This is a genomic window from Micromonospora sp. NPDC002575, from assembly GCF_042889525.1.
In the GTDB taxonomy this organism is placed as follows: domain Bacteria; phylum Actinomycetota; class Actinomycetes; order Mycobacteriales; family Micromonosporaceae; genus Micromonospora; species Micromonospora carbonacea.
In genome coordinates, this window is the sequence record NZ_JBIARA010000002.1 from 196,546 (window position 1) to 310,304 (window position 113,759).

Consider the following 113,759-nt stretch of genomic DNA (forward strand, 5'->3'; position numbering starts at 1 on the left):
GGGGGGCGGCCCAACAGCACCATCAGGGGCCGAATGCCGCGGGTCCGCCGCGCCCGCGCCCCCCCCTCCCTAGGGGGGGGGGGCCGGCCGGGGGGGGGGGGCGGGCCCCGGCCGGGGCCCTCAGAACGCGTACGGGCCGAACCGCCCCCAGGCGACGACGAGCGCCGCGACCAGCAGCAGGGCGGTGAACGCGGCCGGCGGATACTCCTTGGCCCGGACGTGCACGACGACGGCGCCGGCCATCACGATCGCCGCGCCCACGGCGGCCAGCGGCGTCAGCACGGTGGCGATGCCGGTGAGGGCGGGCAGGACCAGGCCGATCGCGGCGAGCACCTCGACTGCCCCGAGGGCCTTCACCGCGCCTTCCGGCACGCCCTCGACGAAGCTCATCCTCTCGCGCAGCTTCTCCTTGGGCTGGGTGACCTTGGTGAGCCCGGCGCCGGCGAAGACGAGGGCGAGCAGGATCTGCAGGGCCCACAGGGCGATGTTCATGGGGGTGCCTCCTGGCGTGCCGCCGCGCGGGCGGACAGGTAGTTGACGCTTCAAGGACCACCGTACGAGCAGATACTTGAAGCGTCAAGCATCCGGTAGGCTGGCGACATGGAACCCACCCGCTGGCTGACCGACGGCGAGCAGGAGGTCTGGCGACGGACGCTTGCCGTGCTCACCCTGCTGCCGAACGAGATCGAGGGGCAGTTGCAGCGCGACGCGGACCTGACCCGCTTCGGCTACGGGGTGCTGGCCTCCCTCTCCGAGGCCCCGGGGCGGTCGCGCCGGATGAGCGAGCTGGCCGCCCTGGCCAACGGCTCGCAGTCGCGCCTGTCCCACCTCGTCGGCCGGCTGGAGCGCCGGGGCTGGGTACGCCGCGAGCGCGCCGACGACGACGGCCGGGGGTCGGTGGCCGTGCTCACCGACGCCGGGTACGCGCACCTCGCCGCGTCCGCCCCGGGGCACGTGGCGCTGGTCCGCTCGCTCGTCTTCGACGCGCTGACCCCGGCGCAGGTCGCGCAGCTCGGCAAGATCACCGCCGCGCTGCTGGCCCGCCTCGACCCGATCGGCGACTGCCCGGCGTCCCCCGGCAGGGACGGGAGCGCCGCCTCCGCGCGAGCCAGGCCGTCGTGTTAGCAGGGGCCCCTGCCATCCGGAAAGCGATGGCAAGGGGCCCCTGCTCAACCGTCAGGCGGCCGTGAGGGCCGGATCGGTGCGGGTGTCGGCGTCGGCCGGGCGCAGCGCCAGGGCGAGCACGTCGGCCACGTCGGCGAGGGTGTGCACGGTCAGCGCCCCGCGCACCTCGGCCGGCAGGTCGTCCAGGTCCGGCTCGTTGCGCGCCGGGATGATGACCTCGGTCAGGCCGGCCCGGTGCGCGGCGAGCAGCTTCTGCTTCACCCCGCCGATGGGCAGCACCCGCCCGGAGAGGGTCACCTCGCCGGTCATCCCGAACTCGGGCCGCACCGGCCGGCCCGTCACCAGCGACGCCAGCGCCGTGACCATGGTGATGCCCGCGCTCGGCCCGTCCTTCGGCACCGCGCCCGCCGGGACGTGCAGGTGGATCCGCCGGCCGGCGAGGGCGTTCGGGTCGATGCCGAGCCGACGCCCGTTGGAGCGCAGGTACGACAGGGCGATGTGGGCGGACTCCTTCATCACGTCGCCGAGCTGGCCGGTGAGCGTCAGCCCCGGCTCGCCCTCCATGCCGGTGGCCTCGATGAAGAGCACGTCGCCGCCCGCGCCGGTCACGGCGAGGCCGGTGGCCACGCCGGGCACCGCCGTCCGCTCCGCCGACTCCGGGGTGAACCGGGGCCGCCCCAGGTAGCGGACGAGGTTGCCCGCGTCCACCCGCACCGGGGCCGGGTCGTCGGCCAGGGCGACGGCGACCTTGCGCAGGATCTTCGCCAGGGCCCGTTCGAGCTGCCGGACGCCGGCCTCCCGGGTGTGCTCCCCCGCGATCAGGGTGAGGGCGTCGTCGGCGATGCTGACCTCCTCGGCGGTCAGCCCGGCCCGCTGGAGCTGCCGGGGCAGCAGGTGGTCGCGGGCGATGGCGACCTTCTCGTCCTCGGTGTAGCCGTCGAGGGTGACCAGCTCCATCCGGTCCAGCAGCGGGCCGGGGATGGTCTCCACTACGTTGGCGGTGGCCAGGAACAGCACGTCCGACAGGTCGAGGTCGACCTCCAGGTAATGGTCGCGGAAGGTGTGGTTCTGCGCCGGGTCGAGCACCTCCAGCAGGGCGGCGGCGGGGTCGCCGGAGTATCCGACGGACAGCTTGTCGACCTCGTCGAGGAGCACGACCGGGTTCATCGAGCCGGCCTCGCGCAGGGCGCGGACGATCCGGCCGGGCAGCGCGCCGACGTACGTGCGCCGGTGGCCCCGGATCTCGGCCTCGTCGCGGACGCCGCCGAGCGAGACCCGGACGAAGTTGCGGCCGAGCGCCCGGGCCACGGACTCGCCGAGGCTGGTCTTGCCGACGCCGGGCGGGCCGGCGAGGGCGAGCACCGCGCCGGAGCCGCGCCCGCCGACCACGCCGAGGTTGCGCTCGGCGCGGCGGTTGCGCACCGCGAGGTACTCCAGGATGCGGTCCTTGACGTCGGCCAGGCCGGCGTGGTCGGCGTCGAGCACGGCGCGGGCCGCGGCCAGGTCGGTGTTGTCCTCGGTACGCGTGGTCCACGGCATCTCGAGGACCGTGTCGAGCCAGGTGCGGATCCACCCCGCCTCCGGGGAGGCGTCGCTGGCGCGCTCCAGCTTGCCGACCTCGCGCAGCGCCGCCTCGCGGACCTTCTCCGGCAGCGTGGCGGCCTCCACCCGGGCCCGGTAGTCGGCGGAGCCGTCCGGGGAGTCCTCGCCGAGCTCCTTGCGGATCGCGGCGAGCTGCTGGCGGAGCAGGAACTCCCGCTGGGTCTTCTCCAGGCCCTCGCGCACGTCGCTGTTGATCTGCTCGGTGACCTCCTGCTCGGCCAGGTGCTCACGCACCCAGCCGACCAGCAGCTCCAGCCGGGCCGTCACGTCCGCGGCGGCGAGCAGTTCGGTCTTCTGCGCCAGGGTGAGCCAGGGCGCGTAGCCGGCGGCGTCGGCCAGCTCGGAGAGGTCGGTCATGCGCTCCATGGCGTCGATGACCTGCCAGGCGCCGCGCTGCTGGAGGACCGAGGTCATCAGGGCCCGGTACTCGCGGGCCAGGTCCCGGGCCCTGCCGGCGGGGGCGGGCTCGTCGAGCTGGGTCGCCTCCACCCAGAGGGCGGCGCCGGGCCCGGGGACGCCGGAGCCGATCCGGGCCCGGGACAGGCCGCGGACCACGGCGGCCGGTTCGCCGTCGGGCAGCCGGCCGACCTTCTCGATGGTGGCGATCACGCCGACGGGGCCGTACTCGCCGTCGATGCGGGGTACGGCGAGGACCTTCTTGTCGCCGGTGGCGCGCGCGGCGTCGACCGCGGCCTGGGTGGTGGGGTCGAGGGTCACCGGGACGACCATGCCGGGCAGCAGGACGGCGTCGGTGAGGGGTAGTACCGGAAGAGTTGCCATCGAACACCTGCCATCGCGTTGACTTGAGCGTGTCAGGCTCAAGTCCGGGCCGGCTCCCGTTGTTCCGGGATGTGACCCGGGACACTCCGGCATCCGCCGCGCAGGCCGCCCGGGGCGAAGCCGTACTGGCAAATTCCACCGTCAGGAGCGGGATTGCATCGCGGACAACTCGACGCGCCGAATGCAAACGAGGCATATTCTTGCGGATTTGCCCGCGGATACGTCAAACTCGTAACACACCCCGCCCCACACAAGGAGTAATTGGCGATGGCCCGGAAAGTAATCACCGTCTTGACTGACGACCTCGATGGCGGGAAGGCAGATCGGACCGTCGAGTTCAGCCTGGACGGCGTGGCGTACACCATCGATGTGTCCGACGAGAACGCCGGCACCCTCCGCAAGGCGCTCGACCCCTACATCAACGCTGGCCGGAGAATCGGCCGAGGACCGGTCGACGCCGGCCGGACGGTCCGCCGCCCCGGCCGGGCCCCGGTCTCGGGAATGGATCGCGAGCAGAACCGGGCGATCCGGGAATGGGCCACCCAGAACGGCTACGAAATTTCCGACCGGGGCCGGATCCCCGTGTCCGTCGTCGAGGCCTTCAAGAACCGCTGACCAGGCACCGCGCCCACCACGCGGAACACCGGGGCCACGCTGGGATTCGGCGATGGCCCCGGACCTTTTCCGGCGGCAATTTCCACGGTCCCGCCCCGGCGCCGTACGCGCGGCCACGCGCTGACGACACGGCGCGCGACGCGGCGGGGCCGCCCGGGGCTGTTCTGCCCCGGGCGGCCCGGATGTGCGTACGGCGCGGCCGTCCGGTCAGTTGACCCGGATCCGCACCACGTCGATCGCCGGAGTCTGGTTGGCCCGCTCCATCATCGGGATGCGGTGCGAACCGTCACCGGCCCAGACGGAGCACTGCGCGGTGCCGGCCTGCGGCAGGCCCGGCACCTGGATGATGACGTCGTCCGGCTGCGAGCCGCCCCGGCCGTCCTCGGTGGCGACGAAGAACGCCGGCACGTCCTGCGGGTTCGGGGGCTGCCGGGTGCTGTTCAGCATCCGGCAGGCGGTGTGGAAGTGCCCCCGCACCAGGCCCTGCCCGTTGAGCAGGGAACTCTCCAGGTAGTAGCCGCCCTGGCCAGCGGCGAGGAACCGGTCCCGGACCAGGTTGCGGGTGGTGACCCGCAGCTGGAACGCCTGGTTGCGCTGGACCTGGTTGGGGAACTGCGTGATCAGCAGCGACGGGTTGTTCGCCGCCGCGCCGACCTCGCCGAACGCGGTGCTGACGCACCGGTTGCCGTTCTGGAAGCCGTCGTGCGGCTGCAGCCGGCTGTTGCCGCAGTCCTTGGCGAGGACGCCGAGACCGTTGCCGTTGTTGTTGCCGCCGTTCTGGCCGCCGTTGTTGCCGCCGTTGTTATTGCCGGCGTTGGGATTGGCGCCGACGGCGAGCTGGCACGGGGCGAGCTGTTCGAGGCCCTGGGGCCGCTGCGCCACCCGGCCGATGGCGGTCGCGATGCGGTTCAGGGTCGCCCGGCGCTTGTCCGCCAGCGGCCCGAGGATCGCGTTCTGGATGAACTGCCCGCCGTTGCGGCCCTCGGCGGCCAGTCGCTTGTTCGCCTCGTCGATCTGGGTCTTGAGCAGCTCCAGGTTGCGGTCCACCTCGGCCTTGGCGGCGGCCGGGACCTGGGGCAGCTTGCTGGCCACGTCGGGGCAGGCGATCGTCGAGCCCGCCGGGGCGGCGTTGGTGTTGGCGTTCGTGGCGGTGCCGCCGGCCTTGAGCGACTGGCACTCCGCGACCGACATCTGCCCGTCACCCCAGTGGTTGCGCACCCACCGGCCGTTCTGCCACGTCTGGGTCGTGCTGCTGCCGATGTTCGAGGTCGCGCCGGGGCTGGGCGCCACGCACGACGCCGCCGCGGCGCGGGTGGTCGTCCGCCGGTCCCCGGCGGACGAGATCTGCGTCACGGCGACGATTCCACCGAAGACCGCAAGGGTGCCGACAACGGCCAGCAGCCGCTTGCTCCGTGCGTTACCGGATGACCGGCGCGCCCGTGGGGACCTGCGCATCGAATTGCTCTCCTTCTCGATCCGATAGTTGACTCGTGACCCCGTCGGACCGATGAATTCGGGTGGGACGCCTCGGCGAGGATCACTGCGACGTTCCGGTCGCGTGTCGATGACCGACGATGCCCTTTCCTCATCGTCGTCGCGCCGGCCGGCGCGGCGGGGAGATCCGTGTCCATTCGGGCTGGAGTACGGAGCCGCGACGGCCACGGTTCAACCCGGATACGGGAAATTTGTGGGGAGCCGGGAAGGGCTGGTCGTCCCCGGTGGACGGGGTCGGTCAGCCGGCGCAGAGGTGCTCGAAGGCGAATCCGTCGCGCATCTCGTCGCGGCGCTCCCGCAACCGGAGGATGTCCCGGTCCAACTCGTCGCGCGCCACCAGGTCCCCACCGGCCTGCTCGACGTCGCGCAGCCGCTCGCCGACCGCCACGGCGGCCAGGTCCTCGGCGAGGCGGCCGGCGTCCACGCCACAAGAGAAGCGGTGCTGGACGACCTCGACCCGTTCCACCAGGCAGCGGCCGGGACGCGCCTCCACCCAGCTCCAGCCCTCCACCGGGCCGGCGGTCCAGCGCACGTGCAGGCCCCGGACGATCGGGTCGACCAGCCGGCGCGACACGTACGCCTCCACGGCCGCCGCCCGGGCGAGGGCGCCGAGGTCGTTGACGTGGCCGCTGCGCCCGTCGGGCAGCCGGCCGACGATCTCCCGGAACGCCACGGGCGTGGCCTCCGCCGGATCGTCCCGCCCCGGCTCCGGCCGCACGGCGTCGGCGTAGGCGCGGGCGTCGATGACGTACTCCACGATCCGACGGCCGTGGTCGGCGGCGCGCAACGTGGGCGAGGTGATCCGCAGCACCGGCAGGCCGACCGCCGCGCAGACCGCGTCCTTCATCCGCTCGGCGCGCTGCGCGGCGGAGCCGGCCGCAGCCGGTGGCCCGATCTCGACGGCGAACAACGGACGGCCGCTGTCGCCGGCACACACCACGTGGTCGAAGCCCTCCCGGCCGGCCGCGTTCCACTGGTGGCCGGTGACGCCCGGCGGCCGGCCGTGCACCAGCTCCCCCAGCCGCCGGGGGCCGTATACCACCTGACCGGCGCGGGTGAGGACCGGTGCGCGCCCGGTCGACGCCGCGACCGGGCGCAGCAGGGAGCCATGGTCACTACCGGTGCGCGTCATCCGCCTGTTCCGTCCGTCGGGCCGTCGACGGCCGAGTCTAGGCCGCCGGCCGGGACGCCCACCTCGCCGGTGCGGGCCGCGCGGGGTCACCGGTCCGGGCCACCGCCGGCCCGGCGGGGCCGTTCCCGGGCCCCCGGTTCGCCCGGGGGCCGACGGATGCGGCCGATGGTCCCATTCTCTAGGCTCAGCGCGTGCTGCACAGTGGACAGGCTCCGGAACTTCTGACCAAGCGCAGCCTCGTCGCTGTCTCCCACGCCATCGAGAGCGCCGCCCTGGCCAGCGCCGAGGACGGCCCGCTCGTGGTGATCGCGCTCTTCCAGCGGATGCCCTACCTCGACCGGGAGCGTGCGGTCTACGAGCGGATCGCGGCCACGGCGGCGGCGACCGTGGTGGGCGTGGTCGGGCAGCACCCCGAGGCGCTGCCGGCCGGCGCGTGCGGCGTCGCCCTGGACGAGGCCGAGGACCTCGCCCGGGAGTGGAGCGTGGTGGCGCTGACCCCCCGGTTCGGCGCCGCCCTGGTCGCCCACGACCGGTCGGAGGTCGAGCAGGCGGCCACCCTGGAGTCGGGTCGGCTCTTCGAGGGTTGGTGGGGGTTCCGCCGGGACGAGGCGCTGCACGAGGTCGTCCGGCTGCGCGACCGGCTCGCCGACCGGCTCCCCGGGGCGGTCCGGCTCGCCGTGGAGAAGACGCTGGCCCGGGTCCGGGACCTGCCCGCCACGCCCGGCGAGGCACGTGCCGAGGCGGCATTGCGGCTGATGTTCTCCCGCGCCGAACGGGCCGCCCGGGCCCACCGGGGCGGGCCGGGCGGGCGGGACCGGGGCACCGGCCCGGCCCCGGCGGAACCGGCCCCGCTGCTGGACGAGCCGGGAATGCGCCGGTGGGCGGGCGCGGACGGGGTCACCGCCTCGGGCACGCTGCCGGTGGCGCTGGTCGGCGTACGGGTGGACGAGCCGGCGGGCGCGCCGGAGCGCTTCGGCCGCCGCAGCGCCGCCCGGGAGGCGCAGGCGGTGATCGGGGCGGTGACCTCCCCGCTGCGCCCGGTGGACCGCGCGGTGCGCCTGTCCGACCAGGAGTTCCTGTTGATCCTGCCGGCGCTGACGGAGGAGCAGGCGGTGACCGTCGCCGGGCAGGTGCACGAGGCGGTCGGCGGCCTGGCCCGGTCGTATCCGTTCGTGGCCTTCGCGGTGCACGCGGCGGTCACCGTGACCAGCCGCCGGCCGCTGCCCGTGGAGGACGTCCGGCACGCCGTCGGGTGGGCCGCGCGCGAGGGTGTGCCCGTCGCCCGGCTGGCCCCCGAGTCGGCCGAGGTGCCGGTCGGGCAGCCGTAGGCGCGGCGGCGACGCGGCCGACCGACCGGCCCAGTCCCTCCAGGACGGGCAGCCGCCGGACCGCGTTCCGGTCCCACTGCCGCGCCGCGGAAAGGCCGTGGGCCGGTGCCGGGACGGCCGACGGGCCGGGTGGACCAAGGTCGAAGGTCCCGGCCAGAAGCGGACCCATCGGCCCTGCCGGGCCCACGGGTGGCGGACGTCCAATGGAACTGCCACCGGGAAGCGCGGTGCGAGGGACAGGAAGGGACGTGGACATCATGACCGCGACGATCGAGCGGACCACCGCCAGGACCACCGCCCCGGCGGCCGAGACCACCAGGACGGCCGAGACCACCCGGGAGCGGGCCACCCGGTACGTCCTCGCCGGCATCCGCCTCGCCCTGGGTTGGACCTTCCTCTGGGCCTTCCTCGACAAGATGTTCGGCCTCGGTCACGAGACCGCCGCGAAGAACGCCTGGATCAACGGGGGCAGCCCGACGAAGGGTTTCCTGAGCTTCGGCGCGGCCGGCCCGTTCACGGGTTTCTACCACGGGATCGCCGGCGCCGCCTGGGCGGACTGGCTGTTCATGGTCGGCCTGGCCGCGATCGGCGTGGCCCTGCTGCTGGGCGTCGGCACACGGCTCGCCGCCACCGCCGGCGGCCTACTGCTGGTGATGATGTGGACGGCCGTCCTGCCCCCCGAGAACAACCCGTTCATGGACGACCACCTCATCTACGCCGCGGTGCTGGTGGTCCTCGCCCTGGTCGGTGCGGGCGACACCCTCGGCCTCGGGCGGGCCTGGAAGCGGCTGGCCATCGTCCGGCGGTTCCCCTGGCTGAGGTGACCGGCAGGCACCACGGACCCGGCGGGCGTCACCTTCGGAAGGTGACGCCCGCCGCCGCGTGTGCCCGCCCTGGCCGCCGCCCGCCCCGGTTCGTCGCCCGTCCCGGTTCGTCGCGGTGGACGGGCCCGCCCGGTGGGCGGGCGGCCGAGGGACCGATGGAGATCGGCGGATCACGATCCGGCAGGATCGACGGGGACCGCAGTGGACGCACCACCGAGCAGGAGGCGTACGGCATGGACAAGCCCGAAATCGGCCCGATCGAGGGCGCGCCGCCCGCCGATCTCGTCATCGAGGACATCATCGTCGGCGACGGCCCGGAGGCCCAGCGGGGCCAGCGGGCCACCGTGCACTACGTGGGCGTGGCCCACTCGACGGGTCGCGAGTTCGACGCGTCGTGGAACCGGGGCGACGCCTTCGAGTTTCCGCTCGGCGGCGGGCGGGTCATCGCCGGTTGGGACCAGGGCGTCGTCGGCATGCGGGTCGGCGGCCGGCGCAAGCTGACCATCCCGCCGCACCTCGGGTACGGCAACCAGGGCGCCGGCGGCGTCATCGCGCCGGGCGAGACGCTCGTCTTCGTCGTGGACCTGCTCGGCGTGCGCTGACCCGTCAGCTCCCCCGGCCGGGGGCGTCGGCACCCACCGGCGGCCCCGGCCGCAGAGCGGCCCCGGCAGCGGCGCGCCGGCCGTCGGCCGGGCCGTCCCACCGGCGCGGATCGGGCCGGCGCGGACGGCAGCCGGCGGCGGACGAGGCGGTGGGTCAGGCGGCCGGCGCCAGCGGCGCGGACGCGCCGCCCCGCTCGGCGACGAGCGGCACCAGCAGCCCCGGTGGCAACGCCAGCGGCGCGGGCCCTGCCGCGACGGCTGCCCCGCTCACCGACGCCGCCGCGGCACGGGGCGGGCCCGCGCTGACGGGCGCTGCCACGCGGGACCCGGCCGGCACGGAGCCGAGCGGCCCGGCGGCAGTGGCGCGCGCCCGGACCGGGATGACCCGATCCAGGCCGGTGACGTGCAGCACGCGGGCCACCATCGGGGCCGGGTCGAGGAGCACCAGCTCGCCGCCCCGCGCGCGGACCCGGCGGTGCGCGGCGACCAGCGCACGCACCCCGGCGGCGGAGAGCAGCCGGACGCCGGAGAGGTCGAGCCGCAGCAGCGGCCGGGCCGGGGCGGCCCAGAGCGCGGAGCGCAGCACGCCGACCGTGGCGATGTCGACCTCGCCGGTCGCCCTCATCTCCACGACGTCGTCACCCACGTCGACCTGCACGTGGAACCGATCGCTGCGCTGCTCCATGCCCACGAATCTAACCCCGCCCACCGACATTTCCGCCCTGCCCGGGAGTGACTCCGGGTACACCCAGGGTCTGACCCTGAGTCGCCCCGGATCCTCCCCTGGCAGGAGGCCGGGGGCGTGGCGTTTCTCCCCGGCGGCAGGCCCGACAGAAGGCCGCCCCTTTGGGAACGGTGGGGCGGCTTTCGTCGTCTCAGGGCTGATCACGGGTCGCAGCCTCGATCCAGTCGGGGATCGGCGGTATCTGCCACTCCCACGGCCCGTACCAGCAGCGGTCCGTGTGCCTACCCCCGTGCGGGCCGTGGGTGCCGGACAGAAGGCCGTGAACCGTCGTGGTGGAGATCCCGCCGTCGATGACAACGATCTCCAGTTCGGTGGGCCGGAACCTGCGGCCCCGGTGGTCGGTGAGTTCGGGGGTGCCGGACACCTGCCAGTGGCGTTTCACCACCTCCCGAACCTTCGTGGCCCGGACGGTCTTCACCTGTTCACCGCGTCGTACAGGGCTTCCACCCTCACCAGCAGCTCCAGGCACCACGGGTGCGGGCACTGCACGGATTCCCACTGGCAGTCGAGGCCGTGGCCGCGCACCCGCACCCAGCCGGGCACGTCGGTCGGCTCGCCGCCGACGTCGACCACCCGCATGTCGATGTACGTGGTGCCGAGCTGGGCGGTGTGGGTGGCCCATTCGCCGGTGCGCAGCGACAGTCGTTCCCCGGCGGCCACGCGGATGCTCACCACGTCGCCACCAGCCGCTCCAGGGCGGCCCGGTCGGTGTCGGCGAGGGCGAGGATACCTCGCGCCCAGGTGGCCTCTTCGCAACCGTCCGGCGTGCATCGCCAGCAGGTGTGGCCGGCGGCGTGGCTGGTGACGACGAGGTACGCCACCGACGCGACGCTCGCGGCGTCGAGGTCGTCGACCATCCGCGTCACCGGTCGTGCCTCGCCTGGTAGCCGGTGCGCTGGCCGAGGGTGAGTGGCACGTAAGGGTGGGCTTGGGTGGGTTCGCAGTACCACCGGCTGTTGCGCAACCGCTCGGCCTGGGCCTGGCCGAGGATGTGCTGTCGGGCGGCTTCCTGCTCCGCTTCCTGGATCTGCCGGCCGGTGCCGGGCGGCGGGGGCGGGTCAGACCGCCGCAGTACCCACCGCATGATCGCGCGCAGCTCGGACCAGAATGCCACCGTGTCGCCTCCCTCACTGGCTGGGGGCGGGTGGCGGCGGCTCGCACGAATCGCAGGAATGGAAGTGACCACCGCCACCCGTGACCGGCACGTTACGGCTGGTTACGGGTGACGGTAGGGACAGTGTGTACCTCAGGGAGAACTAACCGTCGAGGCCGATCGCCAACGCCAACTCCCGGGCGTCCTCGCCGACGGTGCCCCGCCGACCGGTCAACTCCATGATCGCCATGCGGGCGTGCGGGCGGTGCCGCACCGTGTCCACGGACTCCCGCAACGCCCGACCCAACAGATGCACCACCGCGACGTCCTCGCCGCGCATCATGTGCGCCCGCGCCGCATCCACGAGGTGTGTGGCCCGGCGGGTGCGTGACGGCAGCGACGAGTAGTCCGTGCGCCCGGCCCGGCGGATCGCCTCACCCGGCCGCGCAAGGTCAATCTCGACGGTCACCCCATAGGCGGCGCACGCCGCCGGACCGAACATCAGCCACGGGTGGACGTACCCGCCGCCCAACCGGTTCGCTGCCTCGTCGGCGGCGTCCCACGCCCGCCACGCCTGCCCGGACCGGCCACGCTTGCTGTGCGCCAACGCCATCCCGAGCTGCGCCTGCCCCCACCGGGCCAACTGTTCACCGCCGGCCGTTGGGTCGAGCAGCGCGGCAGCGTCCACCAACACCTGCTCGGCGGCGTCCGTCTGGTTCGACGCCCGATAGACGTGCGCGTAGTACCAGGCGGCGGCGGCGATCGCGGCTGGGTCGTCGGCGTCCTGCGCGGCGGCCATCGCCCGGTCGGCGGCCAGCCACACCAGTTCCGGGTACGGCTGGTCGGCGGCGTACAACTGGGCGAGGTGGTACACGCGGGCCAGCTCGACGAGGGCGGCCCGCCGGTCGGTGCCTTCGAGGCGGCGGGCCGACACGCGGGCGTCGTCGAGCAGGTGCGGCAGCACGGCGGCGACCGCACCCCGTTCGGTGCTCGACCGGTGCCACAACGTCCACGCCTGGTCGACGAGGCCACGCAACACCACGGCCGTCGTGGGGTCGCCGGCCGGGGGGTTGGTGCGTTTCATGGCGGCGGCCACCCGGTCGACGTCGGGATGCCCGGCGCGGGTCACCGACGCAACCGGCAGCGGCTGGGAGCCGGTGAGGTCGGCGAGGTCGCTGATGTCGAGGACTTCGGCAAGGCGCAGCAGCATCGGCAGGCGGGGAGGCAGCAGCCGACCCCCTTCGATGGCTTTGACCCATTCGGCGCTGCGGCCGACGAGGCCGCCGAGGACTGGGCGGGTGAGGCCGGCGCGTTCGCGGTGGGCGCGAAGCCTGCGGCCAAAGGTGCTGGTCGGCTCGGTCATGGTGTCTCCCAGGTAGCGGCTGGGGTGGTGGGCCGCCGGCCGCTACAACCGACGGCCCCACCGTCTGCAACGGTACGCCCAGAATCCACCAGCAGGGTTACGTGCAGAGCCGCGTCGCGCGGTCAGGCGGCCCGCGCCATGCCCTTCTCCGTCAGGCCCACGCGGCGCCTGCTGGATGAACGACCGGGGTACGTCAGCACGGCAACCGGCTCTGGCTGGGCTCCCTGGTTTCCCGCGTGCCCCGGCCGCGACAGGGGGTCGGGGGGGGGCCCCCGGGGGGGGGGGGGGGGCCCGCCCCCGCCCCGCCCCCCCCCCGCCCCCCCCGGGCCCCCCCCCGCGCGGGCGGGGGCGGGACCGGACCCACCCCCCCCCCCCGGGGGGGGGGGGGGCCCGGGGGGGCCCGGGGCCCCCGCGCGCCCGGGGGGGGGGGCCCCCCCCGGGGGGGGGGGGGGCCCGACCCGGCGGCCGTTCCTCCCGATGGTCAGCCGCCGCTGGCCGACGGCGTCGGCGCGGGCGAGCTCCCGCCGGCCACCGCCCCCGGGTGCGGCGACGCGGTGTGCGGGCTGGGCCGCAGCCCGGCCGGGACGGGCAGGGCGCTGCCCTTGGCGAACTCGTCCCAGCTCACGTTCCAGGCCGTCCAGCCGTTGCCGGCGCGCAGCGGCACCTCCGTGCCCGTGACGGTGACGAGGTCGCCGACCTGGGTGATCCCCATCAGCCAGTCCGCGGCGGCGGCGGAGACGTTGGCGCAGCCGTGCGAGACGTTGCTGTAGCCCTGGTCGCCCTCCGACCATGGCGCGGAGTGGATGAACTCCCCGCCCCAGGTGAGCCGCTGGGCGTCGTCGACGTCGACGACGTAGCCGCCGTCGGGCTCGCCGCGGGTGTCGAACGTCGTCCGCTCGTGCTTCTCCATGATCACCATCTTGCCGCTGGAGCTGGGCGTGCTCGGCTTGCCGAGGCTGACCGGGATCCGGCGGACCAGCTTGCCGTCGCGGAAGACCGACATCTGCTTGGTGGCGTTGTCGATGTCGACGGAGACCTGCCGGCCGATCTTCGAGGTGGCCCGGCGCTCGGCGTCGCCCACCAGGTCCTTGCCGATCGGCAGCCCCTCCAGGGCCGCGCGGACGCTGATCTTGGTGCCCGGCCGCCAGAAGTCGGGCGCCCGGTAGTATGCCTGGCTGCCGTCCTCCAGCCAGGACCAGGTGCCCGGCTGCGGCGGGTCGGTCTTGACGAACAGCCGCTTCTGCACCGCCGCGCGGGCCTCCTTCGGCACGCCCGGCTCGAAGGCCACCGTCACGGGCATCGCGGTGCCGTACGTCTGGTTGCCCGTGAAGTAGAGAGTGCTGGTGATCGCCGGCTTGGTCGGCTTCGGCGCGGTGGTGAACGTCGTCGTGCGGGTGGCGGTCCTGCCGCCGTCCCCCGTCACCGTCACCTCGGCGGTGTACGTCCGCTTCTCGGCCAGCGGCGCGCCGGGCACCCAGCTCGTCCCGTCCTCCCGGGGCTCCCCCGGGACCTGCCGGCCCTTGTCGTCGGTGAGCCGGACGCCGGTGACCCTGCCGTGGGCCACGCTCGTGCCGATCTCGGCGCTGACCGGGACGTCGCGGGCCCGGTCGGCGGGCGTCAGCTCGACCGCCGGCGGCGGCGCGACCCGCGCGGCGGCCTTCCTCTCCCCGGCGGTGCATCCACCGAGGACCAGCGGTGTGGCTGCGATGGTTACCGCCAATAGCGTCAATCGCCGCCTCACGTCCATGTTCCGCACCCCTTTTCCGCTCCCCTTTGGCCACATTCTGTACGGCGTCACGGGAGGCCCGGTGCGGTTTCCGGAAAAGGCGCGGCGCAATTGTCGGCAGTTTCGGCGACGGCGGGTCGAAAATGGTGGGCCGCGCCCGGAGGACCCGGTGTCACCGATCGACCGGTCCGCCGGCGGACGACCGGTTCGCCCCGCCGTCAGCCCCAGTCCTGGTCGCCGTGGTTGCGGTCCCACCGGCCGCCCACCGGCGGGGTGTCCAGGCGGGTGGCGGCCACGGCGTTGCCGGCCAGGTCGTTGTCCTCGACCCGGCAGCCCACGCAGCTGCCCCGATCGGTGATCCAGAGTCCGTGCGTCTGGGTGCGTTCGTCGTGGTTGTCCCAGATCCGGTTTCCCCGGATGGTGGCCGAGTCGACGTGCGCGTTGACCGTGATGCCGGCCCGGCACCGCGGCGCGGCCGGCAGCTCGTACGCCGTCCCCGGCAGCGGGGTGTCCCCGCTCCAGGCGGTGTAGGCGTCGGGGCGCACCGGGGCGAGGGTGAGCCCGGTGTCGTCGTTGGCGGCGACCAGGGCGACCCGCTTGCCGACCCGCAACACCTTGCCCCGGTGCCCGTCGTGCGGCCAGCCCGCCGTCCGGTCGACCAGCGACCGCTCGTTGTAGCGGACCGACTCGCCGCCCCCGCCGCACGCGCCGGCGCACTGCCGGCCGTTGTTACGGATGCGGTTGTTGAGCAGCACGGCGTCGACCATCGGCCGGTCGATGCGGATGGCGTCCAGCCCGTTGCCCCACAGGTCGTTGCTGTCGATCACCACGTCCGTCGCCGCGCCGCGGTAGCCGTGCCCGAGGTCGTGCTCGTGGTAGCCGTACGCCCCGTTGCCGCTGATCCGGTTGCCGCGCACCGTGTACGGGCCCGGGGTGTTGCCCATGCTGACGCCGTCGCGGATGTTGCCGTCGATGACGCAGTCGGCCAGCAGGCCGCCCCGGCCGGCCACCCCGGAGGTCCCCTCGGCGGAGACGTCGAAGCCGGCCTCCAGGTTGCCCGTCATCGTGCACGCCGAGACGATCAGCCCGTCCGCGCCCCAGTCGGAGATGCCGAACCGGTTGCCCTGGCTGTGGCAGCCGACGATCCGGTAGCCGCGCGGCGGCGGCCAGCCGGCCTTCTGGAGTTCCAGGAAGATGCCGTTGGTGCCGTTGCCCAGGGCGGTGCAGTTGGCGATGGTGAGCCGTTCCACGGTGCCCCAGCCGCCGATGCCGACGCCGATGCCGGCGCCGCCCATCTCCTGACCGTTGTCGAGCCGGCCGCAGCCGACGACCACCACCCCCTCGATCAGGCTGTCCTGGAGGAAGTCGCAGCCCAGGCCGGTCGCCGCCGTGTGGTGGATGTAGAGGTTGCGGAAGGTCCCGCGCACCACGTACTGCAGGCCGAGGCCCTTGGCGAGGTAGTTGTACTCGGCCATGGCCACGCCGGAGCCGTCGATCTCGAAGTCGGCGAAGGTGCAGTCGGCGATGTGCCGGTCCCGGTCCGCGCCGTGCTGGAGGGTGGTCCAGAACGCCAGCGGGGTCGGGTCGGCGCGGTTGCCCTCGTTGCTGAGCAGGAACCGCGTCGCGCCGGGGCCGGCCCCGATCAGGGACACCCCGCTGCGCCAGACCGTGCCCGCGTCGCGGATGGAGTAGATGCCGGGCGGGCAGTAGATGACGCGGGCCCGCCCGTCGGCGGCGTAGCCGTCGCCGAGGCGGTCCACCAGGGCGGCGAGCGCGGGCTGGTCGTTGGTCACCCCGTCGCCGCGCAGCCCGTACCGGGTGGCGTCGCAGTGCAGCGGCGCCCCGGCGACGGCCGGGCGGCGGTCTCGTACGGCGGCGGGCAGGCCCTGGTACGGCACTGCGCTCTCCCCTCGCGCGGGCGGTCGCGGGCGTGCGATCGGGCGGTCACCCACGGGCGGCCGGGTGGTGGTCGTCGGCGCCGATTTCCCCACCACGGCGGCGAGAAACGGCGACGGCAAACGGGCGGGAACGCAGAGAATCCGCGCACGATCCCGGAAGAAGTGCCCTCCTCGCGCCGCGATGACCACTATTTCCCGGATCGAGCGCGATCTTCCGGGTCGGCCGGGAAATCAGCGGACGATCGGGCCCGGGCCCCCATTTCCCGGCCCATTCGGGACGGCGGCGCGAGAAGCGGAACAGCGGCTCGGAAAGGCGACAGTGGGCGGGAAGCGGGACGGCGCAGGCCAGGCGCGCGGTCCCGGTCCCGGCGCAGCGCCGCCGGGACCGGAACTCGGTGGCGGCCGGCGGACCGGCTCACACGTTGGCGACCAGCAGGGCGGGCTGCTCCACGCAGTCCGCGACGTGCCGCAGGAAGCCGCCGGCCACCCCGCCGTCGCAGACCCGGTGGTCGAAGGTGAGGCTGAGCTGCGTCACCTTGCGCACCGCGAGCTGCCCGTCGACGACCCACGGCTTGTCCACGATCCGCCCCACGCCCAGCAACGCCGCCTCCGGGTGGTTGATGATCGGGGTGGAGCCGTCGACGCCGAACACGCCGTAGTTGTTGAGGGTGAACGTGCCGCCGGTGAGGCGGGCCGGCGGCAGGGCGCCGGCCCGGGCGGCGGCGGTGGTCTCGGCCAGCGCCGCGGCCAGTTCGCGGGTGGTGAGCAGGTGCGCGTCGCGCAGCACCGGGACGACCAGGCCCCGGTCGGTCTGCGCGGCGATGCCCAGGTGCACCGCCCGGGACTGGACGATCCGCTGCCCCTCGGTGTCGACGCGCGCGTTGAGCTGCGGGAAGCGGCGCAGCCCGCTGAGGCAGATCCGGGCCAGCAGGGCCAGCAGGCTCACCGGCGCGTCCGGGGTCGCGGCGTTGATCGCCCGGCGCGTCTCCACCAGGGCGGTGGCGTCCGCGTCGACCCAGATCGTCACCTCGGGGATCTCCCGCCGGCTGCGGGAGAGCTTGTCGGCGATCACCTTGCGGACGCCGGTGAGCGGGACGACCACGTCCTCCTCGCCCGCCGGCACGGCGACCCGTCCCGCCGGGCCCGGCCCGCCGGCCGCGCCGGGCGGGGCCGCGCCGAGGCCGTCGGGCACCGGGGCGAGCCGGGGGGCCGGGGTCGCGCCGGCGAGGGCCGCCTCGACGTCGGCGCGGCGCACCACCCCGCCCGGGCCGCTGCCGCGCAGGGTGGCCGGGTCGATGCCGTGCTCCCGGGCCAGCCGCCGCACGATCGGGGAGATCACCAGGGCGACGCCCCCGGTGAGCGCCGCCGGCGGGGAAGCCGCCGCGACCGGCGCGGGAGCGGGGGCGGGGTCGGAGACCAGTGCGGGCTCGGGGGCGGGCACGAGCCGGGGTCGGCGGCGTCGCCGGCCCGCCGCGCCGTGCCCGGTGCCGTACCCGATGAGGACGTTTCCGCTGCCGGCGCGCTCCTCCTCCCGGTAGGCGGCGTGGCCGGCGGGCTCGTCGCCGCCGCCGGCGGGCGCGATGGTGATCAGCGGCTGGCCGACCGGGCGCGTCTCGCCCGCCGCGCCGTGCAGGGCCACGACCCGGCCGGCGTACGGGCAGGGCACGTCGACGACGGCCTTCGCGGTCTCCACCTCGACCACGCTCTGGTCCACCGTCACGGTGTCGCCGACGGCGACCCGCCACTGCACGATCTCCGCCTCGCTCAGCCCCTCGCCGAGGTCGGGCAGGAGGAACACCCGCTCGCTCATGCCGCGCTCCCCTGCGGCAGCCAGCGCGCGTCGGGCCGGTCGTCCCACTGGAGCCGGGCCACCGTGTCGAGCACCCGGTCCACGCCGGGCAGGTGGGTGTGCTCCAGCATCGGCGCGGGATACGGGATGTCCAGGCCGGACACCCGCAGCACCGGGGCGTGCAGGGCGTGGAAGCAGCGCTCCTGCACCCGGGCGGCGATCTCCGCGCCGACCCCGGCGAAGCCCTGCGCCTCGGAGACCACCACGCACCGGCCGGTGCGGCGCACCGACGCGGCGATGGTGGCGTCGTCGAGGGGGACGATCGTGCGCACGTCCACCACCTCCAGGTCCCAGCCCTCCTCGCGGGCGGCCTCGGCGGCCTCCAGGGCGACCGGCACCGCCGGCCCGTACGCGATCAGGGTGGCGTCGGTGCCGGGCCGGCGCACGACGGCCCGGCCGAACGGCTCGGTGGCCGCCGGCAGGTCGGCCTCGGCGCTGGAGAAGTAGAGCTTCTTCGGCTCCAGGAACACGACCGGGTCCGGGTCCGCGATGGCCTCGCGCAGCAGCGAGTACGCGTCGGCGACCGTCGCCGGGGTGACGACCTTCAGGCCCGGGGTGTGCGCGTAGTACGCCTCGGACGAGTCGCAGTGGTGCTCGACGCCGCCGATGCCGCCCGCGTACGGCACCCGGATGACCATGGGGACGCCGAGCGCGCCCCGGGTGCGGTTGCGCAGCTTCGCCACGTGCGAGGCGATCTGCTCGAACGCCGGGTACGCGAACGCGTCGAACTGCATCTCCACCACCGGCCGCAGCCCGGACATGGCCAGGCCGACGGCGAAGCCGACGATGCCGGCCTCGGCGAGCGGGGTGTCGAAGCAGCGCCTGTCGCCGAACCGGGCCTGGAGGCCGTCGGTGATCCGGAAGACGCCGCCGAGCTTGCCGACGTCCTCGCCGAAGACGAGCACCCGGTCGTCGTCGGCCAGCGCGTCGGCCAGCGCCGCGTTGAGCGCCTTCGCCATGGTGGTGGTCGCCATCAGCGCTCGCCCTCGCGGTCGTCCTCGCGGTCGGCGGCCAGCTCGGCGCGGACCAGTTCCCGCTGCTCGACCAGTTGCGGGGTGGGCGTGGCGTAGACGTGCTCGAAGAGGCTCAGCGGGTCGACCTGCGGCTGGGTGTGCATCCGCTCGCGCAGGTCGGCGGCGTACGCCTCGGCCTGTTCGGCGATCGCGGCGACGGCCGCGTCGTCGAGCGCGCCGCGCGCCCGCAGGTAAGTCTCCAGCCGGGCGACCGGGTCGCGGTCGCGCCAGGCGTCGACCTCGGCACCGTCGCGGTAGCGGGTGGCGTCGTCGGCGTTGGTGTGCGGCTCCATCCGGTACGTGTGCGCCTCGACCAGGTACGGGCCGTTGCCGGCGCGGGCATGCGCGACCGCGCGGGTGAGCACGGCGAGCACGGCGACGGGATCGTTGCCGTCGACCTGCTCGCTGGGCACGCCGTAGCCGACGCCCTTGTACGCCAGCGACGGGGCGGCGGTCTGCCGCGACAACGGGACGCTGATGGCGTACTTGTTGTTCTGCACGAAGAACACGACGGGGGCCTTGAACACGGCGGCGAAGTTGACGCCCTCGTGGAAGTCGCCCTCGCTGGTGGCCCCGTCGCCGACGAAGGCCAGGGCGACGGTGTCACGGCCCTGGTGGGCCTCCCCGTAGGCGAGGCCGGCGGCGTGCACGCACTGGGTGGCCAGGGGGGTGCACTGCGGGGCGGTGTGCACCCGGGTGGGGTCGTATCCGCAGTGCCAGTCGCCGCGCAGCAGGGTGAGCACCTCCACCGGGTCGATGCCCCGGGAGACCAGCGCCATCGACTCGCGGTAGGTCGGGAAGACCCAGTCGGTGTCGCGGACGGCGAGCACCGCGCCGACCTGACAAGCCTCCTGGCCGCGCGAGGACGGGTAGACGGCGAGCCGGCCCTGCTTGGTCAGGGCGGTGGCCTGGGTGTCGAAGCGTCGGCCGACGACCATGCGGCGGTACATCTCGCGCAGCGCCTCGACGGGCGGCTCGGGGTAGTCGGCGCGGGCCGGCCGGGGGGCGCCGTCGGGGTCGAGCAGCCGCACCGGTTCGGTCTGCGGCAGCAGGGCGGCGGCGGGGTCGGTCGCCGCCTGCTCGCGGGCGGACGCCTTGGTGGGCTTCTTGGCCGGCGGGCGGGTGCGCGGGGATGCCCTGCGGACCGCCTGGGGTGTGGTCGTCACGGCGGGGACCTCCTGGACTTGTGGTGGACCTATGCTCCTGCCGTTGGATGATTGACTCAACACGCGCGATGAACGCGGGACGAATGGCAGGGGAAGGGGCTGGATGTGAGCCAGCAGACCACCGGGGAGCCGGGCGCGGAGGGCGGTACGGGACGTTCGGCCGGGCCGCTCGACGAGGTGGACCGGCGCATCCTCGACGAGCTGGTCCGCGACGGGCGGATCTCCATCCGCACCCTCGCCGAACGGGTGCACGTCTCCCGGACCAACGCGTACGCCCGGGTGGAGCGGCTGCTGCGCGACGGCGTGATCACCGGTTTCCGGGCCCGGGTCGCGCCCGAGCCGGCCGGGCTGGGCACGTCGGCGTACATCGCGCTGACCATCCAGCAGAACACCTGGCGGGAGGTGTCGGCGGAGCTGGCCCGGGTGCGCTACGTCGAGCACGTCGCGCTGCTCAGCGGCGAACACGACGTCCTCGCCCTGGTCCGGGCGCCCGACAACGCCACCCTGCGGGACGTGGTGCTCGACCGGGTGCAGGGCATCGCCGGGGTGCTGTCCACCCGCAGCTGGCTCGTCTTCGACGAGTTCGAGGGCGCCCGTAGCCCGTGGGCGTGAGCGCCGTCAGTGGTCGCGCTCAGTGTGGGGGCGGGGCCGCGAGGCCGTCGCGGTCGGCCAGCTCCAGCAGCGGCTCCAGCGAGAAGCGCGGGCCGTCCAGGCCGGCGTGCGGGTCGCCGCGCTCGGCGAAACGCGCCGGCAGGGTGAGCACGTCGAAGTCCTCCGGCCGGGCGTCGTCCAGCTCCGACCAGTCCAGCGGCGCGGAGACCAGGGCCCGCGGGGTGGGCCGGATCGAGTACGCCGAGGCCATCGTGTGGTCCCGCGACATCTGGTTGTAGTCGACGAAGACCGGCCGGTCCCGCTGCTCGCGCCACCAGGTGGTGGTGACCAGGTGCGGCAGCCGGCGTTGCAGCTCGCGGCCCAGCGCCAGCACCGCCCGGCGGCAGTCGCCGAAGCCCCACCTCGGCTCGATCGACAGGTAGACGTGCAGGCCCCGCCCGCCGGTGGTCTTCGGATAGCCGACCAGCCCCAGCTCCGTCAGCACCGCGCGCAGCTCGCGGGCGACCGGGACCACCTGCGCGAAGTCGACCCCGGGCAGGGGGTCGAGGTCGACGCGGAGCTGGTCGGGGCGCTCGGTGTCGGCGGCGGTGACCGGCCACGGGTGGAAGCGCAGGGTGCCGAGGTTGGCCGCCCAGATCACCACCGCCAGCTCGCCGGGCGCGACCTCGTCGGCCGTGCGTCCGCTGGGGAACGTCAGGTGGGCGGTGCGCACCCAGTCGGGCGCGCCGGCCGGCAGCCGCTTCTGGTAGAACGCGTCGCCCCGGTTGCTCTGCCGGGTGGCGATCCGCGCGCCCTCGAACACGCCCCGGGGCCAACGTTCCAGCATGGTCGGACGGTCCCGCAGGGCGCGCAGGATCCCGTCGCCGACGGCGAGGAAGTAGCGCACCACGTCGAGCTTGGTCAGGCCGCGCTCCGGGAAGTACGGCTTGTCGGGGCTGGAGACGCGGACCACCCGCTCCCCGACCCTGATCTCCTGCGCCGCCGTGGCCACGACTGACACCGTACGACGCCGCGCCGACCCGCGCGGGCAGGTCGGACGCGATCCGCTGGCGGTCCGCGCGGCGCGGTCAGGGCTTGCGGGCCACGCAGCCGTACTGCGGGACGACGGCCGGCTCCTCGCCGTCGGCCGGACGCCACCGCGCACACGACACCAGGCCCGGCGTCACCAACTCCAGGCCGTCTTCGCCTCGCCGCCCAGCTCGACGGTGGGATGGGTGAGCGCCAGGTAGCTGCCCGGGGGCATCGCGTCCATCAGCCGGCGGACTATCGCCACGGCCTCGTCGGTGTCGAGCACGAAGTTGAGGATGCCCATCATCACGGCCACCGGCCGGTAGTCCGTGGCCCCCTCGGCGGAGCTGGTCAGCAGGGCGCGGGCGTGCACGAGGACCATCGGGTCGTTGTCGACGTAGACGATCCGCGCGTCGGGGGCGACGGCCTGCGCGACCTGGTGGGTGTTGTCGGCGGTCGGCAGGCCGGTGCCGTTGTCGAGGAACTGCCGAATGCCCGACCCGGCGGTCGGGCTCGAAGTTGTCCTTGCCGCCGAGCCAGTAGTTCCACACCCGGGCGTTGTGCGCGACCGAGGTGTCGATGGGCTCGGCCCGTCCGCCCTCGCGAACCCCGACGTCGCCGGACTCTGACACGAAAACTTCTCGGCTGTCGCGGATGTCCGGTCAGCCTAGCTCCGTGCCGTGCCGTGCCGTGCCGTGCCGACGGCCGGGCCGGGTCGCAAGGGACACCTCCGCACCCGCTGCTCCCCGCCAAGGCGTGACACAGCGCAACCAGCTCACCCGACGCCACCACCCCGGCGAGCCCCTTTGCTCTGCACCCACATACGCAACGAATCACGCAGCGCAACCGGCCATCGCCGTCCCCCGTGCTCTCGTTCTCGGCTACGCCCAGCTCATGGCGGGTGCTGCGGATAGGGGTGCAGAGCAAAGGGGGCGGGGGATGTCTGGCGAGGTCGAAGGAAGGTGACGAAGAGTCAGATCGACCACGTGGCGGAGCCAGTCCGCGTAGTCATCACGTAGGGTGATCGCCGCTTGGTGAGCCCGAGGGTCCGCAGTGGCGTCGCCCCGGCCGCATACGGCGCTCTTCGCGCGGACGCCGCTGCGGGAGCTGACGCCGGCCAACTCGGCAGTCAGGACAACAGCGCCACCCCGACGGCCATCAGCGGCAGCGAGACGAACAGGAAGATGCCGACGCCGGTGAGCACCCGCCCGCCGCCCGCGTCCTCCCGCTCGGGGGCCAGCCCGAAGGCCGCCCGGGCGGGCAGCATGCCGATCCGGCTCAGGGTCAGGTCGCCGGTGAGCCCGAGCAGGGTGCCGACGACGATGAGCGCGACGCCGAGCCGGAAGACGAACTCGCCGCCGCTGACCGCCGTCCACACGCCCGCGGCGGCGGCGACCGCCACCAGCGCGACGACGAACAGCACGAGCGCCTCGCGCAGACCCCGGACCACCGTCATCGCCGCGCACCCCTTTCGGCCGGCCGGCGGCCGGCGCCCGTCGACACCCGCGCCGCCGGGGCCACCGGCGGCGCGGGTGACATTCTGCCGGGCGTACGGCCACAGCGCTGTCCCGTGCCGCGCGGTCGACTCAGCCCTTCTCGCGCTGGAGCCGGTCCATCAGCAGCTGCTTGCCCTGCTCGCCCGCCTTGCGGTTGTTCTCCTGGATCTTGCGGAACCAGGTGGCGAGCTCGGTGTCGCCGCGCTCCTCGGCGTCGGAGATGTAGATGTCCATCCGGTAGACGTGCTCCAGCGACATCTGTAGCGCGTGGATCAGGTCGTAGTTCTTGTCCCGCACCGGACTGCCGATCTCCCTGACCATCGTGGCCACGGCCAACCTCCCCGTTTCTCGGCTACGGTTCGACCCCGCGCTTACCCGTCGGGCCCGGCCGTACGCGCCCGCCCCGCGCAGCGGACGGGGATAACCTCCGCCGCCCCACCCCGTTGTACACGTCGCCTACCGGTCGATATAAGGGGAAACGGGGCATTCGATGCGCTTGCCAGTCACGCCGGAAGGGTCCGCGCGGTCGGCCTTCCGGGGAGATATCGAGGGACTTCGCGCCCTCGCCGTGGTCATGGTCCTCGTCGGCCACGCCGGACGCGACCTCGTGCCGGGCGGCTTCGCCGGTGTCGACGTCTTCTTCGTCATCTCCGGGTTCCTCATCACCGGTCTGCTCGTCGCCGAGCTCGAACGCACCGGCCGGATCTCCCTGTCCGGCTTCTACGCCCGCCGGGCCAAGCGCCTGCTGCCCGCCGCTGCCGTCGTGCTGGTCGCCAGCCTCCTGATCACCTGGCTCCTGCTGCCCCGCACCCGCTGGGCCGACACCGCCTGGGACGTGGTGGCCAGCGCCGCCTACGGCCTGAACTGGCGGCTCGCCGTCCAGGCCACCGACTACTGGGCCGCCGACGCCGCGCCCAGCATCGTCCAGCACTTCTGGTCCCTCGGCGTCGAGGAGCAGTTCTACCTCGGGTGGCCGCTGCTCCTGCTCGCCCTGGCCGTCCTCGCCGGGCGTCGCCGGCTGCGCCGGGGGGCCCTGATGGCCGGCTTCGCCCTCGTCGCCCTGCCCTCGTTCGCCTGGTCGGTGCACGCGAGCCAGACCGACCCCGGGCCCGCCTACTTCGTCACCACCACCCGGCTGTGGGAACTCGCCCTCGGCGGGGCCGTCGCCATCGCCGGCACCCGCGTACACCGGCTGCCCCGTGCGCTGGCCGGCGCGCTCGCCTGGGCCGGGCTGGCCATGGTGGCCGCGTCCGCCTTCCTGGTCGACCCCGACCGGGCCTTCCCCGGCTACCAGGCGCTGCTGCCGACGGTCGGCACCGCGGCCGTGATCGCGGGCGCGCAGGCCGCCGGCCGGGTCGGCCCGGCCGGCGTGCTCGGCTGGCGGCCGGTGCGGGCCGTCGGCGCGCTGTCCTACTCGCTCTACCTGTGGCACTGGCCGCTGCTGGTGGCCGCCGAGGCGCGGTTCGGCGAGCTGAGCACGCAGGCGGGCCTCGGCGTGGCGGCGCTGTCGGCCGTGCCGGCCGCGCTCACCTACCGGTTCGTGGAGAACCCGATCCGGATGTCCGAGGCGCTGCGGCGGGAACCGGCCGCCGCCCTGCGCGTCGGCACCGTCTGCACGGGTGCCGCCGTCGCCGCCGGCCTGCTGTTCCAGCTCACGGTGTGGCCGCCCCGGCAGGCGCCGCCGACCCCGGTGGCCCTGCCGCCGCTCGGCAGCCCCACCCCGACCGCGACCACGACCCCCGCCGGACCGCCCGGAGCGGCGGTGCTCGGGAAGAAGCCGCTGGGCGACCGGGCCGGCGCGGCCGTCGACCGGGTCGCCTCCATCACCCCCGACCCCGGCGTGGCCAAGAAGGACGGGCCCGAACAGTGGGCCAACCCCTGCGGGGCCGGGCAACGCGGCGACCAGGCGTTCCCCTGCAAGTACGGGGACCCTCTCGGCGCGACCACCGTCGCGCTCGCCGGGGACTCGCACGCCAACCAGTGGCTGCCGGCCCTGAAGCCCATCGCCGAGGCGGAGGGCTGGCGGCTGCTGTCCTACACTCGCTCCGCCTGCCCGTTCATCGCCATCGAGGTGGCCTGGCAGGAACGACCGGAGCCCGGCTGCCGGGACTGGAACCGCGTCGTGCAGAAGCAGCTCGTCGAGGTCGAGAAGCCGGACCTGCTGCTGGTCGGCAACACCTTCTACCGGCCGTACGGGGTGGACCCCGACGACGTCGACGAGGCGAACAAAGGCATGGCCGAGGGGCTGCGCCAGACCTGGCGGGCGGTCACGGCGGTCGGCACGACGGTGGTCGTGCTCCGCGACTCGCCCTACCTGAAGCGCAACGCCCCCGAGTGCGTGGCGGCCAACCCCCGGAAGCTGACGCGCTGCGCGACGGACCGCACGTCCGCGCTGAACGCGGGCGGCGGGCCGGCGCACGAGGCGGCGGCAGCCGGGCAGCCCGGCGTCCACCTGGTCGACCTCAACGACGCGATCTGCCCGGTCGATCCCTGCGCGGCGGTCATCGGCGGTGTCCTGATCTACCGGGACAGCAACCACCTCACCGCCACGTACGCCGCGACCCTCGCTCCCCGGCTGCGGGACCGCCTGGTCAGGCTGCTCAACTAGGCCCCCGCCCCGGCCAGGGTTATCGCCCGGGAACCCCGGGTACGGTGCGGCGCATGGCGGAACTGGCAGCGCTGTGGATCGTGCGGCACGGCGAGAGCACGGCGAACGTCGCGGCGACCGAGGCGGAGAGCACCGGGGCGGAGCTGATCGGGCTGACCCACCGCGACGCGGACGTGCCGCTGTCCCCCACCGGGGAGCAGCAGGCCCGGGCGACCGGGCGCTGGCTGGCCGAGCTGCCGCCGCGGCGGCGGCCGGACGTGGCGGTCGTGTCGCCGTACCTGCGGGCCGTGCGCACCGCCGAGCTGGCCCTCGACGGCACCGGCATCCCGGTCAGCCGTGACGAGCGGCTGCGCGACCGGGAGCTGGGCGTCCTCGACGGCCTGACCGGGCACGGCGTCGCCCGCCGCTTCCCCGACGAGGCGCAGCGCCGGGCCCGGCTCGGCAAGTTCTACTACCGGCCGCCCGGCGGCGAGTCGTGGACGGACGTGGCGCTGCGGCTGCGCGGGCTGCTGGGCGACCTGCGTCGCGACCACGCCGGCCAACGGGTGCTGCTCTTCGGCCACGACGCGCTGGTGTTCCTGCTGCGCTACCTCGTGGAGGGGCTGACCGAGGCGGAGCTGTTGGCGCTGACCGGCCAGCACGTGATCGCCAACTGCTCGGTCACCGGCTGGAGCGCCGACGCGGACGGCCGGCTCGTCCCCGACGTGTTCAACGACGTCACCCACCTGCACCGGCAGGGCGCCCGGCCGACCAGGGAGGACGAGGTCCATGCCGAACCGGTCTGAGGTGATCACCCCGGCGCTGCTGCGCCGGTGGGCGCTGCCCGTGCCCACCGGGGGCAAGGAGGCCCGGGGCACGGTGCTGGTCGTCGGCGGCTCCCGGTTCACCCCCGGCGCGGTGCTGCTGGCCGGGGTGGCCGCCCTGCGGGCCGGCGCGGGGGTGCTGCAACTGGCCGCCGCCGAGTCCACCGCCGCCGCGCTGAGCATCCAGGTGCCGGAGGCGCTGGTCGTGGGCCTGCCCGAGACCGCCGACGGGGCCGTGGCGGGTCGGCCCGGCGACCCGCTGGACGGGCTGGTGGCCGACGCCGACGTGGTGGCCGTCGGCCCCGGGCTCAAGGACATCGACGCGACCGGGGACCTGCTGCGCGGGGTCCTCGACGCCGCGCCGAAGCAGACCGCGCTGGTGCTCGACGCGTACGCCCTCGGCGCGCTCAGCCACGCCCCGGACCTGTTGGCCGGCTCGGGCCGCCCGGTGGTGCTCACCCCCAACCTGACCGAGGCGACGCACCTGCTGGGCCGCGACCCCGGCGACGACCTGGACGTCGAGGCGGCCGAGCTGGCCCGCCGGTACGACGCGGTGGTCTCCCTCTACGGCCACATCGCCGCACCCGACGGGCGGTGTTGGCGGGAGGAGAGCGGCGACGCGGGGCTCGGCACCTCCGGCAGCGGCGACGTGCGGGCCGGGCTGCTGGCGGGTCTGCTGTCGCGGGGCGCCGAGCCGGCGCAGGCTGCCTGCTGGGCGGCGTTCGCGCACGCGGTCAGTGGGCAGCGCCTGGTGCCCCGGTTCGGCCGGATCGGCTTCCTCGCCCGCGAGCTGCTCGACGAGATTCCGCACACCCTCGCCACCGTCTGACGACGTCCCGGAGGGCGGTGTAACGGCGTGCGGGCTCCCGGCGCTCATCCAGCGGAGGCGGGCGTCCCGTCCGCCTTCCGCCGGCCGTGTCCCCACCAGGGGCGCGGAGCCGGTTGGAACAGCCCCTGGGAGTCTGTGTGAACAACCTGCGTCGCAAGACCCTGGCCGCCGCGTCCGCCGTGACGCTCGGCGTCGGTCTCGCCCTCACCGGCGGACTGGCCCCGGCGGCGGCCGTCGGCCCCGACACCACCTTCCTGGTCCTCGCGCCGCAGGGCGCGACGACCGGCGCCGCGGCGGCCCGGGTCGCCGCCGCGAACGGCACGGTGGTGGCCAGCTACCAGCAGATCGGCGTGCTCGTCGTCCGGTCGACCAACCCCGACTTCGCCTCGGCGGTGAAGGGCGCCGGCGTCGAGTCGGTGGCCGCCACCACCGGCCTCGGCGCCGCCCTCGACGAGGGCGAGACCGTGGAGGTCTCGGCGGCCGACGCCGCCGCGGCCAGCGGCGACCCGACCGCCGAGCCGCTGTACGGGCAGCAGTGGGACATGCCGATGATCGGCGTCCCGCAGGCCCACGCGATCACGACCGGCCGCCCGGACGTGGTCGTCGGCGTGCTGGACAGCGGCATCTCCTCCAGCCACCCGGACCTGGCCAGCCAGATCGCCAGGGACAAGAGCGCGTCCTGCGTCGGCGGCGTCACCGACACCACCGAGGCCGCCTGGAACCCGACCACCTCCGACCACGGCACCCACGTGGCCGGCACCATCGCCGCCGCGATCAACGGCGTCGGGGTGACCGGCGTCGCCCCGGGCGTCAGGGTCGCCGCCGTCAAGGTGGTCAACGACGACGGCTACATCTTCCCCGAGGCCGCGGTCTGCGGGTTCGTGTGGGCCGCCGAGCACGGCATGCAGCTGACCAACAACAGCTACTACATCGACCCGTGGGAGCTGAACTGCCGCAACGACGCGCGCCAGCGTCCGGTGTGGCAGGCCGTCCAGCGGGCCATCCGGTACTCGCAGAGCAAGGGCGTGCTCAACGTGGCGTCCGCGGGCAACTCCAACTACGACCTCGCGCACAAGATCACCGACGAGGGCAGCCCGAACAACGGGACGCCCGAGACCCGCGAGAACCTCACCAACGCCTGCCTCGACCTGCCGGCCGAGGCGCCGGGCGTGGTGACCGTGTCGGCGGTCGGCCCGACCGGGGACAAGAGCTACTACTCCTCCTACGGGCAGGGCGTCGTCGACGTGACGGCCCCGGGTGGCGACACCCGGTTCCGCACCCAGGGCACCCGTTCGACCAGCACCGACGGGATCCTGTCCACCACCTTCAACACCGCCACCCGCACCAACGGGTGGGGCTACAAGCAGGGCACCTCGATGTCCGGTCCGCACGCGACCGGCGTCGCCGCCCTGGCCCTGTCGGCCCACCCGGGGATGACGCCGGGGCAGCTCGCGTCGTTCCTGGAGCGCACCGCCGTGGCGCGCTCCTGCCCGAAGGGCGTGTACAACCCGGTCCCGCTGATCCCGACCGGCCCGCACGCCTACGACGCGACCTGCTCGGGTGGGGCCCGCAACGGGTTCTACGGCGCGGGCATCGTCAGCGCGTACAACGCGGTCAAGTGACCGCCTGACCCGAATCGGTGGGGCCCGGCGTGCGCCGGGCCCCACCTCCGTCTCTCGGTGGCCCGCGCTCCGCCGGCCGGGCGCGCCGCCGGCCGGGGCGATGGCCCCGTCCACCGATCGGGTGACGGCCGTTTCCGCTGCTGGCCTCGGGGTACCGGACGATCATCAGCCGAACCTAGGAGGTCACCGTTGTCGACCGATGCCATCGTCGTGCTCAAAGAGGACCACAAGGAGATCCGCCGCCTGTTCAGGGCCTTCCAGGATGCCCAGGACGGGCCGGCGAGCCGGCGGCAGAAGCTGGTGGGGCAGATCCTGGAGGCCCTCACGGTGCACACCTACCTGGAGAACGAGGTGATGTACCCGGAGGTCCGCAAGCTGCTGCCGGATCTGGAGGACGACATCCTCGAATCGTACGAGGAGCACCACGTGGCCGACCTGCTCTGCGCGGAGCTGGCCGTCATGGACGCCGACGACGACCACTTCAACGCCAAGACCACGGTGCTGATCGAGAACGTGGAGCACCACGTCGAGGAGGAGGAGCAGGAGTGGTTCCCGAAGGTGCGGGAGGCGCTCGGCCGCAAGCAGTTGCAGGAGATCGGCGAGCGGATGATCGCGCTGCGCGCCGACGCCCCGCGCAGCCCGACGGCCCCGAAGGCGATCAAGAAGGCGCTGGACGCGGTCACCGCCTGACCGCGCCCCCGGCACGCGATTCTTGGACAGTTGTCGTCCGCCTCGTGACAGTCCGCCTCGTGACGACAACTGTCCAAGATCCGGAGAGGGGCGGTCAGCCCGGGGACGGGATCAGGTCGACGGCGGCGGGAGGATCTGGCGGAGCTGCCCCGGCGGGACGGCGCGGCGTCGCCACTCCCGGGGGTAGCCGACCGACACCTCCTCGAAGCGCACCCCGTCGTGCCACGTCGTGCGGGGGATGTGCAGGTGGCCGTAGACGGCCGCGGCGGCGGCGTAGCGCACGTGCCAGTCGGCGGTGGCGTCGGTGCCGCACCACTGGGCGAAGATCGGGTAGCGCAGGATCCGGGTCGGCTCGCGCACCAGCGGCCAGTGGCTGACCAGCACCGTCGGCAGCGCCGGGTCGCGGGCGTCGAGCCGCGCGGCCGTCTCGGCGAGCCGGGCCGCGCACCAGTCCTGCCGGCTCGGGTACGGGTCCGGGTGCAGCAGGTATTCGTCGGTGCAGACGATGCCGGTGGCGTACGCCTCGGCCAGGGCCGCCTCGCGGGTGTCCAGCCCCTCGGGCCGCCAGGTGTAGTCGTAGAGCAGGAACAGCGGCGCGACGAGCGCCGGCCCGCCGGGGCCCCGCCACACCGGGTACGGGTCCTCCGGGGTGACCACGCCCAGGGCGCGGCAGACGTCCACCAGGTGCCGGTAGCGGGCCACCCCGCGCAGGGTCACCGGGTCGCTCGACGGGGTCCACAGGTCGTGGTTGCCCGGGGCCCAAACCACCTTTGCGAAGCGCTCGCTGAGCAGGCCCAACGCCCATTCGATGTCGGCCACGGTGTCGGCGACGTCGCCCGCCACCAGCAGCCAGTCGGCCGGCGACCGGGGGCGCAGGCCCTCGACGATCGCCCGGTTCTCCGCGTATGTCACATGCAGGTCGCTGATCGCGAGCAGCGCCCCGTCGTCCTCCCCCACCACCAGTCGATCCTACGGGAGCCGCCGCGGGCGCGGGGACCGCCGAAGGTGGTCCGGCGCGGCCCGCGCCCGGGCGCACCGGGTAGGATCGAGCCGGGCCGTGACTGGCGCGTGGGGATGGACAACCATCGGGAAGCGGTCCCGTCATCAGGACGTCTGCCGAGCGCCTGGGCCTTCCGCACGTCACCAGGAGGTCGCATGTCGTCGCCGAACGCCGAGTCCACCGCCTTCCGCAGCGCCCTCGAGGTGATCCGCGCCGTCGAGCCCCGGGTCGCCGACGCGATCGGGGCGGAACTGGCCGACCAGCGCGAGTCGCTGAAGTTGATCGCGAGCGAGAACTACGCCTCCCCCGCCACGCTGCTGGCGATGGGCAACTGGTTCAGCGACAAGTACGCCGAGGGCACGGTCGGCCGCCGCTTCTACGCCGGCTGCCAGAACGTGGACACCGTCGAGGCCCTCGCAGCCGAGCACGCCCGGGAGCTGTTCGGCGCGTCGCACGCGTACGTGCAGCCGCACTCCGGCATCGACGCCAACCTGGTGGCGTTCTGGGCGATCCTGGCCGACCGGGTGGAGTCCCCGGCCCTGAAGCGGGCCCAGGTGCGCCAGGTCAACGACCTGACCGAGGAGGACTGGTTCGCGCTGCGCCGCGAGCTGGGCGACCAGCGGATGCTCGGCATGTCGCTGGACGCGGGCGGCCACCTCACCCACGGCTTCCGGCCCAACATCTCCGGCAAGATGTTCGACCAGCGCAGCTACGGCACCGACCCGACCACCGGCCTGATCGACTACGACCGGGTCGCCGAGGCGGCCCGCGAGTTCCGGCCGCTGATCCTGGTCGCCGGCTACTCGGCGTACCCGAGGAAGGTCAACTTCCGGATCATGCGGGAGATCGCCGACTCGGTGGGCGCGACGTTCATGGTCGACATGGCCCACTTCGCCGGCCTGGTGGCCGGCAAGGTCTTCACCGGCGACTTCGACCCGGTGCCGCACGCGCACATCGTCACCACCACCACCCACAAGTCGCTGCGCGGCCCGCGCGGCGGCATGGTGCTGTGCGGCCCGGAGCTGGCCGACCAGGTCGACCGGGGCTGCCCGATGGTGCTCGGCGGCCCGCTGCCGCACGTGATGGCCGCCAAGGCGGTCGCCCTGGCCGAGGCGCGCCGCCCCGACTTCGCCGACTACGCGCAGCGCATCGTCGACAACGCCCAGGCCCTCGCCGAGGGGCTGCTGCGCCGGGGCGCGAAGCTGGTCACCGGCGGCACCGACAACCACCTGGTGCTCATCGACGTCTCCGGGTACGGCCTGACCGGCCGGCAGGCCGAGCAGGCGCTGCTGGACTCGGGCATCGTCACCAACCGCAACGCGGTCCCGCAGGACCCGAACGGCGCGTGGTACACGTCGGGCATCCGGATCGGCACCCCCGCCCTGACCACGCGGGGCCTGGGCGCCGCCGAGATGGACGCGACGGCCGAGCTGATCCACACCGTGCTCAGCCAGACCACGCCGGGGTCGAACGCCGACGGCACGCCGTCGAAGGCCAAGTACGTCCTGGACCCGGCCCTGGCCGACAAGGTCAGCCGCCAGGCCACCGACCTCCTGTCGACCCACCCCCTCTACCCCTCGGTAACCCTGGCCTGACCCGCCCACCTGCTCGGTGATCAAGAGGTTTGCGTCATCGTGGAGATCGACTTTGACGCTTTCCTCTTGATCACCGGGGCGGGACCGGGCGGGGAGGCGGGACGCCGCGCGCAACCGAGGGGCGGGGTGCGTCAGGCCATGGGGCGCTTGAGGTGGTAGCGGTGGACCTCGGTGCTGCCCTGGACGTTGTTCACGTCCTCGGCGGCGGAGACCAGCTCCCAGCCCTCGCGGCCGGCCCGGTTGAGGTGCGCGATCGCGGTGTCGCCGTACGCGGTGATGTCGGTGCGGGACCCGTCCGGGCCGTACCACACGAACGAGACGTGGAAATTGCGCCCCTGCCCCTGGTAGCGGCGGACCAACAGTGCGTACTCCCATGCGACCATGCGGTCCATTATGGCCGGTCGACCCGGGCGCGCGGCGCACGGGGGGTGGCGGAACGACGACAGTACGAGATCAGCCCGGGGCCGCCGGCACGGGCGACCGGGCCAGCTCGTCGGCGATCAGCGCGGCGAGCCGGTCGAGGCCGGCGTCGATCTGCCCGGGCGTCACGGCGCTGATCGACAGCCGCAGCGCGGCCACCGGCGCGGTGTCGTCGTAGAAGTGCGCCATCGGCGTCCACAGCACGCCGTAGTCCTCGGCGGAGCGGCGCAGCAGCGCGTCGTCGACGGGGAACGGGACGCTCACCACGGCGAAGAAGCCGCCCGCGGGGACGTTCCACCGCACCGGCGACGGGTCGGGGAATCGCCGGGCCAGGCCGTCGACGAGGTGGCGCAGGTTGCGGGCGTACGCGGCGCGCTCGCGGGTGTTGGCGGCGACGAGGCTGCACCCGTGGGCGAGCAGCGCCCCGCCGACGACCGCCTGGGCGATGGCGGAGGTGTTCACCGTGACCATGCTCTTGATCTTGGCGAGCTGGTCGGCGAGCGGCCCGACCCTCCCGTCGGCGTCGCGCACCCGCTGGTCGGCGACCACGTAGCCGACCCGCGCCCCGGGCAGCACGGTCTTGGCGAACGAGCCGAGGTAGACCACCCGCCGTCCGGCGTCGAGGGCCTTGAGCGTGGGCAGCCGCACCGCCCCGTCGGCGTGGAACAGCCCGTACGGGTTGTCCTCGATCAGCAGCAGGTCCTCGGCGGCGGCGAGGTCCAGCAGCCGCCGCCGGTCGGCCAGGCCGATGCTCGCCCCGGACGGGTTGGCGAAGTCCGGCATCACGTAGCAGGCGCGCGGGCGCAGCCCCTCGGCGCGGGCCCGGCGCACCTGCGCGCGCAGGTCCGCCAGGTCGATGCCGGCCGGCCCGCCGGCCACCGGGCGCACCGGCAGGTCCACCAGCCGGGCCGCGCCGGTCAGCCCGACGTACGTGGGGGCGACGGCGAGCAGCACGTCGGCGGGGCCGGCGCGCAGCGCCCGCAGCACCAGCAGCATCGCCTCCTGGCAGCCGACGGTCACCACGATCGACTCCGGGTCGACGGTGATCTCCTCGTCGACGGCGAGGTTGCGGGCGACGAGGTCGTGGATGATGCCCTTGGTGCGGCCGTACTGGAACAGGGCGCGGTGCACCTGCGCCGGGCCGTAGCCGAGGTCGTCGGCCAGGTGCGCGCGGAACGTCTCCAGGTGCCGGTGCAGGTCGGCGACGTCGAAGAACTCCTCGTACGGGCGGCCGGCGGCCAGCGACACCGCGTCGGGATAGCGCTGGGCGACCTCGTTGAGGAAGTTCATCGAGTTCAGCGCGGGATCGCCGACCGCCGGGTGCAGGTCGGCCACGTCCAGGTCGGTGTGCCCGCTCAGGTCCACCGGTCGTCCACCGTCCACGTTCAGCCTTCCGTGATCGTACGCAGGTCGCGGGCCTCCGCCGGGTCGGCGCACCCGGCGAGGGTGAGGGCGTCGCGCAGCTCGGCGGCGAGCAGCGCGAACGCGGCGTCGACGCCGGCCCGCCCGCCGACGGCCAGCGCCCACAGCAGCGGCCGTCCCACCAGCACCCCCGTCGCGCCGAGCGCCAGCGCGCGCAGCACGTCGACGCCGCCGCTGATGCCGCCGTCGACCAGCACCTCGCACCGGTCGCCGACGGCGGTGCGCACCTGCGGCAGCATGGTCAGCCCGGCGGGGGCGGCGTCGAGCTGCCGCCCGCCGTGGTTGGACACCACCACCGCGTCCGCGCCCGCGTCGGCGGCCAGCACCGCGTCGCGGGGGTCGAGGACGCCCTTGACCACCAGCGGCAGGTCCGTGCGCCCGCGCAGCCAGGCGACGTCGGACCAGGTGAGGGCCGAGGCGAACGCGGCGCTGGTGTGCCGGGCCACGGCCGACGTGCCGGGCGTGCCGGCGTGCGCCAGGTCGTCGCGGCTGCCCGGCAGGTTCGCGGCGGCCACGTGCGGCGGCAGGGCGAACCCGTTGCGCACGTCGCGCAGCCGGGGGCCGAGGATCGGCACGTCGACGGTGAGCATGAGCGCGGTGCACCCGGCCCGCTGCGCCCGGTCCACCAGCTCGCGCACCATCCCCCGGTCCCGCAGCCAGTAGAGCTGGAACCACACCGGCCCGCCGGCCGCCGCGATCTGCTCGATGGTGGCGCTGCTCAGGGTGCTCGCCACGTAGGGCACCCCGGCCGCGCCGGCCGCCGCCGCGAGCGCGGGCTCGCCGTCGGGGTGCACGAGCCGCTGGTACGCCATCGGCGCGACCGCCACCGGCAGGGCCTGCGGCCGGCCGAGCAGCGGGGCGTCGGTGCGGGGCCGGTCGATGCCGCGCAGCATCCGGGGCAGCACGGCGACCCGGTCCAGGGCGGCCCGGTTCGCGGCGAGCGCGGTCTCGGCGCCGCTGCCGCCGGCCACGAAGTCGTACACCTCGGGCGGCAGCGCCTCGCGGGCCAGCGCGGCGAAGTCGGCGAGGCTCGCCGCGAACGGCGTCGCACCGGCCGGGGCGGCGGGCGCGGCCGGCGCGGGGCCGGAGGCGACGGGCCCGGCCGGGGCGGCCAGGTCAGCCATCGACCGCGCCCGCGTCGGCCGGCACCGCCGGGGCGACGCCGAGCCGGTCACGCAGGAACGCGGCGGCCCGGTCCTGGGCGTGCCGACCGGCGTCGAACGCCCCCGGCATGGCGAAGAACCCGTGGATCATCCCGGGATAGCAGGCCAGCTCCACCGGCACCCCCGCCGCGCGCAGCCGGTCGGCGTAGCGCTCCCCCTCCTCGCGCAGCGGGTCGTACTCGGCGGTGATCACCAGGGCCGGCGGCAGGCCGGTCAGGTCCTCCGCCAGCAGCGGCGACGCGAGCGGGTTCGCCGCGTCGGCCGGATCGGGCAGGTAGTGCCCCCGGTACCAGGCCACCGAGTGCCGGTTGAACAGCAGCGGGTCCTGCTCCCCGCCGGGCCCGGCGGACTCGACGGGATCGGCAGACCCCGCCGGCTCGGCGCGCTCGCGCTGGTCGGTGTTGGGGTAGACCAGCAACTGGGCGGCCAGCGCCGGCCCACCGCCGTCGCGGGCCAGCAGGGTCACGGCGGCGGCGAGGTTGCCGCCCGCGCTGTCCCCGCCGACGGCCAGCCGGGCCGGGTCGGCCCCGAACTCGTCGGCGTGCGCGGCGAGCCAGCGCACGGCGGCGTGGCAGTCGTGCACCGCCGCCGGGAACGGGTGCTCGGGGGCGAGCCGGTAGCCGACCGTGACGACCTGGCAGCCCGTGGCGTTGGCCAGCCGGCGGCAGATCCCGTCGGCGGTGTCGACGCTGCCGAGGGTCCAGCCGCCGCCGAAGAAGTAGACCAGGGTCGGCAGCGGGCCGGCCCCGGCCGGCCGGTGCACGCGTACCGGCAGGTCGCCGGCGGGGCCGGGGACGACCGTGTCGCGTACCTCGTGCACCGGCTCGGCGTCGCCGCCCCCGGCCCGGATGGCCGCCAGGTCGGCCGCGCGCGCCTCGGCGAGGGTCTGGGTGTACAGCGGCGCGACGCCGGCCGCCGCGCGTGCGGCCCGATACGCGACCACCTGCGGGTCCAGGGGCATGGGTGGGTCTCTCCTCTACTCGCCGGTGGTGACGAACAGCTTGTCGATGCCGCGCAGGAACAGGCTGCCGCTGTAGACGGGCTGCTGGGTGATGCGCAGCCCGGGGAAGCGGGCGAACAGCCGCGGCAGGGCGAGCTGGCCCTCCAGCCGGGACACCGCCGAGCCGAGGCAGAAGTGCAGGCCGACCCCGAAGGCCAGCGACGGCGGGCCGGCGCGGCGCGGGTCGAACCGGTCGGGGTCGGCGAAGCGGGCCGGGTCGCGGTTGGCGGCGGCGATCAGCAGCATCACGTTCTCGCCCTCGGCGACCTTCACCCCGTGCAGGACGGTGTCGCGGGGCGCGGCCCGGGCCAGGAAGTGCACCGGGCTCTGCATGCGCAGCACCTCGTCGACGCAGCCCCGGGTCAGCTCGGCGTCGCCGGGCAGGGCGGCGGTCACGTCGGGGTGCTCCAGCAGCAGCGGCAGGCCGTTGCTGAACATGTAGACGGTGGTGACGAAGCTGGCGTTGAACAGGACGATGAGGTTGCTGATCAGCTCGTCCTCGGTGAGGTCCACGCCGCCGGCGTCGAGCGCCTCCACGAGGCCGCTGATCAGGTCCTCGCCGGGGGCGCGGCGGCGCTCGGCGATCCGCTCCCGGTAGTAGCCGCGCAGCTCGGCGGCGGCGGTGTTGGCCTTCGCCAGCCGCTCGGGGGTCGCCCCGGCCACGTCGAGGAAGTCGTCGATCCAGTCGACCCGCTCGCGGTACCAGGGCAGGTCGGCCTCGGGCAGGCCGATGAACTCGGCCATCACCAGCGCCGGGATCGGGTACGCGAAGTCGGCCACGAAGTCGACCTCGGCCCCGCCGGCGCCCGCCTCGGCCATCCGGTCCAGCAGCGTGTCGGTGACCCGGGTGATCACCGGTTCCAGGGCGCCCAGCCGGCGCGGGGTGAAGGTCTTGGCGAACACCGCCCGCATCCGGGTGTGGTCCGGCGGGTTGATGAACATCATCGACGACTCGAAGGTGCGCAGGATCTCGTGCTGTTCCCAGCCGGGCGGGGACTGCTTGAGCCACTCCGGGTCACGCAGCACCTGGTCGACGACGTCGTACCCGCCGGCGACGGCGCTGACGGTGCTGTGCTCGGGGCGGTCCGGGATCTCGCGGATCGGGCCCAGCTCGTGCAGGGCCGCGTAGAAGGGGTAGGGGTTCTGCCGGCCCTGATCGCTGTACAGGCCGGAGAGCAGCTCTTTGACGTCCACAGTGGTGCTTCCTCCCCAGGAAGTTGGCGACGGGGCGGCGGGGGAATCACCCCCGCCGCCCCGCCGGTGTCACAGACCGAGCAGGCGCAGCGGCACCGCGTCGGCCATCGCCTGGTTGCCCAGGTCGTTCGGGTGGATGTGGTCACCCGAGTCGTACGCCGGCAGCAGCCGGCTCGGCTGGGCCGGGTCGCGCAGCACCTTGTCGAAGTCGAGCAGCCCGTCGAACTCGTGGCTGCTCCGCAGGTACGCGTTGACCGCCTGGCGGGTGGCCTCCTTCTCCGGCGTCCACACCCCCGGGTTGCCGTGCCCCTCGTACGGGGTCAGCGTGGCCACCAGGCTGGTCAGGCCGCGGGCCTTGACCTGCTGGTTGACCTGCCGCAGCGAGGCGATGATCTTCTCGGCGGAGTCGTCCGACATCCAGATGTCGTTGATGCCCAGGTGGGTCACGACGGTCCGCACGCCGGTCTGCGGGAAGACGTCCTCGCCCAGCCGGGCCAGGGCGTTCGGGCCCAGCTCGTAGTAGCCGGGGAAGCCGCCCGCGCCGGGCTCGGTGCCCTCGTGGTTGAGCCGGTTGCCGGCCAGGCTGAGGTTGAGCACGCCCGGGGTACGCACGTCGGGGCGGGCGTCGATCAGCCGGTCGGCGAGCAGGTCCGGCCAGCGCCGGTTGGTGTTGACCGTGCTGCCGTTGCCGTCGGCGATGGAGTCGCCGAGGACGACGACCGAGCCGGGGCTGAGCTTGCGCTGCACGTCCACGCCGGACAGGAACATCCAGCAGCAGTCGGGGCGGATGGTGAAGCCCGTTCCGCCGGCGGCGCCGGTGAGGTCGGTGGCGCCGATGAACGTGGTCTGCCGCGACTGGCCGTGGAAGGTCACCGGCCCGGTCAGCTCGGGGAAGTACAGCGTGACGACCAGGTCCTCCTGGTCACCGACCGGGAGGTCGACCGGGTCGCTGAGCAGCTCGCCGCCCTTGTTCATGGTGACCGAGGCGGAGCCGTTGAAGGTCAGCTCCTTCACGGTCGGGGCGGCCACGTCCGACAGGTCCGTCGGGGTGGACGTGTCCGGCCGGGCGATGGTGGCCCGGCCGACCTTCACGGCCTGCTCGCCGTAGAGGTTGCTCAGCCGCACGCGCAGCCGGGGACCGCCCACGGTGGTGTGCACGATCATCCGGATGCTCTGGTTGTTGAGGCCGGTGTTGGTCAGCCCGACCGTGTTGCCCCGGGTCACCGCGGCGGCCCAGCTGCCCGCCCACACGGGTGCGCCGGGGCGCTTCCCGGTGTCCGGGCCGGCGGTGGCCACCACGGCCGGCGCTCCCACGACCAGCGCCGTGGCCGCGGCGGCGATCACCTGCCATCTCTTCGGGGCCGTTATCAAGCGCCACTTGTTCGGAGTCGACATTGAACCTCCATGTTGGCAGCCCAGGGTCGTCCACTGACGACAGCCTCCTGGACGATGGTCCAGAAACCTAGCCGCGCCCCTGACAGGCGTCAATCAACCTGATCGACAAGATCAAATGACGTCGGGGCGCGGCCGTGCGCCGATCGGCCCGGTGCCCGGCGCGGTTGCGCGGCCTACGCTCGAAGCTGGCGGCGGTGCGGTCGCCGAAGCGCGCCGCCGTCGCCGCGTCCCGGCCCTGAGCTGCCGGGACGCCGCTCGCGGCTGGTCGACACGGGTCCCACCGGGCCACCCCGACCGCCGCCGGAAGCTGATGGGGGCTGGCGATGACCGACGGTGCCGACCGACCGACCACCTACGTGCACGAGGCGCTGGAGCTGTTCGCCGGCTTCGGCGACCGGGAGGCCCTGGTGGGCGGCGGACGCCGACTGACCTATCTGGACGTGGCCGCGCAGGTGCGCGGCATGGCCGGCGCGCTGACCCGGGGCGGGATCCGCCCGGGCGCCGCCGTGCTGGTGATGCTCGGCAACGCGGTCGAGGGGCCGCTGCTCCAGCTCGCCCTGCACCTGCTGGGCTGCCGGACGATGTGGATCGCTCCGGTCACCTCCCGCCGCGAGGTCGACGACTTCGTCCGGCTGTCCCGGCCGGAGGCGTTCGTCTACGACGCCCGCGACGGCGACGGGCTCGGCCCGCGGATCGCCGCCGACCTGGCCGGCGTGCCCGTGTTCTGCCTCGGCCCCGGCGGCGCGGGCCCGGACCTCACCGCCGCCTCGCCGGGCCCGGACGTCACCGCCGCCGGCTCCGACGCGGCGGCCGGGCTGCCCGTCGACGTGCCGGAGCCGGAGTCGTTCCTGCAGACCAGCGGCACCACCGGCACCCCGAAGCTGGTGCACCACCGGGAGAGCTTCTACCGCCAGGTCCTCGCCCTCGCCGAGGGCTTCCGCTCCGGCGGGGTCCCGCTGCTGCGGCACCTGTCCCACTCCCCGATGTGGCTGGCCAGCGGCCAGATCACCACCCTGGTCAACCTGTTCAGCGGCGGCGTGCTGTTCCTGCGCGAGCGGTGGGACCCGGCGGCGTTCATCGCCACCGTCGGGCGGGAGCAGATCAACTCGACGTTCGTCACCCCGCCGATGCTCTACGAGGTGCTCGACCATCCCGACCTGCCCGGCGCGGACTTCTCCGCCATGTTCATGTTCAACGTGGGCGCCGGGCCCGCCGCGCCCGCCCGGCTGCGTCAGGCCATCGCCCGCTTCGGCCCGGTCCTGCGCATCGTGTACGGGCTCAGCGAGGCCGTCGTCATCACCGCCCAGCCGGGGCTGACCGAGGACCCGGAGCACCCGGAACGGCTGCGCTCCTGCGGAAAGCCCTACGGGGACGTGGCGGTGGAGATCCGGGACGCCGACGGGGCGGTGCTGCCGGCGGGCGTCGACGGGGAGGTGTGGGTGCGCACGAAACTCAGCTTCGCCGGCTACCACGGCCAGCCCGAGCTGACCGCCGAGACCCTCGTCGACGGCTGGGTACGCACCCGCGACGTCGGCCACCTCGACGACGACGGCTACCTCTACCTCGTCGACCGGCTCGCCGACCGGATCCTCACCCGGCAGCGGAGCTGGCCGATCTACTCCCGGCCCATCGAGGACGTGCTCGCCGGGCACCCGCAGGTGCGGGCCGCCGCCGTGATCGGGGTCCCCGACGAGGTGGCCGGCGAGCTGCCGTACGCGTACGTGGTGGCGACGCCGGGGGCGACGGTCACGGCGGCGGAGCTGATCGACCTGGTCACCGCCGAGCTGAGCGAGACGTGGGCGCCGGGCGCGGTGGAGTTCGTCGACGCGCTGCCGCTGAACCGGTCGGCCAAGGTCGACAAGCTGGCGCTGCGGGCCCGGTACGCCGCCGGCCGCCCCGCCGACCAGGTCGGCAGCCCCGCGTGACGACCGAGGCCGGCCCCGCAGCCGTGGCGAAGGGAGGCGTCGTGGACCGGGAACGGGCCGCCGCGCGGCGGGAACTGGTCACCCTCGTCGCCGCCGACCTGATCTCCAACCTGGGCAGCCGCATCTCCGTCATCGCGATCCCGTGGCTGGTGCTGACCACCACGGGCAGCCCGGCGAAGATGGGCATCGTCGCGGCGGCGGAGTTCCTGCCGTACATGCTGTCGAGTTCCCTGGCCACGCCGTGGGCGGACCGGTTCGGGGTGCGCCGTACGTCCATCGTGGTGGACGCGGCGAGCGCGGCGGCCGTGGCGGTGGTGGCGATGACCCCGTGGCTCGGCTTCGGGGCGCTGGTCGCCCTCGTCGCGGTGGCCGGCGGGCTGCGCGGCATCGGCGACCGCGTCAAGCACGTCATGTTCCGGCCGGCGGCGCAGCGCGCCGGGGTGGAGCTGATCCGGCTCACGTCCGCCTACGACGGGCTGGCCCGCGGCGTCACCCTCTTCGGCGCGGTGATCGGGGGCCTGCTCATCGACTGGGTCGGGGTGACCCGGGCCATCTGGATCGACGCGGGCACCTTCGCGCTCTGCGCGCTGCTGGTCGGGCTGCTGGTGCGCCCGCCGGCAGCCGACGCGCCGGCCGTCCCCCGGGAGAGCTACTTCCGGGCCCTGCGCACCGGCTTCGCCTACCTGCGCACCGACCGAGTGCTGCTGGCCATGCTGCTGGTGGTCTCCGCGCTGAACATGATGGCCGCCGCCAACACGGCCGTGTGGATCCCCGTCTGGGTGCGCGACGTGCTCGGCGACCCGGCCGGCTTCGGCCTGGTGCTGGGGGTGTTCGGGGCGGGGGCGCTGCTGGGCAACGTGGTGTTCACGATGGTCGGCCCGAGGCTGCCCCGCACGCTCGTCTTCGCCGTCGGCGCGGCGATGAGCGGCGCGCCCCGGCTGCTGACCATGGCGGTCACCGACCACCTCGTGGTCGTGCTGGTGGTGACGTTCCTGTCCGGCATCGGCATCGCCGCGGTCAACCCGCTGCTGGGCGCGACGCTCTACGAGCGGGTGCCCGACGCGTTGCAGACCCGGGTGCTCGGCATCGCCGGCTCGCTGGCGTTCGTCGGCCTGCCCGTCGGCGCGCTGCTGGGCGGCTGGTCGGTCGCCGTGCTGGGCCTCAAGCCGGCGCTGCTGGTGATGGCGGTGCTGTGCGCGGCGCTGACCGTGGGGCCGCTGCTCGCCGGGCCGCTGCGCGCGGGCCGGGCGCGCCCGGCCGCCCCGCCGGCCGGGTAGGCGCCGGCGGCCCGGGCATGTCGGGCAGGTGGCGGTATCCGGCGGCCGGGATGCCGCCACCTGCCCGACATGGCTTCCTCGCATGTTCGCCCCGCGTTCGCCGGCGGGCCCGCGTCGCGTCGGGCGGCACGCCTACCGTGGCCGGTCGGATCGCGCCGACTGCCTCCTTCGGGCGCGACCGGACCGGCGACCCGCGAGGAGAACCATGCCGTCATCCACCGACAGCCCGGTGACCACCGCCCGGCTCGGCACCGTGCGCCGCATCGGCGACGCCGCCGGGCACAGCGCCTTCACCGACCTGGTCCGGCACCGGGGCCGGTGGCTGTGCGCGTACCGGGAGGGCACCGGACACCTCTCCGCCGACGGCGCGATCCGGGTGCTCGCCTCGGCCGACGGCCGGGACTGGGCCCCCGTCGCCCGGCTGGACCGGGCGGCCACCGACCTGCGCGACCCCCGGTTCGTGGCCCGGCCCGACGGCCGGCTGCAACTGCTCGCCGCGGCGGTCACCGGCCACGCCGACGGGCCCCGGGCGGACCCGAGGGAGTTCCGCACGCTGACCTGGCTGTCGGACGACGGGCAGCGCTGGGGCGAGCCGATGCCGGTCGGCGAGCGCGACATCTGGGTGTGGCAGGCGGCCTGGCAGGCCGGCGCGATGTACGGCGTCGGGTACGCCACCCGGGAGCCCCGCTTCGTCCGGCTCTACCGCAGCGGCGACGGGATCGACCTGCAACCGGTCGTCGACACCCTCTTCCTCGGCGGCTACCCCAACGAGTCCGGGCTGGTCTTCGGCCCCGACGGCACCGCCACCTGCCTGCTGCGCCGCGACCGGGAGGCGGCCACCGCCCAGCTCGGGCGGGCCCGCCCGCCGTACCGGGACTGGACCTGGACCGACCTCGGGGTGCGGGTGGGCGGGCCGGCCCTGCTCGGGCTGCCCGACGGCCGCCTCGTCGCCGGGGTACGCCTGCTCGACGGCGGCCCGCGCACCGCCGTCTGCGCCGTCGACCCGCACCGGGGCGTCCTGACCGAGCTGGTGGCGCTGCCCTCCGGCGGCGACTGCGGCTACCCGGGGCTGGACTGGCACGAGGGCGTGCTGCGGGTCAGCTACTACTCCTCCCACGAGGAGCGGACCTGCGTGTACCTGGCCGAGGTGACCCTCGACGGGTAGGGGTGTCGACGCGGCGGGCCGGTCGGCTAGCGTGCCGGTCATGCCGGCGAGCCGCACCGAAGCGACCGACCCGTACTGCCTGCGCGCGGGCGAGAGCGCGCGGCTGCTCGCCGGGCACCCGTGGCGGCGGTTCGTGGTGCTCGGCGACAGCGTCGCCGAGGGGCTGTGCGAGCCCGTCGACGGGTACCCGGACGTGCAGTGGGCCGACCGGATCGCCGCCGAGCTGGACGCGGCCCGCCCCGGGCTGGCGTACCTCAACCTGGGGTTGCGGGGGCTGCGGGCGCACGAGGTCCGCGCCGCCCAGCTCGCCCCGGCGGTCGAGTTCGGCCCGGACCTGGCGCTGGTGGTGTGCGGCGGCAACGACGCGTTCCGCCCCGCCTACGACGCGGACGCCGTCGACGCGGAGCTGGCCGCGCTGGTCACCGGCCTCCAGGCGGCGGGGGCGGACGTGGTGACGGTGGGCATGTTCGACGTGTCGCACAGCCCGGCGGTGCCGGCGCGGCTGCGGGAGGGCCTGGGCGGGCGGATGCGCCGGCTCGCGGCGCACACCCGGGCCCTGGGCGAGCGGCTCGGCACCCTGCACGTGCACCTGACCGACCACCCGGCGGTGGCCGACCCGACGCTCTACAGCGGCGACGGCCGGCACGGCAGCGCCCGCAGCGACGCCATCGCCGCCGCCGAGACGGTCCGCCGCCTCGGCGCGCACCTCGCCGCGTCCCGGTGACCGGCCCGGCGGCGACCGCCCGTCGGGGCGAGCGCCGCCGGGGAGGCGGTCAGTCGGTGAGCAGGATGCCGGTGAGCAGGACTCCACGCGCGAGGTTGAGCACGCTGTCGCAGCCGGGGAAGCCCACCCGGGCCAGGCCGCCGGAGCCGGTGCGGCCGAACAGGTAGGGCGCGAGGCTGTACGGGACGTCGGCGGTGACGGTCTCCCCCGTCTCCATCCGCACGAAGTCCATCGCCACCCGGTCGGCCGGCATGTACTCCTGGAGGATGTAGCCGCCCTCGTCGATGGCGGCGCGCAGCCCCTCCTCCCATTTCTGCGGGTCGGTCTCGCGGCCCAGCAGCACGCCGATGCCGGCGGAGCCGTCGGCGGGCTTGGCGACCAGGTCGTGCTGGTCGGCCAGCGCCCGGGGCAGCTCGGCGGCGGTGAGGGCGGTGGTGCGCGGGACGTACCGGCGCACGAGCGCCTGGTCGGCCTCGGGCAGGAGGTCGAGGTCCTCCCACAGCCAGGCAAAGTTGATCTTGTTGCCGAGCAGCCAGGCCGCCGTGCTGACGAACATCGGCAGGGTCCCGGCGGCGAGGGCCCCGGCGACCGCGTCCAGCCCCGCGCTGGCGTGCACCCGGTTGGGCACGAAGAGCCGGAACAGCGCGTCGACCGGGGCGCCGTCGACGACGAGCCGGTTGTGCTCGTCCAGGGTCGCCAGCTTGAGCTGGGCGATGACCAGGTCGATGCCGAAGTCACGGGCCCGGTCGGCCAGCGGGGACAGGATCTTGAGGAAGAACTCCGGCGTCTCCAGGCCCGGGTAGTCGGCGTCGAAGTCCAGCAGCAGCGCCACCCGGGCGCCGTCGGCCAAGCCCAGCTCGTCGCGGATCGCCACGAACCGCTGGTCCAGCAGGGACGGGGCGGGCCGCACCGGCAGGCCGTCGAGGATGCCCCGCTCGGCGTAGAGCTTCGCGTACCGGTAGACGACCGTGTCGGCGTCGAAGCCGCCGCCGAGGCTGCTGTCGATGTTGTACTCGACGAACTTCGGCACCCCGCCGGAGATCAGCACGTCCGGCCGGTACGCGGCCAGCAGCGCCTCCGACAGCACCTCGTCGGTGTCGAGCAGCTTCGTCTCCTCCGCCGGCACCCCGAGCAGCCGGGTCAGCTCCCCGGCGGTGCGGGCCCGCCGCTGGCACGCCTCCAGGATGAGCTGGGCGAGCCGGTCGCAGACCTCGTTCAGCTCGCGGAACGCGTCCGCCGGCATCACCGGGGGCCGGGCCAGCCGCCACGTCTGGTTGTACGTCGCGCAGCCGTAGAAGACCTCCTTCCACGCGCCCGCCCCGGCGGCCACCATCTCCGCCCGGGTCGACTCCGGCAGGTCGTTCCACGCCTGGTCCAGCGGCGGCCAGGGGTAGTTCGGGTCGATCATCACTCGTCCTTCATGGTGAGTTGGATGGCGGCGGTGAGCTGCTCGCGGCCGGGCTGCACGGCCCGGTCCAGCGCCGGGGCGAACGGCAGCACCGCGCCGTCGGGGCGGGTGACCCGCCGGGGCGGCGCGAGCAGCCGCACCCGTTCCACCACGGTCGCGATGATCTCCCCGGCGATCCCGCAGGACCGGTTGGAGTCGTCGACCACGACCAGCCGCCCGGTGCGGGCCACGGACGCGGTCAGCCCGTCCCAGTCGAACGGGTGGAGCGTGCGCGGGTCGAAGACCTCCACCGACACCTGGTCGGCCAGCTCCTCGGCCACGGCGAGCGCGTCGTGCACCAGGTGCCCGACGGCGACCACCGTCACGTCGTCGCCGGCCCGGTGCACCCGGCCCCGCCCGATCGGCACCGGGGCCAGGGCGGCGAAGTCCACGTCGGCGCGCACGTCCATCGCCCCGGCCGGCGCGAACACCACCACCGGGTCGACGTGCCGGATCGCCGAGACCAGCAGCCCGTACGCGTCGGCCGGGGTGGCCGGGACCACCGTGGTCACCCCGACGTGGGCGAAGAGGCTGTACGGGTGGTCGGAGTGCTGCCCGGCCCACCCCGTGCGCGAGCCGGAGCCCGGCACCAGGTAGGTGACCGGCACCTCGGCCTGCCCGCCCGTCATCAGCGGGAACTTGTGCGCGTGGTTGACGATCTGCTCGAAGACCAGGAACAGCAGGGACGGGATCTGGAACTCCACCACCGGGCGCAGCCCGGCCAGGGCCGCGCCGGTGGCGAAGCTGGTGAACGCCTGCTCCGACAGCGGGGTGTCCACCACCCGGTCCGGCCCGAACCGCTTCAGCAGCCCGGCGGTGACGTTCGAGGCGGCCACCCGGATGTCCTCGCCGAGCAGGAACACCGACTCGTCGCGGGCCATCTCGTCGGCCAGCGCCCGGGTGAGCGCCTTGCGGTACGACAGCCGTGGCATCAGCCACCTCCCGTCCGGGCGACCAGCCCGCTGGCGTACAGGTGCTCCAGCGCGCCGGCCGGGTCGGGCTCGGGGCTGGCCAGGGCGAACTCCAGGGCCGCGTCGAGGGTCGCCTCGACCTCGGCGTCGACGGCGGCCCGGTCCGCCTCGGGCAGCCGGGCGCCCTGGATGTCGACCGGGTCGCGGGACCGGCCGGCGGCCACCTCCTGCGGCGCGCGGTAGTCGAGGCGTACCGCGTGCTCGAAGGTGTGGTGGGCGTCGAACCGGTAGGTGCGCGCCTCGATCAGCTCCGGCCCGCCGCCGGCGCGCATCCGGGCGACGGCGGCGGCGGTGGCGTCGCGTACCGCCTCCGGGTCCTGGCCGTCGACGACGGCCGCCGGCATGCCGAATGCCTCGGCGCGGCCGGGGATCGTGCCGGCCACCGCGCCTTCGACGGGCATGGTGGTGGCGTAGCCGTTGTTCTCGCAGACGAACAGCACCGGCACCCGCCACAGCGCGGCCAGGTTGAACGCCTCCAGCAGCATTCCCTCGTTGACCGCGCCGTCGCCGAAGAAGGTGGCCCCGACGAGGTCGTCGCCGCGCCGCCGGCGCGCCCACACCGCCCCGGTGAGGATCGCGCCGGCGGCGCCGACGATGGCGTTCGCGCCGAGCACCCCGACGCCCAGGTCGGCGGCGTGCATGGAGCCGCCGCGGCCCCGGTTGAGCCCGGTGACCCGGCCCAGCAGCTCGGCGAGCATGCGGGCCGGGTCGGCGCCCTTGGCGAGCACGTGCCCGTGCCCGCGGTGGGTGCCGGTGACCAGGTCGTCGTCGCGCAGCGCCGCGCAGACGCCGGCGGCGATCCCCTCCTGACCGAGGTACGGGTGGATGCCGCCGACGATCGCCCCGGCGCGGACCAGGTCGACGGCCCGCTCCTCGAACCGGCGGATCAGCCGCACCGTGCGGTACAGCCGGACGGGATCGTCGCGGGTCACGCCGGGCGACCCCCCTCGATCGCCGGACGACCCTCCTTGATCGCGGTGAGGATGTCGTCCCAGAGCTGGGCGCGGGCGGTGAGCGCCAGGTTGACCGTGTCGGCGCACTCCTGCCACTTGGTGTCGTCGTCGCCGCACAGGTCGGCGAGCATCTGCATGGCCATCGGGGTGTGCTGCTCCCCGTCGACCTCGATGTGCCGCTCCAGGTAGTCGACGAACGTGTGCAGCTTCTGGCTGCGCTCGTTGACGGCGACGACCTGGGTGAACATGTCGGGGATCAGGTCCTCGCGGCCGAACGCGAACGCCGCCGCCTGGCAGTGCACCGGCGTCGACTCGATGATCTTCCAGGTGGTGGCGGCGAACGCGGCCGACGGGCCGGGCACGCCCGCCTTCGTCAGCGCCTCGGCCACCGGCGTGCCGGCGCGCAGCAGGTCGATCAGCGCGTCCACGGCGCGGGTGTCGGCACCGGCCTCGGCCATGCCGCGCACGTACAGCTCGAAGTGGCTGATGTAGCCCTCGCCGAGCTCGTCGCTCTCCTCGACCATCACGATGTCGTTGATCAGCCGCCGGCTGCCGGTGGGGCCGGTGGGGATCCACGGCACGTCCACGCAGGTGAGCTGCCGCTGCAACGACTTCAGCAGGGACATGAAGTCCCAGACCGCGAAGACGTGGTGCTCCATGAAGGTCACCAGCGCCTCGTGGGTGTCCAGGTTGGCGTAGAGGGGGTGCTTGACCACCACGTCGCGGCGGTCGGTCACCGCCTGCTCCAACCGCTCGATGCCCGGGTGCGTCTTACCCCAGTCGTACCGTGACATTTGTCAGCCTCCCTGCTGGGCGCGGTCGCGCCAGATGACCGGGCAGAAGTCGGGGTCCGCGTAGTCCGGCCGCCCGTCGTGGGTGCGGCGGACCAGCACGTCGTGGTTGTACGCGGCGAGGGTGCCGTCGGAGAGCGGAAACTCCCGGTAGGCGTTCGCGCCGTCCTGCAGGTGCAGCGAGACCGCCCGGCGCGGGCGACCGCTGACGTTCGCGCCGCTGCCGTGGTAGGTGCGGCAGTGGTGGAAACTCACGTGTCCCTTGGGGATCACCATGGGGATCTTGCGGATCTGGGCGCCGTTGTGCGCGGCGTTGCGCGCCAGCATCTCCTCGAGCTGGTCGCGGTCGCGCTCGGCGAAGTGCCGCACGACGGTGTCGTCCGCGCCGATCTCCTTCCACCGGTGCGACCCGTCGACCATGGTGATCGTGCCCATCTCCTCGCCGCAGTCGTGGAACGGGATGAACGCGGTGAGCATGTCCTCCGACGACGAGGACGACCAGTAGTGCTTGTCGAAGTGCCACGGCACGATGTTCGACGGCTCGCCGTCGATCGGCGGCTTGTAGATCAGCGTGGACTGGAACACCCGGATCTCGGCGGCCCGCGCGAGCCGGGCGGCGACCGCGCCGAGCAGCGGCTTGCGCAGGATCGCGGCGATCCCGTCGTGCTCGTAGTGGACGTAGTCGTTGTGCCGCTGCACCGGGCCCTTCGACGGGTCCCAGTAGGCGAGCTTCGGCGGGCGCACCGGCAGGGTGCGGTCCCGCTCGCCGTCGTAGTACCGGTCGGTGGCCGCCACCAGGGCGTCCACCTCCTCGTCGGTGAACAACTTTTTTGACAGGTACCAGCCGTGCTCGGCGTAGTGCCGCACGTCCTCGTCGGACGGCAGCAGCGCCTCCTCCTGCGCGGTCAGCGCCGGGTGGATCTGTGTGGTGGTCATGCCCCAATCCCCTGTGCCGTGCCGGCCGCGACGGCGGGGGTCGCCCCCGCCGCGGCCAGCTCCCGTTCCTTGGCCTCGTAGAGGGCCTTGATGTTGCCGCTGCCGAAGGTCAGCGCCCCGCGTCGCTCGATGAGCTCGAGGAAGAGGGTGCGCCGCACGTGCATCGACTCGGTGAAGATCTGCAGGAGCTGGCCGCCGTGGTCGCGGTCGACCAGGATGCTCAGCTCGCGCAGCCGGTCCAGCGGCGCGTCGACCGGGCCGACCCGCCGCTCCAGGTCGTCGTAGTAGGCCCCGGGGGTGCCGGCGAACCGGACGCCCCGGGAGCGCAGCGCGCCGACGGCGGTGACGATGTCGTCGGTGCGCAGCCCCAGGTGCTGCACCCCGGCGCCCGCGTGCTCGGTGAGGAACGCGTCGATCTGCCCCGGCCGGTGGCTGCGGTCCGGCTCCAGCAGCACCAGGGTGACCCGCCCGGACGGGCTCTGCACCACGGTGGAGTTCATCGCCTGCCCGGCGACCTCGACGTGCTCGGTGAAGATCTGCGCGAAGCCGAAGACCCGCTCGTAGTGGGCGACGGTCGCGTCGAGCTGCCCCGGCGGCACGCAGATCGCCAGGTGGTCGATCTCGGCGAGCAGGCCGTCGTCGCCGGCCGGCCCGGTCGGCTCGGTGGGCTCGAACGCGCCGGGCAGGAACTCGCGCCGGTGGCCCCGGCGCTCCACCAGCCGGTGCAGCACGTCGCCGAAGCCGGCCACCTCGGCGGTGACGACCTCGGCGTCCGCGCCGGTGAAGGTGGTCGGCGGCGTCACCGGGGTCGCCCCCCGGCCCACCAGCTCCGCGTACGCCCCGGCGGCGTCGTCGACCTCCAGCGCCACCACGGCGATGCCGTCGCCGTGCCGCTGCACGTACGCCGACGCCCGGTGCCCGGCGGTCAGCCCGGAGGTGAGCACCATCCGGATGTCGCCCTGGCGCAGCAGCAGCGACCGCTGCCCCGCCAGCCCGGTCTCGGGGCCGCCCTGACCGACGAGCCGGAACCCGACGGCGGTGCCGAAGTAGAAGGCTGCCTGCCGGGCGTCGCCCACGAAGAGTTCGATGTGATCTATAGAACGGATGTCCATGTACCAGCCCTTCCCCATGTCCCCCCGTGACTGCCGTCCGGGCTCCCCCGCCCGGGGTGTTACGCGGGATCACCTCCCGGCGCGGCGGCGCGCGCACCCGCACCGGCGGTGCGCCGCAGCAGCAGGCTCACGTTCTGCCCCCCGAAGCCGAACGAATTGGTCAGCGCGTGTTCCGGCGCGGCCCGCCTCGGTTCCTTGCGGATGTGGTCCGCCGGGCAGGCCGGGTCCGGGTCGTCGAGGTTCCAGGTCGGCGGCAGCAGCCCCCGGCCCAGCGCCAGCGCGGTGGCGGCGGCCTCCAGCACCCCCGACGCGCCGAGCAGGTGCCCGGTGAGCGCCTTGGTGGAGCTGACCGGCACCGCGCCCTCGCCGAACACGTCGGTCAGGGCGGTGATCTCGGCGATGTCGCCGAGCTTGGTGCCGGTGCCGTGGGCGTTGACGTAGCCGACGTCGCCGGCCGTCACGCCGCCGCCGGCCAGGGCCTGCCGCATGCACCCGGCCGCCCCCGCCCCGTCGGGCCGGGGCGCGGTGGGGTGGTGGGCGTCGGTGTTCGCCCCGTAGCCGGCGACCTCGGCGTAGCCGGCCACGCCCCGGGCGGCGGCGTGCTCGGCGCGTTCCAGCACCAGCAGCGCCGCGCCCTCGGCGAGGACGAAGCCGTTGCGGCGGGCGTCGAAGGGCCGGCTCGCCTCGGCCGGGTCGGCCCAACCCCGGGCGAGCGCCCGGGCGTTGCCGAAGGTGTCGGCGAAGGTGGGGAACAGCGGGGCCTCGCTGGCCCCGCAGACCACCACGTCGGCCTCCCCGGCGCGGATCAGCCGGACCGCGTCGGCGACGGCCTGCGCGCCGGAGGCGCACGCCGTGCCGACCGACGAGCTGTAGCCGCGGATGCCGTGGGCGATGGCGATCCGCGCCGCCGGCATGTTCGGCAGGATCCCGGTGAGCAGGTACGGGCTGACCGCCGCCCGGCCCCGCTCGGCCCGCGCCAGCACCTGCCGCTCCAGGGTGGCCATCCCGCCGACGCCGCCGACGATCACTGCGATCCGGGCGGGGTCGACGTCGCGGCCCACCTCGATGCCGGCGTCGGCGAGCGCGTCGGCGGCGGCGAGCAGGGCGAGCACGACGATCCGGTCCAGCACCCGGGTCTCCGGGCCGGACGCGACCGTACGCGGGTCGATCTCCGGCAGCAGCCCGGCGGCCTCCAGCGACCCGTGGGCCGGATGGTCCTGCGGCGGGCGGACCAGCCCCGACCGGCCGGTGAGCAGGGCGTCGAGGGTCTCCCCCGCGCCCCGCCCGGCCGGGGTGAGCAGGCCCATCCCGGTGATGAGGGCCGTCACGACGACGACTCGGTCAGGTAGCGCTCGCGCAGCGCCACCTTGCGGACCTTGCCGGTGACGGTGACCGGGATGTCCTCGGAGCGCACCGGCACCACCCTGCGCAGGGTCGCCCCGACGTCCGCGCCGAGCGCGGCGCGCACCGCCTCGGTGCGGTCGACGCCCGGGTCGGCCCCGGCCGCCAGCTCCAGCAGCACGTCGGTGACGACGCGGTCGTCCTCCTTGACGATCACGACGGTGCAGTCGGTGACGTCGGGGCAGGCGGCGAGGACCCGCTCCTCGGACAGGGCGGTGAAGAACCGCCGGCCGTCGCCCACCTCGACGGAGTCGACGGCCCGGTCCAGGTGGTAGTAGCGGCCGTCGGCGTCGGCGTAGACCAGGTCGCCGGTGAGGTACCAGCCGCGCAGCCGGAACCGGTAGGTGGTGACGGAGTCGTTCCAGTAGCCCCGGAACAGCGACGGCGAGTCGATGCCGAGGAAGCCGACCTGCCCCGGGGGCAGCTCGTTGCCGTCGGCGTCGAGCACCGCGACCTTCGTGAACTGGTACGGGCGGCCCACGCAGCGGCCGTACCGGTCGGTGTCGGCGGTGTGGGTGATGTGGAACATCGAGTGGCCCATCTCGCTGGAGCCCAGCCCGTCGATGAACACGGAGCCGGGCACCCGCACGACGCCCTGCCGGGTCACGGTGTCCCGCGAGCCGACCGCGACGAGCCGGCGCACGTGCGGCTCGTGCGAGCAGTCGCCGGTGTTGAACCACAGCCGCACCGAGTCCAGGTCGTACGCGGACAGGTCGAACCGGGCCAGCTCCGCCCAGGTGACGGAGAACCCGAACACGCCGTCGGGCCGCCACCGCTGGATCGCGTCGAGGACCCGCTCGCCGCCCTGGTCGGACAGCAGGAACATCTCCGCCCGGTTGCCCAGCGCCTGGTTGACCATGAGCACGGTCGCGGTGTGCGGGGCGGGCAGCGCGTTGAGGATGCGGCGGGTGCCCTGCGCCTGCGGCATGGACAACAGGTGCCGGGTGGCGGCGAACAGGCTCGCGTGCGAGTGCAGCACCGCCTTGGGCACCCCGGTGGTGCCGGAGGTGTGGGTGATGACGATCGGGTCGTCGGGGTGGTGCCGGTAGTGGGCCCCGGCGGCGGCCGGGTCGCCCGTGCCGGCGTCGGCGGGCGTGCCGAGCAGCGGCGCGCCGAGGTCGTGCCCGGCCAGCAGCTCGGTGTGCGCGGCGTCGGCGAGCACGCCCGCGCCGCGCAGCCGGCGGATGTACTCGGCGGCGATCTCCGGGCGCAGCTTGCCGTTCATCAGCGCGGGGATCGCGCCGAGGCGGGTCAGCGCCAGGAAGCTGAGCACCATGTCGGCGGCGGCGGTGGCCCAGACGGCGACGGGGTCGCGGGGCTTGACGCCCCGGGCCCGCAGCCAGGCGGCGCGGGCGGCGACCCGCTCGTCGAGCTGGCCGAGCGTCAGCGGGCGCTCGGCGGGGTGCCCGTCGACCTCCGTGTCGAAGGTCAGGCCGGGCCCGTCCGGGTCGGCGCCGTGCGCCAGCGCCCGGGCCAGCACGTTGCCCGCGCCCAGCTCGGTGTCGGCGGCCAGCAGGCCGCGCAGTCCCTTGGTCCTCATGATGCGTCTCCTCCCCCCAGCAGCACCGCGACGGCTGCGGTGCCGGGCGGCTCGCCCGACGCCCCGGCCTCGACGCCCGCACCGGCGTCGTCGGGTGCCTGTTCGATCAGGATCAGTAGTGCCTCGTCGGCGTCGCCGTCGCTCAGCAGCAGTTCCGCCTCGGCCGTGCCCTCGGCCAGCGGGTCCCCGGTCGGGGCGAGGCAGACCACCGGCCCGCCCAGCCCCCAGCGCGCGGCGACGTGCCCGGCCACGCTGTTGGGCACCGACTGGAAGAAGAACAGCGGCCCGGGTCGCCCCCCGGCGGCGACGGTGGCGTGCACGTGGTCGGCGCTGGCCCGGTCCCCGGCGGCGCTGACCAGCACCACGGCGGTGCGCCCGCCGGCCGGTTGCGGGGCCGGCCGCTCGCCGTGGCGTCGGGTGAGGCACCGGTCGGCGACGGCCGCGACGGCCGGGCTGAACTGCGAGTGCACGAACCCGGGCAGGGTCGGCGGGGCGGCGTCGCCCGGCTCCGGCCAGCTCGCCCGCGCGAGCACCCGCAGCCGGCCGTCCGCCGCCGTCGGCGGTTCCCCGGTGCCGGTCACGCCGCACCGACCAGCAGGGCGGTGTTGGCGCCGCCGAACGCGGCGTTGAGGCTCACCGCGTACCCGGTGGCGGCCGGTCGGGGCGCGTCGCGGATGACGTCGAGCGGGCACGCCTCGTCCGGGCCGAGCCAGCCGGCGTTGACCGGCAGCTTCCCGTGCCGCACGGCCAGCACGGTCACCACCAGCTCCAGCAGCCCGGACGCCTCCAGCGCGTGCCCGTGCAGCGCCTTGGTCGAGCTGACCGGCACCCGGTGCGCGTGCTCGCCCCAGGCCAGCCGCAGCGCCGCCGCCTCGGCGGCGTCGCTGTAGCCGGTGCCGGTGGCGTTGGCGTTGACGTACCCGATGTCCTCGGGGCGCAGACCGGCGCGGCGCAGGGCCGCGTCGAGCGCGCGGGCCAGGCCGCGCCCCTGCGGGTCGGGCTGGCAGGGGTGGTAGGCGTCGCCGGCCCGGCCCCAGCCGAGCACCGAGGCCAGCGTCGGCGCGTCCCGCCGGGCCGCCGCGTCGGCGGACTCCAGCACCACGGCGGCGACGCCGTCGCCGAGCAGCAGCCCGCGCCGGCCGGCGCTGAACGGGCGGACCGCGCCGTCGGTGGCGAGGGCCCGGCCGGCGTCGAACAGCGCGTACTGGTCGGGCTCGACCAGGTAACCGGCGGCGACCACCATCCGGTCGGCGTCGCCGCGGCCGATCAGGGCGGCGGCGTCGGCGACCGCGGTGGACGCCGAGACGCAGGCGCTGGTGTAGACCCGGGACGCCCCGGCCAGCCCGCACCGGCGGGCCAGCTCCCCGGCCAGCGCCGGCACGCCCGCGCCGCCGTGGGCGGCGAGCAGCAGCGGCGCGGCGGCCCGGCCGGCGGTGTCCAGCCCGGCGGCGGCGCACGCGGTGTGCACCGCCTCGGTCAGCTCGTCGGCCAGCGGGCCGGCGTCGGCCAGGGTGGCCGCCACGCCGACGCGGCGGGCGCTGGTGTCGAAGCGGCCGACCGGCCGGAACGCGGGGGCTCCGGCGAGCACCCCGGCGAGCTGGGCGTCGGCGCCCCGGCCGAGGGCGCTGAGCGCGTGGACACCGGTGATCCGTACGGGGGCCCGCTCAGCCATCTGCGGGGGCGGTCAGGCAGGTGTGGAACACCGCCACGGCGTCGTCGACCGTCCGGATGCCGGCGAGCTGGTCGTCGGTGAGGTCGAGCCGGCGGTCGTAGCGCTGTTCGACGAGGTGCACCAGCCAGGCGAGCTCCATCGAGCCCACCCGGTCGGACACCTGGTCGACCGGCTTCGCGGTCATCTCGGCGAGCATGGTCAGCAGGTCAGCTCGCCCCAGGTCGGGCTGACCGGCCATCAGGAGTTGCCGTCGGCCGTCGCGGCGACCCGGTCGGCGACCATCGTGGTGAACTCGCCGACCGTCATCAGCGCCAGCTTCTCGGACTCGTCGTCGGCGAACTTCAGGCCGTAACGGTCCTCGACGCGGACGGCCAGGTCCGCCAGGGCCAGCGACTCCAGGTCGACGCCGGCCGGGCCGAGGGTGGTGTCGTCGTCGATGCCGTCGACGTCGTAGTTCATGTCGTCGAGCTGCGTGATGACGAAGGCACGGACCTCGTCGCGCATGGTTAACCTCTTTCCGTGAGCCAGTCAGCGGTGCCCGGTCGGGACACCGTGTACGTGTTCCTCGGCCGTACCGACGGCGATCGGCCGGCGGCGGCCCGGCGGCTGCTGCGGCGCGCGGGTGGCGCGCTGCTCGGCCGGGCGGAGGCGGAGATCCGGGTGGGACGCGACGCGGCCGGGCGACCGCTCGTCGACGCCGGTGACGCGGTGGAGCTGCCGGTGAGCGTCAGCCACGCCGGCGGGGTCGTGGTGGTGGCGGCCCGCCGCGGCGGCGGGGTCGGCGTCGACGTCGAGCGCCGCCGGGAGCTGCCCGCGCTGGCGTTGGCCCGCCGCTGGTACGCCCCGCAGGAGGCCGCCTGGCTGCGCGGATGCCCTCCCGGACGCCGCGTCGAGGCGTTCCTGCTGCTGTGGACGGCCAAGGAGGCGGTCGGCAAGGCGGTCGGGCGCGGGTTGCGCGACGGCGGCCTGCGCCGGCCGATGCCGGTGCCCGACGGGCCGGGCGGGCTGCTGCGCCCCGTCCCGGGGGCCGGTGGGCTGCGGGTCGGCCACCCCCGGCTGCCCGCAGGCGGTGGCGTCCCGGCCGGCGGCGGGCCGATCCTGGCCGGTGGCCTGGTGCTGGCCGTGGCGGTCGACGGGCCGGCGGACGGCGTCGAGCTGATGATCGACTGATCGGTCAGTCAAGCTGGCGGGCGCCACGACGGGCCACCGGAGCGGCCCGGTCACGGCGTGGCCGCCCGCAGCGCCGCGGTCGAGCGGACCAGCTTGCCCGTGGTGGTGCGGGGCAGCCGGTCGAGCAGGTGCAGGACGCGGGGCCGCTTGTAGGCGGCGAGCCGCTCGGCGAGCAGCTTCTCCAGCACCTCCTCCGACAGCGGGCCGTCCGGCTGCACGTACGCGGTGATGTCGCCGTCGTGCACGACCACGGCGGCGGCGACGCCGGGCAGCCCGGCGAGGGTGGCCTCGACCTCGGTGAGGTCGACCTTCAGGCCGCCGACGGAGACCTGGGAGTCGAGCCGGCCGCGCACGGTGACCAGGCCGGTGCCGGGGTCGACGACGCCGGCGTCGCGGGTGTGCAGCCAGCCGTCGGCCCAGCGGTCCGGGTCGGACAGCCCCACGTACGGCGAGTCCGGGCAGCTCACCCACAGCTCGCCGGTGGCCGACTCGCGGACGGTGATCCCGGGGGCGGGGGCGATCGAGGGCCGGTGCCAGCCGTGCAGGTCGGTGCCGATGACGCCGACCTCGGTCATCCCGTACATGTTGCCCAGCGGCACCCCGAAGCGGTCGACGAACGCGGTGACGACGGCCGGCGGGACCAGCTCGCCGCCGGTGGTCATCCGCTTGAGCTGCGGCAGCGGGCCGCTCGGACGGGTGGAGGCCAGCAGTCCGATGTGGAACGGCACGCCGAGCACGGTGGCGGGGGTGTCGTCGGCGGCGATGGCGGCCAGCACCGCGTCGCCGCTGAGCCGGTCCGGCGGCACCAGCGTCACGTGGGCGTGCAGGCCGTAGAGCAGCCCGCCGACGAGGCCGAGCACGTGCACCATGGACGGCAGCAGGATGATCCGCTCGCCGGGCAGGGCCACGCCGTCGATGCGCGTGTAGCGGCGCACCTCGGCGACGAGGGACGCGGCGCTGCGGCCGATCACCTTGGACGGTCCGGTGGAGCCGGAGCTGAGCTGGATCACCGCGTGCGGGCTGCCGGCCGGCCGGTCCGAGTAGCCGGTGACGCCCTCGGTGACGTCGACGAAGATCTTCAGCGCGGCGCCGCCGCTGCGCACCGGGGCGACGACGACCTGCGGGGTGAGGCGCGCGAGCGCGCCCTGCACCTCGTGGTCGGTGAGCCGGTGGTCGAGCAGGATCGCCTGGGCACCGACGCGCCAGGTGGCGAGGAGGTTCACCACGTACGCCAGCGACGGGGGCAGGCGCAGCGCGGCGGCGCCGCCGGGACGCAGCCCGGCGGCGGTGAGCCGGGCCTGGGCCTCGCCGACGAGCCGGCGCAGGGTGCCCCGGTCCACCGGGTCGGGCAGCCGCAGACATACTTCGGCCGCCGGGCCGGCCAGCAAGAGGTCGTCAACCCAGCCAGGGTGGTCTACTGTAGATTCTGCTGCCGAACGATCCATGGTCACTGTGGTCTACCGCCCAGCATCGAAAAAGGGCATAACTGCCCAATGTGGTGCGTCTTCCGGGGTGCTGACGGAACACTACGACAGCCGCAGAGACCATTACTAGATGCAAATGGCTAGATCAAAAAGGTCGTGCGGCCCGATTGCCGGTCAGCCGGTTCGGCGGGCAGGATCGGGGGCCGCGAGGCCGTGGGCGACGCCACCGCCACAGGGCGGGAGCCTGCCCACCGCAGGGTCGGCACACCCGGGCGGCAGCCTGCCCGGATTCGGCCCGAGCACCCGCCCGGATTCGGCCCGACAGCCTGCCGCGTCGGCCTGACGGCCGATGGGTGGCTGCCGGCCGGCAGCCACCCATCGAAGATACACGATCTTTGGGCTGAGGGAAGCCTCGCCCGTGCGGTCAGGCCAGGGCAGGCGTCTGTGCGTAGACGAGGAACCGCAGCGACCGGGCGTCGGTGAAGCACTCCCGCATCGGCTTGACCAGGTCCCGGTGCTCCGGGCTGCGCTCCCACGCCTCGAACGCGGCCAGGTCCACCCACTCGCTGGTGATCAGCCACTGCTCCGGGTCGGCCGCCGAGCGGCACACCTGGTCCACCAGGTGCCCCGGCACCCCCTCGGCGACCAGGTGCCGGATGGCCTCGTAGGCGCGCAGGAAGTCCCCGGTGCGCTGCTGCGGCACCCGGACCAGGAAGACCACCCGCGCCCGCTGTTCGATCATCATGCCGCTCCTTGGTTCGCGCCGGGCTCGGCCGCCCGGCGGGGCGTCGGCGCCGGGCGGGCCGCCGCGCCCCGCAGCACCAGCGCGCTGTTGAAACCGTCGAAACCCCGGGCGGCGACCAGCGCCACCCGGGACTCGGGCCGGCGGGGCTCCCGCAGGAAGTCCAGCTCGCAGCCGGCGGCCGGCCGGTCCGGGCCGGCGGAGGCGGGCAGCGTGTCGTGGGCGAAGGCCAGCAGCGCCGTGGCCACGTCCAGGGCCGACCCGCCCTGGTGCGCCCGGCCGGTCAGCGGCTTGGCCGTGCTCACCGGCACGGGGCGGTCCCCGAACACCGCGCGCAGCGCGTCGGCCTCGGCCCGGTCGTGGCGGGGCGTGCCGAGCGCGTCGGGCAGCACCACGTCCACGTCGTCCGGGGCGACGCCGGCCCGGTCCAGGGCCAGCCGCATGGCCCGCGCGTACTGGGCGGGGTCCCCGGCCGAGTCGGGGCCGGTGTGCGCCGCGTCGTGGGTGGCGCCCCAGCCGGTGACCTCACCGTAGATGCGGGCCCCCCGGGCCAGGGCGTGCGACAGCTCCTCCACCACGAACACCGCCCCGCCCTCCGCCGGGACGTACCCGGCGGCGTCGGCGTCGAACGGCCGGTACGCCCGCGCCGGGTCGTCGGCGGCGCTGAGCAGCCCCGAACGTAGCTGGCAGGCCAGCGCGTACGGGCTCAGCGGGCACTCGGTGGCCCCGGCGATCACCACGGAGGTGCCGCGCCGCACGGTGCGCACCGCGTGCGCGAGGCTGTCCAGCCCGCCGGCGGACTCGCTGACCAGCACCCCGCAGGGGCCCTTGAACTGGTGGTGGATGGAGAGCTGCCCGACGCTGGCGGCGTAGAACCAGGCGATCGACTGGTACGCCCCGACGGTGCGCGACGGCCCGCCCCACAGGCGTTGCAGCTCCCGCTGCCCGAACAGGTTCCCGCCGGACGAGCTGGCCAGGGTCACCGCGTAGCCGTAGGGCTCGGGGGCGTGCTCGGGCAGCCCGGCGTCGGCCAGCGCCAGCCGGGTGGCCGCGAACCCCAGGTGCGTCCACCGGTCGGTCTGCACCAACCGGCGGTTGTCCGCCCAGCTCAACGCCTCGAAGTCGGGCACCTCACCGGCGACGCGGGTGGGGTAGGACGCCGGGTCGAACAGGGTGATCGGCCCGGTGCGCCGGGTCCGCGAGACCACCGTGGACCAGTGCGCCTCGACGCCGATGCCGCTCGGGGCGACCACCCCGATCCCGGTGACCACCGCCCGGGCGGTCACGCCGCCCGGCCTTCCCCGGCCGCGCTGTGCGCCGTCCCGCCCAGCGACGTCCCGCCCTGCGCCGTCCCGCCCTGCGCCGCTCCGCGCTGCGCCGCTCCGCGCTGCGGCGGCCCGCCGTGCGGCGGCCCGGCCAGCCGGCGGAACACCATCGCCGACTGGAAGCCGCCGAACCCGCTGCCCACCGACAGCGCCACGTCCACCGGCAACTCCCGGGCCACGTTCGGCACGTAGTCCAGGTCGCACTCCGGATCGCGGGTGGCCCAGTTGGCCGTCGGCGGCACCACGCCGTACTCGATGGCGAGGGCGCAGGCGGCCATCTCGATGGAACCGATAGCGCCGAGGGAGTGCCCCACCATGGACTTGATCGAGCTGATCGGCACCCGGTGGGCGGCCTCGCCGAGGGCCCGCTTGAACGCCGCCGTCTCGTGCCGGTCGTTCTGCCGGGTGCCGGAGCCGTGCGCGCTGATGTAGGAGACCTGCTGCGGGATCAGCCGCGCCTGCTTCAGGGTCGCCGAGATGGCCAGCCCCATCTCCAGCCCGTCGGGGCGCAGCCCCGTCATGTGGTAGCCGTTGCTGCGGCTGGCGTACCCGGCGACCTCGCAGTAGACGTGCGCGCCCCGGCGGCGGGCGTGCCCGTACTCCTCCAGCACCAGCACCGCCGCGCCCTCGGCGAGGACGAAGCCGTGCCGGTCGGCGTCGAACGGGCGCGAGGCGTGCGCCGGGTCGTCGTTGTCGGGGCTGGTCGCCTTGATCGCGTCGAACGAGGCGACGGTGACCGGGGAGATCGGCGAGTCCGCCGCACCGGCGAGGACGATGTCGGCCTCGCCGTCGGCGATGAGCTGGTGGGCGTACCCGATGGCGTCGATGCCGGAGGTGCAGCCGGTGGAGACCACCTGCGCCGGGCCGTGCAGCCCGTGCCGGCAGGCCACGTCGGCGGCGAGGCTGCTGGGCACGAGCGCCTGGTAGAGGTACGGACCGCCACGGTCGTGGTCGACCAGCCAGCGGCTGCCGGAGTCGCTGACGGTCACGTACTCCTGCTCCAGGGCCATGGTGCCGCCGACGGCGGTGCCCAGCACCACCCCGGCGCGGTCGCGCTGCGCGTCGGTCAGCTCCAGGCCGCTGTCGGCGACCGCCTCGATCGAGCAGGCCAGGGCGAACTGCACGTACCGGTCGGCGCGGAGCCGCTCGGCCTCGGTGAGCCCGGCGGCGACCGGGTCGAAGTCGCACTCGGCGGCGATGCGGGAGCGGAACGGCGACGGGTCGAAGAACGTGATCCGCCGCGTCGCCGTGCGCCCCTCCGTGATCGTCTTCCAGAACCGGTCCCGGGTCACGCCGCCCGGGGCGACCACCCCGATGCCGGTCACCACCGTGCGGCGCGCGGTCACGACGCGCCCCGCTGTTCCGCCGGTTCGGTGTCGACGTGCCCCAGCTCCGGCCGGGGCGCGAGGGGACCCAGGTGGAACACCACCTCGGCCGGCTCCTCGCCGGTGTTGCGCAGCCGGTGCCGCACGTTGACCGGCACGAACAGCCCTGCCCCGGCGGCGAGCGGCACCGGCCGGTCGTCCAGGTCAACGGTGATCGCCCCCCGCGCCACGTACAGGAACTCCTCGCTGTACGGGTGGTAGTGCTCGGCGATGCGTTCGCCCGGGGCGAGGGCGGCGACGCCCATGAACCCGGAGGTGCTGCCGACCGTCCTCGGCCCGAGCAGCACCCGCAGCTCGCCGCCGCGCCGCCGGTCGGCCGGCACGTCGCGGGCGGCGACCGTCCGGTACGCCGGGTCGTCGGCGGTCCGCTGGGCGGTGGTCTCACTCATCGTCGCCTCCGGTGGTGGCGGCGCCGGTCCGCGCCGCCTGCTCGATGCGTTCCTTGATGACCGCGAGCTGGACGCGGCTGTTGGTGTTGATCCGCTCGGTCATCCCGGCGTTGTCCAGGGGGGCGCTCGGGTGCATGGCGAAGTCCTGCACCCACGTCATCCGGGTGCCCTCCGGCTCGGTGTCGTAGCGCCAGTGGATGCGCATGTACTCGAACGGGCCGGTCTCCACCCGGTGCGCCCGCACCTCGCGGTTCTCCCAGTCGGTGGTGCGTTCGCTCACCCAGCTCCACACGGCGCCGTTCTCGTCGGGGTGCATGGTGAGGCGGAACCGCACGGTGCGGCCGTCGCGTTCGAGGATCTGCGCCGAGGCGTACTCGGTGAACAGGTCCGGCCAGTTCGCCACGTCGTTGGTCAGCTCCCAGACCAGCCGCAGGGGCGCGGCGATGACGATGCTGTTCTCGGTGTGCCCGGGCGGGTCGGTCGCCCGGGTCACCAGGTCGGCCACCTCGGCGATGCTCAGCCGCACGGCGTCCTCGGGCAGGCGCACCCGGTACCGGTCGGCGACCACCGCGGACAGTTCGAGCAGCGCGAGGGAGTCCATGCCGAGGTCCTCCAGGGATGCTTCGGGCTCCCGGGCCGCGGCCTCGGCGTCCAAGCCGCAGTTCGCCACCAGGATCTCGGTGATCTCGGCGGTGAGCGGGCGGCCGTGGGTGACGGTCATCAGTTCCTCCTCTGGTCGGGGCCGGACGGACCGGCGGCGGGGACGGGAACGGGGCTCCTCCCGTCGTCCGGTGCGGCGGGACCCGGCGCGGGTGGGCACGCGTCGGCGGGCACGCCGACGACCCCGGGGCGGGCTGCCCCGAAGCGGCGGAAGCGCTGCCTGCGCCGCCGGACCAGCGCCGCCGCCGGCACGTCGAGCAGCGGGGTCAGGTGCGCCAGCACCGCCCGCCGCAGCAGTTCCCCGGCGGCGGCCGGATCGGCGTGCGCCGCCGGCACGGGCTCGGGGACGATGTCGTCGGCGATGCCGAGCGCGCACAGGTCGGGCGCGGTCAGCCGCAGCGCCCGGGCCGCCTGCGGGGCGGCCGAGCTGTCCGGCCAGAGGACCGCCGCGCAGCCCTCGGGGCTGATCACGGAGTAGACGGCGTGCTGGAGCATCAGCACCCGGTCGGCGACGGCGAGCGCCAGCGCGCCGCCGCTGCCGCCCTCGCCGGTCACCACCGCGACCACCGGCACCGGCAGGCCGCTCATCGTCAGGATGTTCTCCGCGATCGCCGCCGCCTGCCCCTGCATCTCGGCGGCCACGCCGGGGTCGGCGCCGGGGGTGTCGACGAGGGTGACCACGGGCAGCCCCAGCCGGGCTGCGAGCCGCATCAACCGCAGCGCCTTGCGGTGCCCGGCGGGGCTCGCCATCCCGAAGTTGCGGGCGGTCAGCTCGGCGGTGGTGTGTCCCTTCTGGTGACCGACGACCACGAGGTGCCGGTCACCGAGCCGGGCCAGCCCGCCCACCACCGCCGGGCAGTCCGCGCCGAGCCGGTCGCCGTGCAACTCCACGAAGCCGTCGAAGGCGGTGGCGAGGTAGTCCAGCGCGGTCGGCCGGCCCGGGTGCCGGGCGATGCCCACGGTCCCCCAGGCGTCGCCGGCCGCGCCGCCGCTGCCGGCCGGCGCGGGGCCGATGGCGGGGCGGCGGGTGGCGGGGCGGCCGGTGGCGGGGCTCGCGCCGGCCGGCTGGCGGGGCAGCAGCCGCGCCGGCTCCCGCCGGAGCACGGCGCGCCGGCCCGCACGCGCCGCGGCGAGCAGCGCCACCAGCCGGGCGCGCAGGGCGGGGCGCGGCACCACCATGTCGACCTGGCCGTGCCGCAACAGGAAGTCGGCGCTCTGGAACCCGTCGGGCAGGTCCCGCCCGGTGACCTGCCGGACGACCCGGGGACCCGCGAAGCCCATTCGCGCGCCGCTCTCGGCGAGCACCAGGTCGGTGTTGGTCGCGAACGACGCCGCCACCGCCCCGTACGTCGGGTCGGTCAGCACGCTCACCGTCAGCAGCCCCGCCTCGCGCAACTGCGCGACCGCCTGGCTGACCGTGACCATCTGCATCAGCGACAGCGCGCCCTCCTGCATCCGCGCCCCGCCGGAGGCGGTGACCACGATCAGCGGCACGCCGTCGGCCAGGGCCCGATCGGCGGTACGGGCGACCAGCTCGCCGGCCACGCAGCCGAGGCTGCCCCCGAGGAACCGGAAGTCCATCACGGCCAGGGCCACCGGGTGGCCACCGAGGCGGGCGGTGCCGCAGACGACCGCCTCGGGCAGGCCGGTGCCCTCCCGGGCCGCGGTGAGCCGGTGCGGGTACGGCAGCACGTCGACGAAGCCGATCGGGTCGACGTCGCCCGGCCGGTCGGGCAGCGCCGCGAACGAACCGGGATCGACCAGTTGCCGCAGCCGCTCCGGCGCGCCGAGCCGGGCGTGTGCGCCGCACTCCGGGCAGACGTCGAGGTTGCGCCGCAGTCGCCTCCGGTAGAGCAGGGCGGCGCATCCGGCGCAGCGCGACCAGCCGGGTTCGCCGACGGTGGCGGTCACGGCCGCCGCCCCCCGTGGTCCCAGTGGTAGAAGCAGCGCGCCATGGCGTCCCGGGGCGAGCGCCAGGTCGGCAGGTACGGCGAGACGTACGGCCGCAGCCGCTCGCTGACCCGGGTGAACTCGGGGTGATCCCGGATGCCCTCCACCGCCGTCTCCCCCGGCCGCTCGGTCACCAGCAGGTGGACGTAGAGGTCACCCAACCGGTACAGCGACCGGTGCCGGACCCCGGCCAGGTGCGGCAGCTCCGTCGCGTCGGACTCGGCGAAGATCTCGGCGACCTGCCTCTCGGCCTCGGGAACCACCCTGGCGACGATCAGCGAACGATCCATGGACGTGCCCTCCTCGGACGGGCGGCGGCGCGGCGTGAACTCGCCGTCACACGGGACGACTGCCGCCACGATGCGCGCACCGCCGTCACCGAGGCGTCACCGCCGATCCACTCCCCGACACGACCAGTAGTGACGCTGCGTAGATGCTTCCTGTGGACAATCCATGCTTCACCTGAAAGGCCGACCCCGATGGCGACAAATGTTCGCAGTTGGCAGGCGTTTCACCGGCCACGATGACAGCGGCCACGCCCTACCCCAATGTTGACTCACCGTAATCACTGTTGTTAATCTTCGGGCGGGCCAGCCCGGCGGTCGCGCGCCCGAGCCGCGCCGCGTGGAGCCACCGCAGACAGTGGCGCCCCCGGGGCGGGCGCGCCGGGACGCACGAGGAGTCCGGACGAGGTCCGGTGCAGGGGGTGCCGCCGTGACCGCTGATCCGCCCACGCCGACCACGGGCGACGGGCCCGCCCCGGACGTCTCGCTGCACCTGCTCGGCGGCTTCCGCCTGCTGCATGACGAGACCCCCGTCGTCGTGCCACGCGGCCTGCAACGGGTCCTCGCGCTCATCGGGCTGCGCCCCGGCGCCACCCGCAGCCACCTCGCCGGCCTGCTCTGGCCCGAGGCGCCGGAGGAACGGGCGTTGTCCTCGCTGCGCACCGCGCTGTGGCGGCTACGCCAGGACCCGTGCTGCCCCCTGGTCACCACCGGCGACACCACCCGCCTCGACCCCCGCGTACGGCTCGACGTCGACGACCTGACCAGCACCGCAGCCCGCGTCCGCGACGGCGACGACCCGGGCGGCGCCGGCACCGCGCTCACCGCCGGCCGGCACGACCTGCTCCCCGGCTGGTACGACGACTGGGTGCTGCTGGAACGGGAACGCCTGCGTCAACTGCGGCTGCACATGCTGGAGCAGGTGGCCCGCAACCACCTCGCGGCGGGACGGCACGGCGAGGCCCTGGAGGCCGCGCTGGAGGCCATGGCGGCGGAGCCGCTGCGCGAGACCCCGCACCGGCTGGTGGTGCGCGTCCACCTCGCCGAGGGCAACGTCTTCGAGGCCGTGCACGCCTTCTACGCCTACCGCGACCTGCTCCTGCGGGAACTGCGCCTGGAGCCGTCCCCGGCGATGACCGCCCTGTTGCACGACACGCTCGCGCCCATCCGGCAGGCCAGCCGCCCGACGCCTCCCGAGCCGCGCCGCGGCCCCACCTCCCGCACGGGCCCCGGCCCGCGCTGACCCGGAGACACCCCACCGAGCCCCGGGTCGACCCGGAACGTCACCATCGACACACCCACGGTGACGGCAATGTGACAGGCCGGCCGGCATGGTGGTCGCAGAAACGGTGCCGTGGTCGCCCGACCTTGATCCAGGAGCACCGCCTGCGGGAGGGGTCCCATGAGTCGTCTACTGATCGTCAGCAGGATCATCCCCGGCGCGGAGGGACGCGTGGCGCAGATCTTCGCCGAGTCCGACGCGACGGAGTTGCCGGGCCTCACCGGCGTCCGGCACCGCTCCCTGTACTGCCTGCACGACCTGTGCGTACACCTGATGGAGACCGCCGACGTCGACGCCGACGCCCTCGCCGCGGCCCGCAACCACCCGCTCTACCTCCAGGTCAACGAGCGGCTCTCCGCGCACACCTCGCCGTACCTGCCGACCTGGCGCTCGCCGCGCGACGCGATCGCGAGCTGCTTCTACAGCTGGGACGCCACCTCGTCGGTCGGCGTCACCGGCGCGGCCGGCTGAGCCGGAGAGCCGCGACCATGGTGGCCAACCCGCCGCACGTGGTGATCATCGGGGCCGGCACGGGCGGCCTGTGCCTGGCCCAGGGGCTGCGCCGGGCCGGGATCGGCGTCTCCGTCCACGAACGGCACGCGACCCGCGCCGACGGGCTGCTCGGCTACCGGGTCGGCATCGGACCCACCGGCAGCCGGGCGCTGCGGGAGTGCCTTCCGCCGGAGCTGTTCGACATCTTCGCCGTCACCTGTGCCCGCGGCCCCCGCTACTTCAACGTGGTCACCGAACGGCTGCGGCAGACCGCCTCGTTCCCGCTGCGCCCGGACACCGACGACGTCGGCGCCGAACGCTCGGTCGCCCGGATGACCCTGCGCCAGGTCCTGCTCACCGGCCTGGAGGACGCCGTCGAGTTCGACAAGACGTTCACCCACTACGAGCAGCGCGACGACGGCACGGTCACCGCCCACTTCGCCGACGGCACCACGGCCACCGGCGACCTGCTGGTCGCCGCCGACGGCACGCACTCCGCCGTACGCCGCCAGTACCTGCCGCACGCGGTGATCCGCGACGCCGGCACCATCAACATCGCCACCCGGATCCCGCTGACCGAACACACCCGGTCGCTGCTGCCCGAACGCGTCGCGCAGGGCATCTCGCTGGTCTTCGGCGCGGGCGGGACGATGGGCGTGCTGCACGTGATGGAGTTCAAGTGGGACCGCAACGGCGACGTCAAGCCCGGCGTCGCCGCCGCCGACGCCGACCTGCTGCGCCGCTGGCCCGGCCTGCGTCACGACACCACCCGCGACAACATCAACTTCATCATCTGGAGCACGGCCCGCCGGTTCCCCGCCGACGTGCTGCGCCGCCGCGGCGACGACCTGGTCCGGCTCGCCCAGGACCTCACCCACAACTGGCATCCCGACCTGCGAGAGTTGCTGGCCCGCAGCGACCCGGGCAGCGCCCTGCCCATCAGGGTGTCCACCTCCGAGCCCGTGCCGGCCTGGAAGAGCAGCACCGTGACCCTGCTCGGCGACGCCATCCACACCATGACCCCGGGGCGTGGGGTCGGCGCGAACACCGCCCTGCGCGACGCCGCCCTGCTCTGCCGGCAGGTCAGGCTGGCCGCCGCCGGCGAGAAGACCCTCGTCCAGGCCGTCGCGGACTACGAGGCCGCCATGCTCCCGTACGGGTTCGCCCGCGTGCACGACTCGCTGCACCGCAGCGGCACCAGCGGCGACGACCGGATCTACCGTCCGGTGATCGGGCGGCTCGCGCTGCTCGGGGCGCGCGGCTACTTCGGCATCACCAGCCGGGTCCCGCGGCTGCGGCGCAAGTTCGTCGACGACTTCTACACCTATCGCGGCGAGGAGGACTGAAGGCCGGCCGTCCACGCTCGGTCACCCCGCCGCCACCCCGGGTACGAAGCACCCCACCAGCGCCGGAAGCCCCCGGACCTCCCTGTCGCCGACACGGCGCGTGTGCGAAGCTGCGACGGAATTTTTCTCGCGACTTTTCACCGATGCTTCTCAAAGAGGGAGGTTCGCCGTGCCGTCGAGTTTCGGGCAATGGCTGATCGTGATCCTGGCGCTGCTGGTGGGTGCGGCAGCCGGATGGGTGCTGCGTGGCCGGCAGGAGACGCCCTCCAGCGCGACGCCCATCGTGGAGGGTGACCCGGTCGCCGGCGTGGCGGTGGTGTCCAGCCCCGCCCCCGAGGCCACCATCGACGAGCCGCGGCCGGAGGCGACGGTGACCCCGGCGTCGGCCCCCGTCGCCGTCCTCGACCGCCCCGCCCCGGACACGGCCTCCCCCACCCCGGCCGGCGGGGTCCTCGCCGACGCCGACCCGGCTGCCTTCACCTCCCCGGACGACGCACCCACCGCCCCGGTCGGCACCACCCCTGCCGGCGCCGGGACCGCCGAGGACGCCTCAGTCGACACCACCCCTGCCGGCAGCGGGCCCGCCGGGGAGGCCGCACCGGAGACCACCCGGGCCGACGAGCCCGCGGCGACCGCCGACGACCCGGAGCCGGCGACGGTGCCCGAGCCGGTCGCCGTGACGCCCGCCGAGCCGGTGGCGGAGGCCGAGGCCGCGACGCCCGTCGTCCCCGCGCCGCGTACCCCGGTCGACGACGCCGTGTCGCCCGCCGCCGACGGGCCCGCGGCGCAGGACGCCCCGGTCGAACCCGAGCCCGCAGCCACCGCCGCGGTCGAGCCCACGCCGGTCACCGCGCCGGTCGAGCCCGAGCCCACGCCGGTCGCCGCCGCGGTCGAGCCCGAGCCCACGCCGGTCACCGCCGCGGTGGCGAGCACCGGGTCGACCGACGACTTCCGTCGCATCCAGGGCATCGGCCCGAAGATGGCCGCCGCGCTCCAGGACGCCGGGATCCGCACCTACCAGCAGCTCGCCGACTCCGACGAGGCGGCCCTGCGGGAGACGATCCGCGCCGCCGGCCTGCGGGCCGCGCCCAGCCTGGCCACCTGGCCCCAGCAGGCCAAGGTCCTGGCCGGCGCCCCGGCCGAGGCCGACCGGGTGCTCCCGACGGGCGGCACCGAAGACTGACGGCCGCCCGGTGGCGGCGCGCCACCGGGTGGCACGGGGATCCGGCAGGTCGCCGGCATCGCTGCCCCGTCCGCGCCTGCGCGGACGGGGCAGCGGCCGTTTAGCCGATCGTGGCGGTTGGGTACATCGGGCTCACCTCGAAACTCACCGTCACCCGGGAGGAAGCCATGCGGCGCGGCCCGTCGATTCTGGGAATCATCCTTGTCATCTGGCTGGTCATCGGCGCCATCGCCGCTGGGCAGCGGGGCTACTACAACGGCGACGACAAGAACTGCGCCGAGGCGGGCACCATCCTGGTGACCATTGTCGCCGGTCCGTTGAACTACATCGGCGCCAACCCGAAGGTCGACTGCGAGCTTCCCGAGCCGTCCAAGTAGGACGGGCGACACGGCGCGAGCGGCCCGCCCCCTAGAGGGGGCGGGCCGCTCGCGCTTCGTGGTCCCGCCAGCGTTCTTGGACAGTTGCCGTCACGAGCGAACCGGAACTGACCAAGATCTGCCGCCGGGCGCGGCGCGTCGAGCAGGTCGAGCGCGTCGGGCGCGTCGAGCAGGTCGGGCGCGTCGGGCGCGTCGAGCAGGTCGGGCGCGTCGGGCGCGTCGAGCAGGTCGGGCGCGTCGGGCGCGTCGAGCCAGCCGCGCGGTCAGCGGAAGCAGTGGGCGATCGTGGCCTTGCTGCCCACGCAGTTGGTCGGCCGGCTCTCGATCACGACGCTGGCGTCGTCGATCCTGACCTGGGCCCGGTCGGCGAAGATCCCGCCCGGGGACAGGGTGGCGCTGTCGTCGACCACCTTGCTCTTGAACAGCGAGAGCTGCCCGGCGACGGCGTGGACGCCGCCGCCGGTGGACTTCGCGCCGACCGCGGCGTTGCCGCTCACCTCGCTGGTGCGTACCAGGGTGTTGGAGCGGTCGGCGAAGATGCCGCCGCCGACGCCCCGGGCGTGGTTGCCGGTGACGACACTGTCGTCCATCGGCAGCAGGCCCTGGACGCTGGAGATGCCCCCGCCGTTGCCGCTGGCGGTGTTGCCCTGGACGACCAGGCCGCGCAGGACCAGCACCGCGTCGGAGTTGGCGATGCCGCCACCGACCTTGGCGGTGTTGTCCACGACCCTGGTGTCCTCGACCTTGGTCCGGGCCGAGAAGCTGGCCAGGCCGCCGCCCTGCCCGGCGACGTTGTGCGTGAGGACGGTCGTGGCGACGTCGGCCGCGCCCCGGTAGTTGGCGAGCCCGCCGCCGTAGCCGCTGGCGCTGTTGTCGCGGAACTCGGTCTTCGACATGGTCAGCACGCCGCCGTTGAGCATGCCGCCGCCCTTGCCCTCGACGCCGGCGGCCGAGTTGCCGACGAACCGGCTATCGCGGACCACCATGTTGCCGTCGTTGAAGACCCCGCCGCCGCCCTCCTTCGGCGAGACGGAGGTGCTGCCGACGACCGTGGTGCGTTCGAGGACGGCCGTGGCCCCGTGCACGACGTGGACGCTGCCCCCCTCCGAGGTGGACCGGCCGTTGCGCAGGGTGACGTCGCGCAGCGTCAGCTCGCCGCCGTCGCGCACGGTGAAGAAGCGGAAGGTCTCGGCGTTCTCGCCCCGGGCGATGGTCGCCCCGGAGCCCTCGACGGTGATCGCCTGGTAGATCACCGGCAGGCCGGTGTTGTCGTCGCCCGGCTGGCGCGGCGGCAGCTCGGCGTCCCCGGGCGTCTCGGCGGCGTCGGCGGCCTCCCGGGCGTCGCGGATGCCACCGTCGTACTCGTCGGGCTGCTGGAAGGCGTGGCTGAGCGTGTAGGTGCACTTCGGCGCGAGCCGCACCGTCGCCCCGCCCTCCGCGTTGGCCTGCACGAGCGCGGCGACGAGCCGGGCCGAGTCGCAGGGCACGGTGAGCAGGGGCGGTCGGTGTGTGCCCGGCCCGTCCGGCTTGCCGTCCGGAGCGTTTGCTCCCTCCGGGGCACCCGCACGGTCCGGGGTGCCCGCACCGTCCGGAGCGCTCGCCCCGTCCGTCCCACCCTCGGGCTGGCGGGGGCCGCCCGGGGCGCCCTCGTCGGGGCTGTCGTCGCCCACGGCCGCAGCCGCCTGCACCTGGTCGAAGATGCCGGGAGCACGGTCGGCGGCCAGGGCGGCGACGCCGGTGACACCGGCCGCGCCGACCACCAGGCTGCCGGCCACCACGCCGCCGGCTAAGAACCACCGGGACCGCCGCCTGCTGGGCGTCGCTCGCCGGTTGCCCTGGTACGTGAACATCACGGTCCTGCCTCTCCTGCACGAAATGACGCGGCGACGCCGGAACGGGGCGCCGGGTGGCGGACCTCGCGGGAGCCACCGGAGGTCACGATACGGAGAGGAAACGGGCAAGTCAGGCGTACGTGAATAAACGTACGATTCATGTCAGGACGGGTGATCCGGGTCGTCTCCGGGGAAGGTTCCCCGCCGCTCAGCCGCCGACGTGGATCCCGGGGCGGCGCGAAGGATCCCGCTCCGACTTGCGGATGATCTCCCGCACCACCGGCGGGGTGTCGCCGCGGCCCAGGATCAGATAGCGCAGCAGGTGGGCGATCGGGTTGCCCTCGGACCACTCGAAGTGCGCATGCGGGCGGACCCCGGTGGCGTCGCGCAACGCGAGCAGAATCGCGGCGATCGCGTTCGGCACGGCCGGGCTGGCCGCCCGCAGCACCCGGTACCCCCCGACCTCCACCCCGTACACCCGCAGCACCCGGCTGAACTCCGACGGGTCGACCACGTCGACCTCCAGGAACAGCACGTCGGCGGCGCCCGGGACCGGGTTCATGCCGCGCTGCGCGCGCTCCTTGACCGTGTACTCCTTCGCCGCACCGCTGTCGCGCTTGTTGGCGATCAGGTGCAGCCGGCCGTCGTGGGCGAGGGACTCGGCGACGAACCGGCGGGCGGCGTCGTCGAACTCGATCCGGTCGGCGCGCAGCTCCGTGGTGCGGGTGACCCGGGAGATCAGCGAGACGCCGATGATGCCCGCGATGAACAGGCCGGAGATGGCGATCCCGTCCGGCTTGGCGATCACGTTCGCCGCGAGGGCGTAGAGCAGGACGACCGTGAGCACGGCGAAGCCGACCGCCGCGAACCGGTGGCGGGCGCGGGCCGTCGCGATCGTCACCGCCACCGCGGCGGAGACCATCATCGCCAGGATCCCGGTGGCGTACGCGCCGGCCTGGGCGTTGACGTCCGCGCGGAAGGCCACGGTGATCACGATGCTGATCAGCGTGTAGACGATCACCACGGGGCGTACCGCCCGGCCCCACTCCGGCGCCATCCCGTACGAGGGCAGGTAGCGCGGCACGATGTTGATCAGCCCGGCCATCGCCGAGGCGCCGGCGAACCAGAGGATCAGCACGCTGCTCACGTCGTAGGCCGTGCCGAACGCCTCGCCGAGCCGCTCGTGCGCCAGCCAGGCCAGCGCCCGGCCGTTGGCCGCCCCGCCCGGCCGGAACTCCCGAGCGGGGATCAGCAGGGTGGTGACGAGGGTCGTGGCGACCAGGTACACCGACATGATCAGCGCGGCGGCGGCGAGCAGCCGGCGCGTGTTGCGGATCCGGGCGGCGAGCCGGCGCTCGGCGTCCGGGCCGTCGCCACGCACCAGCGGCATCATGCTCACCCCGGTCTCGAAGCCCGACAGGCCCAGGACCAGCAACGGGAAGGCCAACACCGCCGGGCCGAGGAGGCCGGCCACCCCGCCGCCGCCGGCCGTCAGCGCGGCGGTCCAGTCCCCCACCGTCGCCGGGTCCGCCACGATCGCCGCCACGCCCGCCGCGACGATCACCGCGTTCAGCGCCAGGAAGACCACCACCAGGGGCACCGCCACCGTCACCGCCTCGCGGAACCCGAGCAGGAACACCCCGCCGAGGACCACCAGCAGCAGCACGGTCACCGCCACCGCCGCGAGGGCGCCGCGCGGGAAGGACGCCGGCAGGTACGGGTTCTCCAGCAGGTGGACGGTCGCGTCGGCGGCGGACAGCGTGATCGTGATGATCCACGAGGTGGCCACGAAGCCGAGCAGGACGAGGACGAAGACCTTGCCCCGCCAGAACGGCAGCAGCCGCTCCAGCATCGCCACCGAGCCCTGCCCGTGCGGGCTCTCCCGGGCCACCCGCCGGTACATCGGCAGCATCCCGAACAGGGTCAGCGCCACGATCAGCAGCGTCGCCACCGGGGAGAGCGCGCCGGCCGCCAGCGCGGCGATGCCGGGCAGATACGACAGGGTGGAGAAGTAGTCGACGCCGGTCAGGCACATCACCTGCCACCACGGGTGCGCCCGGCCCTGCGCCTCCCCGGCCTCCGGCCCGACCGGCGGCACCCGGTGCTGGAACAGCCAGCGGCCGAACCGGCCGTCGGGCGGCTCGGGGCGGGCCGGGCGCTCGACGCACGCCGGGACCACCACCCCGTCGGGCGGCACCGTGGGACGCCGGTGACCCCGGGTCCGTCTCGGCTGCCCGCCGTCCCGCCGCTGCGCCATGCGCGCCCCCTCCACGCCCTGCCCCGACCGTAGGCGCAACCCGCCGTCCGCTCCGGCGGAACCGGCGAGGAAGGTCGGGCGGAACCGGCGAGGAAGGTCGGGCGGGTCCGCGTTACGGACAGGGGGGTGCCCCCGCGCTTCCCCCCCGGTAGCGCGGGGACCCCCCGTACCCGGCTACTGCAGGAACGCCCCGAGGGGCGAGAGCAGCAGCCGACCGAGCGCGGCGGCGTTGTCGTCCAGCCGTTCGCGCTCAGACTCGCGGGCCTCCGGATCATGCCGGCAGCGCCAGATCTTCTGGGCGTTGCGCCACGCCACGTTGCGCGTGTACTCGATCAGTTCGCCCTGGTACCAGTCGTCGATGTCGCCGTTGAGCATGTCGATCATGAGTTGCCAGTTGTCCAGGTAGCCGCGCCGCAGCTCCGGGATCCGCTCGGCGAAGATCTGGTTGATCTCCAGGTAGTCGCGGTGCTGGTCGGTGCCGTCGACCGGCTCGGACTCCAGGCTGTCGAACGTGGTCACCAACGCGAACGGCAGATCGAAGTTGATGTGGGCGTTCACGCCGGCCGCGGCCGACGGCAGCGGCCGGGCGTCCGGGCCGCGCATCCGCCGGAACAGGCAGGCCCAGGCCCGGGGGGTGGCCGGGCTGGACTCCGTCCAGTAACGCAGCGCGTCGAAGTAGCGGGCGGCGAACTCCACGTCGAGCCGGGCCAGGAAGACCGGGTCGGCGAAGCGGTCGTCGTACAGGCCGTTCAGCACGCTGGTGGTGATGGTCAGGTAGAGCTCGTTGAAGTCCGCGAGGGGGCAGCTCGCCTCCAGCGGGGGCAGCCGCACCAGCAGATCCTGGAGCTTGGTGAGGTGGTCGACCACCGCCGGCACGTCCGCCGGGTGGTCTGCGAGCAGCCCCACGATGTCCTGGTGTACCGGGCCCCAGACCGGTTCGCCCATCCCCATTCGTCCTCCCCCCTGCGCGCCGCGGCATTCCCGTGCCGCGGCGTCGGGGCACAGCCTCTCAGCCGTGCTCCGTGCGGCGGATCAGTAGAACGACGTATAAGCGGGCGACGGGCGTACGCCGTGGAGGAGCTACACGGGACGGTTGCGGAGGAAGATCGCGCTGGCCTGCACGCGGGTGCGCACCTGGAGCTTGTCGAAGATGTGCGACACGTGCACGCCGATGGTGCGTTCGCTGATGAACAGCCGCTGGCCGATCTCCTTGTTGGTCAGCCCCTCGGCCACGGCGGCGAGCACCTCGCGCTCCCGGGCCGTCAGCACCGTCAGCTCGTCGCCGGCCGGCTCGGCCCCGGCCGCGGACCGCCCCTCGGCGGGGACGCCCCGCTCCTCCAGCGCCACCCGCGCCCGGGTCGCCAGCGTGCGGATCTCGGCGCTCAGCGGCTCCGCGCCGAGCCCCTGCGCCACCTGGTACGCCTCGCGCAGCAGCTTGCCGGCGGTGGCCGTGCGGCTGCGGCGGGCCAGCAGCGCCTCGGCCTGCCGCAGCCGCGAGTACGCCGCCGGGTAGGGGTGGTGGCGTCGGTCCCACTCGGACACCGAGCGGGCCCACAGCTGCGGGTCGCTGCCGTCGAGGCGGCTGACCTCGGCCTCGCACAGCGCCAGGAACCCGTCGACGACGTCGCGCACCGGCCGGGCCGCGTGCTCGCTCTTGCGGGCCACCCGCTCGGCCACCTCACGCAACCGGCGCACCACCGTCGCATCGACCGTGGCCCGGGCGGCGTGCGCCTCGGCCTCGGCGCGCAGCCCGTGCCAGACCAGGGCGGCGAGGATGCCGACGTCGTCGGAGCGGATCTCGGTGAGGCCCCGCTGCACCGCCTGCCGGGCCAGGTCGTGCCGGCCCTGCCACATGGCCAGCCCGGCCCGCAGGGTCAGCAGCGGGATGACGTGCCGGGCCCCGCCGCCGGCCAGCACGGTGGCCACCGCCTCCAGGTCCCGGTCGGCGGCCTCGATGTCGCCGTACCCGACGGAGAGCCGGCAGCGGGCCAGCAGCAGCTCGACGGCGTCCGCGCCGGACGGGCGGTGCCGCAGCGCCGCCGCGACCACCTTCTCCGCCTCGGCCCACTGCCCCACCCGGAACAGCCCGTTCGTGGCGATGGCCAGCAGCCGGGTCTCGTAGGTGCGGCCCAGGCCCAGCTCGGCGACCCGCTCGGCGCCCCGGCGGGCCACCACCACCCCTTCCTCCAGGATGTTCAGCGGCCCGGTCAGCAGCTCCGCCAGGTGCAGGTACGCGCACGCCACGTCCTCGGGCCGGCCGGCCCGCTCGGCGGTGTCGAGGGCCTCCCGCATGACCGCCAGCCCGGCGTCCGGGTCCTCCAGGTATGCCTCGCTGAAGCCCAGCGCCATGCTGGCCAGCACCACCTCGGAGACGGAACCCTCCACCTCGGCCGCCAGCTCCAGGGCCTCCCGGGCCCGGTCGCCCGCGTCGGCGTAGCGGCCCAGGTGCAGCAGCAGCTCGGCCAGGTGCGCGGCGGCGGTGGCCCGCTCCCGGGGGGTGCAGTCGGCGGCGGCCAGCGCCCGCCGGTACTCCGCCTCGGCGGGCGCGGAGCGGCCGGCGGCGGCCAGGTAGCGGGCCCGCCGGATGTGCAGCGCGCAGGCCGGGGGCGCGTCCTCGGCGTCGGCCAGCTCCTCCAGCAGGGACAGCGCGCGGGCGTGCTCGCCGCAGTGGTGGGCCGCCTCGGCGGCGTGGCGCAGCAGCTCCACGCGGTCGGCGGCGAGCCCGCCGTCGACCGGGGCGGCTCCGGCGGCCGGCGAACCGGCCAGTTGCAGGGCCACCGACCAGTGCCGGTGCGCCTCGGCGTAGCCGTGCAGCCGCTCGGCCTCCTGCGCCGCCGCGACCGCCGCCGGCAACGCCCGCGCCGGCTCCCCCGCCAACCGCCAGTGGTGGGCCAGCCGCGCCTGGTGCAACTCCGCCGGGGCCGTCGTCAGCGCCTCCGCGTACCGGCGGTGCAGCACCGACCGCTCCGCCGGCAGCAGCTCGTGGGCGAGCACCTCCGCCACCAGCCGGTGCCGCAGCCGGTAACCGTCGTCGTCGCCCACCAGCAACCGGTGCGCCACCGCCGCCCGCACCGCCTCGATCAGCTCGCCCTCCGGCAGCCGCGTCACCTCGGCCAGCAGCCAGTGCCCCACCGGCTCCACCCCGGCGGCCACCGCGTGCACCACCTCGTGCGCCGCCTGCGGCAACGCGTCCACCCGGGCCAGGAACACCTCCCGCAGCGTCTCCGACAACCCGTCGCGCCCCTCGCGCAGGTCCCGCGCCAACTCCTCCACCACGAACGGGTTCCCGCCGCTGCGCTGCCACAGCGACTCCGCCGCCTCCGCGCCCAACGGCCCGCCCAGCACCGCCGCGGCCAACTGCTCGGTGCCCGCCCGGTCCAGCGGCGCCAGGTCGAGCACCCGCACCGACCGCAGGCGACGCAGCTCGGTCAAGACCCGCCGCAGCGGGTGCGCGCCCTGCAACGATTCCGCCCGCACCGCCGCCAGCACCGACAACTGCAGGTCGCCGAGCCCGGCGAGCAGGTAGAGCAGCAACTGCCGGGTGCTGCGGTCGACCCACTGGAGATCGTCGAGCACCAGCACCAACGGGCGGCCCTGTGCCACCAGGTGCAACCCCCGGGAGACCCGCTCCAGCAGGGCGCCCGCCCCGTCCGGGCCGGCCGTCTCCGCGGCGAACATCTGCAACAGCCCGCGCACCGCCGACGACGTCCGCGCCTGCGACGCCGTCAGCTCGGCGTCGAAGCGCCGCAACGCCTGCAACAGCGGATGGAGGGGAGACGAGTCGCCGATGTCGAGACACGAGCCGGTGAGCACGAGCGCGCCCCCGGCGCGGAACCGGTCGCCCGCCTCGCGCAGCAGCCGGGTCTTGCCCACCCCGCTCTCGCCCGTGACGAACACCGCCGCGGTCTGCCCCGGGCCCACGCCGTCGAGCAGCGCGGACCGCAGCGTCGCGAGGTGGTCGGCACGGCCGACGAGTGGTGCCTGGTCCACATCGCTGGCCATGGTTCGCAGCCTAGTCACAGGCCCCCGGACCGTTCTACGGGTCTTCGCCCCCACTGGTACGCCTCGCGTCGACATTGCGACCAAAGGTTGCGGTAGGCCGACATACGTCGTTCTGCCGATCCCCCGTCGGACCGGTGGTGGGAGTCTCCTGAGGTCGTCAGGCACCAAGCGGGGGGAGAGGCGGTGCGATGCCCATGTCCACGATCGTCACGGAAACGCAGTCGTCGACGCCGGCCGACTGGCCGGTGCCCGAGGAACGCCGAACGGTCAGCGTGCTCTTCGCCGACATCGTCGGCTCGACCGCGCTGATCGACCGGCTCGACCCGGAGGAGGTCCGGGCGCTGCAACGTGCCTACTTCGACACCGTCGTCGGGGTGCTGGCCCGCTGGGGCGGCGTGGTCGAGAAGTACGTCGGCGACGCCGTGATGGCCCTGTTCGGTGCCCGGGAGTCCGACGGCCACGACGCGTACCGCGCGGTGCGGGCCGGGCTGGAGATCCAGCGCGCGCTGGACGGGCGTGCCCTGCCCGGCGTGGCGGCCCTGCGCACGCGGGTCGGCGTCGCCACCGGCGAGGCGCTGGTGGACGTCGCGGCCATCCGCGACGGCGCGCACGGCATGGCCAGTGGCGCGGTGATCACCGCCGCCGCCCGCCTCCAGGAGCACGCCCCGCCCGGCGGCGTCGTGGTCTGCGCGGCCACCCGCCGCGCCACCGCCGGGGTGATCGTCCACCGGGCGCTCGGCCCGCTGACCGTCGCCGGCAAGTCGCTGCCCATGGACGTGGCGCTCGCCGTCGCGGCCGACCGCGCCGAGCCGGTCCGTCACCATGGCCGGCTGGTCGGTCGCCGCCGGCAGCTCGCCGTCGCCCGGGACCGGGTGGTCCGGGCCGTCCGCGGGCGCGACCCGCGGTGGGTGTCGCTGGTCGGCCCGGCCGGCAGCGGGCGGAGCCGGGTGCTGCACGAGCTGCGCCGCACGGTCGCCACCGTCGACGGCGTGCCGGTTCGCTGGTACGCCGCGGCCTGCCCGCCGCGTCCCGAGCGGCCGGTGGAGCCCGTCGCCGACCTGCTGCGCGCGTTCGCGGGCCTGCGCGCCGACGAGCCGCCGGCGACCGTACGACGACGGCTGCTGGCGGCGCTCGACGGCCTGGTCGCCCCGGGGCGGCTGCCGTCCACGGTGGTCGCGCTGGAAGGGCTGCTCGACGGGTCGTCGCCGGTCGGCGCGGCGGTGTGGCAGCGGGTGCTGCTGCGCCTGGCCGACCGGCAGCCCGTCGTGCTGGCGGTCGACGACGCGGACCGGGCCGCCCCGGCGACGGACCGGTTCCTGCGCGCCCTGTTCGCCGCGGCCGTCGCCCGGCGGGTGCCGCTGGCGGTGGTGACGACGCGGCGTCCGGAGTGGAGCGCCGGGCGTCCCGGCCCGGAGGGCAGGCACGACGAGGTGCCGCTGCTCCCGCTGCCGGCGGTGGAGACCGGGCGGCTGCTGCGCTGCCTGCTGGCCCGGGCCGGACAGCCGGCGGCGCTGGCGGCCCGGCTGCTGCCGCTGGTCGGAGGGCTGCCGGGGCACGCCGAGGCGTACGTGCGGCACGTGGCCGCCGGGGCGGACCCGGCGCAGCCGCCGCAGCGGGTGCTCGCCGACGCCGCCGCCCGCCTGGACGCCTGCGACGGCCGGGAGCGCGCCGCGCTGATGGTCGCCGCCGCGCTGGGCCCGGGGGTCGCCGCCGCGACGGTCGACCGGGCCCTCGGGTGGCCGGCGGGCCACGCCGAGCCGATCATGTGCCGGCTCGCCGCGCGCGGGCTGCTGCGTCGGGCGGCGCGCGGCGGGTACGACGTCGCCGACCCGGCGCTGCGTCGAGCCGCGCACGACCGGCTGCCCCGGGCGGTCCGGGCTGCCGTCGACCGCCGCGCCGGCACGACGGCGCCCCCGGACCGCCCGACGCGACCCACGACGCACCCGGCCCCGGCTCGGCTCCGGCCGGCGCGCCCGGCCCCGGCGACGGCCCGGACGACGCACCCGGCCCCGGTCCAGGTCACCGACCTGGCGGCGTCGATCGCACCGGAACGCCCCGTGTCGGCGACAGCGCCCCGCCGAGGCCGCGCCCAGCCGGAACCGGGCCGGAGCCGCGGCCACGTTCAGCCGAGGCCGGGCCGGGGCCGCGGTCGCGGTCAGCCGGGCAGGGGCCGGGATCAGACCAGCGCCTCCAGCCGGGGCACCAGGTCCGCCGGGGCCGGCCTGGCGGCGATCTCGCCGCTGACCTCGCGGGCCGCCCGGGCCAGCGCCGGATCGGTGAGCAGCCGGGTGAGCAGTTCGGCGGTGATCCGCCGCGGCGCGACGGCGAGGCCGGCCCCCCGGGCGGCGACGAGGCCGGCGTTGTGCCGGCGGTCCCCCGGCCCCGTGGTCGCCAGCTGCGGGATGCCGGCGACGAACGCCCCGTACGCGCTGCCCGAGCCGCCGTGGTGCACCAGGGCCGCGCTCGCCGGCAGGGCGGCCGCCAGCGGGATCCAACCCACCGCCCGGACGTTGGCCGGCAGCCGCCGGGCCCGCCGGAGACCGGGCCGGACCAGGACGAACTCGGCGTCCACCCGGCCGGCGGCGGCCAGCACGGCACGCATGAGTCCGGCGCCGATCGGGCCCGCGATCGTGCTGCGGGTGACCAACACGCGGGGCCGGCGGCCGGGCTCGGCGAGCCAGCCCGGCAGTTCGCCGCCCCCGGCCCAGGCGGCGTAGCGCAGCGGCCAGCCCTCCTGGACGGTCACGCTGGGCGGGGCGATGGCCAGGGCGGCGGCGGGCGGCGGCAGCCCCGCGAGGCCGTGTCGGCGCAGCGCCCCGGCCAGCCGGGCGGTGGTCACCCGGACCAGTTCCCGGCCGTCGAACAGGGAGTTCTCCTGGCGTACGGCGGGGACGTCGAGCCGGGCGGCGGCGAGCGCGCCGGCCACCGCGAAGGGCTCGTAGAGCACCAGGTCGGGCCGCCACCGCGCCGCGAGCGCCACGAGACCGTCGGCCAGCTCGTCGTTGACCTGCCCGAAGAGCAGCGCAGCGCCCCGGGTGCCGGCCGTGCCGGCGACCTCGGCGCGGCCGAGAAGCGGATGGCGCAGCATCACCGACCGGGCGATCCGGCCGAAGTCGAAGCCGGGCACGACGTCGCGCACCGGCAGGCCGCTGCTGGCGGCGGCCATCCCGTCGGCGCCCGTGGCGACGAGCACCTCGTGGCCGGCGTCACGCAGCGCGAGGGCCAGCGGCAGCAGCGGGAAGACGTGCCCGATCAACGGTGCGGAGACCACCAGGACGCGCATTCGCCGATGGTAGGCGGCGCCCGGCCGGCGGTGGGGGCGGCGAGCGCGGGCGGCTGACCGCCCCGGCCGCACGCCGACGCGCGGGGCGTCCCGGAATGTGGACAGCGGCGCGACGCGCCCGGCGCGGACGGCCGAGGTCCCGGATCGTCGCCCACGGGAGCCCCACAATGACGCTGAGTTGCCTTCTCCCGAGAGGACCGCCGATGACCAGCAGCGGAGTCCGCCACGACACCTCACCGTCCGCAGTCACCTCCCCCGGAGTGCCACCGGCCACCCGCCGGGAGGACCTCGTCACCGTCCTGTTCGGGGCGTGCCTCACCGCCGGGGCGATGTCCGACGGGTGGGCGCACACCAACATCATCGAGACCATCGAGGGCTTCTTCACCCCGTGGCACGGGCTGCTCTACGCGGGCTTCGTGGCCACGGCGGCGTGGACGTTCTGGCTGGCGTACCGGCGGCGTGGCGGCGCGCCCCGATGGTGGCGCGACGGCTGGCCGGCCGGCTACCGGGTCGGCGCCGTCGCGGCGGTGACCTTCCTGCTCGCCGGCCTGGCCGATCTGGGCTGGCACGAGACGCTGGGGGTGGAGGTCGGCCTGGACGCCGCGTTCAGCCCGAGCCACCTGCTGCTCGACGCCTCGGCGGTGCTCCTGGTGACCAGCCCGCTGCGCTCGTGGTGGGCCAGCGGCGAGGGCGGCGCACGATCGGCCACGGGCGTCGCGTCGCTCGTGCTCGGCGCGATGACGCCGTCGATCCTGCTCACCTACGCGTCGGCATTCCTCACCCTCGCCCCGACCCGGGCCATCGGCGGCGTGGCCGCCCAGCCGCAGGCGGTGCTCGGCGTCGACGCGTACCTGCTCACGACGCTGCTGCTGGTCGGGCCGTTCCTGCTGGTCCACCGGCGGCGCGCGGTCCCCGGGGCGGGCGCCGCCCTGGTCGCCGGGGTCGCGCTGTACGACCTGGTGATGCACGAGTTTCCGACGACGCAGACGTGGGCGGCGCTGGGGGCCCTGGGCGGCGCGGCCGTCGCCGACGCGCTGCTGTGGCGGCTGGACGCGACGCGCGGCCCGGACGCGCCGCTACGGCTGCCGCTGGCCGGGGCGCTGCTCGGCGGCCTGCTGGCCGCCGGGCACCTGACCGGCCTCGCCCTGGCCGCCGGGATCCGCTGGACGCCGGAGGTGACCGGCGGCATCGTCGTCCTCGCCGCGCTGCTGGGCGCCCTGCTCGGCGGCCTGGCCGCCCGCCCCGCCCGGCCCGCCCCGGCCCCGGTGGCGTCGACGCCGACGGTACCGGCCCAGGCGGTCCCGCTCAGGGGATGAGCAGGGTCTTGCCGACCGCCGTCCGGCCCTCGACGGCGCGGTGCGCGTCGGCGGCACGGTCCAGCGGGAACATCTGCCCCACCAGCGGCGTGACCCGGCCCGTCGCGGCGGCGTCCAGGGCGGCCCGCAGGTGCGCCCGCCTGGCCTGCGGCCCGGCCGCCCGCAGGGCCCCGATGTCGGTGACCGTGACGCCCCGGGCGCGGGCCGAGGCGGGTGCGAAGACGGCGAAGCCGCCCGCCGGCGCGCCGTACGCGGCGACCCGGCCGCCCGACGCCACCAGGTCGTGCGCGGCCCGCCCGTACGCGCCGCCGGCGCCGTCGAGGAGCACGTCGACGCGGCCGAGGACGGCGCGTACCCGGTCGGTCCAGTCCGGGGCCGAGTAGTCCACGACCTCGCCGACGCCGAGGCGACGCAGGGCGTTCCCCTTGACCGCGCCGCCCGCCGCCACCACCCGGGCCCCCGCGGCCCGCGCCGCCTGGGCCAGCAGCGCGCCCGCTCCCCCGGCGGCGGCGGTGACCAGCACCCGCTCGCCGGGCCGCACGCCGACCAGGTCGAGCACGGCGAACGCGGTGGCGCCGTCGGTGAGCAGGGCGGCGGCGTCCCGCAGCGACACCGCCGCGGGCACGGCGAGGACGTCGTCGACCGGCACCGGGGCCCGGTCCAGGTAGCCGCCGGCCGGCCCGGTCCGGGCGACCACCCGCCGGCCCGTCCAGGCCGGATCGACGCCGGCGCCGACCGCGCTCACCGTCCCGGACACTCCCGAACCGGGACGGTACGGGGGCCGGACCGGGAACCACTGCCCGGCCCGGCCCGCGCGGATCGCCGTGTCGATCCAGAGCACGTTGGCGTACGCCGCCTCGACGACCACCTCGCCCGGGCCGGGCGTCGGATCGGGAACCTCCGTCAGGGTCAGCACCTCCGGCCCGCCGAACCGGGCCACCTCGATCACTCGCATCCCGCGCCTCCGCCTCCCTCGACCGTGTGCGGACAGCCTCGGAGGTGAAGCGGGGTTGAGGTCAACCGGCGCGCGGGGTGGCCCGGGTCACGGGTTCTCCGGGTCCAGGTTGCGCTCGCGCAGCAGCGCGTCCAGCTTGGCCTCGATCCGCTCGTCGGACTCGCGGGACTGGGACGAGCCCCAGTAGTAGAACAGGGCCAGCCCGGCGGCCTGCCAGATCAGCTGGAGGAACTCCGACTGCCAGTTCTCCAGGGTGCTGGCGAGGAACTGCGGCAGGAACTCGGACCAGGCGAACGCCTGCCCGTGCTGGCTCGCCTCGTTGCGCTGCACCACGAGCTGGAAGAGGAACTGGCCGGCCCACGAGAAGAGGAAGAGCGCGCCGGTGACCAGCGCGAAGGCGTACGCCCTGGGCCATCGCGGTTTTCGGAACGGCGGACCGGCGACCGGGCCGCGACTGCGGCCACCCCCGGTGTCGGCGCTGACGGGCGGGCGCATACCGGTCGACGTGCTGGTCTCCGCCATCACTTTCCCCCTCTCGGCGAACGATCGCACCGGTGATGTGCCCTGCCTGTACCTGGCCGAAACTGCGCTGAACAGGGACGGAGCCCTCACAGAACGCCGCCCCCTTGTTGCCATCGCCCGGCAACAAGCCTGGCCGCCGAACGCCTCGCCGCCATCCTCGACGCGGTCGAGGCCGGCACGCTGTGGCGGGGCGGCGGCGGTAGGCTCGGGCCGCTGGCACGCCGCTGCGGCTGGTGGGAGGGCGAGGGTGACAGGACCGACCCCGCGACGGGTCGACCCCGACGTCGACCTGCGGGTGCCGGCCGACCGGGGCGAGCTGCGCGCCCACCCGTGGGTCGTGCTCGGCGTCATCGCGGCCGGAGGCGTGCTCGGCGCGCTCGCCCGGGCGGGCGTCCAGGCGGCGTTCCCGCACCGGCCGACCGGGTTCCCCTGGGCGACGTTCGGCGTCAACGTGTCCGGGTGCCTGCTGATCGGGGCCCTGATGGCGGTGGTCACCGCCGGCCGCGTCCCGCCGCTCACCCGGCCGTTCGTGGGCGTGGGCGTGCTCGGCGGCTACACCACCTTCTCCACGTACGCGGTGGACGTGCGGCAGGCGGTGGCGGCCGGCGCGGCGGGCACCGCGCTGGCGTACCTCGTCGCCACCCTGCTGGGGGCGCTCGCCGGGGTCTGGGTCGGCGACGCCGCCGCGGCCCGGCTGCTCGGCCGCGCGAGCGGTTCGCGGGCCGACGGGCGGCATCCGGCCCGCCGGGGCGGAAGCGACGCCGCCGGCGGACGGAACGCGCCGTGACGGTGCTGCTGATCGCCCTCGGCGCGGCCGTCGGGGCGCCGCTGCGCTACCTCACCGACCGGGCCGTGCAGGCCCGGCACGCCTCGTCGTTCCCGTGGGGCACCCTGACCGTGAACGTGGTCGGCTCGCTGGTGCTCGGCGCCCTGGTCGCCGCCCCGGTCGGCCCGGCGGCCAGCGCGCTGCTGGCCACCGGGTTCTGCGGCGCGCTCACCACCTACTCCACCTTCGGGTACGAGACGCTGCGCCTGGCCCGCGACGGCGCCCGCCTGCTCGCCCTGGCGAACGTGCTGGCCAGCGTCGTCGCCGGGCTGGCCGCGGCGGCGGTGGGTTACGCGGCGACCCGCGCGCTGGTGGGCTAGCCTCCGCTCACGTGGGCGGTCGTGTGGTCGAGGATCACCTCGGCCAGCCGGGGAGCGATCGCGTCCGGCAGGGCATGGCCGAGCCCGGGCACGGTGACGAGCCGCGCGTTGCCCAGCAGCGCCGCGAGGTGTTGGGCGGAGGCGGTGCCGGCGACGGGGTCGGCCGGGGAGTCGACCACGAGGACGGGGGTGCCGACCGCCGCCAGCTCTGCGGCGCGGTCGAGGCCACCCTGGTCCGCGCGGGCGTGCGCGGCCACGTTCTCGTGCCGCCCGGCGTGCGCCATGATGCGCTCCTCCCGACGCCGGAACTCCTCGGCGTCGAAGGGCAACTCGCCGCCGTTGAGGACGCGCCAGTGCCGCACGCGCCACTCCAGTTCGGCGGCACGGTCCCGTGGCTGGAGCATGGTCTCCCACAGCGCCAGCAGGTCGGGGGCGATCCCCGGCCCGTCCGCCGGACCGCCGTCCATGGGGGTGGTGCCGATGAGGGTGGCCGTCGCCACACGTTCCGGGTGGTCGAGCAGCAGCAGTTGCGTCAGGGTGCCGCCCAGCGACATGCCCACCACGTGGGCGCGGTCGACGCCCAAAGCGTCGAGGATCCGCACGGCGTCGGCGGCGAGCGCGGTGAGCGGGTAGGGGTCCTCGTCGAAGGACCACGTCGACCGCCCGGTGTCGCGGTGGTCGTAGCGCACGACCCGGTGCCGGCGGGCCAACGCGTCCAGCAGGGCGTCCGGCCAGGTCAGGCCGGAGGCGTTGGCGCCCATGACGAGCAGCAGCGCCGGTGCGCCCGGGTCGCCGCGTTCCTCGGCCCACAGCCGGACGCCGGGCGCGACGGTGATCTCGTGTTCCATGCCACCACCCTGCCGGATCCCCGGTGCACCGTCCAACGGGTTCACCGGGCCCACGACGGTCACCCTCACGCGGTCACCCTGGCGACGAAGGCGGCGACGTGGGCCACCGTCCGCTCGATCCGCTCCTCCAGCGTGATCGACTCCGGGAGCCGCGCGCCGGGCCCGGCGTCCTTCCTGCCCCGCACGTACAGCGAGCAGGCGAGGTCGGTGCAGATGTAGGTGCCGACGGTGTTGCCCTGCTGGCCGGGCTTGCCCGCCCGGCGCGCGACCATGAGGGAGACGCCGCCGACCGGGGCCGTGAGGCACATCGCGCACATGGCGCGCGGTCGCTGGGCGGCGGCGGGGCTGGGGCAGCGCAGCGCGAGGGCCGTCGGGCGTCCGTCCAGCACGATGACGAGGTAGGCGCGGTCCGGGGCCTGGGGATCCCGCCAGCCGAGGTAGTCCAGGTCCGCCCAGGGCCGGTCGGCCAGGTCACGCGGGACGGGGAGGCGCTTCGCCTCGCCCTTGGTGCAGTTGACGAACGCGGCGCGGATCTGCTGCTCGGTCAGTGGCTCCATGGACGGCACGCTAGGTTGCCTAAAGCCATTAGGCAAACGCATAATCGGATTAGGCAACCGAGGAGGATCGTGGCCCGCGCAGGACTCACCGCAGAACGCCTGACCCTGGCCGGGGCGGAGCTGGCCGACGAGGTCGGCTTCGACCGGGTGACCGTCTCGGCGGTCGCCAGGCGGTTCGACGTCACGGTCGCCAGCCTCTACTCGCACCTGCGCAACTCCCAGGACCTCAGGACCAGGATCGCCCTGCTCGCCCTGGACGAACTCGCTGCCCGCGCCGCCGACGCCCTGGCCGGACGGTCCGGCAAGGACGCGCTGACCGCCCTGGCCGACGCCTACCGCGACTACGCCCGGGAGCATCCGGGCCGCTACGCCGCCGCCCAGCTCCGGCTCGACCCGGCCACGGCCGCCGCCAGCGCCGGCGTCCGGCACGCCCGGATGCTCCGGGCGATCCTGCGCGGGTACGACCTGGCCGAGCCCGACCAGACGCACGCGGTCCGCCTGCTGGGCAGCGTCTTCCACGGCTACGTCAGCCTGGAGCTGGCAGGCGGGTTCGACCACAGCGCCCCCGACACCCAGGAAACCTGGACCCGCGTCCTGGACGCCCTCGACGCCCTACTCCGCACCTGGCCCCCGCTCGGCCCGGCTCGGTGATCAAGAGGTTTGCGTCACCGTCGTGATCACCTTTGACGCTTTCCTCTTGATCACCGGGGCGGGGATGGGGGCCGGGCGGTTAGGACCAGGAGGAGTTCCGTGCGGGCGGTCGGGTCGTCCAGGTCGTCGCCGTACAGCTCGCGTAGACGCCTGATGCGGTAGCTGACGGTCTGCGGGTGCACGAACAGCTCCGTGGCCACCTCGGCGCGCGAGCCCCAGTGCCGCAGCCAGCTGTGGAGGGTGACCAGCAGGCTCTCCCGTTGCGCCGGGCGCAGGTGCGCCAGCGGCGCCAGCCGGCGGGCGGTGAGCACGGCCAGCGCGCCGGTCTCCCCGCGCAGGGTCAGCGCGGTCAGGTGGTCGTCGACGAAGACCGGCCCCGGGTCGGCCCCGGCCGGCCCGGGAGTCAGCTCCGCGAGGCGGACCGCCGACGGCACCCGCGCCCAGCCCAGCGTCGGCCCCACCACCGCCCCGCGCCCCGCGAGGGCCTCGGCGAGCTGCGGGCGGGCGGCGCGGGGGCCGCCCCGTAGCAGCAGCACCGCGTCGCGTCCGCGTTCGACCACGAGGCCGTCCGCGCCGTAGCGGAACCGGGCGTCGCGGGCCTGCTCCAGCGGCAGCAGCACCGGCGTCACCTCGTCGAGATGCGGCCAGCCGATCCGCGCGGCGGCGGCCTCGACGGCGGCGGGCAGGCCGTCGCCGCGCAGCAGCAGTTCGGCGAGCTGCCGACGCCGCCGGGCGCCCTCGCCGGCCTGCTCGCGCAGTTGGAGGGCGTAGCCGTCGGTGCTCGCGGCAACCAGCTCGTCGACGTACGCGGTGATCGCGTCCGACAGGTCGATCAGCTCCGCGGTGTCGACGGGACGCAGCCGGGCCAGCGACTCCGACGCGGTGCGCAGCATCAGCCGCGCCGCCGTCCGCTGCGCCGCCAGCAGCGCCTCCGGGCCACGGTCCTCGCGCGCCTCGCCGGCGCCGAGCGCGACGAAGACGTCCCGCACAGGCGGCGGCAGGGCCGGCTCGGCGGTGCCGACGAGGTCGACGAAACGCTCGAACGCGACCTGCACGGCGGTACGTACGTCCCGGGCGAACTTGGCGTCGGAGATGGCGGCGAAGGCCGGGGTGGCCTCGGTGACCGCCGCCGCGACCGCCCCGACGGTGGCGGGCAGGCGCGGGCGCATCGCGGCGGCCAGGTCGGCGGGGAGTCGCTCCCAGGGTGTGGCGGGCGCGCTCATCCCGCGATTTTGTCACGTGGTGACAATCAGGGGTCCCGTTCTCGCGTCCGGCGGGACGGTGCTCCGCGCCGGCCGCCCGGCGACGATGGACCGCGACGGGCACCCCCGCCGATCCAGTCGTGGCCCGCACCGAGGAGAGCGCCGTGGAGCACCGCACGTCCCGCCAACACGTCGTCGACATGTGCCGCACCATGCTCGCCCGCGGCTACCTCAAGGCCACGGAGGGCAACGTGTCGGTCCGCGTGCCCGGCCACGAGCTGTACGCGGTCACCCCCAGCAACTACGACTACGACCGGATGCGGGTCGAGGACGTCTGCATCGTCGACTTCGCCGGCAAGCACGTGCCCGACGGCTCCGGCACGGGCCTCCCGCCGTCGATCGAGTGCGGGATGCACGCCAACATCTACCGGCAGCGGCCGGACGTCAACGCGATCGTGCACACCCACCAGCCGTACGCCTCGGCGTTGGCCTTCCTGCGCCGGCCGATCCCGGCGCTCACCGACGAGCAGGTGCGCTTCCTCGGCAAGCGGGTCGCCATCGTCGACTACGCCCCGTCGGGCACCGGCTTCCTCGCGAAGAACGTGCAGAAGAAGGTGGCCGGCGGGGACAACGCGTTCATCCTCGCCAACCACGGGATCGTCGCCCTGGGCACGGACCCGGACCGGGCGGTGTTCAACATGGCGCTGCTGGAGAAGGTGTCGATCGCCTACCTGCTGGCGTTGACCACCGAGACCGGGAAGGTCTACACCATCCCGACGGCGATCCGGGAGGTCGCCTTCGGCAAGCTGCGCGCCGACGAGAAGCGTATCGCCGCCCAGATCACCGAGGCGGTGCCGCCGCTGCGGGTGCCCGCCGGCGAGGAGCCGCCCAGCGCCGACGCGACGGCCGCCGCGCTCGCCGCCGCCGGAAGGAACACCGCCGCCGGCACGGGAAGCGACGGCGGGGACACCGCCGCCGACACGGAGAACCGCAGCGAGGCGGCCCGGCTCGGGTACGCGATCAGCGAGTATCCCGACGTCGACGACGTCATGCGCCGGCTCAGGGCGCTGGTCGCCCAGCCGATCCGCGGGCTGCGCCACGACGCGCTGCTCGACGTGCTCAACTACTACGAGACCAAGTGCCGGGCCAGCCGGGAGATCACCGAGCGGGCGAAGCGGCGCATCCCCGGCGGCGTGCAGCACAACCTGGCGTTCAACTACCCGTTCCCCCTGGCGATCGAGCGGGCCGAGGGCGCGCACCTGGTCGACCGCGACGGCAACACCTACATCGACTTCCTCCAGGCCGGCGGCCCGACGATCCTGGGCAGCAACTACGGGCCGGTCAACGAGCGGGTCGCGGAGGTCGTGCGGGCGTCCGGGCCGGTCACCGGCCTGTTCCACGAGTACGAGCTGAAGCTCGCCGAGATCATCCACCGGTACCTGCCGCACGTGGAGATGTACCGGGCGCTCGGCTCGGGCACCGAGGCGGTGATGGCCGCCGTGCGCGGGGCGCGGGCGTTCACCGGCAAGAAGATGGTGATCAAGGTCGGCGGCGCGTACCACGGGTGGTCCGACACCATGGTCTACGGGCTGCGGGTGCCCGGGACCTACCGGATGAACGCCAAGGGCATCCCCTTCGGCGCGACCAGCCGCACCCGGGAGGCGTTCCCGCACGACCTGGGGCAGCTGCGGCGCAAGCTGATTGAGAACCGGCTGCGGGGCGGCACGGCCGCCGTCGTGGTCGAGCCCGTCGGCCCGGAGTCCGGCACCCGGCCGGTGCCGCGTGATTTCAACGCCAAGGTACGCCAGCTCTGCGACGAGTTCGGGGCGCTGCTGGTCTTCGACGAGGTGGTCACCGGGTTCCGCCTCGGCCTGGGCGGCGCGGCCGGCTACTTCGGCGTCACCCCCGACCTGACGGTGCTGGGCAAGGCTGTCTCCGGCGGGTACCCGATGGCCGGCGGCGTCGGCGGTCGCGCCGACGTGATGGCGGTCTTCGGCTCCGGGCTGGACGGCCGCAGCGGCGCGCACATCCAGGTCGGCGGGACCCTGTCGGCGAACCCGCTGTCCTGCGCGGCCGGCTACTTCGCCATCGAGGAGATGGCCCGCACCAACGCGCCGGTCATCGCCGGGCGGGCCGGCGACCGGCTCACCCGGGGCCTGCAACGGCTCATCGACCGCTACGGCCTGCCGTACGTCGCCTACAACCAGGGCTCGATCGTGCACCTGGAGTGCAGCGGCGTCATGCTGCTGGACATGCGCCACCCGGTGAAGCTGCTCAAGGAGAACAAGGCCCGCAAGCGGCTGATGGAGCAGATGGGCGCGGCGTACGCTGCGCACGGCATCATCACGCTGGCCGGCTCGCGGATGTACACCTCGATGGCCGACACCGACGAGGTCATCGACGACGCGCTCGCGCGGTTCGACCAGGTGTTCGCGCAGGTCGAAGGGGTCTGAGCCGGTGGCAGCCACGGCACCGCAGGTGCTCGCGATCGACCTGGGCACCTCCGGCATGAAGGCCGCCCTCGTCGCCGCCGACGGCGTCGTCACCGGCTGGGCCGAGCGGGCCGTGCCGCTGCGGGTGCTGCCCGGCGGCGGCGCCGAGCAGGATCCCCGCGCCTGGTGGGACGCCCTCGGGCAGGCCGCCGCCGACCTGGGCCGCGCCCACCCCGACCACCTGCGCGCGGTCGCCGTCGTGTGCGCCTCCACGCAGGGCGAGGGGACGATCGCCGTCGACGCGGCCGGTGAGCCGCTGACGGCGTGCATCAGCTGGCTGGACATGCGGGGCGCGGCGAACCTGCGCCGCCAGTTCGGCGGCTTCCCCGCGTACCACGGGTTGTCGGTGCGTCGGATCGCGCGCTGGCTGCGGCTCACCGGCGGCATGCCGTCGCCGACCGGCAAGGACCCGGCGGCGCACATGCTGCTGGTCCGCGACGAGATGCCGCAGGTGTACGCGCGCACCGCGTCGTTCCTCAACGTGCTGGACTGGATCAACCTGAAGCTGACCGGGCGGACGGTGGCCACCGTCGACTCGATCCTCACCTCGTGGGTGACCGACAACCGGCGGCCGGGCGACGTCCGCTACTCCCCCGCCCTGGTCGCCGACTGCGGCATCGACCGGGACAAGCTGCCGCCGATCGTGGCCTGCACCGACGTGATCGGCACGCTGTCCCCGGCCGCCGCCGCGCACCTGGGCCTGCCGGAGTCGGTGCGGGTGGTCGCCGGGGCCATCGACAACACGGCCGCCGCGATCGGGGCGGGCACGACCGGCGACAACGAGCCGCACCTCTATCTCGGCACCTCGTCGTGGGTCGCCGCACACGTGCCGGCGAAGAAGACCGACGTGGCCGCCGGGATCGCCGCGGTGCCGTGCGCCATCCCCGACCGCTACCTGATGACCGCGTTGCAGGCCACCGCCGGGGCCAACCTGACCTGGCTGCGCGACAAGGTCGTCGAGTACGACGACCCGCTGCTGGGCGCGGGGCAGGTCAGCCGCGACGAGGGCACCATCTTCGACGCGTTCGACACGATCATCCCGACGGTGCCGCCGGGCGCGAACGGCGTCCTCTACACCCCGTGGCTCTACGGCGAACGCGCCCCGGTCGACGACCCGCACCTGCGCGCGGCGTTCCTCAACATCTCGCTGGACACCAACCGCTCCGACCTGCTGCGGGCGGTCTTCGAGGGCGTCGCGTTCAACACCCGCTGGCTGTTCCGGGCCGTCGACCGGTTCCTCGGCGCGCCCGTCACCTCGCTGGCGATCACCGGCGGCGGGGCGCTGTCGGACTCGTGGTGCCAGATCTTCGCCGACGTGCTCGGCGTCGAGATCCGGCGCGACGCGAACCCCCTGGCGGTCAACGCCCGGGGCGCGGGCTGGATCGGCGCGGTCGGCACCGGGATGGTCGACTTCGCCGACCTGCCCGGCCTGATGCGCAGCGACCGGGTGTTCGTGCCGACGCCCGCGCACCGGGCCACGTACGACGAGATCTTCGACGTCTACCGCCAGTTGCACCGGCGGCTGGCCCCGGTCTACCGGCGGCTGCGCGGTTAGCCGCCCGCGCACCGCCCCGCCGGGCGGGGCGCAGCGCGGCGCGGGCGGCCTGCCGGTCGGGCCGGCCGCGCAGTCACCCGATGTCGGCCAGCCTCGGCAGCACCTCGTCGGCGACCCGCCGGGTGAACTCCACCGGGTGCCGGTCCGGCATGACCTGCACCTCGGTCACCCCGAGCGCGGCGTACGCGGCCACGTCGGCGACGAACGCGTCGACGTCGGCCAACGGCGGTCGCATCATGACGGCCGTCTTCTCGATCGTGTCGTAGTCGCGGCCCTCGGCGGCGCAGTGGCCGCGCAGCACGTCCAGCTTGCGGGCCACGTCCTCGGGGCTGGAGCCGAACAGGTTGCACGCGTCGGCGTACCGGGCGACCAGCAGCAGCGTCTTGCGTTCACCGCCGCCGCCAACCATGATCGGCGGGTGCGGGCGGCGCAGCGGCTGCGGCGAGTTCAGCGTCTCGGCCAGCCGGTAGTGCCGGCCCTCGAAGGGCCCGTCGTCGTCGCTGAACATCTGCCGGCAGATCCGCAGCGTCTCCTCCAGCCGCTCGAACCGCTCGGCCACCGGGACGACCGGCACGCCGAGCCCGCGCTGCTCCCGCTCGTACCAGGACGCGCCGATGCCGAGGCGGGCCCGGCCGCCGGAGAGCACGTCCAGCGTGGTGACGATCTTCGCGAGCAACCCCGGGTGGCGGTACATGACGCCGGTGACCAGCACACCCAGCGTCATCCTCCGGGTCAGCGCCGCGACGTAGCCGAGGGTCGTGTACGCCTCCAGCATCGGCTCCTCGGCCGGGGCCTGGGCCTCCATCTGGAAGTAGTGGTCCATCACGGTGAACGACGCGAACCCCGCCTGCTCGGCGAGGGTGGCGGTCTCGGCCAGGGTCGGCGCGATCGCCGCCGCGTCGGCCGGGGTCGAGAACGTCCAGTAGTGCAGTCCGAGTTTCATCTCCACACCTCCGGGTCGAGCCTAGTGGCGACCGGGCCGTCGCACTGGGTGGGAACGATTCGACGGTTCTGGGCCGGTATCCGGTAGTCTCCCGTTACCAGGGCGAGAGGCGCTGCGACGGGCCCGGCCCGCCACGCTCGACCTGGGAGCACGTGGACCAAGGGCGCCTCCGAGACTTCGGGGGTGGTTGGTGTGGGTTCGTCCGCCGACGGTTCAGGCGCCGTTGCGGCGTTGCGGCGGCTGCTGGCCGAGCGCATCGTGGTGCTCGACGGCGCGTGGGGCACCATGTTGCAGGGCGCGAAGCTCTCCCCCGCCGACTACCGGGGCGACCTGATCGGCGCGGACCATCCCCGCGACGTCACCGGCGACCCCGACCTGCTCAACCTGACCCGCCCCGACCTGATCCTGGACGTGCACCGGCAATACCTCGCGGCCGGGGCCGACATCACCACCACCAACACGTTCACCGCCACGAGCATCGGGCAGGCCGACTACGGCCTGGAGGCGCTGGCGCGCGAGATGAACGTGCGCGGCGCGCAGCTCGCCCGGCAGGCCGCGGACGAGGCCGGCGGGCGGTTCGTCGCCGGCTCCGTCGGCCCGCTCAACGTCACGCTGTCGCTGTCGCCGCGGGTGGAGGACCCCGCGTACCGGGCGGTGACGTTCGACGACGTCAAGGCCGCGTACGCGGAGCAGATGGCGGCGCTGGCCGAGGGCGGGGTCGACCTGCTGCTGGTGGAGACGATCTTCGACACGCTCAACGCGAAGGCGGCGATCGCGGCGGCCCGCGAGGCGGCCCCCCACCTGCCGCTGTGGATCTCCGTGACGGTGGTGGACCTGAGCGGCCGCACGCTGTCGGGGCAGACGGTGGAGGCGTTCTGGCGCTCCATCGCGCACGCCGAGCCGCTGGTCGTCGGCGTCAACTGCGCGCTCGGCGCGGCGGAGATGCGCCCGCACGTGGCGGAGCTGTCCCGGCTGGCCGGCGCCTACGTCGCCGCGCACCCCAACGCCGGGCTGCCCAACGCGTTCGGCGGCTACGACCAGACGCCGGAGGAGATCGGCGCGCTGCTCGGCGGCTTCGCCGGCGACGGCCTGGTCAACATCGTCGGCGGCTGCTGCGGGACGACCCCGCCGCACATCGCCGGGATCGCGGCGGCGGTGCGGGGCATGCCGCCGCGGCCGGTCGCCCGGGAGGCCCCGGCGACCCGGTTCAGCGGCCTGGAGCCGTTCACCATCGGGCCCGACACCGGCTTCGTGATGATCGGCGAGCGCACCAACGTGACCGGCTCGGCGCGGTTCCGCCGGCTCATCGAGGCCGACGACCACCAGGGCGCGGTCGACGTGGCCGTCGAGCAGGTGCGCGGCGGCGCGAACCTGCTCGACGTCAACATGGACGCCGACCTGCTCGACAGCGAGCGGGCGATGACCACGTTCCTCAACCTGATCGCCACCGAGCCCGAGGTGGCCCGGATCCCCATCATGATCGACAGCTCCCGGTGGAGCGTGCTCGAAGCCGGCCTGAAGTGCGTGCAGGGCAAGGGCGTGGTCAACTCGATCAGCCTGAAGGAGGGCCCGGAGCCGTTCCTGGCCCAGGCCCGGGCGATCCGCGGCTACGGCGCGGGCGTGGTGGTGATGGCCTTCGACGAGCAGGGCCAGGCCGACACCACCGAACGCAAGGTCGAGATCTGCGGGCGGGCGTACGACCTGCTGGTGCGCGAGGCCGGCTTCGCCCCCGAGGACATCATCTTCGACCCGAACGTGCTGGCCGTGGCCACCGGCATCGCCGAGCACAACGGCTACGCGAAGGCGTTCATCGACGCCCTGCCGCTGATCAAGGCCCGCTGCCCCGGCGCGCGCACCAGCGGCGGCATCTCCAACCTGTCGTTCGCGTTCCGCGGCAACGACGTGGTGCGCGAGGCGATGCACTCCGCGTTCCTGTTCCACGCCGTGCGGGCCGGGCTGGACATGGGCATCGTCAACGCCGGCCAGCTCGGCGTCTACGAGAACATCCCGGCGGACCTGCTCGAACTGGTCGAGGACGTCATCTTCGACCGCCGGCCCGACGCCACCGACCGGCTGGTCACCTTCGCGTCCACGGTCACCGGGTCGGGCACCAAGCGGGAGGTCGACCTGGCCTGGCGGGCCGCGCCCGTCACCGAGCGGCTCACGCACGCGCTGGTGCACGGCATCGTCGACTACGTCGAGGCCGACACCGAGGAGGCCCGCCTGCTGTTCGACCGGCCCCTCGACGTCATCGAGGGCCCGCTGATGGACGGCATGAAGGTCGTCGGCGACCTGTTCGGCGCGGGCAAGATGTTCCTGCCGCAGGTGGTCAAGAGCGCCCGGGTGATGAAGCGGTCGGTGGCCTACCTGGAGCCGTACATGAGCAAGGAGCGGGCCGCCGGGCAGGGCCAGGGCAAGGTCGTCCTCGCCACGGTCAAGGGCGACGTGCACGACATCGGCAAGAACATCGTCGGCGTCGTCCTCGGCTGCAACAACTACGAGGTCGTCGACCTGGGCGTGATGGTGCCGGCCGCGCGGATCCTGGACACCGCCGTGGCCGAGGGCGCCGACGCGATCGGCCTGTCGGGGCTGATCACGCCGTCGCTGGACGAGATGGTCGCCGTCGCGGGCGAGATGCAGCGCCGGGGGCTGCGGATGCCGCTGCTCATCGGCGGGGCGACCACGTCGCGGCAGCACACGGCGGTGCGGATCGCCCCCGCGTACGAGGGGCCGACGGTCCACGTGCTCGACGCGTCCCGGGTCGTCGGCGTGGTCTCCGACCTGCTCGACGCCGACCGCGCGCAGACCCTCGACACGGCCAACCGGGCCGAGCAGGAGCGGCTGCGCGAGCAGCACGCCAACCGGCACGCCCAGCCGCTGCTCACCCTCGCCCAGGCCCGCGCCAACCGCGAGCGGGTCGACTTCGCCGACCTGCCGGTGCCCGCGTTCACCGGCGTACGCGTCGTCGAGCCGTCCCTCACCGAGCTGCGCGAGATGATCGACTGGCAGTTCCTGTTCCTGGCGTGGGAGCTGAAGGGCAAGTTCCCGGCGATCCTCGACCAGCCCGTCGCCCGCGAGCTCTACGACGACGCCAACACCCTGCTCGACGCGATCGTCGCCGACGGGTCGCTGCGCGCCCGGGGCGCGTACGGCTTCTGGACGGCGCACGCCGAGGGCGACGACATCGTCCTCGACGACGCCGGGGTGCGCCTGCCGATGCTGCGCCAGCAGACCGCCAAGCCCACCGGCCGGGCCAACCGGTGCCTCGCCGACTACGTCGCGCCGGCCGGCGACCACCTGGGCGGCTTCGCGGTGGCGGTGCACGGCGCGGAGGAATTGGCCGCCCGCTACGAGGCCGAGCACGACGACTACCGCGCCATCATGGTCAAGGCGCTGGCCGACCGGCTCGCCGAGGCGTTCGCCGAGCACCTGCACCTGCGGGCCCGCCGCGACTGGTTCGAGCCCGACGCCGCCCCGGCGCTGGCGGACCTGCACGCCGAGCGGTTCCGGGGCATCCGGCCCGCGCTGGGCTACCCGGCCAGCCCGGACCACAGCGAGAAGCGGGACCTGTTCGACCTGCTCGGCGCGGAGAAGCTGGGCATCGGCCTGACGGAGTCGTACGCGATGACGCCCGCGGCGGCCGTCAGCGGCCTGATCTTCGCCCACCCCGACTCGCGGTACTTCACGGTCGGGCGGATCGGCCGCGACCAGGCCGAGGACTACGCGGCCCGGCGTCGCGTGGCCCTCGCCGAGGTCGAGCGCTGGCTGCGCCCGAACCTCGCCTACGAGCCGTGACCGGCGCGGCCGGGCCCGCCCGGCGGCGGGCCCGGCCGGCGCGGGGTCAGCCGGCGCGGGGTCAGCCGCCGTCGACCGGGCGGAACGGCGCGACGTGGTGCCGGGCGCGGGCCGTGCGGTTGGTGGTGGCGCAGATCGCGTCGAACATGGTCCGGCCGAGGACCGCGTGCGCCTTCACCGCCGGGTGGGTCGACCCGTAGTTGTCCAGGTCGCCGAGGGAGTCGGCGAACAGCGCGTACGTCAGGGTGGGCGCGCCCGCCGGATCGAACATGATGCCGGCCTCGTGCCGGGCCGCGCCCAGCTCGTCGTAGTCGGCGCCGTACTTGGTGGCGACCCGGCTGCGCTCGGCCGAGGACATGGTGTGCCGGACGCCGTCGTGGTAGCCGTTGATCCAGCGCAGGATGCCGAGTAGGAAGTCGGCGGACCGGGGGCTCACGATGGTCTTGTTGGCCAGCCGCCACAGCAGGTCGTGGGTCTCGCGGGGCGTGGTGACGCCGAGGTAGAACCGGTTCGGGTTGGCGACGGGCTCGACGCGGGTGTGGGCGAACCCCTTGGCGGCGAGGATGTCGTTGATCTCCAGCGCCGGCACCACCCGGCCACACATCCGCACCGCCGTGTTGTCGGAGACGAGCAGCATCGCGGTGAGGAAGTTGGCGACGGTGACCTGGTCGCCCCAGACGGTCTGCAGGAAGTAGATGCCGCTGCCGCCGAGGATGATGTCGGCGGTCAGGTCGAGCCGCTGGTCCAGCCGGAGCTGCCCGCGATCGATCTTGTCCATCACCGCGACGGCGACGGCGAGCTTCTGCACGCTGTAGCCGTGGGTGACGCGGTCGGCGTCGTCGGCCACGACGGTGGCGAGCGCGCCGGACCGGTCGACCATCGCGATGTGCGAGTGCCACACGCCGCCGGCCGCGGCCTTCTGTTGGAGGTAGGTCTGCCGGATCGCCTCCACGCCGCCTGCGGCGCGGATCCCCGTGGCCGGCGCGGCGGGCGCCCGCCCCTCGGCGGCGGCGGGCCGGCCGGTGGCGGCGAGCGCGGCGGCTGCCGCGCCCATCCCGATCGCGGCCCGGCGGGTGACGTTGCTGATCATGTGAGCCTCCCCAGTGGTCGTCCACGATGCTCTCAGACCTGTCGATCAAACGGTGTCCCGCAAGGTCGTCCCTGCTCCGACCGATCCGGGTCCGAAGTGGTCGGAGCTGTTACGAGAACGTGACCCCGGCATTTCCCGAAACATGTTGACCAAGGCGGATGTGAGCGCTAACACTGACCGGGGCGTGGACACGCTCCGCACTTTCGGCACGAGGTCCTGGGAGGGAAGCCTGTGTCCAGAAGATTCTTGATGGCACTCGGCAGCGCCGTGCTGGCGCTCAGCATCGCGGCGTGCAGCGGCGAGGGGGCCGGCGGGGGCGGCGACACCGCCGACAAGAAGCCCACCGACCTGACCATCGGCGTCTCGATGCCGACGCAGACCTCGGAGCGGTGGATCGCCGACGGCAACGCGGTGAAGGAGAAGCTGCAGGCCAAGGGCTACAAGGTCGACCTGCAGTACGCCGGGGACGACATCCCCACCCAGTCGCAGCAGATCGACCAGATGATCACGCAGGGCGCGGACGTCCTGATCATCGCCTCGATCGACGGCACGGCGCTCAGCGGCCAGCTCCAGGCCGCCGCCCAGGCGAAGATCCCGGTCATCTCCTACGACCGGCTCATCCTCGGCAGCCCCAACGTCGACTTCTACGTCAGCTTCGACAACTACAAGGTCGGCGTCGCCCAGGCCACCGCGCTGCTCGTCGGCCTCGGCCTGCAGAACAAGGACGGCTCCAAGGGCACGGCGACCGGGCCGTTCACCATCGAGCTGTTCGCCGGCTCGCTCGACGACAACAACACGCAGTACTTCTTCGGCGGGGCGATGGACACCCTCAAGCCGTTCTTCGACAACGGCACGCTGAAGGTGAAGTCCGGCCAGACGAAGATCGAGCAGGCCGCCACCCTGCGGTGGCAGCAGGAGACCGCGCAGAAGCGGATGGAGGACCTGCTGACGTCGAGCTACAACGACGGGTCCACGGTGGACGGCGTGCTGTCGCCGTACGACGGGATCTCCCGGGGCATCATCACCGCCCTGCAGAACGCCGGCTACGGCGCGGGCAAGAAGAAGCTGCCGGTGGTGACCGGCCAGGACGCCGAGATCGCCTCGATCAAGCTGATCAACGACGGCGTGCAGAACTCCACCGTCTTCAAGGACACCCGGCTGCTGGCCGAGCAGGCCGCCATCGCCGCCGAGGCGTTCCTCCAGGAGAAGCAGCCGCAGGCCAACGACACCACCACCTACAACAACAAGGTCAAGGTCGTCCCGGCGTACCTGCTGCCGATCCAGACCGTCTTCAAGGACGACATCAAGCCCGTCCTGGTCGACTCCGGCTACTGGACGGCCGAGGAGGTCGCCGCCGGGCAGGCCAAGAAGTAGCCCGGTCTCCGTCGGGCCCGGGCGACCCCCGGGCCCGACGGACGCCGGCCCGGCCGGCGACGCCCCCGACGAACCCGAACAGCGGGAGGATGCCCGTGAGCGACACCATCCTCGAGATGCGCACCATCACCAAGACGTTCCCCGGGGTGGCGGCGCTCCAGGACGTCTCGATCACCGTGCGGCGCGGCGAGATCCACGCCATCTGCGGCGAGAACGGCGCCGGCAAGTCCACCCTGATGAAGGTGCTGTCGGGGGTGTACCCGGCGGGCAGCTACGACGGCGAGATCGTCTTCGACGGCCGGCCCGTGCACTTCCGCGGCATCCGCGACAGCGAGGCCCACGGCATCGTCATCATCCATCAGGAACTGGCCCTGGTGCCGCACCTGTCGATCGCCGAGAACATCTTCCTCGGCAACGAGCGGCGCGGGCGCAGCGGCCTCATCGACTGGAACCGCGCCAACGCCGACGCGGCGGCCCTGCTGGAGTCCGTCGGCCTGCGCGAGAACGCCGTGACGCCGATCGCGGCGCTCGGCGTCGGCAAGCAGCAGCTCGTCGAGATCGCCAAGGCGCTGTCGAAGAAGGTGAAGCTGCTCATCCTGGACGAGCCGACCGCCGCCCTCAACGACGTCGACTCGGCGCACCTGCTCGACCTGCTGCGGCGGCTGCGCGACCGGGGCATCACCTGCATCATGATCTCGCACAAGCTCGGCGAGATCACCGCGATCGCCGACTCGATCACCGTCCTGCGCGACGGGCGTACGGTCGAGCGGCTCGACGTGCGCTCCGGTGAGGTGACCCAGGACCGGATCATCCGCGGCATGGTCGGGCGCGACCTGCACAGCTTCTACCCCGACCGGGTGTCGTCCCCCGGCGAGGAGGTGCTGCGGGTGGAGAACTGGACGGTGCGCCACCCCACCCAGGACCGCACGGTCGTCGACGACGTCAGCTTCACCGTCCGCGCCGGCGAGGTCGTCGGCATCGCCGGGCTCATGGGCGCCGGGCGCACCGAGCTGGCCATGAGCATCTTCGGCCGGTCGTACGGGCGCGACATCAGCGGCCGGCTCTTCCTGCGCGGCCGCCCGATCCGGGCGCGCACCGTCGCCGAGGCGATCGGCAACGGCATCGCGTACGCCACGGAGGACCGCAAGCGCTACGGGCTCAACCTCATCGACGACATCCGGCACAACGTCTCGGCGGCGGCGCTGGGCAAGCTCGCCCGCCTCGGCTGGGTGCACGACAACGAGGAGATCCGGGTCGCCGAGGCCAGCCGGCGCGACATGAACATCAAGGCGCCCAGCGTCATGGCGACGGTCGGCAAGCTCTCCGGCGGCAACCAGCAGAAGGTCGTCCTGTCGAAGTGGCTGTTCACCGACCCGGACGTGCTGATCCTCGACGAGCCGACGCGCGGCATCGACGTCGGGGCGAAGTTCGAGATCTACACGATCGTCAACCGGCTCGTGGCGCAGGGCAAGGCGGTCGTGCTCATCTCCTCCGAGCTGCCGGAGCTGCTCGGGATGTGCGACCGCATCTACACGCTCGCGGCGGGCCGGCTCACCGGCGAGCTGCCGGCGGGCGAGGCCACCCAGGAGAAGCTCATGCAGCTCATGGCGAAGGACAAGGAACCGGCCTGATGACCGACATCAAATCCTCCTCCCCCGGGCAGCGCCCGTCGACCGACGAGGCCGCCCCCGCCCTCGCCCTGCACACCGGCACCAGCGATCCGCGTACGCTGATCATGCGCAACCTGCGCCAGAGCGGCATCTTCGTCGCCCTCGTGGTCATCGTCGCGCTGTTCGCGGTGCTGACCGACGGCGTCTCGCTGAGTCCGGGCAACATCACCAACATCGTCCTGCAGTACTCCTACATCCTGGTGCTCGCCATCGGCATGGTCATCGTGATCATCGGCGGGCACATCGACCTGTCGGTCGGCTCGGTGGTCGCCCTCACCGGCGCGGTCTCCGCCGTGCTCGTGATCCAGCAGGGCCACCCGTGGTGGCTCGGCGTGCTGGCCGCGTTGGCCGTCGGCCTCGCCGTCGGGGCCTGGCACGGCTTCTGGGTCGCCTACGCGGGCATCCCCGCATTCATCGTGACCCTCGCCGGCATGCTGCTGTTCCGCGGCCTCACCCTGCGGGTGCTGGACAACATCTCGCTGTCGCCGTTCCCGGCCGAATACCAGCAGATCGCGGCGGGCTTCCTCAACGGGCTGCTCGGCGGGCAGGGCTTCGACGCGTTCACCCTGCTCATCGGCGCGGTGGCGGTCGCCGGGTACGCGGTCGGCGGCTTCCGCACCCGAGTGGCGCGCATCCGCTACCAGCAGCCGGTCGAGTCGTTCCCGCTGTTCGTCGCCCGGGTCGTGCTGGTCGGCGCGGTCGTCATGTACTTCGCCTGGCAGCTGGCGCACGCCCGGGGCCTGCCGATCGTGCTGATCATCCTCGCGGTGCTCGTCCTCGCGTACGGGCTGCTGACCCGGCGCACCGTGTTCGGCCGCCAGGTCTACGCGATCGGCGGCAACCTCCCCGCCGCCATGCTCTCCGGGGTGAAGGTGAAGACCGTCAACTTCTGGGTCTTCGTCAACATGGGCTTCCTGTCGGCCGTGGCGGGGATCATCTACTCGTCGCGGTCCAACGGGGCGCAGCCCGCCGCCGGCAACATGTTCGAGCTGGACGCGATCGCCGCGGCGTTCATCGGCGGCGCGGCGGTCACCGGCGGGGTCGGCACGGTCGTGGGCGCGATGGTCGGCGGCCTCATCATGGCCGTGATGAGCAACGGCATGCAGCTCATGGGCGTCGACCAGTCGATGCAGTCGGTGGTGAAGGGCCTGGTGCTGCTCGTCGCCGTCGCGTTCGACGTCTACAACAAGCGCCGCGCCGGGTCGACGCGCTGACGCCTGTGGGCCGGGTCCCGTCGGCGGTCGCGGTCAGTGCGCGACGCGACCGCCGACGAGAGTGCGGATCACCCGCTCGCCCACGGTCCAGCCCCCGAACGGGTTGTTGCGGGACCGGCTGCGGTGGCGGTCGACGCGGATGCGCTGCGGGACGCCTGTCTCGACCACACACAGGTCGGCCGGCTCCCCCGCCCGCACCGGCCGGCCCGCCCGGTGCGCGATCCCGCCGATGCGGGCCGGCACGACGGAGAGCACCTCGGTGAGCCGCGCCCAGTCGACCTGACCGGTGTCGGGTGCGCGCAGCACCGTGGCGACGATGGACAGGGCCGTCTCCAGCCCGGTCAGCCCGAACGCCGAGTCGGCCCACCCGCGCGTCTTCGTCGCCGCCGGGTGCGGCGCGTGGTCGGTGGCGACCACGTCGATCGTGCCGTCGGCGAGCGCGGCGCGCAGGGCCAGCACGTCGGCGGCGGCCCGCAGCGGGGGGTTGACCTTCAGCGCGCCGCCCGCGCGCAGCGCCGCCTCGTCGTCCAGGACGAGGTGGTGCGGGGTTACCTCGCAGGTGACCCGGATGCCCGACCGTTTCGCCTGCCGGATCAGCTCGACCGAGCCGGCGGTGGAGAGGTGGCAGACGTGTAGGTGCCCGCCGGTGTCGGCGGCGATCGACAGGTCCCGGTCGACGACGCGCTCCTCGCCGGCCGCCGGCCACGGCGCCGCGCCGGCCCGGGCCGCCACCCGGGCGTTGACGACTCCGGCGCGGGCGGCGAGGGGGTCCTGGGCGTGCTGGGCGAAGACGACGCCGAGCTCCCGGCTGGCTTCCAGCATCGCCCGGACCAGGCCCGGGTCGGCGACGCAGCGGCCGTCGTCGGAGAAGATCCGCACCCCGGCCGCGACGAGCGCCGGCACGTCCACGAGCCGCCTGCCGGCGAGGTCGCGTGTCACCGCGGACACCGGGTGGACGCGGGTGGTCCCGCGTGGGGCGCGCGCCAGCAGGTCGGCCACCCTGGACACCCGGTCGGTGGGTGGTGCGGTGTTGGCCATGGCGAACACGTCCGAATACCCGCCCGCCGCCGCGGCAGCCGTTCCCGAGCGGAGGTCCTCGGCCTCGGGGTGGCCGGGATCCCGCAGGTGGGTGTGCAGGTCGACCAGGGCGGGCAGGACGATCCGCGCGACGGCCGGCGGCTCGCTGCCGCTGGGCTCGATCGCGCCGATCGCGCCATCGGCGACGGTGATGTCGACGAGCGGCCCGTCCGGCGTCAGCCGGACGCCCTCAAGCCGGTGCACCGGGGCTCCTGCGCACCGCGAAGACGGGCCCGTCGGCGCAGACGAGGGGTCCCTCCCGCGCCGGATCGGACGGGCGGGGCAGCGCGCAGCCGTGGCAGTAGCCGAGGCCGCACGCCATGTGCGCCTCGACGGACACCTGCAACGGCGCCCGCCACCGCGACGACAGGGCCATGGCGAGTGCGGTGAGCCGGTGGGAGCCGCACACCACGACCAGTCCGGGCGTCCGGTCGGCGAACCGGGCGACCAGCCTGCGGCCCAGCCCCTCGACGGTGCTGGTGCCGTCGAGGTCGGTCACGGCGATGGCCTCGACGCCGAGCTCGGCGCAGTCGGAGCGGCCGATGACGCGCCCGTCGGTGCGGGCGCTCAGAACCACGGTGCTGGGGATGCCGGCGGCGCTGGCGTCCTCGACGAGGGTCATGAACGAGCACACCCCGATCCCCCGGCCGATCGCCAGCAGCGGCCCGGCGGTGGCGGGAAGGTCGAAGCCACGGCCGAGGGGTCCCGTGACCAGGAGACTGTCACCGGTGCGGACGCGGCTCAGCGCCTCGGTTCCCCGCCCCTGGACGTTGTAGACCACCTCGATGTCGCCGCTGGTCCGGCGGCGGTGCACGGCCATCGGCCGGGGCAACTGGATCAGCTCCCCGGTCGACTCCGGCACGCTGAGCATCACGAACTGGCCGGCCTGGGCGGTCGCGGCGACGCGGGGCGCGCGCAGCACCAGCCGGACGATGGCCGGCGCGAGCAGCGTGTGGCCGACGACGACGGCCGGGTCGCAGGCGGGCATCGGTCGGTCGCGGGTGGGCAGCACGGCCAGGGCGGCCGACGGTTGCACCGTGCTCATTCCGTCGCGTCCAGCCGGTACATGGTCTCCAGCAGCACGGCGGCGCCGGTGGCGATCTGGTCGGCGGTGCTGAACTCCTCCGGCGAGTGGGACAGCCCGCTGCGGCTGGGGACGAAGACGATGCCGGCGGGCATGAGCCGGCTGATCTGCTGGGTGTCGTGGCTCGCGCCGCTGGCCAGGGTCTCGACCTGCAGTCCCCGCGAGGCGGCGGCGGCGCGGGCCGCCGCCGCCACCTCGCGGGACAGGCTCACCGGCGGGGTGTCGGCCAGCTCCTCCACCTCGACGTCGACGCCGCGCCGCGCCGCGACGGTGCGGCACCGCTGGGCGACGGCGTGCGCCGCCGCGCGTTGGCGGCCGTAGTCGGTCTCCCGCACGTCGACGGTGAACACCACCCGGCCGGGAATGACGGTGATCGCGCCGGGCTCAACGGTGAGCGTGCCCACGGTGATCCGGGTGTTGTCCTCGGCGGCGGCCACGGCCAGTCGTTCGCAGTCGAGCACGCACTCGGACGCGGCGGTGAGGGCGTCGCGGCGGTTGTCCATCGGTGTGCCGCCGGTATGCGCGGCCACCCCGGTCAGCGACACGCGCAGCCGGGTCGAGCCGGAGACGGTGTCGACCACCCCGATGGGCACCCGCCGGTGCTCGAGCACGGTGCCCTGTTCGATGTGCAGCTCCACGAAGGCCCGCCAGTCCCGGGGCTCCCATAGCGCCGTGTCGATCCGCTCCGGGGCCAGGCCACACTCGGTCATGGCGGCGGCCATGGTCGTGCCGGTGCGGTCGGTGAGCTGACGCAGGTCGGCGGGGCCGGTGAGGCCGGCGACGATCCGGCTTCCGTTGCACGCCTGCCCGAACCGGGCGCCCTCCTCGGCGGCGAAGGCGACGAACCGCCACGGGCGGTGCCGGGGGCGGGGTCCGGCGCTCGCGGCGGCGGCCACCGCGAGCGCGGCGACCACCCCGACGGTCCCGTCGTACGCGCCCCCGTGCGGGACGCTGTCCAGGTGGGAACCGGTGCCGATCGCGCCATGGCGGGGCTCGGCGTCGGGGGCCAGCTCGCCGATGGTGTTGCCGGCGGCGTCGGTGTACGACGCGATGCCGAGTTCGGCGAGGAGGGACGCGAAGAGGTCGTGGGCCTGGCGTTCGAGGCGCGTGTACGCCAGGCGGGAGACCCCCGCGCCGGGTTCGGACAGGGCGGCGAACCGCCGCAGTGTCTCCTCCAGCCAGGCCGGCTGCAGGGCGGGGACGGTGGCGAGGGTGGACATGGTGCTCCTGGCTGTCGGGGCGGCTAGTGACCGTCGGGGGTGGACCGGTGTTGCGGGGCCGGCAGGTGCAGTCGGGGCGGGTGCAGGGTGATCGAGCAGTCGAGCCGGTGCCCCCGCTCGCGCATCATCGCGGCGACCGGCGTCGGGGTCCGGGTGCTGGTGAACCGGGTGGCGACGAGGGCGACGGTCGAGCTGTCGGGCAGGTCGGCGGAGGTGAAGAGGAGACCGCGTTCCTGGACGACAGTGACCCGGGGGGTGCGCATCGCAGCCGCGACGACGTGGGCGAGCACCGCCTCCTCCTCGCCTTCCCAGTGCAGGACGGCGGTCACGGCGCGGGCGCGGAGGATGGCGGCGAGCGCGTCGCCGAGGCGGATCGACGCCAGCGGGTCGCGGCCGAGGTCGAACCACCGCTCGGCGCCGTCGGTTCGGATCAGCGGCGCGGTGAGCGCGGAGAGGTCGGCGAGTTCGGGCATGGGTTCCTCGTTCCTGGTCGACGCCCGGTGGCGGCCGGGCGTTGCGGGCTGGGCGAGCGTGCGCCGGCACGCGGGTCAGGCGGGGGTGGGTGACGTCGCGGCGGGCCGGACGGGCGCGACGTCGCCGCGGAGCAGGGCGGCGAGCGTGGTGACGCCCGCCGCGCGGCACCGAGAGCGCAGGCCACGGACGACGTCGACCATGGCGGTGGGGCGGCTGAAGTTGGCGGTGCCGACCTGCACGGCCGACGCGCCGACGGACAGGTACTCCAGGGCGTGGTCGGCGGTGGCGATTCCGCCGCAGGCGATGACGGGCACGTCGACGGCCCGGGCCGCGAGCCAGACGAGCCGCAGGACGATGGGTCGGATGTGCGGGCCGGTGAGCCCCCCGACGTGGTTGCCGAGCGCCGGCTTCAGGCTGCCCGGTTCGAGGGGCAGCGACGGGACGGAGTTGGCCACGCACACCGCGTCGGCGCCCGCCTCCTGGGCGGCACGGGCGCACTCGGCGATGGAGGCGACCATCACGGGCAGCTTCGCGATGATCGGCTTGCCGGTGACCGCCCGTACCCGGGACACGGTCTCGAAGAGCGCGGCCGGATCGGCGCCGATGTCCCGGCCGTCGGTGTCGAGGTTGGGGCAGGAGACGTTGATCTCGTACCCGGCTCCGGCCCCGTCGAGCTGCTCCGCGACCTGTTCGTACTCCGCCGGGGAGTGGCCGCCGATGCTGATGATGGTCGGGGCTGCCAGCGCCTGGTAGTCGGGGTACTGGTGGGTGAGGAAGCCGCGCGGGCCCCGGCTGGGGATGCCGACGCTGTTGACGACGCCGGCCGGGATCTCGGTGAGCCGGTGCGCCGGGTTGCCGGCGCGGGGCTGGAGGAAGACCGTCTTGGTGACGGCGGCGGCGAGTTCCCGCATGGGGAGCAGCCGGCCCAACTCCGGGCCGAAACAGCCCGAGGCGGGCATCACCGGAGAGGTCAGGGCGAGGCCCCCGAGACGCACGGCCAGGTCGATGCTGGGGTCGGCACAGAGAGGGTCCGTGAGGGCTTCGGGCGGCCCCGGTTCCCGGGCTGGTGGCTGCACTCCAACTCCCTCGGTCGAACACCCGCACGCCCTTTCCGCATGGCGGAAAGTGTGCTTCCATAAGTAGGCTACGGAGTATCGGCCGCCCTCTCCGGCATGTCAAGCCCACCGTCGGGTGGCGACCCGCGATCCCACCGCGACCGCCCCGGCGCGGCCGACCAGCCCACCCACCCCCTTGGAGGACCCGTGCGGGTCGGTTTGTACGGCGGCGCGGCCAGCGGACGGAAGGAGCTGCATCCCGTCGTGGTGTCGCTGGTCTCGGCACTGGCCGATGCCGGTGGCGAGTTCGTCTACGGCGGCGGCGCGGACGGCATCATGGGGCTCGCCGCCTGGACGGCGCTGGCCCACGGCGCCCGGGTGACCGGCATCCTGGCCCCACCCGGCGAGGGCGACGAGACCCCGCATCCGGGGCTGACCCGGGTGGAGGTCGCCACGTCGCGCCCCGCCCGGCGGGCCCGCATCCTGGCCCTGTCCGACGTCGTCGTCGCGCTGCCCGGCGGCCCCGGCACCCTGGAGGAGATCGCCGAGGCGGTCAACCTGCGGCGGCTCGGCCTCACCCGAGCCAGGTGCGCGGTGCTCGACGCGCAGGGCTTCTTCGACCCGTTCCTGCGGCAGCTCGACCAGATGGCCGCGCAGGGCTTTCTGCGGCAGCCGCGTCACGAACTCGTCGCCACCGTCGCCACGGCGCGCGAGGTCACCGCCCTCTGCGCCGGGTCCGCGCCGGGCCGCGACAGCGGGCCGGCAGCGCCCGACGCCGCAGCGCCGCCGGCCGATTCCTGACCCCCGGCCCACTCGCCCGACCTCCTCGGCGAGCATTCACGCCGGCCGCGCTCGGTGCCCCACCAGCCGCAACCAGGCTGGAAACGCCTCTTCCACAACCGTTGACGGCACGGATCAACGCGCGTAGATTACGGACCTCACGCCGGCCGGAAGGAACGCCCCAATGATCGACTTGGTGCGGGAGACACCAAAAGCCCTGGTCATCGGCTCGGTCCACCACGACCGCGCGCTGGACGTCCCCCGGCTGCCCAAGCGGGGTGAGACGGTGATCTCCGGCCCCGCCCGCGACGGGCTCGGCGGTAAGGGCGCCAACCAGGCGGTGGCCGTCGCCCGGATGGGCGTTTCCTGCGAACTGCTCGGTGTCGTCGGCGACGACGACAGCGCGGCGACCGTCCGGGACGACCTGCGCGCCCACGGCGTCTCGGTCGCGCGGGTCGGTGTCGTCCGGGGTCGGCACACCGGCCGGGCCACCGTCGTGGTCGAGGCGACGGGCGAGAATCTGATCATCGTCGAGCCCGGGCCGGTGGACCGGATCGACCGGGCCATGGTCGACATGTGCCTCCGCGACCACGCGACGCCGCCGGCGGTCGTGGTGGTCCAGGGCGAGGTGCCGTCCCGGGTCATCGGTTGGGCGGCGGCTTCGGCCGACGAGGCGGGCACGAGATTCGTGTTGAACCTGGCCCCGGTCATCCCGGTCGACCCCGAGACGCTGCGCCACGCCGATCCGCTCGTGGTCAACGAACACGAGGCCGGCCACCTGCTCGAACTGCTCGACGGCGTGCCGGCCAGCGTCGGGGACGTCGACGACGCGCTCGGCATGGTCCGCCGCCTCGTCGCCGCCGGAGCACGGTCGGCGGTCGTCACCCTCGGGGCTGCGGGCGCGGTCCTCGCGGACGGGCCGACGGCACGCCACCTGGCGGCGTTCCCCGCCGTGGTCACCGACACCACGGGGGCCGGTGACTGCTTCACCGGAACCCTGGCCGCCGCGCTCGCGACGGGGCAGTCCCTGGTGGAGGCCACCCGCTGGGGCCTCGCGGCGGCCTCCCTGGCCGTGGGCCGGCCCGGTGCCGCCTCGGCCTACCCGACCCGGGAGCAGGCCGCCGACGTACTGCGCCGCGAGGCGGCACCGCGATGACCGGACCACGCCGGGTGACCCGGCAGGACGTCGCCCGCGAGGCGGGCACCTCGGTGGCGGTCGTCAGCTACGTCGTCAACGACGGGCCGCGCGCGGTCGCGCCGGCCACCCGCCAGCGCGTCCTCGACGCGATCGAGCGCACCGGCTACCGACCCAACGCCATCGCGCAGGCCCTGGCCGGCGGCCGCTCCGGCGTGCTCGGCCTGGTCGTGCCCGACGTGTCCAACCCGTTCTTCTCCGCCCTGGCCAGGGCGATCGAGGACGAGGTCTTCCGGGAGGGGCAGGTCCTGCTGGTGGGCAACTCCGCCGAGAGTGCCGTACGGGAGGCCCGGCTGATCGCCAGCTTCGTCGAACGGCAGGTCGACGGCCTGCTGTACGTCGGGGTGGGGCACCACTCACCGGTCGAGGCGGCGATCCGGGCCGGGATACCTGTCGTCGCCCTCGACCGGAGGGACAGGTTCTCCGACATCGCCTCGGTCGTCGTCGACAACTTCGACGGCGCCGCCATGGCCACCGAACACCTCATCGCGCACGGCCACCGCCGTATCGCCGTCATCGCCGGACCGTCGCACCTGTTCACCTCGGTCGAGCGGATCGGCGGGTGGCGCAAGGCCCTCAAGGCGCACGGCCTGCCCAACGACGAGAGCCTCTTCTTCGAGGCGCCGTTCTCGCGGGCCGGCGGCTACCAGGCGGCGGTCGCCCTGTTCGAGCGCGGGACGGCCGACGCGGTGCTCGTCACCGACGAGATGCAGGCCCTCGGCGTCCTGGCCGCCGCGGCCGACCTCGGCGTGGCGGTGCCGAGCGGCCTGGCCGTCGTGACGTTCGACGGAACCGAACAGTCCCTGTTCAGCGTGCCGCCGCTGACCACCGTCGGCCAGCCGCTGGCCGAGATCGCGCGGCACGCGGTCGCCCTGACGCGACCCACGAGCACGGCGGAGCGGAGGCACATCGTGTGCGACACCCAGCTCCTCCGGCGCCGCTCCTGCGGCTGCACCACGCACCACAGAGAGAACCACCAGGTGTCGACTCAGATGGCAGTCGTTGGCGACACCCGGGGCCCCCTATCGAAAGAGGACCATACCATGACAAACAAGGTCGGCCGGATCGCCGGCGCCACGCTGGCGGTCGCCGCCCTGGCGCTGAGCGCCTGCGGCTCCTCCGCCAGTGACGATCCCAACGCGGACGCCACCATCACGTTCGTCACGCCGCACAAGGGCGTCTTCGACGAGGCGGTGGCGGCCTTCCACGAGGAGCACCCGAACATCGACGTCGAGGTGCAGATCATCCCGTTCGCCGAGATCGCGGCGCAGACCCAGGCGCGGCTGGGCTCGAAGGACAGCTCCATCGACGTCATCGCGGTGGACCCGCCGCGCCTGCCCAGCCTCGCCGCCCAGGGCTTCCTCCGGGACGTCTCCGCCGACGCCCCGGCCATGAAGGACAGCTTGACCGCGGGCGGCATCTCCTCGGTCACCTGGGACGGCAAGCAGTACGGCTACCCGCTGTGGACCAGCGACAACTTCCTCTTCTACAACAAGAGCCTGCTCGCCAAGGCCGGGATCGACGAGCCCGGGGCGGACAACGCCAGCCGCTGGACGTGGGACCAGACGTTGGCCGCCGCCACGAAGGCCAAGGCCGCCGGCGCCCAGTACGGCTTCGCCTTCGAGCAGGTCGACGCCTACTACGCCCTCCAGCCCGTGATCATGTCGATGGGCGGCGGCGCCGGGCTGGAGGGCGACGGCAACGTCACCCCGGCCGTCGACACCGCGCAGTGGCGCGCCTTCGGCGACTGGTACGGCAAGCTCTACTCCTCCGGCCTGTCCCCCCGTGGCCTGGCGTCGGCGCAGATGCCGGACCTGTTCAAGAACGGGTCCGTCGCCTTCTACGTCGCCGGCCCGGCCCGCATCACCGACCTGCAGAAGAGCGCCCTCGCCGACAAGTGGGGCATGGCCCCGCTGCCGTACGCGGCCGGCGGGAAGGTCGTCACGCCGACCGACTCGTGGGCCGTCGGGGTCAGCAACTTCAGCGAGCACCCGACCGCCGCGCAGGAGTTCGCCCGCTACCTGTCGCTGTCCACGGACGGCGCGACGTCCGCGTCGACGAAGTTCAACCTGCCGCCGGTGAACCAGAAGGCGTACCCGAAGTACATCCACTACATCGACGGCATCGCACCCAAGCAGACCACCCAGTACGGCACCCTGCTCACCACCGACACCGACGAGCACGCGGTCCGGCGGCCGTCCTCCGTGGGGTACGTCGACTTCGAGACGATCGTGAACAAGGCGTTCGCCGACATCCGCAACGGCGGCGACCCGGCGCAGATCCTCGCCGCCGCGCAGGACGCCCTCTCCCGGCAGCTGTCCCAGTACAAGTAGCGCGCCCGCCCCGGGCGGCGGGTCACGCCGCCCGGGGCTCGGGAGTCCCTAGTCGGAAAGACACGAACGTGACACAAGCACCCCCGCGCCCCCGAGCTGGTCGCAGCCGCAACCGCGCGCGCCTGCGGACGCTCGGCACCGCCGGACTGTTCCTCCTGCCGGCCCTCACCGGTCTGGTCTTCCTACGACTCGTCCCGTCCACCGAGGCGGTCACCTCCGCGGTGACGAACCGGCTCGGCGAGTATTCGCTGGCCAACTTCACCTACCTGTTCGGCGACTCCGCGTTCCTCGGCTCGCTGAAGGTCACCCTGCTGTTCTCGCTGGTCGTCAACCCGTTCCAGATCGCCGTCGCGCTGTTCCTGGCCGTCCTGCTCACCCGGCACATCCCGCTGGTTGGCCTCTGGCGCACGCTGATCCTGCTGCCCATCGCCGTCCCGCAGACCGTGTCGGCCATCGTCTGGGGCGTGCTGTTCCGCCCGGACGGTCCGCTCAACGGGCTCCTCGACGCGCTCGGCATCCCGGCCGTGCCATGGCTGGTCAGCCCGGACACCGCGCTGATGTCGATCGTCATCCTGTGCAGCTGGGTCGGCGTCGGCTACTGGATGACCTTCCTGGTCGCCGGCATCCACGAGATCCCCCGCAGCCTCTACGAGGCGTCGGACCTCGACGGCGCCGGCGGGTGGAAGCAGTTCGTCCACATCACCCTGCCCGGCATCCGCCGGCCCCTGCTGTTCGTCCTCGTCGCCGACACCGTCGCCAACTTCCTGGTCTTCGCCCCGGTGCGGATCCTCACCCAGGGCGGGCCGGAGGGATCGACCAACCTCATCATGAACTTCATCTTCGAACGCGCCTACACGCTGGCCGACACCGGCAGTTCGGCCGCGGCGACGGTCGTCCTCGTCAGCATCGTCATCGTGGTGGTCGCCGCGCAGTTCCGGCTGCTGCCCGGGAAGGACTAGCCATGGCCGACACCGTCGCAAGGCGCAACGAGCGGCGCACCGGACGCCGCACGCTGTGGATCGTCGTACCGGTCGCCGCCCTGGCCGTCGCGCCCCTGCTCTGGGCCGTCGTCTCCTCGCTGCGCCCCGGCGACGAGATCTTCCGCTACCTCTCCCCCGTCTCCGTCCGGACGGTGGTCCCCTCCACGGTCTCGCTGGACAACTACCGCGCGGTGCTGGAGAGCAGCTTCGCTCTGGCGCTGCTGAACTCGGTGCTGGTCACCACGGTCAGCGTGGCTCTCGGACTGGCCGTGTCGTCGCTGGCCGCGTTCGCGCTGGCGATGATCCCGTTCCCCGGGCGCGCGGTGCTGTTCGGCGTCATGGTGGTGAGCTTCCTGGTGCCGTTCGAGGCGATCGCCATCCCGCTCGCGTCGACGTTCCGCGAGGCCGACCTGCAGAACACGCTCGTCGGGCTCATCCTGCCGGCGGTCGGCAACGGCCTGGCCATCTTCCTGCTGCGGCAGTTCTTCCTCGGCATCCCGGCCTCACTCAGCGAGGCCGCCCGGATGGACGGGCTGTCGTGGTTCGGCATCTACCTGCGGATCTATCTGCCGCTGTCGCGGGCGTCGATGGTCGGCGCCGGGCTGATCCTGTTCGTGTTCCAGTGGCAGTCGTTCCTGTGGCCGCTGCTCATCGCCCCGGCGCCGGCCGTCCGGGTCGCGCCCGTGGCCATCGCCGACTTCGCCCAGGAGTCCGGCGTCGACTACGGCCAGATGTTCGCCGCCGCCACCCTCACCGCCGTGGTCCCGCTGCTCGTGCTCCTCTTCGCGCAGCGGCAGTTCGCCTCGTCCCTCGCCGCCACCGGGGAGCGGGAGTGAGCGCCGGCCGCCCGTCGTCGCGGCGACGGATCATCGTCGACTGCGATCCGGGCAACGGCATCCCCGGCGCGGACGTCGACGACGGGCTCGCCCTGGCGCTCGCCGTCGCCTCCGACGCCATCGGACTCGACATGATCACCGTCGTGTCCGGCAACACCCATCGCGACCAGGGCTACGCCGTCGCCCGCACCTTCGTCGACCTGGTCGGGCTCGACATCCCGGTGTACGCCGGCGCGGGCACCGCGCTGCTGGAGCCGAGCGGCCCCTGGCGCAGCAGGCAGGACCAGGTCACGCGCAGCGACGCGGTCCGCGCCGCGTGGTCCGCCGTGCCGCCGCCGGACCCCCACGACCCCGGCACGGCGTTCGGCGCGGCAGCGGAGATCGTCCGGCACGTCCGCGCGCACCCGGGTGAGATCACCATCGTGGCGATCGGTCCGTTGACGAACGTGGCGCAGGCCCTGCAGCTCGACCCCGGGTTGCCGCAGGTCGTCCGGGAGATCGTCGTCATGGGGGGCGCCTTCGACGTTCCCGGGTTCCTGCAGGAGCTGAACTTCGGCATCGACCCGGACGCGGCCCGGACCGTGCTGACCTCGGGATGCCCGATCACGCTGCTCCCGTTGGACGCGACGTCGCAGACGCTGCTGCGCCATCAGGACCTCGACCTCGTGGATCCGGAGCGCTCCGCGCTCGCCCGGTACGTGGTCCAGACGACCCGTCCCTGGATCGACCTCGCGGCGGCCTGGCGCAACATCGACGGCTGCCTGCTGCACGACCCCCTCGCGGTGGCGCTGCTCGTCGACCCGGGGATCGTCACCGTCGAGGAGATGATGGTCGACGTCGAGACCCAGGGAACGCTCACCCGGGGCCGCCCGGTCGCCTGGACGCG

Annotated in this window: 98 protein-coding genes, 4 pseudogenes and 1 riboswitch (1 of these 103 running past the window's edge); of the genes and pseudogenes, 39 read left to right on the forward strand and 63 right to left on the reverse strand. The window is 74.5% G+C overall.

All coding sequences use genetic code 11. The annotated features are described in order from the left end of the window. Positions 1–120: 120 nt before the first annotated feature. Positions 121–492 carry a DoxX family protein gene (locus ACFYWL_RS04320; RefSeq protein WP_386967189.1) on the reverse strand — a complete coding sequence of 124 codons (372 nt, stop codon included), beginning with the start codon at positions 490–492 and terminating at the stop codon, positions 121–123. Positions 493–600: 108 nt separating this feature from the next. Here ACFYWL_RS04320 and ACFYWL_RS04325 point away from each other — a divergent pair, with 108 nt between their 5' ends. Then, on the forward strand, positions 601–1,125 hold the full coding sequence (locus ACFYWL_RS04325; RefSeq protein WP_386967192.1) for a MarR family winged helix-turn-helix transcriptional regulator: 525 nt from the start codon (positions 601–603) through the stop codon (positions 1,123–1,125). A 51-nt stretch (positions 1,126–1,176) separates the two neighbouring features. On the opposite strand, the gene lon is transcribed toward ACFYWL_RS04325, so the two are convergent. Further along, positions 1,177–3,507 (reverse strand): endopeptidase La, encoded by a 2,331-nt coding sequence (lon, locus tag ACFYWL_RS04330; RefSeq protein ID WP_386967195.1) that lies wholly within the window; start codon positions 3,505–3,507, stop codon positions 1,177–1,179. A 267-nt stretch (positions 3,508–3,774) separates the two neighbouring features. Here lon and ACFYWL_RS04335 point away from each other — a divergent pair, with 267 nt between their 5' ends. Continuing rightward, on the forward strand, positions 3,775–4,122 hold the full coding sequence (locus ACFYWL_RS04335) for an Lsr2 family protein (RefSeq protein WP_386967198.1): 348 nt from the start codon (positions 3,775–3,777) through the stop codon (positions 4,120–4,122). A gap of 207 nt (positions 4,123–4,329) precedes the next feature. Here the strand turns inward: ACFYWL_RS04335 and ACFYWL_RS04340 are convergent, their stop codons facing one another. Together ACFYWL_RS04340 and ACFYWL_RS04345 are read right to left on the reverse strand one after the other, a co-directional pair. Next, positions 4,330–5,577 (reverse strand): hypothetical protein, encoded by a 1,248-nt coding sequence (locus ACFYWL_RS04340; RefSeq protein WP_386967201.1) that lies wholly within the window; start codon positions 5,575–5,577, stop codon positions 4,330–4,332. A 277-nt stretch (positions 5,578–5,854) separates the two neighbouring features. Next, positions 5,855–6,748, reverse strand: coding sequence for a DUF2726 domain-containing protein (locus ACFYWL_RS04345; protein ID WP_386967204.1), 894 nt, complete (start codon positions 6,746–6,748; stop codon positions 5,855–5,857). A gap of 191 nt (positions 6,749–6,939) precedes the next feature. Here ACFYWL_RS04345 and ACFYWL_RS04350 point away from each other — a divergent pair, with 191 nt between their 5' ends. The 3 genes from ACFYWL_RS04350 (at position 6,940) to ACFYWL_RS04360 (ending at position 9,502) form a co-directional block, all read left to right on the forward strand. Continuing rightward, positions 6,940–8,076 carry a DICT sensory domain-containing protein gene (locus ACFYWL_RS04350; RefSeq protein ID WP_386967207.1) on the forward strand — a complete coding sequence of 379 codons (1,137 nt, stop codon included), beginning with the start codon at positions 6,940–6,942 and terminating at the stop codon, positions 8,074–8,076. A gap of 248 nt (positions 8,077–8,324) precedes the next feature. Beyond that, on the forward strand, positions 8,325–8,900 hold the full coding sequence (locus tag ACFYWL_RS04355) for a hypothetical protein (protein WP_386967209.1): 576 nt from the start codon (positions 8,325–8,327) through the stop codon (positions 8,898–8,900). Positions 8,901–9,133: 233 nt separating this feature from the next. After that, complete coding sequence (locus tag ACFYWL_RS04360) at positions 9,134–9,502, forward strand: FKBP-type peptidyl-prolyl cis-trans isomerase (RefSeq protein WP_074477367.1); 369 nt, start codon at positions 9,134–9,136, stop codon at positions 9,500–9,502. A gap of 373 nt (positions 9,503–9,875) precedes the next feature. Here ACFYWL_RS04360 and ACFYWL_RS04365 read toward each other — a convergent pair. The 11 genes and pseudogenes from ACFYWL_RS04365 to pdhA all read right to left on the reverse strand — a co-directional run. Continuing rightward, positions 9,876–10,187, reverse strand: a pseudogene (locus ACFYWL_RS04365) (STAS domain-containing protein); the annotation flags it as partial. A gap of 190 nt (positions 10,188–10,377) precedes the next feature. Further along, a complete protein-coding gene (locus ACFYWL_RS04370) occupies positions 10,378–10,632 on the reverse strand; it encodes a hypothetical protein (RefSeq protein ID WP_386967212.1) in 255 nt (84 codons plus the stop codon). A 29-nt stretch (positions 10,633–10,661) separates the two neighbouring features. Next, the gene (locus ACFYWL_RS04375) at positions 10,662–10,922 is read right to left on the reverse strand and encodes a hypothetical protein (RefSeq protein ID WP_386967214.1); all 261 of its coding nucleotides are present in this window, start codon (positions 10,920–10,922) and stop codon (positions 10,662–10,664) included. Further along, positions 10,916–11,104: a hypothetical protein gene (locus ACFYWL_RS04380; protein WP_386967217.1), complete on the reverse strand. Its 189-nt coding sequence runs from the start codon at positions 11,102–11,104 to the stop codon at positions 10,916–10,918. Before ACFYWL_RS04380 ends, ACFYWL_RS04375 begins: the two co-directional genes overlap by 7 nt. Positions 11,105–11,109: 5 nt before the next feature. Beyond that, on the reverse strand, positions 11,110–11,361 hold the full coding sequence (locus ACFYWL_RS04385) for a hypothetical protein (RefSeq protein WP_386967220.1): 252 nt from the start codon (positions 11,359–11,361) through the stop codon (positions 11,110–11,112). Between the two features lie 142 nt (positions 11,362–11,503). Continuing rightward, the gene (locus tag ACFYWL_RS04390; RefSeq protein ID WP_386967224.1) at positions 11,504–12,703 is read right to left on the reverse strand and encodes a helix-turn-helix domain-containing protein; all 1,200 of its coding nucleotides are present in this window, start codon (positions 12,701–12,703) and stop codon (positions 11,504–11,506) included. 481 nt (positions 12,704–13,184) lie between these two features. Continuing rightward, entirely contained in the window at positions 13,185–14,450 is a 1,266-nt protein-coding gene (locus ACFYWL_RS04395; RefSeq protein ID WP_386967226.1) for an Ig-like domain-containing protein, read from the reverse strand. Between the two features lie 197 nt (positions 14,451–14,647). Beyond that, positions 14,648–16,327 (reverse strand): right-handed parallel beta-helix repeat-containing protein, encoded by a 1,680-nt coding sequence (locus tag ACFYWL_RS04400; protein WP_386967228.1) that lies wholly within the window; start codon positions 16,325–16,327, stop codon positions 14,648–14,650. A gap of 415 nt (positions 16,328–16,742) precedes the next feature. Next, positions 16,743–18,137, reverse strand: a complete 1,395-nt coding sequence (locus tag ACFYWL_RS04405; protein ID WP_386967231.1) for a dihydrolipoamide acetyltransferase family protein — start codon at positions 18,135–18,137, stop codon at positions 16,743–16,745. After that, the gene (locus ACFYWL_RS04410; protein ID WP_386967234.1) at positions 18,134–19,150 is read right to left on the reverse strand and encodes an alpha-ketoacid dehydrogenase subunit beta; all 1,017 of its coding nucleotides are present in this window, start codon (positions 19,148–19,150) and stop codon (positions 18,134–18,136) included. The genes ACFYWL_RS04405 and ACFYWL_RS04410 overlap by 4 nt, the downstream gene beginning before the upstream one ends. Further along, entirely contained in the window at positions 19,150–20,388 is a 1,239-nt protein-coding gene (pdhA, locus tag ACFYWL_RS04415) for a pyruvate dehydrogenase (acetyl-transferring) E1 component subunit alpha (protein WP_386967768.1), read from the reverse strand. The genes ACFYWL_RS04410 and pdhA overlap by 1 nt, the downstream gene beginning before the upstream one ends. Before the next feature lie 144 nt (positions 20,389–20,532). Here pdhA and ACFYWL_RS04420 point away from each other — a divergent pair, with 144 nt between their 5' ends. After that, on the forward strand, positions 20,533–20,967 hold the full coding sequence (locus ACFYWL_RS04420; protein WP_386967771.1) for an Lrp/AsnC family transcriptional regulator: 435 nt from the start codon (positions 20,533–20,535) through the stop codon (positions 20,965–20,967). Between the two features lie 19 nt (positions 20,968–20,986). Here the strand turns inward: ACFYWL_RS04420 and ACFYWL_RS04425 are convergent, their stop codons facing one another. From ACFYWL_RS04425 to ACFYWL_RS04440, 4 genes and pseudogenes are all read right to left on the reverse strand, one after another. After that, positions 20,987–21,958 (reverse strand): DNA polymerase domain-containing protein, encoded by a 972-nt coding sequence (locus ACFYWL_RS04425; protein WP_386967237.1) that lies wholly within the window; start codon positions 21,956–21,958, stop codon positions 20,987–20,989. A gap of 76 nt (positions 21,959–22,034) precedes the next feature. Continuing rightward, positions 22,035–22,607, reverse strand: a pseudogene (locus ACFYWL_RS04430) (SAM-dependent methyltransferase). Positions 22,608–23,104: 497 nt separating this feature from the next. Further along, positions 23,105–23,431 carry a hypothetical protein gene (locus ACFYWL_RS04435; RefSeq protein ID WP_043969573.1) on the reverse strand — a complete coding sequence of 109 codons (327 nt, stop codon included), beginning with the start codon at positions 23,429–23,431 and terminating at the stop codon, positions 23,105–23,107. 130 nt (positions 23,432–23,561) lie between these two features. Then, a complete protein-coding gene (locus ACFYWL_RS04440) occupies positions 23,562–23,792 on the reverse strand; it encodes a hypothetical protein (protein ID WP_386967773.1) in 231 nt (76 codons plus the stop codon). Positions 23,793–23,961: 169 nt separating this feature from the next. On the opposite strand from ACFYWL_RS04440, the gene ACFYWL_RS04445 reads away from it, so the two are divergent. From ACFYWL_RS04445 to ACFYWL_RS04465, 5 genes are all read left to right on the forward strand, one after another. Continuing rightward, entirely contained in the window at positions 23,962–26,079 is a 2,118-nt protein-coding gene (locus tag ACFYWL_RS04445; protein WP_386967240.1) for an acyltransferase family protein, read from the forward strand. 53 nt (positions 26,080–26,132) lie between these two features. Next, positions 26,133–26,864 carry a histidine phosphatase family protein gene (locus ACFYWL_RS04450; protein WP_386967243.1) on the forward strand — a complete coding sequence of 244 codons (732 nt, stop codon included), beginning with the start codon at positions 26,133–26,135 and terminating at the stop codon, positions 26,862–26,864. Continuing rightward, positions 26,848–27,711, forward strand: a complete 864-nt coding sequence (locus ACFYWL_RS04455) for an NAD(P)H-hydrate dehydratase (protein WP_386967245.1) — start codon at positions 26,848–26,850, stop codon at positions 27,709–27,711. The genes ACFYWL_RS04450 and ACFYWL_RS04455 overlap by 17 nt, the downstream gene beginning before the upstream one ends. 137 nt (positions 27,712–27,848) lie before the next feature. Continuing rightward, positions 27,849–29,333 (forward strand): S8 family serine peptidase, encoded by a 1,485-nt coding sequence (locus tag ACFYWL_RS04460; protein ID WP_386967248.1) that lies wholly within the window; start codon positions 27,849–27,851, stop codon positions 29,331–29,333. 189 nt (positions 29,334–29,522) lie between these two features. Next, a complete protein-coding gene (locus tag ACFYWL_RS04465) occupies positions 29,523–30,023 on the forward strand; it encodes a hemerythrin domain-containing protein (protein ID WP_386967251.1) in 501 nt (166 codons plus the stop codon). 111 nt (positions 30,024–30,134) lie between these two features. Here ACFYWL_RS04465 and ACFYWL_RS04470 read toward each other — a convergent pair whose 3' ends face one another. Next, complete coding sequence (locus ACFYWL_RS04470; protein WP_386967776.1) at positions 30,135–30,986, reverse strand: metallophosphoesterase family protein; 852 nt, start codon at positions 30,984–30,986, stop codon at positions 30,135–30,137. Positions 30,987–31,070: 84 nt separating this feature from the next. Further along, a riboswitch (ZMP/ZTP riboswitch) is annotated at positions 31,071–31,160 on the forward strand. A gap of 18 nt (positions 31,161–31,178) precedes the next feature. Between ACFYWL_RS04470 and ACFYWL_RS04475 the strand changes: the two genes are divergently transcribed. Beyond that, entirely contained in the window at positions 31,179–32,618 is a 1,440-nt protein-coding gene (locus ACFYWL_RS04475) for a glycine hydroxymethyltransferase (protein ID WP_386967254.1), read from the forward strand. A 131-nt stretch (positions 32,619–32,749) separates the two neighbouring features. On the opposite strand, the gene ACFYWL_RS04480 is transcribed toward ACFYWL_RS04475, so the two are convergent. From ACFYWL_RS04480 to ACFYWL_RS04505, 6 genes are all read right to left on the reverse strand, one after another. Beyond that, entirely contained in the window at positions 32,750–33,010 is a 261-nt protein-coding gene (locus ACFYWL_RS04480) for a hypothetical protein (protein WP_043968905.1), read from the reverse strand. Between the two features lie 61 nt (positions 33,011–33,071). After that, positions 33,072–34,475 (reverse strand): PLP-dependent aminotransferase family protein, encoded by a 1,404-nt coding sequence (locus tag ACFYWL_RS04485; RefSeq protein WP_386967256.1) that lies wholly within the window; start codon positions 34,473–34,475, stop codon positions 33,072–33,074. Beyond that, a complete protein-coding gene (locus ACFYWL_RS04490; protein ID WP_386967259.1) occupies positions 34,424–35,584 on the reverse strand; it encodes an alpha-hydroxy acid oxidase in 1,161 nt (386 codons plus the stop codon). Before ACFYWL_RS04490 ends, ACFYWL_RS04485 begins: the two co-directional genes overlap by 52 nt. Continuing rightward, positions 35,577–36,584 (reverse strand): alpha/beta hydrolase, encoded by a 1,008-nt coding sequence (locus tag ACFYWL_RS04495; RefSeq protein WP_386967261.1) that lies wholly within the window; start codon positions 36,582–36,584, stop codon positions 35,577–35,579. The genes ACFYWL_RS04490 and ACFYWL_RS04495 overlap by 8 nt, the downstream gene beginning before the upstream one ends. Before the next feature lie 15 nt (positions 36,585–36,599). Beyond that, a complete protein-coding gene (locus tag ACFYWL_RS04500; protein WP_386967264.1) occupies positions 36,600–37,817 on the reverse strand; it encodes a cytochrome P450 in 1,218 nt (405 codons plus the stop codon). Positions 37,818–37,886: 69 nt separating this feature from the next. Continuing rightward, positions 37,887–39,158 (reverse strand): SGNH/GDSL hydrolase family protein, encoded by a 1,272-nt coding sequence (locus ACFYWL_RS04505; RefSeq protein WP_386967778.1) that lies wholly within the window; start codon positions 39,156–39,158, stop codon positions 37,887–37,889. A 377-nt stretch (positions 39,159–39,535) separates the two neighbouring features. On the opposite strand from ACFYWL_RS04505, the gene ACFYWL_RS04510 reads away from it, so the two are divergent. The 4 genes from ACFYWL_RS04510 (at position 39,536) to ACFYWL_RS04525 (ending at position 44,303) form a co-directional block, all read left to right on the forward strand. Further along, positions 39,536–41,137 carry an AMP-binding protein gene (locus tag ACFYWL_RS04510; RefSeq protein ID WP_386967267.1) on the forward strand — a complete coding sequence of 534 codons (1,602 nt, stop codon included), beginning with the start codon at positions 39,536–39,538 and terminating at the stop codon, positions 41,135–41,137. Positions 41,138–41,178: 41 nt separating this feature from the next. Continuing rightward, entirely contained in the window at positions 41,179–42,414 is a 1,236-nt protein-coding gene (locus ACFYWL_RS04515) for an MFS transporter (RefSeq protein WP_386967270.1), read from the forward strand. Positions 42,415–42,619: 205 nt separating this feature from the next. Continuing rightward, a complete protein-coding gene (locus ACFYWL_RS04520) occupies positions 42,620–43,579 on the forward strand; it encodes an exo-alpha-sialidase (protein ID WP_386967273.1) in 960 nt (319 codons plus the stop codon). A gap of 40 nt (positions 43,580–43,619) precedes the next feature. Next, positions 43,620–44,303, forward strand: coding sequence for an SGNH/GDSL hydrolase family protein (locus ACFYWL_RS04525; protein ID WP_386967275.1), 684 nt, complete (start codon positions 43,620–43,622; stop codon positions 44,301–44,303). Positions 44,304–44,352: 49 nt separating this feature from the next. On the opposite strand, the gene ACFYWL_RS04530 is transcribed toward ACFYWL_RS04525, so the two are convergent. From ACFYWL_RS04530 to ACFYWL_RS04585, 12 genes are read right to left on the reverse strand one after another with little or no spacing between them, the layout of a single operon-like run. Further along, positions 44,353–45,711, reverse strand: a complete 1,359-nt coding sequence (locus tag ACFYWL_RS04530) for a hypothetical protein (protein ID WP_386967278.1) — start codon at positions 45,709–45,711, stop codon at positions 44,353–44,355. Next, positions 45,711–46,682 (reverse strand): alpha-ketoacid dehydrogenase subunit beta, encoded by a 972-nt coding sequence (locus ACFYWL_RS04535; RefSeq protein ID WP_386967280.1) that lies wholly within the window; start codon positions 46,680–46,682, stop codon positions 45,711–45,713. The genes ACFYWL_RS04530 and ACFYWL_RS04535 overlap by 1 nt, the downstream gene beginning before the upstream one ends. Continuing rightward, positions 46,682–47,653 carry a thiamine pyrophosphate-dependent dehydrogenase E1 component subunit alpha gene (locus tag ACFYWL_RS04540; RefSeq protein WP_386967283.1) on the reverse strand — a complete coding sequence of 324 codons (972 nt, stop codon included), beginning with the start codon at positions 47,651–47,653 and terminating at the stop codon, positions 46,682–46,684. The genes ACFYWL_RS04535 and ACFYWL_RS04540 overlap by 1 nt, the downstream gene beginning before the upstream one ends. After that, positions 47,650–48,468, reverse strand: a complete 819-nt coding sequence (locus tag ACFYWL_RS04545; protein WP_386967286.1) for a DUF3050 domain-containing protein — start codon at positions 48,466–48,468, stop codon at positions 47,650–47,652. The genes ACFYWL_RS04540 and ACFYWL_RS04545 overlap by 4 nt, the downstream gene beginning before the upstream one ends. A gap of 3 nt (positions 48,469–48,471) precedes the next feature. Continuing rightward, the gene (locus ACFYWL_RS04550; RefSeq protein ID WP_386967289.1) at positions 48,472–49,401 is read right to left on the reverse strand and encodes a phytanoyl-CoA dioxygenase family protein; all 930 of its coding nucleotides are present in this window, start codon (positions 49,399–49,401) and stop codon (positions 48,472–48,474) included. Continuing rightward, positions 49,398–50,513: a 4-hydroxyphenylpyruvate dioxygenase gene (hppD, locus tag ACFYWL_RS04555; protein WP_386967780.1), complete on the reverse strand. Its 1,116-nt coding sequence runs from the start codon at positions 50,511–50,513 to the stop codon at positions 49,398–49,400. The genes ACFYWL_RS04550 and hppD overlap by 4 nt, the downstream gene beginning before the upstream one ends. Before the next feature lie 59 nt (positions 50,514–50,572). Further along, on the reverse strand, positions 50,573–51,841 hold the full coding sequence (locus ACFYWL_RS04560) for a beta-ketoacyl-[acyl-carrier-protein] synthase family protein (RefSeq protein ID WP_386967291.1): 1,269 nt from the start codon (positions 51,839–51,841) through the stop codon (positions 50,573–50,575). Next, complete coding sequence (locus ACFYWL_RS04565) at positions 51,838–53,454, reverse strand: AMP-binding protein (RefSeq protein WP_386967293.1); 1,617 nt, start codon at positions 53,452–53,454, stop codon at positions 51,838–51,840. Before ACFYWL_RS04565 ends, ACFYWL_RS04560 begins: the two co-directional genes overlap by 4 nt. After that, a complete protein-coding gene (locus ACFYWL_RS04570; protein WP_386967296.1) occupies positions 53,451–54,035 on the reverse strand; it encodes a beta-ketoacyl synthase chain length factor in 585 nt (194 codons plus the stop codon). Before ACFYWL_RS04570 ends, ACFYWL_RS04565 begins: the two co-directional genes overlap by 4 nt. Continuing rightward, positions 54,032–55,126 (reverse strand): beta-ketoacyl-[acyl-carrier-protein] synthase family protein, encoded by a 1,095-nt coding sequence (locus ACFYWL_RS04575; RefSeq protein WP_386967298.1) that lies wholly within the window; start codon positions 55,124–55,126, stop codon positions 54,032–54,034. The genes ACFYWL_RS04570 and ACFYWL_RS04575 overlap by 4 nt, the downstream gene beginning before the upstream one ends. Further along, positions 55,119–55,364, reverse strand: coding sequence for an acyl carrier protein (locus ACFYWL_RS04580; RefSeq protein WP_386967300.1), 246 nt, complete (start codon positions 55,362–55,364; stop codon positions 55,119–55,121). The genes ACFYWL_RS04575 and ACFYWL_RS04580 overlap by 8 nt, the downstream gene beginning before the upstream one ends. After that, positions 55,364–55,630 carry an acyl carrier protein gene (locus ACFYWL_RS04585; protein ID WP_386967302.1) on the reverse strand — a complete coding sequence of 89 codons (267 nt, stop codon included), beginning with the start codon at positions 55,628–55,630 and terminating at the stop codon, positions 55,364–55,366. Before ACFYWL_RS04585 ends, ACFYWL_RS04580 begins: the two co-directional genes overlap by 1 nt. Positions 55,631–55,645: 15 nt before the next feature. On the opposite strand from ACFYWL_RS04585, the gene ACFYWL_RS04590 reads away from it, so the two are divergent. Beyond that, positions 55,646–56,296: a 4'-phosphopantetheinyl transferase family protein gene (locus ACFYWL_RS04590; RefSeq protein ID WP_386967303.1), complete on the forward strand. Its 651-nt coding sequence runs from the start codon at positions 55,646–55,648 to the stop codon at positions 56,294–56,296. A gap of 50 nt (positions 56,297–56,346) precedes the next feature. On the opposite strand, the gene ACFYWL_RS04595 is transcribed toward ACFYWL_RS04590, so the two are convergent. The 8 genes and pseudogenes from ACFYWL_RS04595 to ACFYWL_RS04630 form a co-directional block, all read right to left on the reverse strand. After that, positions 56,347–57,741, reverse strand: coding sequence for a class I adenylate-forming enzyme family protein (locus ACFYWL_RS04595; protein WP_386967782.1), 1,395 nt, complete (start codon positions 57,739–57,741; stop codon positions 56,347–56,349). A 403-nt stretch (positions 57,742–58,144) separates the two neighbouring features. Next, positions 58,145–58,462, reverse strand: a complete 318-nt coding sequence (locus ACFYWL_RS04600) for an antibiotic biosynthesis monooxygenase family protein (protein WP_386967784.1) — start codon at positions 58,460–58,462, stop codon at positions 58,145–58,147. Then, positions 58,462–59,748 carry a beta-ketoacyl synthase N-terminal-like domain-containing protein gene (locus ACFYWL_RS04605; RefSeq protein ID WP_386967306.1) on the reverse strand — a complete coding sequence of 429 codons (1,287 nt, stop codon included), beginning with the start codon at positions 59,746–59,748 and terminating at the stop codon, positions 58,462–58,464. Before ACFYWL_RS04605 ends, ACFYWL_RS04600 begins: the two co-directional genes overlap by 1 nt. 128 nt (positions 59,749–59,876) lie before the next feature. Then, positions 59,877–61,133, reverse strand: a pseudogene (locus ACFYWL_RS04610) (beta-ketoacyl-[acyl-carrier-protein] synthase family protein); the annotation flags it as partial. Further along, on the reverse strand, positions 61,130–61,561 hold the full coding sequence (locus ACFYWL_RS04615; protein ID WP_386967308.1) for a cupin domain-containing protein: 432 nt from the start codon (positions 61,559–61,561) through the stop codon (positions 61,130–61,132). The pseudogene ACFYWL_RS04610 and the gene ACFYWL_RS04615, both read right to left, overlap by 4 nt. Then, on the reverse strand, positions 61,554–62,282 hold the full coding sequence (locus ACFYWL_RS04620; protein ID WP_386967310.1) for an SRPBCC family protein: 729 nt from the start codon (positions 62,280–62,282) through the stop codon (positions 61,554–61,556). The genes ACFYWL_RS04615 and ACFYWL_RS04620 overlap by 8 nt, the downstream gene beginning before the upstream one ends. Continuing rightward, complete coding sequence (gene accA, locus ACFYWL_RS04625) at positions 62,282–64,132, reverse strand: acetyl-CoA carboxylase carboxyl transferase subunit alpha (RefSeq protein ID WP_386967313.1); 1,851 nt, start codon at positions 64,130–64,132, stop codon at positions 62,282–62,284. Before accA ends, ACFYWL_RS04620 begins: the two co-directional genes overlap by 1 nt. Continuing rightward, positions 64,129–64,461 carry a TcmI family type II polyketide cyclase gene (locus tag ACFYWL_RS04630; protein ID WP_386967315.1) on the reverse strand — a complete coding sequence of 111 codons (333 nt, stop codon included), beginning with the start codon at positions 64,459–64,461 and terminating at the stop codon, positions 64,129–64,131. The genes accA and ACFYWL_RS04630 overlap by 4 nt, the downstream gene beginning before the upstream one ends. A gap of 424 nt (positions 64,462–64,885) precedes the next feature. On the opposite strand from ACFYWL_RS04630, the gene ACFYWL_RS04635 reads away from it, so the two are divergent. The 5 genes from ACFYWL_RS04635 (at position 64,886) to ACFYWL_RS04655 (ending at position 69,135) form a co-directional block, all read left to right on the forward strand. Further along, a complete protein-coding gene (locus ACFYWL_RS04635; protein WP_386967318.1) occupies positions 64,886–65,698 on the forward strand; it encodes a BTAD domain-containing putative transcriptional regulator in 813 nt (270 codons plus the stop codon). A gap of 159 nt (positions 65,699–65,857) precedes the next feature. Beyond that, entirely contained in the window at positions 65,858–66,208 is a 351-nt protein-coding gene (locus ACFYWL_RS04640) for a TcmI family type II polyketide cyclase (RefSeq protein ID WP_386967319.1), read from the forward strand. Between the two features lie 17 nt (positions 66,209–66,225). After that, positions 66,226–67,575 (forward strand): FAD-dependent oxidoreductase, encoded by a 1,350-nt coding sequence (locus ACFYWL_RS04645; protein WP_386967321.1) that lies wholly within the window; start codon positions 66,226–66,228, stop codon positions 67,573–67,575. Between the two features lie 169 nt (positions 67,576–67,744). Further along, the gene (locus ACFYWL_RS04650; RefSeq protein WP_386967324.1) at positions 67,745–68,758 is read left to right on the forward strand and encodes a helix-hairpin-helix domain-containing protein; all 1,014 of its coding nucleotides are present in this window, start codon (positions 67,745–67,747) and stop codon (positions 68,756–68,758) included. A 167-nt stretch (positions 68,759–68,925) separates the two neighbouring features. Then, entirely contained in the window at positions 68,926–69,135 is a 210-nt protein-coding gene (locus tag ACFYWL_RS04655) for a hypothetical protein (RefSeq protein ID WP_386967787.1), read from the forward strand. 263 nt (positions 69,136–69,398) lie between these two features. On the opposite strand, the gene ACFYWL_RS04660 is transcribed toward ACFYWL_RS04655, so the two are convergent. From ACFYWL_RS04660 to ACFYWL_RS04675, 4 genes are all read right to left on the reverse strand, one after another. Continuing rightward, complete coding sequence (locus ACFYWL_RS04660) at positions 69,399–70,985, reverse strand: hypothetical protein (RefSeq protein WP_386967789.1); 1,587 nt, start codon at positions 70,983–70,985, stop codon at positions 69,399–69,401. A gap of 190 nt (positions 70,986–71,175) precedes the next feature. Beyond that, positions 71,176–73,224, reverse strand: a complete 2,049-nt coding sequence (locus tag ACFYWL_RS04665; RefSeq protein ID WP_386967326.1) for an amino acid transporter — start codon at positions 73,222–73,224, stop codon at positions 71,176–71,178. A 174-nt stretch (positions 73,225–73,398) separates the two neighbouring features. Further along, on the reverse strand, positions 73,399–74,169 hold the full coding sequence (locus ACFYWL_RS04670) for a DUF5995 family protein (protein ID WP_386967329.1): 771 nt from the start codon (positions 74,167–74,169) through the stop codon (positions 73,399–73,401). 135 nt (positions 74,170–74,304) lie between these two features. After that, a complete protein-coding gene (locus ACFYWL_RS04675) occupies positions 74,305–77,226 on the reverse strand; it encodes a helix-turn-helix transcriptional regulator (protein WP_386967332.1) in 2,922 nt (973 codons plus the stop codon). Between the two features lie 194 nt (positions 77,227–77,420). Here ACFYWL_RS04675 and ACFYWL_RS04680 point away from each other — a divergent pair. After that, positions 77,421–78,533, forward strand: a pseudogene (locus tag ACFYWL_RS04680) (adenylate/guanylate cyclase domain-containing protein); the annotation flags it as partial. Positions 78,534–79,402: 869 nt separating this feature from the next. Here the strand turns inward: ACFYWL_RS04680 and ACFYWL_RS04685 are convergent. Continuing rightward, the gene (locus ACFYWL_RS04685; RefSeq protein ID WP_386967335.1) at positions 79,403–80,509 is read right to left on the reverse strand and encodes a nucleotide disphospho-sugar-binding domain-containing protein; all 1,107 of its coding nucleotides are present in this window, start codon (positions 80,507–80,509) and stop codon (positions 79,403–79,405) included. Between the two features lie 203 nt (positions 80,510–80,712). Between ACFYWL_RS04685 and ACFYWL_RS04690 the strand changes: the two genes are divergently transcribed. Next, positions 80,713–81,825: a hypothetical protein gene (locus ACFYWL_RS04690; protein ID WP_386967338.1), complete on the forward strand. Its 1,113-nt coding sequence runs from the start codon at positions 80,713–80,715 to the stop codon at positions 81,823–81,825. On the opposite strand, the gene ACFYWL_RS04695 is transcribed toward ACFYWL_RS04690, so the two are convergent. Further along, the gene (locus ACFYWL_RS04695; protein WP_386967341.1) at positions 81,815–82,780 is read right to left on the reverse strand and encodes a zinc-binding dehydrogenase; all 966 of its coding nucleotides are present in this window, start codon (positions 82,778–82,780) and stop codon (positions 81,815–81,817) included. The genes ACFYWL_RS04690 and ACFYWL_RS04695 overlap by 11 nt on opposite strands. 87 nt (positions 82,781–82,867) lie before the next feature. Beyond that, on the reverse strand, positions 82,868–83,302 hold the full coding sequence (locus ACFYWL_RS04700; RefSeq protein WP_386967344.1) for a DUF6766 family protein: 435 nt from the start codon (positions 83,300–83,302) through the stop codon (positions 82,868–82,870). A 247-nt stretch (positions 83,303–83,549) separates the two neighbouring features. Between ACFYWL_RS04700 and ACFYWL_RS04705 the strand changes: the two genes are divergently transcribed. Together ACFYWL_RS04705 and crcB are read left to right on the forward strand one after the other, a co-directional pair. After that, positions 83,550–84,089, forward strand: a complete 540-nt coding sequence (locus ACFYWL_RS04705; RefSeq protein WP_386967347.1) for a CrcB family protein — start codon at positions 83,550–83,552, stop codon at positions 84,087–84,089. Further along, positions 84,086–84,448 carry a fluoride efflux transporter CrcB gene (gene crcB, locus ACFYWL_RS04710; RefSeq protein ID WP_386967350.1) on the forward strand — a complete coding sequence of 121 codons (363 nt, stop codon included), beginning with the start codon at positions 84,086–84,088 and terminating at the stop codon, positions 84,446–84,448. Before ACFYWL_RS04705 ends, crcB begins: the two co-directional genes overlap by 4 nt. Here crcB and ACFYWL_RS04715 read toward each other — a convergent pair. Next, positions 84,445–85,296 carry an alpha/beta fold hydrolase gene (locus ACFYWL_RS04715; RefSeq protein WP_386967353.1) on the reverse strand — a complete coding sequence of 284 codons (852 nt, stop codon included), beginning with the start codon at positions 85,294–85,296 and terminating at the stop codon, positions 84,445–84,447. The two genes, crcB and ACFYWL_RS04715, sit on opposite strands and share 4 nt — an antisense overlap. A 65-nt stretch (positions 85,297–85,361) precedes the next feature. Next, entirely contained in the window at positions 85,362–85,853 is a 492-nt protein-coding gene (locus ACFYWL_RS04720) for an FBP domain-containing protein (RefSeq protein ID WP_386967355.1), read from the reverse strand. Between the two features lie 69 nt (positions 85,854–85,922). On the opposite strand from ACFYWL_RS04720, the gene ACFYWL_RS04725 reads away from it, so the two are divergent. Continuing rightward, positions 85,923–86,504 carry a TetR/AcrR family transcriptional regulator gene (locus ACFYWL_RS04725; RefSeq protein ID WP_386967358.1) on the forward strand — a complete coding sequence of 194 codons (582 nt, stop codon included), beginning with the start codon at positions 85,923–85,925 and terminating at the stop codon, positions 86,502–86,504. Between the two features lie 50 nt (positions 86,505–86,554). Here ACFYWL_RS04725 and ACFYWL_RS04730 read toward each other — a convergent pair whose 3' ends face one another. Further along, a complete protein-coding gene (locus ACFYWL_RS04730) occupies positions 86,555–87,727 on the reverse strand; it encodes a PucR family transcriptional regulator (RefSeq protein WP_386967360.1) in 1,173 nt (390 codons plus the stop codon). 143 nt (positions 87,728–87,870) lie between these two features. On the opposite strand from ACFYWL_RS04730, the gene ACFYWL_RS04735 reads away from it, so the two are divergent. Together ACFYWL_RS04735 and ACFYWL_RS04740 are read left to right on the forward strand one after the other, a co-directional pair. Continuing rightward, a complete protein-coding gene (locus ACFYWL_RS04735) occupies positions 87,871–90,159 on the forward strand; it encodes an aminotransferase class III-fold pyridoxal phosphate-dependent enzyme (protein ID WP_386967363.1) in 2,289 nt (762 codons plus the stop codon). 4 nt (positions 90,160–90,163) lie between these two features. Then, on the forward strand, positions 90,164–91,753 hold the full coding sequence (locus ACFYWL_RS04740) for an FGGY-family carbohydrate kinase (protein WP_386967366.1): 1,590 nt from the start codon (positions 90,164–90,166) through the stop codon (positions 91,751–91,753). Between the two features lie 73 nt (positions 91,754–91,826). On the opposite strand, the gene ACFYWL_RS04745 is transcribed toward ACFYWL_RS04740, so the two are convergent. Beyond that, on the reverse strand, positions 91,827–92,696 hold the full coding sequence (locus tag ACFYWL_RS04745; RefSeq protein ID WP_386967369.1) for an LLM class F420-dependent oxidoreductase: 870 nt from the start codon (positions 92,694–92,696) through the stop codon (positions 91,827–91,829). Positions 92,697–92,888: 192 nt separating this feature from the next. On the opposite strand from ACFYWL_RS04745, the gene metH reads away from it, so the two are divergent. After that, entirely contained in the window at positions 92,889–96,491 is a 3,603-nt protein-coding gene (gene metH, locus ACFYWL_RS04750; protein WP_386967372.1) for a methionine synthase, read from the forward strand. Between the two features lie 61 nt (positions 96,492–96,552). Here the strand turns inward: metH and ACFYWL_RS04755 are convergent, their stop codons facing one another. Continuing rightward, positions 96,553–97,581 (reverse strand): serine hydrolase, encoded by a 1,029-nt coding sequence (locus ACFYWL_RS04755; RefSeq protein WP_386967375.1) that lies wholly within the window; start codon positions 97,579–97,581, stop codon positions 96,553–96,555. A gap of 231 nt (positions 97,582–97,812) precedes the next feature. Here ACFYWL_RS04755 and chvE point away from each other — a divergent pair, with 231 nt between their 5' ends. The 3 genes from chvE to mmsB all read left to right on the forward strand — a co-directional run bounded on the left by chvE (position 97,813) and on the right by mmsB (position 101,839). Further along, positions 97,813–98,955 carry a multiple monosaccharide ABC transporter substrate-binding protein gene (gene chvE, locus ACFYWL_RS04760; protein ID WP_386967377.1) on the forward strand — a complete coding sequence of 381 codons (1,143 nt, stop codon included), beginning with the start codon at positions 97,813–97,815 and terminating at the stop codon, positions 98,953–98,955. 95 nt (positions 98,956–99,050) lie between these two features. After that, entirely contained in the window at positions 99,051–100,586 is a 1,536-nt protein-coding gene (mmsA, locus tag ACFYWL_RS04765) for a multiple monosaccharide ABC transporter ATP-binding protein (RefSeq protein WP_386967380.1), read from the forward strand. Further along, the gene (mmsB, locus tag ACFYWL_RS04770) at positions 100,586–101,839 is read left to right on the forward strand and encodes a multiple monosaccharide ABC transporter permease (protein ID WP_386967383.1); all 1,254 of its coding nucleotides are present in this window, start codon (positions 100,586–100,588) and stop codon (positions 101,837–101,839) included. Before mmsA ends, mmsB begins: the two co-directional genes overlap by 1 nt. Before the next feature lie 33 nt (positions 101,840–101,872). Here mmsB and ACFYWL_RS04775 read toward each other — a convergent pair whose 3' ends face one another. The 5 genes from ACFYWL_RS04775 to ACFYWL_RS04795 all read right to left on the reverse strand — a co-directional run bounded on the left by ACFYWL_RS04775 (position 101,873) and on the right by ACFYWL_RS04795 (position 106,689). Next, the gene (locus ACFYWL_RS04775; protein WP_386967385.1) at positions 101,873–103,120 is read right to left on the reverse strand and encodes a dihydroorotase; all 1,248 of its coding nucleotides are present in this window, start codon (positions 103,118–103,120) and stop codon (positions 101,873–101,875) included. Further along, entirely contained in the window at positions 103,107–103,961 is an 855-nt protein-coding gene (locus ACFYWL_RS04780; protein WP_386967388.1) for a hypothetical protein, read from the reverse strand. The genes ACFYWL_RS04775 and ACFYWL_RS04780 overlap by 14 nt, the downstream gene beginning before the upstream one ends. After that, positions 103,958–105,220 (reverse strand): Zn-dependent hydrolase, encoded by a 1,263-nt coding sequence (locus ACFYWL_RS04785; protein ID WP_386967391.1) that lies wholly within the window; start codon positions 105,218–105,220, stop codon positions 103,958–103,960. The genes ACFYWL_RS04780 and ACFYWL_RS04785 overlap by 4 nt, the downstream gene beginning before the upstream one ends. A gap of 23 nt (positions 105,221–105,243) precedes the next feature. Next, positions 105,244–105,693, reverse strand: a complete 450-nt coding sequence (locus ACFYWL_RS04790; protein ID WP_386967393.1) for a hypothetical protein — start codon at positions 105,691–105,693, stop codon at positions 105,244–105,246. 75 nt (positions 105,694–105,768) lie between these two features. After that, a complete protein-coding gene (locus tag ACFYWL_RS04795) occupies positions 105,769–106,689 on the reverse strand; it encodes a dihydroorotate dehydrogenase (protein ID WP_386967396.1) in 921 nt (306 codons plus the stop codon). A 267-nt stretch (positions 106,690–106,956) separates the two neighbouring features. Here ACFYWL_RS04795 and ACFYWL_RS04800 point away from each other — a divergent pair, with 267 nt between their 5' ends. The 6 genes from ACFYWL_RS04800 to ACFYWL_RS04825 form a co-directional block, all read left to right on the forward strand. Continuing rightward, a complete protein-coding gene (locus tag ACFYWL_RS04800) occupies positions 106,957–107,550 on the forward strand; it encodes an LOG family protein (protein ID WP_386967398.1) in 594 nt (197 codons plus the stop codon). A gap of 163 nt (positions 107,551–107,713) precedes the next feature. Continuing rightward, a complete protein-coding gene (locus ACFYWL_RS04805) occupies positions 107,714–108,685 on the forward strand; it encodes a ribokinase (RefSeq protein WP_386967400.1) in 972 nt (323 codons plus the stop codon). Beyond that, complete coding sequence (locus tag ACFYWL_RS04810) at positions 108,682–111,057, forward strand: extracellular solute-binding protein (RefSeq protein WP_386967402.1); 2,376 nt, start codon at positions 108,682–108,684, stop codon at positions 111,055–111,057. Before ACFYWL_RS04805 ends, ACFYWL_RS04810 begins: the two co-directional genes overlap by 4 nt. A 68-nt stretch (positions 111,058–111,125) precedes the next feature. After that, positions 111,126–112,016, forward strand: a complete 891-nt coding sequence (locus ACFYWL_RS04815) for a carbohydrate ABC transporter permease (RefSeq protein WP_386967405.1) — start codon at positions 111,126–111,128, stop codon at positions 112,014–112,016. Between the two features lie 2 nt (positions 112,017–112,018). Beyond that, on the forward strand, positions 112,019–112,873 hold the full coding sequence (locus ACFYWL_RS04820; RefSeq protein WP_386967408.1) for a carbohydrate ABC transporter permease: 855 nt from the start codon (positions 112,019–112,021) through the stop codon (positions 112,871–112,873). Then, positions 112,870–113,759, forward strand: the 5' portion of a protein-coding gene (locus ACFYWL_RS04825) for a nucleoside hydrolase (protein WP_386967411.1). The gene runs 145 nt beyond the window's last position; only the first 890 of its 1,035 coding nucleotides appear in the window; the start codon lies at positions 112,870–112,872; its stop codon lies beyond the right edge, outside the window. The genes ACFYWL_RS04820 and ACFYWL_RS04825 overlap by 4 nt, the downstream gene beginning before the upstream one ends.

Bases quoted from the DNA above. Each gene is read 5' to 3' on its own strand.
- ACFYWL_RS04320 (WP_386967189.1), bottom strand. From the start codon at position 492: ATGAACATCGCCCTGTGGGCCCTGCAGATCCTGCTCGCCCTCGTCTTC.
- ACFYWL_RS04325 (WP_386967192.1), top strand. From the start codon at position 601: ATGGAACCCACCCGCTGGCTGACCGACGGCGAGCAGGAGGTCTGGCGA.
- lon (WP_386967195.1), bottom strand. From the start codon at position 3,507: ATGGCAACTCTTCCGGTACTACCCCTCACCGACGCCGTCCTGCTGCCC.
- ACFYWL_RS04335 (WP_386967198.1), top strand. From the start codon at position 3,775: ATGGCCCGGAAAGTAATCACCGTCTTGACTGACGACCTCGATGGCGGG.
- ACFYWL_RS04340 (WP_386967201.1), bottom strand. From the start codon at position 5,577: ATGCGCAGGTCCCCACGGGCGCGCCGGTCATCCGGTAACGCACGGAGC.
- ACFYWL_RS04345 (WP_386967204.1), bottom strand. From the start codon at position 6,748: ATGACGCGCACCGGTAGTGACCATGGCTCCCTGCTGCGCCCGGTCGCG.
- ACFYWL_RS04360 (WP_074477367.1), top strand. From the start codon at position 9,134: ATGGACAAGCCCGAAATCGGCCCGATCGAGGGCGCGCCGCCCGCCGAT.
- ACFYWL_RS04380 (WP_386967217.1), bottom strand. From the start codon at position 11,104: ATGGTCGACGACCTCGACGCCGCGAGCGTCGCGTCGGTGGCGTACCTC.
- ACFYWL_RS04390 (WP_386967224.1), bottom strand. From the start codon at position 12,703: ATGACCGAGCCGACCAGCACCTTTGGCCGCAGGCTTCGCGCCCACCGC.
- ACFYWL_RS04395 (WP_386967226.1), bottom strand. From the start codon at position 14,450: ATGGACGTGAGGCGGCGATTGACGCTATTGGCGGTAACCATCGCAGCC.
- ACFYWL_RS04405 (WP_386967231.1), bottom strand. From the start codon at position 18,137: ATGAGCGAGCGGGTGTTCCTCCTGCCCGACCTCGGCGAGGGGCTGAGC.
- ACFYWL_RS04410 (WP_386967234.1), bottom strand. From the start codon at position 19,150: ATGGCGACCACCACCATGGCGAAGGCGCTCAACGCGGCGCTGGCCGAC.
- ACFYWL_RS04435 (WP_043969573.1), bottom strand. From the start codon at position 23,431: ATGACGGTGGTCCGGGGTCTGCGCGAGGCGCTCGTGCTGTTCGTCGTC.
- ACFYWL_RS04440 (WP_386967773.1), bottom strand. From the start codon at position 23,792: ATGGTCAGGGAGATCGGCAGTCCGGTGCGGGACAAGAACTACGACCTG.
- ACFYWL_RS04445 (WP_386967240.1), top strand. From the start codon at position 23,962: ATGCGCTTGCCAGTCACGCCGGAAGGGTCCGCGCGGTCGGCCTTCCGG.
- ACFYWL_RS04450 (WP_386967243.1), top strand. From the start codon at position 26,133: ATGGCGGAACTGGCAGCGCTGTGGATCGTGCGGCACGGCGAGAGCACG.
- ACFYWL_RS04455 (WP_386967245.1), top strand. From the start codon at position 26,848: ATGCCGAACCGGTCTGAGGTGATCACCCCGGCGCTGCTGCGCCGGTGG.
- ACFYWL_RS04475 (WP_386967254.1), top strand. From the start codon at position 31,179: ATGTCGTCGCCGAACGCCGAGTCCACCGCCTTCCGCAGCGCCCTCGAG.
- ACFYWL_RS04480 (WP_043968905.1), bottom strand. From the start codon at position 33,010: ATGGACCGCATGGTCGCATGGGAGTACGCACTGTTGGTCCGCCGCTAC.
- ACFYWL_RS04490 (WP_386967259.1), bottom strand. From the start codon at position 35,584: ATGGCTGACCTGGCCGCCCCGGCCGGGCCCGTCGCCTCCGGCCCCGCG.
- ACFYWL_RS04495 (WP_386967261.1), bottom strand. From the start codon at position 36,584: ATGCCCCTGGACCCGCAGGTGGTCGCGTATCGGGCCGCACGCGCGGCG.
- ACFYWL_RS04510 (WP_386967267.1), top strand. From the start codon at position 39,536: ATGACCGACGGTGCCGACCGACCGACCACCTACGTGCACGAGGCGCTG.
- ACFYWL_RS04520 (WP_386967273.1), top strand. From the start codon at position 42,620: ATGCCGTCATCCACCGACAGCCCGGTGACCACCGCCCGGCTCGGCACC.
- ACFYWL_RS04525 (WP_386967275.1), top strand. From the start codon at position 43,620: ATGCCGGCGAGCCGCACCGAAGCGACCGACCCGTACTGCCTGCGCGCG.
- ACFYWL_RS04530 (WP_386967278.1), bottom strand. From the start codon at position 45,711: ATGATCGACCCGAACTACCCCTGGCCGCCGCTGGACCAGGCGTGGAAC.
- ACFYWL_RS04535 (WP_386967280.1), bottom strand. From the start codon at position 46,682: ATGCCACGGCTGTCGTACCGCAAGGCGCTCACCCGGGCGCTGGCCGAC.
- ACFYWL_RS04545 (WP_386967286.1), bottom strand. From the start codon at position 48,468: ATGTCACGGTACGACTGGGGTAAGACGCACCCGGGCATCGAGCGGTTG.
- ACFYWL_RS04550 (WP_386967289.1), bottom strand. From the start codon at position 49,401: ATGACCACCACACAGATCCACCCGGCGCTGACCGCGCAGGAGGAGGCG.
- hppD (WP_386967780.1), bottom strand. From the start codon at position 50,513: ATGGACATCCGTTCTATAGATCACATCGAACTCTTCGTGGGCGACGCC.
- ACFYWL_RS04565 (WP_386967293.1), bottom strand. From the start codon at position 53,454: ATGAGGACCAAGGGACTGCGCGGCCTGCTGGCCGCCGACACCGAGCTG.
- ACFYWL_RS04575 (WP_386967298.1), bottom strand. From the start codon at position 55,126: ATGGCTGAGCGGGCCCCCGTACGGATCACCGGTGTCCACGCGCTCAGC.
- ACFYWL_RS04580 (WP_386967300.1), bottom strand. From the start codon at position 55,364: ATGGCCGGTCAGCCCGACCTGGGGCGAGCTGACCTGCTGACCATGCTC.
- ACFYWL_RS04585 (WP_386967302.1), bottom strand. From the start codon at position 55,630: ATGCGCGACGAGGTCCGTGCCTTCGTCATCACGCAGCTCGACGACATG.
- ACFYWL_RS04595 (WP_386967782.1), bottom strand. From the start codon at position 57,741: ATGGATCGTTCGGCAGCAGAATCTACAGTAGACCACCCTGGCTGGGTT.
- ACFYWL_RS04600 (WP_386967784.1), bottom strand. From the start codon at position 58,462: ATGATCGAACAGCGGGCGCGGGTGGTCTTCCTGGTCCGGGTGCCGCAG.
- ACFYWL_RS04615 (WP_386967308.1), bottom strand. From the start codon at position 61,561: ATGAGTGAGACCACCGCCCAGCGGACCGCCGACGACCCGGCGTACCGG.
- ACFYWL_RS04620 (WP_386967310.1), bottom strand. From the start codon at position 62,282: ATGACCGTCACCCACGGCCGCCCGCTCACCGCCGAGATCACCGAGATC.
- ACFYWL_RS04630 (WP_386967315.1), bottom strand. From the start codon at position 64,461: ATGGATCGTTCGCTGATCGTCGCCAGGGTGGTTCCCGAGGCCGAGAGG.
- ACFYWL_RS04640 (WP_386967319.1), top strand. From the start codon at position 65,858: ATGAGTCGTCTACTGATCGTCAGCAGGATCATCCCCGGCGCGGAGGGA.
- ACFYWL_RS04645 (WP_386967321.1), top strand. From the start codon at position 66,226: ATGGTGGCCAACCCGCCGCACGTGGTGATCATCGGGGCCGGCACGGGC.
- ACFYWL_RS04655 (WP_386967787.1), top strand. From the start codon at position 68,926: ATGCGGCGCGGCCCGTCGATTCTGGGAATCATCCTTGTCATCTGGCTG.
- ACFYWL_RS04660 (WP_386967789.1), bottom strand. From the start codon at position 70,985: ATGTTCACGTACCAGGGCAACCGGCGAGCGACGCCCAGCAGGCGGCGG.
- ACFYWL_RS04665 (WP_386967326.1), bottom strand. From the start codon at position 73,224: ATGGCGCAGCGGCGGGACGGCGGGCAGCCGAGACGGACCCGGGGTCAC.
- ACFYWL_RS04670 (WP_386967329.1), bottom strand. From the start codon at position 74,169: ATGGGCGAACCGGTCTGGGGCCCGGTACACCAGGACATCGTGGGGCTG.
- ACFYWL_RS04675 (WP_386967332.1), bottom strand. From the start codon at position 77,226: ATGGCCAGCGATGTGGACCAGGCACCACTCGTCGGCCGTGCCGACCAC.
- ACFYWL_RS04685 (WP_386967335.1), bottom strand. From the start codon at position 80,509: ATGCGCGTCCTGGTGGTCTCCGCACCGTTGATCGGGCACGTCTTCCCG.
- ACFYWL_RS04690 (WP_386967338.1), top strand. From the start codon at position 80,713: ATGACCAGCAGCGGAGTCCGCCACGACACCTCACCGTCCGCAGTCACC.
- ACFYWL_RS04695 (WP_386967341.1), bottom strand. From the start codon at position 82,780: ATGCGAGTGATCGAGGTGGCCCGGTTCGGCGGGCCGGAGGTGCTGACC.
- ACFYWL_RS04700 (WP_386967344.1), bottom strand. From the start codon at position 83,302: ATGGCGGAGACCAGCACGTCGACCGGTATGCGCCCGCCCGTCAGCGCC.
- ACFYWL_RS04715 (WP_386967353.1), bottom strand. From the start codon at position 85,296: ATGGAACACGAGATCACCGTCGCGCCCGGCGTCCGGCTGTGGGCCGAG.
- ACFYWL_RS04720 (WP_386967355.1), bottom strand. From the start codon at position 85,853: ATGGAGCCACTGACCGAGCAGCAGATCCGCGCCGCGTTCGTCAACTGC.
- ACFYWL_RS04730 (WP_386967360.1), bottom strand. From the start codon at position 87,727: ATGAGCGCGCCCGCCACACCCTGGGAGCGACTCCCCGCCGACCTGGCC.
- ACFYWL_RS04745 (WP_386967369.1), bottom strand. From the start codon at position 92,696: ATGAAACTCGGACTGCACTACTGGACGTTCTCGACCCCGGCCGACGCG.
- ACFYWL_RS04755 (WP_386967375.1), bottom strand. From the start codon at position 97,581: ATGATCAGCAACGTCACCCGCCGGGCCGCGATCGGGATGGGCGCGGCA.
- mmsB (WP_386967383.1), top strand. From the start codon at position 100,586: ATGACCGACATCAAATCCTCCTCCCCCGGGCAGCGCCCGTCGACCGAC.
- ACFYWL_RS04780 (WP_386967388.1), bottom strand. From the start codon at position 103,961: ATGAGCACGGTGCAACCGTCGGCCGCCCTGGCCGTGCTGCCCACCCGC.
- ACFYWL_RS04785 (WP_386967391.1), bottom strand. From the start codon at position 105,220: ATGTCCACCCTCGCCACCGTCCCCGCCCTGCAGCCGGCCTGGCTGGAG.
- ACFYWL_RS04790 (WP_386967393.1), bottom strand. From the start codon at position 105,693: ATGCCCGAACTCGCCGACCTCTCCGCGCTCACCGCGCCGCTGATCCGA.
- ACFYWL_RS04805 (WP_386967400.1), top strand. From the start codon at position 107,714: ATGATCGACTTGGTGCGGGAGACACCAAAAGCCCTGGTCATCGGCTCG.
- ACFYWL_RS04810 (WP_386967402.1), top strand. From the start codon at position 108,682: ATGACCGGACCACGCCGGGTGACCCGGCAGGACGTCGCCCGCGAGGCG.
- ACFYWL_RS04820 (WP_386967408.1), top strand. From the start codon at position 112,019: ATGGCCGACACCGTCGCAAGGCGCAACGAGCGGCGCACCGGACGCCGC.